Genomic DNA, 115343 nt, shown 5'->3' with positions numbered 1-115343 from the left:
CTGACCGAACAGCTCTCCCACATCGGGACCTGGGGCGGAAAGCTCGTGTTCCCGATCCCCCACCTGGAAATCGTCGAGGTGCAGTGAAGTGAAGGTCGTCCTCTTCTGCGGTGGTTACGGGATGCGGATGCGCAACGGCGCGGCCGACGACATCCCGAAGCCGATGGCGATGGTCGGTCCGAGACCGCTCATCTGGCACGTGATGCGCTACTACGCGCATTTCGGCCACACCGAATTCATCCTGTGCCTCGGCTACGGCGCGGCGCACATCAAGAACTTCTTCCTGTCGTACGAGGAAACGATTTCGAACGATTTCGTCCTCCGCAACGGCAAGGCCGAACTGCTCTCGACCGACATCGCGGACTGGACGATCACCTTCGTGCAGACCGGGATCGAGTCGCCGATCGGCGAGCGGCTGCGGCGGGTGCGTGAGCACCTCGACGGCGACGAGATGTTCCTCGCGAACTACGCCGACGTCCTGTCCGACGTGCCGCTGCCCGAGATGATCGACCGCTTCGAGAAGTCCGACGCCGGCGCGTCGATGATGGTCGTCCCGCCGCAGTCTTCGTTCCACTGCGTCGAAATGGACGAAGGCGGCATGGTCGGCTCGATCACCGCGGTGAGCGAAATGCCGCTGTGGGAGAACGGCGGCTACTTCGTGCTGCGCCAGGAAGTGTTCGACCACATTCCGGAAAACGGCGACCTGGTCGCCGACGGCTGCGCCGAACTGGCCAAGCGGGGCCGGCTGCTGGCCTACCCGTACCGCGGGTTCTGGAAGCCGACCGACACGGTCAAGGAACGGGCGGCGCTGGACTACGCCTACAGCCACGGCGACCGGCCGTGGGCGCTGTGGGAGAAGCAGCCCGCGGCGAGCATCGCGTGATCGGGCTCCGACCGGGACGGCTCGGCAGCGTCGTCGCCCTCGGCGCCCACTGCGACGACATCGCGATCGGCGCCGGCGGCACGCTGCTCACGCTGTGCCAGTCCCGGCCGGGCCTGCGGGTCGACGCCCTGGTCCTCTCGGGCGGCGGCACGCCCCGCGAGGACGAGGAGCGGGCGGCGCTGGCGGCGTTCTGCCCGGGCGCGGACGTCGAGGTCACGGTGCTCAAGCTGCCGGACGGGCGCTTCCCGGCGCACTGGGAAGAGGCCAAGAACGCCCTGGAAGAGCTGCGGCGGCGGACCGACCCGGACCTCGTCCTGGCGCCGCGCACCGACGACGCGCACCAGGACCACCGCGGGCTGGCGAAGCTGGTGCCGACGACGTTCCGCGACCACCTGGCGCTCGGCTACGAGATCGTCAAGTGGGACGGCGACCTCGGCAGCCCGTCGGTGTACCAGCCGCTGTCCGACGAGCTCGCGGAGGAGAAGGTCCGGCTGCTGCAGGAGCACTACGCGTCGCAGCGGCACCGGCCCTGGTACGACCGCGAGGCGTTCCTCGGCCTGGCGCGGATCCGCGGGATCGAAGCCGCCGCGAAGTACGCCGAAGCGTTTTTCGTCAAGAAACTCACTCTCGATCTGAAGGGCTGAATCCGATGCGGGTGTTGCTGACGGGGCACAAGGGCTACCTGGGGACGGTGATGGCCCCGGTGCTCGCCGCCGCCGGCCACGAAGTCACCGGCCTGGACTCCGGGCTGTTCGAGGACTGCCTGCTCGGGCCCGCGCCCGCCGACCCGGCCGGGCACGTCGTCGACCTGCGGGACGTCACCGCTGAGCACGTCTCCGGGTTCGACGCGGTGATCCACCTGGCCGCGCTGTCGAACGACCCGCTGGGCTCGCTCGCGCCGGAGCTGACCTACGACATCAACCACCACGCGTCGGTGAAGCTCGCGAAGCTGGCGAAGGACGCCGGCGTCAAGCGGTACCTCTACGCGTCGACGTGCTCGGTGTACGGCGCGGGCGGCGACAACCTCGTCGACGAAGACGCGCCGCTGCGGCCGGTGACGCCGTACGCGGAGTCGAAGGTGCGCGTCGAAGCCGACGTCCACGAGCTCGCCGACGACGACTTCACGCCGGTGTACATGCGCAACGCGACCGCGTTCGGCTACTCGCCGCGGCTGCGCGGCGACATCGTGCTGAACAACCTGACCGCGCACGCCCACCTGTCCGGCGAGGTACTGGTGCTCTCGGACGGCACGCCGTGGCGGCCGCTGGTGCACGCCCAGGACATCGCGCGCGCGTTCACGGCGGCCCTGACGGCGCCGAAGGAGGCCGTGCACAACAAGGCCTTCAACATCGGCACCGAGGAGAACAACGTCACGGTCGCCGAGATCGCCCAGGAGGTCGTCGAGGCCGTGCCGGGCTCGACGCTGAACATCACCGGCGAAGCGGGCGCCGACCCGCGCTCCTACCGGGTCGACTTCTCGCGCTTCCGCGCGGCGATCCCCGGCTTCACCTGCGACTGGTCGGTCAAGGACGGCGCCGTCGAGCTCATCGAGGCCTACCGCAAGTTCGGGCTCACCCGGGAGTCGTTCCAGCAGCTGTTCACCCGGCTGGCCTGGCTGAAGAGCGAGGGCGAAGCCGGCCGCGTCGACACCACCCTGCGGCGGAAGTAGTGGCGGCCCCGCAGCTGCGGACTGGGGCGGAACTGCACGCCCTGGTCGAGCGGCTGTACCCGATCTGCCGCAGCATCACCGGCGACGGCGTGCGGCGGACCCTGGACATCATCGGCGAGCACATCGCGCTGGAGCGGCACGAGGTCCCGACCGGGACGGCGGTGCTCGACTGGACGATCCCGCAGGAGTGGAACATCCGGGACGCCTACGTGGCCGCTCCCTCGGGTGAGCGCGTGATCGACTTCCAGGAGCTGAACCTGCACGTCGTCGGGTACAGCGTCCCGGTGCGGCAGCGGATGCCGCTGAGCGAGCTGCGGGAGCACCTGCACACGCTGCCGGACCAGCCGTCGTGGGTGCCCTACCGGACCAGCTACTACGCCCCGGCCTGGGGATTCTGCCTCGCGCAGGAGAAGCTCGACGCGCTGCCGGACGGCGACTACGACGTCGTCATCGACTCGACCCTTTCCGACGGCTCGCTGACCTACGCCGAGCACGTCGTTCCGGGCCGCGTCACCGACGAGGTCATCGTGTCCTGCCACGTGTGCCACCCGTCGCTGGCGAACGACAACCTCGCCGGCGTCGCGGTGGCCATCTCGCTGGCCCAGCAGCTCGCTCTTTCGCAGCCGCACTACACGTACCGGTTCCTGTTCATGCCGGGCACGATCGGCTCGATCACCTGGCTGGCCCGCAACGCTTCCCGGATCGAGAAGGTGCGTCACGGCCTGGTGCTGGCGTGCGCGGGCGACCCGGGATCGTTGACGTACAAGAAGTCCCGCCGCGACGACGCCGAGATCGACCGCGTCATGCAGCACGTGCTTCGCTCGCGGGAACACCGAGTTGTCGACTTCTCGCCGTACGGCTATGACGAGCGCCAGTTCTGCTCGCCGGGCTTCAACCTCGGCGTGGGCTCCCTGACCCGGACGCCGTACGCCGGCTACCCCGAGTACCACACCTCGGCGGACAACCCCGGCTTCGTGTCGCCTGCGGCCATGGAGGACACGCTGGGTGTTTTGAAGGACGCGTTCGGCGTCCTGGACCGCAACCGCCGGTACGTCAACCTCAGCCCGTACGGCGAGCCGCAGCTCGGCAAGCGCGGGCTGTACGACTCGCTCGGCGGCCGCAGCGACGCCAAGCAGGCCCAGATGGCGATGCTGTGGGTGCTCAACCTCTCCGACGGTTCGCACAGCCTGCTCGACATCGCCGAGCGGGCCGGGCTGCCCTTCGACATCGTCGACGTCGCGGCCCGCGCCCTCCACGACGCCGGTCTGGTCAAGGAGTGAGCGACGTGGCCAACCATCGCCGGGTGCCGCGCTCGATCCTCCGGTCGGGCGCGGTGCGCGCGATGGCCGGACGGCTGAGCTGGGGCCTCGGCGACCAGGCTGTGTCCAGCCTGACCAACTTCGCCGTCGGGCTGTACGTGGCCCGCTCGCTCGGCACGTTCGCGTTCGGCATCTTCAGCCTCGCCTGGGTCACCTACGGCGTGGTGCTCAACGTCTCGCGCGGGCTCGCCACCGACCCGCTGATGGTGCGGTTCAGCGCGGTCGCCGAGGATCGCTGGCGCCTCGGGGTCGCCAGCGCCTCCGGCACCGCGATCGGCGTCGGCTGCGTGACGGGGCTGGTCAGCCTGGTGGCCGGGCTGGCCGCGGGCGGCCCGCTCGGCACCGCGTTCGTCGCGCTCGCCGTCGTCATGCCGGGCCTGCTCCTGCAGGACGCCTGGCGCTTCGCGTTCTTCGCACGCGGGCAGGGCAAGAAGGCGTTCGTCAACGACTGCGTGTGGGGCGTGGCCCTGATCCCGGCGCTCTACGTCGCCGCGCAGGTCCACACGGTGGTCGCGTTCGTGCTGGCCTGGGGCCTGTCCGGCGCGGTCGCGGCCCTCTACGGCGGGTTCCAGACGCGGATCCTCCCGCACCCGCGGGAGATGCTCGGCTGGCTCCGGACGCAGCGCGACCTGAGTGTCCGGTACCTCGTCGAGAACGTCAGCAACAGCGGCGCCTCGCAGCTGCGTGCCTACGGCCTCGGCGCCATCGCCGGGATCACCGCCGTCGGCGCGGTCCGCGGCGCCGAGCAGCTCCTCGGCCCGTTCCTGGCCCTGCTCATGGGGCTGTCCCTGGTCACCGTCGCCGAGGGTGCGCGGGTGCTTCAGCGGGCGCCGCACCGGCTGAAGCACTTCTGCGTGATCCTCGGTGGCGGCCAGGCCGCCGCCGCGCTGTGCTGGGGCCTCGGCCTGCTGCTCCTGGTGCCCGACAGTGCCGGCCGCTGGGTGATGGGCTCGGTGTGGGACTCGTCGTCCCCGCTGATCCTCCCGGTGACCCTCGCCGTCGTCGGCGCGAGCTTCACCACGGGCGCGGCCGCCGGCCTGCGCGCCCTCGGCGCCGCTCCCCGCAGTTTGCGGTCCCAGCTGATCGCCTCCCTGTTCTACGTCACCTTCGGCATCGCGGGCGCGTTCCTCGGCGGCGCGGCCGGCTCCGCGTGGGGCGTCGCGACGGCCACCCTCAGTGGATCCGTCGTCTGGTGGTTCCAGCTGCGGGCCGGGCTGCGCGAGTACGTGCCGCCGGGGGCCGACGAGCCCACCGTGGTGTTCGAGCCGATCAAAGAGCCGATCAAGGAATGAGGACTCCATGACCACCGTCCCGCGGCTGAGCCTCGGCCTCCCGGTGTACAACGGCGAGGAGTACCTCGCCGAGTCGCTGGAAGCCCTGCTCGGCCAGACCTACGAAGACTTCGAGCTGATCATCTCGGACAACGCCTCCACCGACGGCACGGACGAGATCTGCCGCCGCTACGCCGAGAAGGACTCGCGGATCCGGTACGTCCGCCAGCCGAAGAACATCGGCGCGACCCCGAACCACAACTTCGTGTTCGACGTCTCGCGCACCGAGCTGTTCAAGTGGGTGTCCCACGACGACCTCTACGCCCGCGACCTGCTCAAGCGGTGCGTCGAGGCCCTCGACGAGCGCCCGGACATCATCCTGGCCCACTGCGACCAGGCGATCATCGACGGCGACGGCCGCATCGTCCAGCGGCTGGAGTACACGCTGAACACGGCGTCCCCGCACGCGCCCGACCGCTTCCGCAGCATCCTGTTTGAACCGGGCGGCGACGACTTCTACGGCGTCATCCGCGCCGACGTCCTCCGCCGCGTCAAGCCGCTCGACAGCTACCACCACGCCGACCGGACGTACTCGGCCGAGATGGCCCTGCACGGCCCGTTCCACCAGGTGCCCGAGCTGCTCTACTTCCGCCGCGACCACCCCGGCCGCGCGGAGCGGGCCAACCCGACCATCCGGAGCCGGTGCGCGAATCTGGACCCGCGGCGCGCGAACCGGCTCCGGAATCCCACCGTCCGCCTGCTCGGCGAGTACGTGTACGGGTTCGCCGACCTGATCCGCCGCGCGCCGATCTCGGCCGCCGACAAGCGGGAGTGCTTCGGCCACCTCGGCGCCTGGCTGACCAGCCGGGTCCGCTCCGGCCACGGCGAGCGCGTCGAGGACCGCGCGCCCACCGCCTCGGACGTCGCCACGGTCAACGAAATCGTGGCCGGCCGGGAAGGCAGGCTCGCGTGAAGCGTGCCCCGCGCGTCGGCGTCTTCGGCCTGCTCGGCTCGGGGAACCTCGGCAACGACGGTTCCCTCGAAGCCGTGCTCGGCTACCTGCGGGCCGAGTACCCGGACGCGAAGCTGAGCGCCCTGGTCGGCGGCCCGGAGATCGTCCGCGAGCGGTACGGCCTCGACACGACGCCGCTGCACTGGAACCAGTCCGAGTACGAGACAGCGTCCGGCCTCCGGTCGATCGTCCTCAAGGGACTCGGCAAGCTGGTCGACATCGGCCGCACGGCCGCCTGGGTCCGCAAGCAGGACGTCGTCATCGTGCCCGGCATGGGTGTCCTCGAAGCGACGCTGCCGCTGCGTCCCTGGGGTTTCCCGTATTCGCTCTTCCTCCTTTCCGCCACCGGGCGCCTCTTCGGCACCAAGGTGGCGCTCGTCTGCGTCGGCGCCAACGAGATCAGCGCCCGGGCGACGCGGACGCTGGTCCGCTGGTCCGGCCGGCTCGCCGCGTACCGCTCCTACCGGGACGACATCTCGCGTGACGCCATGCGTGCCATGGGCGTCGACACGAGTGCGGACCAGGTCTACCCCGACCTCGCGTTCTCCCTCCCCACTCCGGCCGCCGGCGGCAAGCCCGGCACGGTCGGCGTCGGTGTGATGGCCTACTACGGCGGCAACGACGACCGTGCCGACGCCGACCGCATCTACCGCCACTACGTGGACACGATGAACCGTTTCGTCGCCTGGCTCGTTGCTCAGGACAGACCCGTCCGGCTGTTCATCGGCGACCGGATCGACCGGCAGGTCGTCGACGAGATCATCGAGAAGACCGCTTCCCCGCTGGTGACGGCGGCTCCGGCGGAGACCCTGGACGAGCTGATGCACGAGATGGCCGCGGTGGACAGCGTGGTGGCCACGCGCTACCACAACGTGCTCTGCGCCCTGAAGGTCGCGAAACCGACCGTGGCGATCGGCTACGCACCGAAGAACGACGTCCTCATGGCGGAGATGGGCCTCGAGGGCTTCACCCAGCGGGCGAAGACCGTCGGGTTCGACCGGCTCGTCGAACAATTCACCGAACTGGAGAACCGTTCGGCGGAACTTCGCCAGACGCTCCTGGAACGGAACGAGATGAACGCGCAACGGCTCAAGGACCAGTTCGCTGCCCTTTCGGCGGCCCTCTTCGGGGGTGGGCGATGAAGGCCGTTCCGGTGCCCGAGATCGACGGTGCGTATCTGTTCGAACCCACCCCGCACGCGGACCGGCGGGGGTTCTTCAGCCGGACATTCGACCGCGACGTCGTCGCGTCGGTCGGCATCGACCCGGACGGCTTCGTCCAGGACAGTCTTTCCCGGTCCCGCAAGGGGGTCATCCGCGGGATGCACCTGCGCGGCGGGGCCGGCGAGGCGAAGCTGGTGCGGTGTTCGCACGGCGCCATCTTCGACGTCGTGGTGGATCTCCGACCGGATTCGCCGACATACCGGAATGTGAAAACCTTCGAACTTTCCGGCGATACCCAGGTTTCGCTGTACATCCCGGCGGGGTGCGCGCACGGATTCCAGTCACTCACCGATCCCTCTGACGTTTCGTACCGTATCGATCGGGCACACGATCCTGAAGAGGACATTACGATTTCGTACAAAGACCCTGAATTGGACATTTCGTGGCCACTGTCGGTCACAATGGTCAGTGACCGGGACGAACGGGCGCCCTCTCTCGGAGAGGCGTTGAAACCAACGAGGTGAGCCACGACATGGGAACGAACCTGCCCCGCTCCACGAAGGCGGACGAGCGGCTGCACCGGGTCATCCCCGGCGGTGCGCACACCTACGCCAAGGGCTCGGACCAGTATCCCGCGGGGATGGCCCCGGTCATCTCGCACGGCCGCGGCGGCCACGTCTGGGACGTCGACGGCAACGAGTACATCGAGTACGGCGCCGGGCTGAGAGCGGTCAGCCTCGGCCACGCCCACCCGCGAGTCCTCGAAGCGGTGCGCGGCGAGCTCGACAAGGGCAGCAACTTCATCCGGCCGTCGATCATCGAGGCCGAGGCCGCCGAGCGGTTCCTCGAGAACGTCCCGACGGCCGAGATGGTGAAGTTCACCAAGAACGGCTCGGACGCGACGACCGCCGCCGTCCGGCTGGCCAGGGCCGCCACCGGCCGCAAGCTCGTCGCCAAGTGCGCCGACCACGCCTTCTTCTCCACCGACGACTGGTTCATCGGCACCACGCCGATGAACGCCGGCATCCCGGACGAGACAACGGAAGCGACGGTGTCCTTCCCGTACGGCGACCTGCAGGCCGCGGAGGAGCTGCTGCAGCGCCACGAGGGCGAGATCGCGTGCATGATCCTGGAGGCGGCCGCGGCGGTGGAACCACCGCCGGGGTACCTGCAGGGCCTGCGCGAGCTCACCACCCGGCACGGCGTCGTCCTGATCTTCGACGAGATGATCACCGGCTTCCGGTGGTCGGCCCACGGCGCGCAGGGCCTCTACGGCGTCACGCCCGACCTCTCGACGTTCGGCAAGGCCCTCGGCAACGGCTTCGCGGTGTCGGCGCTGGCGGGCAAGCGTGAGCTGATGGAGATCGGTGGCCTGCGCACCGATCGCGAGCGGGTGTTCCTGCTCTCGACCACGCACGGCGCGGAGACCCACTCGCTGGCCGCCGCGATGGCGGTCATGGACGTCTACCGCGACGAAGACGTCATCGGCCGCCTGCACGCCCTCGGCGACCGGCTCGCCGCCGGCGTCCGCGAGGTGGCGGCCGGGATCGGCGTCGAGGACCACGTGGTCGTCCGCGGCCGGGCCAGCAACCTGGTCTTCGGCACGCTCGACGAGCAGGGCAGGCCGTCCCAGCCGTACCGGACGCTGTTCCTGCGCGAGCTGATCGGCGGCGGGGTGCTCGGACCGTCCTTCGTGGTCAGTGCCGCGCTCACCGAAGCGGACATCGACAAGACCATCGACGTCGTCGCTCAGGCCTGCACGGTCTACCGGAAGGCCCTCGACGCGAACGACCCGGCGCCGTGGATGGGCGGGCGCCCGGTGCAGCCCGTGTTCCGCAAATACGCCTGATCCCTCCGCGATCGGGCCGGATTCACCCGTTGGGTCCGATGAGGACACTTGAGGGTGACTGTTTTCCGGCCCGATCGTGCGTAACTTCCTGCCATGGGCAGATCTCGTGCGGTACTCGTCGCTGCTTGCTCGCTCCTGATCGCCGTGGCGTGCCCGGCTGTCGCGGGCGCCGCCGACGGGCCCGGACCGGTGTGCGGCCACCAACCGGCCGCGTACGAGCAACCACCGTCCGGAGCCGTCACCGTCGACCCGGCCGTCGACGGTGACCTGGCGGCCAAGACGGCGGCGCACCCGCCCGGCACGACGTTCTGGCTCCGGCCCGGCACCCACACGCTCGGCAAGGACGAGTTCGGCCAGGTCGTCCCCAAGGACGGCGACGTGTACCTCGGCGCGCCGGGCGCGGTCGTCGACGGCCGCGGGATCAACCGCGCGGCCTTCACCCAGCGGGCCCGCAACGTCGAGATCCGCGGCCTCACCGTCCGCGGGTTCGCCGCGCTGCAGGACCAGGGCGTGGTCAACCACGACTCCGGCGACGGCTGGCTCATCGAGAACACCACCATCGAGGACAACGCGGGCGCCGGGCTGATGGCCGGCGCCGGCCAGGTCGTGCGGCACAGCTGCCTGCGCGACAACGGCCAGTACGGGCTCAACGCCTACCAGGCGGGCGACGGCATCACCGGGCTCGTGCTGGAGGGGAACGAGATCACCGGCAACAACACCGGCGACTGGGAGGCCAAGGTGCCGGGCTGCGGGTGCAGCGGCGGCGCCAAGTTCTGGGCGGTGAACGGGGCCGACATCCGCGGCAACTGGGTCCACGGCAACCACGGCGCCGGGCTCTGGGCCGACACGAACAACAACGACTTCCTGGTCGAGGACAACCTGTTCGAGGCCAACGACGCCGAGGCGCTGTTCTACGAGACCAGCTACAACCTGGTGCTGCGCGGCAACACGTTCCGCCGCAACACCCTGGTCCAGGGCCGGGTGTTCGCGGCGCGCGGGGACAACTTCCCGGCGGCGACGGTGTACCTGTCGGAGTCGGGCGGCGATCCGCGCGTGCGGGCCCGGACGTCGGCCGTCGACATCAGCGGCAACACGTTCGAGGACAACTGGGCCGGGATCACGCTGTGGGAGAACGCCGACCGCTTCTGCAACAGCCCGGCGAACACCTCGACGGGCTATTGCACCAAAGTGGCGGCAAAGTCTTCGTGCACGACGGGCACGATCGAGAAGGCCCCGGCCTACGACGACTGCCGCTGGAAGACGCAGCGGGTGGAGATCCACGGGAACACCTTCCGCTTCGACGCGGGCCGCGTCGGCTGCACGAGCCTGTGCGGGCGGATGGCCGTGCTGTCGAACTTCGGGACGTTCCCGGACTGGTCGCCCTACAAGGGAACGGTGATCGAAGAGGCCATCACCTTCCGCCAGGCCAACCGGTGGCACGACAACTCGTACTCCGGGCCGTGGACTTTCGTGGCGCATGACACCTCCAAGACGGTCGACGCTGCGGGCTGGCAGGCAAAGCCCTACTCGCAGGATCAGTGCTCTTCGTTCACCGGCGGACCCGCCGGCTGCTGATCACGAGCTTGCCGACGGCCTCCGACAATTTCCACCGCCGTTTCCGCCGGCTGCGCCGATTTCCTTTGCACCACAAGGAAAAAGTCGCGAACGGAGAATTTCGGCAGTCCGTTCACCCGGTTCAGCGACTGTCGTTCGCACGGGTGTTCGGTACCGTCGAAGACATGACCGCTCCGACGACCTCGTCCCTCCACTGTGGACGCATTGCTCAGACCATGGTGAACCGTGTGCTCGGCTCACCCCGAAGACGCCCGGCGGGCAACCGCCGATTGCAGAGGACAAGGAGAAGATCCTGGGCCGCCCCGATGAGCGGCGTACCGGTCCCGTACGACCAGTCGAGATCATCGGCCTGCAGGGCAACACCGGCGAGATCGGTGCCGAAGTACTTGACCTGCTTCGGTTTCATCGCGGCGAAGATGGCTTCCAGGCGTTCGAGCGGCACCCGGCGGTCCAGCTGGAGGGCCGTCGTGATGTCCAGGCCGTGGATGACATCGTGGCTCAGAGCGCCCTCGGCGCCCCCGCCCGGCGGCCGCCACTGGTGGTCGGCGTTGTCCCGCAGCGAGGCGATCAGCGCTTCGCGGGAGAGCTCGGCGGCCTCGCGGCGGGCGACGCGGTCGGCCATGGCGTTGAAGCGCCCGCCGGACTTGGCGAGTTCCCACACGAACCGCCCGGTGGAGAGCCGGAAGGGCATGGTCATGTGGGCCACGACCTCGGCCACGCCCCAGCCGGCGCACAGGGTGGGCGCGCCCCACGCGGCCGACGGCAGTTCGCCGAGCAGCGCGGCCAGTTCCCGCCGCTCGGCGGCGATCAGATCTTGGATCACGGGGATCTCCTTCACAGGTAGGTCCCCCACCGACGAACGGGCCCCGCCGAAACCGACACACCACCCGGGAACTGATCCCCGGCCAAGTCCGGCAGCGAGCGATCACTCCCCAGGCCGACCGGCCGCCCCGGCGAGCAGCCTCCACCCGGTCCGGTCACCCACTCAGGACATCCCCCAGCGAGCGTCCTCAGAGCCGGTCAGCCACCCGATCCAGCACCCAAGCAGTCCCCGGAACCGCGGCCAGCGCAGCGCAGAACCCGCCGAGAGCGTCCGTCGGGTAGTGCGCCCCCAACGCCACCTCAGCCCACCCCATCGCCACCCCGGCCACCAACGCCAACCCCAACGAGAGCGCGACCCCGGCCGCGCGCCCCAGCCCCATCCGCTCGGTGAGCAACAGCCCGATGACCAGCGCGAGGGCCGTCGCCATGGCCGTGTGCCCACTCGGGTACGACAGGAACTCGCCGTGGATGGTGCGGCCGACCACCGGCTTCAGCACGGTCGTCACCGCCACCGTCACCACGACACCGGCCACCGTCAGCACGGCCGTCCGGACCTGGCGGAGCAGCCAGCACACCCCCGAAAGGAGCGCGATCAGGATCACCGACCCCACCGGCTCGCCACCGAAGTCGAAGACCAGGGCGACGTGCCGCCACGGTGGCCGGACCCCGTCGATCGAAGGAAGGAGGGCCGCGTCGATGCCGGTCAGGCCCGAGTCGCGGAAGTGCAGGATGCCCAGCGCGACGAGCACCGCCGTCGCCAGGGCGGCGGACATCGCCAGCGGGGCGCGCAGCACGGCCGGCAGGGCCGCGGGCGCCGTCCGGACCAGCTGCCTCACGCCTCGATCGCCGCCTCGTACCCGGCGATCAGGCGGTCCAGGCCGACCGCGGGGGTGAAGTCCTTCTCGTACCGGACGCGGGCCGCGTCGCCCATGTCGCCGTTGCGGTCGCCGATGACCGCGCGCAGGCGATCGGCGAGCGAGGCTGCGTCGTTCGGTGCGTGCAGGAGACCCGTGACACCGTCGTCGACCAGCTCGGGGAACGCGCCGTGCGCCGCCGCGACCGTCGGCACACCGGCGGCCATCGCCTCGACCACCACCAGGCCGAAGGCCTCGAGCCACGTCGACGGCGCGACCACCGCGACCGCGTCGGCGGTCAGCGCGCGGCATTCCGCCTTGTTCTGCAGGCCGACGTACGAGACGTCGGGCCGGTCGGCTGCCCAGGCCGCCACCTCGTCCTGCATCGGGCCGGTGCCCGCGATGACCAGCGGCACCCCGAGGGCGCCGTCGAGACGCTCCCAGGCCCGCATCAGCAGGCCCACGCCCTTTTCCTCGGTGACGCGGCCGAGGAACAGCACGTGCCGGCCGGCGCCGGTGCGGCGGACGCCGGGGTCGGTGACGAAATTGTGCTTCACCACCATCCGCTCGCCGGGCATCCCGGCCGACACCAGGAGGTCACGTTGGGCCGCCGAAATGCAGAAGAACCGGGACACGCCCGTCCACCACCGGCGCCGGTTCGCGACCATGCTCGCCGCCATCGGGAGCGTGGCCGCGCTCGAACCGCGGTAGCAGCCGTGCTTCACCGCCGGCAGCGGTGAGCCGCCGACGCACTCGGTGCAGATGCGGCCGTCGCGGTGGAGCGTGCCGGGTGGGCAGACCATCGTGTAGTTGTGCAGCGTCGCGACCGCGGGCACCCCCGCGTCCGCGCACGCGGCGACCACCGACGGCGAGAGCAGCGGGAACGTGTTGTGGATGTGCACGACGTCCGGGCGCGAGGCTCGCAGCCGGGCGGCGAGCTCCTTCCGCACCGCCGGGTTCCACGGCACCATCAGCGGCACCGCGGCCTTGCGGGGCAGCGGCATCGCCGCGATGTCGTCGCTGCGGCGTTCGAACAACGACACCTGGTGGCCGCCCTCGGCGAGCAGGGTCACCTCGGCGTCGACGACGTTGTTCTCGCCGCTCGGCTGCTCGGACCGGTAGCGGTTGTGCACCACGAGCACCTTCACGCGCCTGCACCTCGCACGTCTGCCCCCTTCGCCGGGATGAATGCCTGTTCGTCGGACTGCGGCACCCCGCGGACCAGCAGCGACGCGGCGACCGCCAGGTGGAGCAGGTACGGCGACGCGTCGCCGAGCCCCGCTTCGGTGTAGGAGGCCGAAATGCAATAGGTGATCAGGAAGATCGCGCACGCGCGAGCCAGCGACGGTGGCCGCAGCACGGCCACCACGACCAACGTGAGGAGGAATCCCGCCACCAGCGCGATCCCGACGAAACCCTGCTCGTGGTAGATCGCGAGCCAGCTGTTGTCGATCGGGAGGCCGTCGTAGGACTTGTCCGTCAGCCCGACCCCGAAGATGTACTCCGCCGTCGATCGCGGGGCCTCCAGCAGGGCGTCCCACACCTTCGCGCGGCCGGTCAGGCTGGAGAAATTGTCCGCGCTCTGGCCGCGGAGGAACCACGTCTGCAGCGCGCCCGCGAGCACCACCCCGGCGACCCCGCCGATGCCGACCGTCCACGCGAACACCTTCCGGGCGCGGGCACTGGTCAGCACCATCGACAGGAAGGCCACCACGAGACCGGCGACGAGACCGAGCGTCGCCGTGCGGGTGTGGGTGAGCAGCAGCAGTCCCAGCACCGGCACCACGATCGCCAGCGCGCTGCGCCAGGTCGTGCGGCGCCCGAACCAGAGAAGGAGGGTGAGCCCGGAGATGACGGCCGCGTACTGGCCGATCTGCGGTGGGGTCAGCGGCCAGATCGCGCCCGAGAGCCGGCCGCCGTACTCCTCCGGCATCGCGTTGCCGGGCGAGATGACCAGGCCGACCGCCACCGACGCGAGCACGACCGCGTACGTGCGGATGTGGTACCGGACGAAGCTGAACCCGCCGTCCCACCAGCGGGTCAGCAGCCAGAGCGTGGAGACGAACACCGTGAGCCGGAAGCACCGGAACAGCGCGCCGGCGCCCTCCTGCAGGTCGGCGCTGGAGAGGATGCTCGTCCCCAGCAACGCCGTCAGCAGCAGCAGGTACGCGCTCGGGCGGATCCGCAGGTGCTTGTTCAGCGCCAGCGCGATCACGAACGCCGTCATCAGCGAGCCCATGGTCACCAGCTGGCTGACCGACCGCGGCAGCGGGAGGACCGTTTTCGCGCCGGTCGAGCCGAGCGTGTTGAGGATCAGCAGAGCCCACGCCACGCCCGCCCACTTCGGCGTCGAGGAGGCGGGTTCGGGTGCGGCGTCGCCACGGAGGCCGGCCGGCTCGGGATGCCCCGCCATGTCAGCCCCCGCCCTGCGCGGTGAAGGTGCTCCCGCTGTCCTGCGAGTACGGCGCGCCTTCCCACTCGCCGATCTCGAGGACGCGGTCGGCCGAGTGGGCGATGAACGTCCAGGGGCCGGCGTAACTGTTGTCGTGCCAGCGGTTGTCCTGCTTGAACGTGATCGATTCCTGGACGTCGTCGCCGCGGTACGGCGACCAGTCCGGGTAGGTGCCGAAGTTCGACAGCAGGCCCATCCGGCCGCAGGAGGCCTGGCAGCCCACAACCGCCGGGTCGAGGACGAACTTGTTGTCGTGGATGTCGACGTGCTGGGTCTTCCAGCGGCAGTCGGACCGGAGCGCGCCGCCGGTGATCGCCGGGGCCGCGCACTCCTTGACGGACGGCACCAGCCGGGTGCAGTCGCCCGAGGAGGTGTTGGCCGGGCTGTTGCAGAACCGGTCGGCGTTCTCCCACAGCGTGATCCCGGACCAGTTGTTCTCCAGGTAGTTGCGCGAGATCTCGATCTTCGCGGTGCGCGCCTTGACCCGCGGCTCGCCGCCGGACTCGGAGATGTAGATCGCCGAGGTCGGGAAGTTGTCGCTCTTGTCGGCGTAGCGGCGGCCGTCGACCCAGTTGTTCTTGCGGATCGTGTTGTCGCGGATGATCGCGTTGTAGCTGATCTCGTAGATCAGCGCGGCGCTGTCGTTGTTCTCGATGAGGTTGCCCTCGACGAGGAAGTCGTTGTTGTTCGTGTCGGCCCACAGCCCGGTGCCGTGGTTGTCGTGCACCCAGTTGCCGCGCACGTCGGCGCCGTTGACGTCCCAGAACTTGATGCCGCCGCTGCAGCCGCAGCCTTCGATCTTGGCTTCCCAGTCGCCGGTGTTGTTGCCGGCGATCTCGTTGCCCTCGACGACGAGCGCGGTGATCGGGGTGCTGCCGGAGTAGGCGTTCATGCCGTACTGGCCGTTGCGGCGCAGGCAGTTGCCGCGCACCTGCTGGCGCGCGCCCGCCATCAGCCCGGCGCCGTCGTTGTCCTGGATGGTCGAGTGTTCGATCACCCAGCCGTCGCCCGAGTCGTGGTTGACCACGCCTTCGTCGTGCGGAGCGGCGAAGCCCTGCACGGTCAGGTAGTTGATCTTGACGTTGGCCGCGTGCCCGGTGAAGGCGTACTGGTTGATCTTCCGGCCGTCGAGGACCGCGCCCGGGGCGCCGACGTAGACGTTCCCGTCCTTCGGGGACACCTGGTCGTACTTGTCGTCGCCGAGGATGTGCTTGCCGGGCTTGAGCCAGAAGGTGGTGCCCGGCCCGGCCGAGCGCGTCTTGGCCGCCAGGTCCCCCGGCACGGCGGGATCGACGACCACGGCCCCCGCCGGCGCGGCCGCGGGTCCGGCCGGCTGCTTGTCGCACACGGCGGCGACCGACCCGCTGGGGGCCGCGGTCGCCTGGGCCGGGCCGCCGTCGGTGTCCGGACCGCCCGAGCACGCCGCGACCGTGAGCAGGAGGCCGAGCAGCGGAGCTGCGCGGCGAAGTCGGTAGCGGCGGGCTGTCACGGGCGGGTCCTAACTGAAGCGGAGCAGGGTGGTGAGGTGACCGGGCGACCCGGAGCCGACAAGGGTGGTGGCGGGTTCCTTGCGCCCGAACCCCGCGGAGTACCAGCCCAGCGGCGGCTCGGTCTCCCCCCGGTGCACGGTCCACGCGAGTTCGGACGGCAATTCCATCACGGCGGTCCGGACAGCGCCGGTGAGAGAACCGGAAACCCGCCCGACGACCGGATCGGCGGCGGAACCAGCCGAACGCCCGCCATCAGCCGCATCGGCCCCGGCGACAACCGAACCAGCAGGCGCGCTACCCCCCTTGGAACCACGGTCACCGACGAGCGGCGCATCGAGCGCGGCCGGCCAGCGGAGGCGGGCCGTGGTGCCGTCGAGCATGACCGTCACCGACGGGCCGAAGTGGAACGCCAGCCGTGCCGATCCCGGCGAACCGTCGCCCAGGACCTCGTCGACGATCCGCAGCTCGTCGCCGTCCAGCTCGACCGTGCGGCGGTGGAGCGCCGGGGCGTAGCCGTCGTGGGCTGCCGACCAGCGGGACGGCCCGTCGTCCGGCGTGTGGACCTCGAGGACCTTCGTCACCGCGTGGCGGGTCCACAGGAACGGGCCACCCGACACCGACTGGTCGCGGCCGGCCAGCTCGAGCGTGTTGTGGCCCAGCGTCGACCGGAAGTACGACCGCCACTGCGGCTCGCCGTGGTAGCAGAACGTGCCCGGGTCAGCGAGCACATCCACGCCATCGTGGCGGACCTCCAGCGACAGCGCGTCCGCGTGGGCGTGCGCCGCGATCGACAGGAAGCCGTGGGGGCCTCCGTCGCAGCGGACCCACACCGGGCCGGAACGCAGGATCGTCATCCCCGCGTCCCGCAGGTGCGCCGGGCGGCGTCCGGGGCGGACACCCGCCGCTCGCGGGGTGCGCGAGACCAGCGACGCCAGCAACGGTGTCCGCACGTCGTCGCCCGGGATCGGGGGCCACCAGTCGAGGCGGCCGAACAGCGCCTCCCCCGAGGCCAGCAGCGATGCCCAGCGGTCGGTCGAGGCGCCGTCGACGATGAGGCCGAAGCCGTCGTCGGCGTCGCCCTGGCGGGGCGGACGCATCCGGTTGTCCACAATGGACGCCAGGGCGTCCGTCATCCGGAGCAGGACGTCCCACGTCGAGTCCGGCACCGGCGTGCCCGCGGCGTCGGCCTCGACCGCCGCCGCCAGGCCGAGTTCCAGCACCAGGCCGTGGTACTCGGACGCCAGTTCCGCGTTGAGGCCGGACGCGAACGTGTTGCGCCCCAGCTGGACGTCCAGCGAGCGCATCGCCGCGGTTCGCCAGCCCGCCGACTCCGGGAACCAGCCGAACGCGCACGCCGCCGCAAGCAGCCCGGCGTCCTCGGCGATCACGTGGTTGTTCGCCGACGAGCCGTGGCTGCGCAGCGTCGCAAGCCAGTTCTGATGGTGCCACAGCTGGAGCTGGAAGTCCGGGTTCTCTTCGAACAGCTCCGCCGCACCCGGCCAGCCGTCGAGCAGTCGGCGCGTCCAGACCCACGACAGGAGCCGGATGCCCAGCTCGATGCCGCTCACCCAGTGCGGCCCCTGCAACGGCGGATTGGCAGCCCACCACGAACGCAGGTGCTCGGCTGCGCGCGTGGCGTAGGCCGGAGAGCCGGTCAGGGCGTACGCCGCGGCCAGCACGGTGAGGTGCTGGTGGCGCGACGGCTCCCAGATCTGCTTGATGTCGCCGACGGTGTCCTCCGACCGGTACGGCACGTCGAACGCGTACACGTCCGAGGGCGCGCGACGCCCGGTCTTCGGGTCGAGGAACCAGTCGGGCGCCGCGAAATCGGTGCGCTCGACGCCGAAGAACTCTGCGCGGCCGGCCATCAGCTCGTCGGCGGTAGCCAGCAGCCGTGCGACGGCCTCGCCGGACACCTTGCCCAGCACGCCGGCGGGCAACGTGGCGGTGAAGCGCGGGTGCGCGGGCCAGTCGGGCGGGGTTGGCAGCGCGGGCCGCCACTGCCGCTGCACGACGGCATGCCGCGCACGGCCGACAACCTCCGCCGGCCCCATCCGCGACAGCCGGCGCAGGTACCAGCCGGGTCCCATCATGGCCGCGCCCCCGCCGCCGGAAGCAGCGCCGGCCGGACCGGCGCCGTGCCCGGCACGCCCGGGCACGGCAGTGCCGCCAGCCGGACCGCAGCCACCCTCAGCGCCGCCGAACCCGCCACACTCCACCGAACCGCGGCCACCCTCGCCACCGCCGAGCACGGCAGCGCCACCGGCCGGACCGAAGCCGACCTCGCCACCGCCGAACCCGCCACACTCCACCGAACCGCGGCCACCCTCGGCGCCGCCGGAAGCAGCGCCGGCCGGACCGGCGCCGTGCCCGGCACACCCGGGCACAGCCGCCTCGAGTGGATCGGCGCGATGCCTGTCATGCCGGGGCACCCGCCTTCTGCGGCAGCTCGATCCGCACCGGCGCGGCGTTCGCGGCGCTCGTCTGCGCGGCCAGCGTCGCGAGCGTCGTCGCGGCCAGGGAAGCCACCGAGATCGGCATCGGCGAGCCCGTCCGGACCGCCTCCAAGAACGCGTTGACCTCGGCCGCCTGGCCCTTGTCGCGGCCCTTCGGGATACGCGAACTGGCCCACTTCTTGCGCGAGTACACCGAAGCGCGGACGAAGTCGTCGAACTTCAAGACCTTGCCGTCCGCGACGAGGTCCAACGTCTCCTTCGGGAAGCCCGACGAGCCCGTCTCGGCGTACGTGATCACCGCCGTCGAGCCGTCCGCGTAACCGAGGTTCACCTGCAAGTCCCCCGTCGCGTACACCGAGACCGGGTCCGCGTCGAGGAGCCAGCTCACCGTGTCGATGAAGTGCCCGCCCTCGCCCGCGAAACGGGAGCCCTCCGACTCCGTCTGGTTGTACCAGCTGCCGTGGTCGAGGCGGCCCGCGTTGACCAGGTACCGGACGCTCGCCGGGCCGACGCGCGGGCCGAACTGCTCGCGGGCCTCGTGCAGCAGCGGGGCGAACCGGCGGTTGAAGCCGACCTGGAGCCGGTCGTTGCCGGACTCCTCGATCGCGTCGAGGACCTTCTGCAACTCTTCCGAAGACAGGGCCAGCGGCTTCTCGACGAACACCGTCTTGCCCGCCAGCAGCGCCTGGCGGGTCAGCTCGGCGTGCGAGCTGTGCCGCGTCACGACGAACACCGCGTCGATCGACGAGTCGCCGAGGACGTTGTCGATGTCCGTCGACGCCGCCGCGAAGCCGAACTTGCGCCGCGCGTTGGCGCCCGACAGCGCCGACGTCGTCGCGACGTGCTTGAGCTCCACGTCCGCGCGCTCGACCAGGTGCGGCAGCAGCATCGACGACGCGTAGTTGCCCGCCCCGATGAAGCCCAGGCGCACCGGCTGTCCCGCGGGCAACGCGACAGCCGAAGAGGACGCCACCGCGACCCGCGCGGACGTCACCACCGGCTCCGTCCGGGCGACCCCGTCCGGGTAGCGGAACAGCACCGCCACCGCCTTCAACGCGCCCTCATTCAGCGACTTGTACGTGTCGACAGCGGAAGAGAAGTCCGAGACGTGCGTGATCAGCGGCTCGACGTCCAGCCGATCGCGCGCGATCAGGTCCAGCACGCACTCGAGGTTGCGGCGCTCGGTCCAGCGCACCTGGCCGATCGGGTAGTCGCGCCCCTCCAGCTCGTACGACGGGTCGTAGCGGCCCGGCCCGTACGAACGCGAGAACCGGACGTCCAGTTCCTTCTCGTAGTAGGCGTTCCACGGCAGGTCGAGTTTGCACTTGCCGATGTCGATCACGCGGCCGCGGTCGCGCGACAGCTTCGCGGCCAGCTCCACCGGGTCGTTCGTGTTGCCGCCCGCGGCCAGGTAGGTCTGGTCGACGCCCGCGCCGTGGGTCAGCTCGTCCACCGCCGTGTCCACGATGCCGGACGCCGGGTGCGCGCAGGTCAGCGCGCCGAGGCTCTCGGCGAGCTTGCACCGCTCCGGATCCGGGTCCACGCCGACGACGCGCACGCCGGACGACGCCAGCAGCTGCACGACCAGCTGGCCGATCAGGCCGAGGCCGATCACCAGGGCGACGTCGCCGATCTGCGGCTCGCCGCGGCGCACACCCTGCATGGCGATGGACCCGACGGTGCCGAACGCCGCGTGCCGCGGGTCGACGCCCGCGGGCACCGGCGAGTACAGGTTCTTCGGGACCCAATTGAGCTCGGCGTGCAGCGCGTGCTCGTTGCCCGCGCAGGCCACCAGGTCACCCACCGCCACGTCGGTGATGCCGTCGCCGACCTGCTCGACGATGCCGCACAGCGAGTAGCCGAGCGGGGTGTAGGAGTCCAGTTTGGACGTCACCTTGCGGTAGGTCGCCGAAAGGCCGTTGGTGGCCACGCTCTGCATGACCTTCGCGACCTGGTCGGGCCGGGCCTTGGCCTTGCCCACCAGGGACATGCTGGCCTCGGACACCTTCATCATCTCGGTGCCGGTCGAGATCAGCGAGTACACCGTCCGCACCAGCACGCCACCCGGCTTGCAGGCCGGCTCGGGCACGTCGAGGAGCGCCAGTTCCCCGCTCTTGTAGTTCTGGACTACCTGCTTCACTTCGCTCCCGCTCCAGACATCGCGTTCCGGTACCAGTATTCGAGGGTCAAGACGTGCCAGAGGTGCTTGCCGCGGTCCTCCTGGCCGGCGGCGTCCTCGGCGACCATGCGCTGCAGTGCCTCCCGCTGCAGGAAGCCCGACGAAACGAGCACGCCTTCGTTGACGACTTCACGCACCAGCGGCGCCAGGTCGCGGCTCATCCAGGCCCGGAGCGGCGCGCTGAACAGGCCCTTCGGCCGGTGCACGATCTCGCTGGGCAGGATGTTCAGCGCCGCGTTCTTCAGCGCCACCTTCCCGGCGCGGCCGACGATCTTCTTGCTGCCGGGGATCTTGAACGCCGCCCGCACGACCTCGACGTCGACGAACGGCGTCCGCACCTCGGTGGACGCCGCCATCGTCGAGCGGTCGGTGTAGGTCAGGTTCAGCCCGGGCAGGAACATCCGCGAGTCGGCCAGGCACATCCGGTTGACGAAGTCGTCCAGGGCCTGGTCGTTGTAGGTGTCCGCGTGCTCGGTCAACACCGAATCGACGTCAGCGGCGAGGTCCGGGTTCACCAGACCGAGCAGCTCCGCACGGTCGTACATCGTGTAGCTGCGCCGGAACGCCGTCTCCTCGGGCAGGCCCGCGAAGGACAGGAACCGCTTCGCGAACCGGACCGACCGGTACCCGCGCTTGGCCGACGCCACCGGCAGTCGGTCCACAATGGACTCGACCGGACGCCGGACCGCGCCCGGCACCTTGTGGTAGCGCAGGGCGATCAGGTTCGCGAGGTGCTTGCGGTACCCGGCGAACAGCTCGTCCGCACCCATCCCGGACAGCATCACCTTGACGCCGGCCTCGCGCGCGGCCGAGCAGATCAGGAACGAGTTGATCGCCGCCGGGTCGCCGATCGGCTCGTCGAGGTGGTAGGTCATCTTCGGCAGCAGGTCGAGCACCTGCGGCGCGATCTCGATCTCGTGCAGGTCGACGCCGAACTGCCCGGCCACGATCCGGGCGTACTTGAGGTCGTCCGGCATGGCCTCGAACTTCGCGTCCTCGGCCCGGAACCCGATGGTGTACGCCGAAATCCCGGGCTGCGACCGCGCGGCCAGCGCCGTCAGGTAGCTGGAGTCCAGGCCGCCCGAGAGGAACGTCGCCACCGGGACGTCCGAAAGCAGGTGCTTGGCCGTCGACTCGGCGATCACGGCGTGCAGGTCGACCTCGCCGTCGAAGGCCGCGCCCTCCTCGGCGATCTCCCGCAGCGACCAGAACCGGCCGCGGTCGACCTGGCCGTCCGGGCGGCAGCGCAGCCACGTGCCCGGCTGCAGCTTCTCCGCGCCCTGGTAGGCGCACCGGCTGTCCGGCACCCAGTAGTAGAGCAGCGACGCGATCAGCGCCGCGTTGTCGACCTGCAGCGACCCGCCGAGCTCACCCGCGAGCGCCTTGAGCTCCGAGGCGAAGGCGACGCCGCCGTTCCGCTGCACGAAGAACAGCGGCTTGATGCCCAGCTGGTCGCGGACCAGGAACAGCTCGCCGGTGCCCTCCTCGAACAGCGCGAACGCGAACATGCCGCGCAGCTTCGGCAGGCAGTCGGTGCCCCAGCGCCGCCACGCCTGCAGCAGCACCTCGGTGTCGGACGTCCCGCGGAAGCGGACACCGGCCGCCGAGAGCTCGGCCCGCAGCTCGGGCGCGTTGTACAGCTCGCCGTTGTAGCTCAGCGCGAGCCCGTCGAGGACCATCGGCTGAGCGCCGGTCTCCGACAGGTCGATGATCGACAGCCGCCGGTGGCCCAGGTGCACGGAGCCGGGGCCGGCCGAGTGCTCGTAGCGGCCGGAGCCGTCCGGGCCGCGGTGGGCCAGCGTCTTGGTCAGCCGGTCGGTGAGCGGCCCGCCGTCCGGCCAGAGGTAGGTGCCTGCGATGCCGCACATGGAGTGCGTTCCCCTTCGGTCGCGGCGCGGGTCAGGTCAGGAGACCTCCGCGCTCTTTTCGGGTTCGAGGTCGGCGTTCAGTTCGCCCTTGTGGCTGGGTTCCGCGTGATCGCGCTTGAACGGCGTCGGCCGCTTCTGGGCCTTGACCGGAGCGAACTTCTTCGTCGGCGCGTTCAGGTGGTCCGGCACGCTCACGCCGCCCGGTGGCGGCAGAGGCGCCGCCGGTGGCCTCGGGGTGGCGAGAGCGGGCGGGAGCACCGGCCGGACCGGGGTGAACCGGCGTGTCGGCTGCTCCGTGACGACGCGCTCGGCGACGCGCGCGACCAGCTCCTCCAGGTGGTCTTCCCGCTCGGCCGGGGCGGGCGCCGCCGGGCGGCCCCGCCCGCGCAGGGCGGTGTGCAGGCCGTCCCACAGCGTGCCGTCGGACTTGTCCCGCGGGTCCGGGTCGACCAGCACGACGCCGATGATCGGGATCTCCTGGTCGGCCAGCTGCCGCGCGACCGTGTGCAGCCACAGCGTGTTCGCGTGCCCGGCCTTCACGACCAGCACGGTCTCCTTGCCGAGGTGCGTCAGGTCGGTCCACGCCGTGCCCGGCGACACCGTGCCGACGCCGACGCGGCGCTCTTCCGGCTTCCCGGGCGGGTCACCGGCGCCGACCACGGAGACGTCGCTCTGGGTCTCCTGCGCGAGCTTGCGGACGTCTTCCCCGGGCAGGTCGTCGAGGACGCTCGCGGCGCCTTCTGCGGCCAGCTCCCCGGCGACGTCCAGGCCGAGCGCGGCGGCGACGTTCGGGGCGCCGAGCTCCAGCAGCGACACCTCGCGCGGGTCCTGCTTGATCAGGCGGACCAGCGTCGTGGCGACGCGCTGACGTTCGGCGACCGCGCGCGAGCGCCGCCACAGCCGGGCCGGCCCGCGCGGCTTCGACGGCAGCTGCGCGATCACGGACGCGCCGAGGTGCGTCGAGATCTCCCGGCGCAGCACCGGCTTGTCCCGCGAGACCGCGCCGACGGCGACGAGGGCGAGCCCGAGAGCCAGGCCGAGGGCGAACCCGATGCCGGCGTTGGTCGCGGTGGTCTTGAGGAACGCCTTGGGCAGCAGCCGGGCCGCGTCGACGACCTGGGTGCCCGCGGCGACCTGCGGGCTGCCGATGCCGGCCTGCTGGGCGCGCGAGGTGAAGTCCGAGATCTGTGCGGTGAGCGCGGCGCGGCGGCTGTAGAGGTTTTCGAGGGCGGGCTGGCTGGCCTGGCGGCCCTTGCCCTCCTCTTCGACGATCTGCTGCTCGACCTTGCTCAGCTCGTCCTGGGCGTTCTTGCGCTGGTCGAGGATGGCCTGCGACTGGGCGGCCGCGGCCGCCTGGCTGCGCTTGACGTGGTCGGCGATGAACGTCTCGGCCAGCGCCTGCGCCCGCGCCACGGCCTCTTCGCCGCTCTTGGCCTTGACGGTGATCTGCAGGACGTTGTTCGTCAGCCCCAGGCCCGCGTAGTTCTTCATGAAGTCTTCGGGCGAATCCGTGCTGCCCAGCTTCTTCAACGCGGCTTCGGCGATCTGGGTCGTCTGCAGCACGGCGACGTCGGTGCGCATCAGCGTGCCGCTGTCGGTCGGCGAGTCGTCCTGGTGGACCACGATCACCTTGGCGACCGCGGTCGGCGGTGCGGGCAGCACGACCGCGAGGACGGCGCCCGCGATCAGCCCGAGCAGCGCGGTGGCCAGCCAGAACCGCTTGCGGCGGCGGATCGCGACGAACAGCCGCTGCAGATCGACCAGCGGCGCGGCCTGGGCCTGCGGGGAAGGAGTCGTCACGCCGAACCTGCCAGGGCTTTCTCGGGGGCTTCCGCCGCGGGTCCGGGTTTCGCCGGCCCGCTCGGCCGGACGGGGTGGGTGAGGACGGCGCCGACGATCTCCTGGCGGGCGTCCGCGCAGGCCTCGGCGAGCCGGACGAGCTGCCACGCGGTGCGCGTGCCGGCGCCGAGCACGACCAGGACCCCGGAACTCGCCGCGGCGTCCGGCACCGTCGGCCGGTCGGGCGAGAACTCGAAGATCCGCAGCGGCACGGACAGCCGGTCGGCCAGCTCGGCGAGCTGGGCGGCGGCCAGGCGGCCGGTTTCGTCGTCTTCGGCCACCAGGAGCAGGACGTCGGCGGGGCCGGTGGCCAGCCGGGCCAGCACCCGGCGGTAGCGGATGTCGCGGTTGACCTCGTCGGCCGAGGTCGCGACCGGTGGCAGCACCCACGGCCGGTCGCCGCCGAGCAGGTGCCGCACCTTGCCGAGGAAGCCGGTGGCCGGCGCGCGGGCGCCCTCCGGGGTGGTGACGTCGACCCCGGCGAGGATCGGCGCGCCGAGCGCGGAGGCGATCTGCGGCTCGCCCCGCAGCCGCCGGTCGGTGCGGGCGGTGAACAGGTGGCCGAACACGCCCACGAGGAAGAACAGGACCGCGCCCCCGGCGACGAAGTGGGTCATCGTCGGCGCCGCCGGCGACGTCGGGCGCTGGGCCGGGCCGAGCACCACGGTGTTGCCGACGCCGGTGGCGAGATCGGCCTGGTTCAGGTCGTTGATCGCCTGCTCCAGCGACGTTTTCAGGCCCTCGAGCTGGGTGCGCACCTGCACGCTTTCCACGGTCAGGCCGCCGCCGACGTTCTTGGCGAGATCGCTGATCTTGTCCGTGGTCAGCTTGACCTGCTCGCGCAGCGACTCGCGCTGTTCCTGGGCCAGCTGCACCGAGGCGTCGGCGGAGTTGGTGGCCAGCTGCGTCGAGTACTTGACGTACTGCTGCGCGACCTGGTCGGCGAGCTGCTGCGCGTGCTCGGCGGTGTCGGCCGAGACGGTGATCGTCACGACGTTGCTCTGCGCCACCGACGCGCTGACCTGCTTCTTCAGGTCGGCGCCGCTGGGGTGCCACGACAGCATGGCGGCGGTGCGGTCGAGGACGACCGAGGAGGTCGCGATCTCGGCCTGGGTCAGCAGCTCGTCGGCCTGGCGCGGGCCCTGGAGCAGCACGCCCGAGGTCGTCTTGTAGCCGGGCGAGAACAGGATCGACGCCCCGGCGCCGAGCAGCGCGCCCAGGACGGCGAGGGCGGCCAGCAGCCGCCACCGCCGTCGCAGGACCTGCCCGACCAGGGCCAGGCGCACCGTGTCGTCAGTCAACGGTGGGATCTCCATTCCTGAGCCGGGTACGCCGAACGGGTTCAGTTGATCGGCCGGTTACCCCAACCGTCGTCGGATCGGCAGCATTGGTTACACGTCCGGTGACTTCTTGACTGAACGGCGATCAGGACTTCACAGCGTGCTCATATGCGGCAAGCAGAGCCTTCGCCGAGTTCTCCCAGGAGAGCGGACCCGCGACCCTGGCCTGGCCGAGCTTGCCCATCCGGATCCGCTCCTCCGGGTCGTCGAGCAGCTGCGCGACGAGCTTCGCGAACGCCGATTCGTCGTTCGCCGGGGCGTAGACGGCCGCGTCGCCCGCGGACACCCGCGCCTCCCGCAGCTCGAACGAGACGATCGGCTTGCTCATCGCCATGTACTCCATGACCTTGTTCATCGTGGAGACGTCGTTGAGCGGGTTCAGCGGGTCCGGCGACAGGCAGACGTCGGCGGTGGACAGGTAGCGGACCAGGTCCTCGTCGGAGATCCGGCCGGTGAACTCGACCTGGTTGGCCAGCCCGAGCTTGGCCGAGAGGGCGACCATGTCGTCGAACGCGTCGCCCGAGCCGACGAACACCGCGTGCCAGTCGGTGCGGCCGACCTCGTCACGCAGCTTCGCGAGCGCGCGCAGGGCGTAGTCGACGCCGTCCTGCGGGCCCATCACGCCGAGGTAGGCGAGCAGGTGCGGCTTGCCCTTCTTCAGCTCGGGCTCGGCCGGCACCTCGTGGAACCGCTCGACCACCGGGGCGCTGCGCACCACGAAGACGTCCTCGGGCTTCTTGCCGCCGCGGATCCGGGCGACCTGCTTGTAGCTCTCGTTCGTCGAGATGACGACGTCGGCGGCGCGGTAGGTGGCGCGTTCGAGCGCGCACACCCCGCGGTAGAGGAGGTCCTGGCCGCGGTCGAACCGCGAAAGGTACAGCTCCGGGCACAGGTCGTGCTGGTCGAAGATGAACTTCGCGCCCTGGCGCTTGAGCACCTTCGCGACCAGGTACAGCAGGTCCGGCGGGTTGCAGGCGTGCACGACGTCGACCGGCCCGACCTTGCGGGCCAGCCGCAGCGTGTGCCACAGCGCACTGCCGTACTCCTGCAGGTAGCCGGCCGGGCCGCCGGTCGCCGCCTTGAGCGGGTACCGGTGGATGTGGACGCCGTCGACGACGGCTTCGGCCTCGGTGTCGCGTTTCGTGCCCTGCGGGCAGATCACGTGGACTTCCCACCCGGCGTCGCGCAGGGTCGTGGACTCCTGCCACACCCGCCGGTCGAAGGGAACGGAGAGGTTCTCGACGAGGATGAGCGCTTTACCAGGCAAGGCCGGCATATCCCTCTTCAAGGCGACGCTCGGCGGCGTCGGGCAGGCGGACGAGGTCGACGATCTCCCGGCCGTGCGGCAGGGCCGCCAGCACGTCCGGGTCTTTGGTGCCCACGAGCAGGACGTCGGCGTGGTTCACGACTTCTTCGACGGACCCGGCGAGCAGCTGGCCGAGGTGCGGCAGCCGGCTCTCGATGTACTCGCGGTTGGCGCCCATCAGCCGCGAGAGGCTGACGTTGGCGTCGTAGATCTTCAGGTCGTAGCCCTTGCCGAGCAGCTTCTCGGCCAGCTCGACCAGCGGCGACTCCCGCAGGTCGTCGGTGCCCGGCTTGAACGACAGGCCGAACAGCCCGACCTTGCGCTTGCCGGTGCGCGCGACCAGGTCGAACGCGCGCTGCAGGTGGTCGTCGTTCGACGCGAGCACGTGCGACAGGATCGGCACGCTGACGTCGGCGCGGTGCGCGGCGTAGACGAGCCCGCGCAGGTCCTTCGGCAGGCACGAGCCGCCGAAGGCGAACCCGGGCTTGAGGTAGGCGGGGCTGATGTTGAGCTTGGTGTCGGCGAGGAAGACGTCGATCACCTGCTGCGAGTCGAGGCCCAGCGCGCGGCAGATCGCGCCGAGCTCGTTCGCGAAGCCGATCTTCAGGCCGTGGAAGGAGTTGTCGGCGTACTTCGTCATTTCCGCGACCGGGATCGGCACCCGGAAAACCGGGCCGGGCAGGCCCTCGTACAACGCCGCGACGGCGTCGCCGCTGGCTTGGTCGATCTCGCCGATGACCGTCTTCGGCGGGTCGAAGAAGTCGCGGACGCTGGTGCCCTCGCGCAGGAACTCCGGGTTCACCGCGACGCCGAAATCGACCCCGGCGGTGCGGCCCGAGGACTTCTCCAGGATCGGGACCAGCAGGTCGAGGCAGGTGCCGGGCAGCATGGTGCTGCGGAAGACGACGGTGTGCCGCTCGCTCTTCTTCGCGAGCGCTTCGCCGATTTCCTCGGCGACCCGCTCGAGGTAGACCGTGGAAAGGCTGCCGTTCGGCGCCGACGGCGTCCCGACGCAGACCAGCGAAATCTCGCTGTCGGCGACAGCCTCCGCGACGTCGGTCGTGGCTCTCAGCGCGCCGCTCGCGACCACCTCGGCGGTCAGCTCGCCGATCCGCTCCTCGACCACCGGGGCGTTGCCCTGGGTGATGAGGTCGATCTTCACCGGGTTGACGTCCACGCCGACCACCCGGTGCCCCTGCCCCGCCAGGCACGCGGCGGAGACACAGCCGACGTAACCGAGCCCGAAGACACTGATCTTCACGCCAAAACCTCCGCTATTCCGCGCGACCCTCAAGTTGGTCGGCGGGCGCCCCTGGATCGTTACCGCGACTGCGGCGGACGGGGGAAGGCGTGAGACTGCGGTGAGACGCAAGGGATCCGGGTGAGAATTGCGTCTCGATCCGGCGGCGAACCGTGGCCGTCGACCACGATTCGCCGCCGGGTCGTGAATAGGTGTCAGTTGTTGTTCACGAACGTGGTGGCGAGGCTTTGGCCCTTGCTCACCGCGTTGGCGTGGTTCTCGATCGGCGAGACGGTCGAGTTCTTGAAGCAGATGTAGGTGACGCCGGAGTCGGTGCCGCCGTTGGACGGGTCGGGGTTGATGCCGAGGTCCTTCGCCGTCGCGTAGGAGGCTTCGCCGATGATCTGCGAGGGGCCGGTGTCGCCGATGACGGCGTACTCGACCTTGCCGTTGTAGATCACCGCGCAGGAGCCGCCGCCCTTGAGCCCGGAGGAGGAGTACTTCCAGATGCTGCTGGAGCTCGGGACGACGATGTAGGGCAGCTTCGCGGCGTTGAGCGGCTTGCCGTCGGACTGGTGGAACGCGGTGTCGTCCTGGAAGCAGCAGTCGGTGTTCTCGTTGCACTGCGAGGTGCGCTGGCCGTCGCAGTCGATGTCCATGTCGGCTTTCCAGAAAACGGCACCGTTGGCGTCGCAGACGGCGACCGTCTTGCTCGAGGCGTCTTCGTCGGTCTTGTACTTGCCGTTCGAGATCTGCTTGCAGCCGCTGGTTTTCGCGAGCAGCTGGGCCGCGGTCGGGGCGGCTTCGACGGTGGCGGGCGAGGCGGCCGGGGCGGGCGCCGCCGACGCGAGGGCCGACGGCATCGCGGCCGCGGCCAGCGCGAGCGTCGCGAGCAGGATCAGTTTCCGCATTCCTGGGGCTCCCTTTAGTTAGGAAACTTTCCTTACGGCGGCGGGGCACCAGGATGCACCCCGGCACGGGCGCGTTCAAGACCTCCGGGTCCGGGAATTTCCCATCAGGTGGCCGAAAGTGACGAAAAGGCTGCTCACCGGCGCGGGAGCCCGCAGCCCGTGTGCCGGTGACCGGAACGACCGCCGCTCGCCCAGGGGTCGTGAGTGGTAAGGCGGGTCAGAAACCGCCTTACCACTCACGAGGGTTCAGCGGGCAGTGCGGCGGAACAGGCGGTTCGGCCACCGCCCGGCCCGCCGCCGGGAGCCGGCGAGGACGCCGTCGAGCCAGTCGCCGTCGAGGTCGTGCGGGACTTCGGTGCGCGCCTGGAGCCAGCCGTCGCGGCGGGCCGCGCCGCCGTCGCTCGAGTACACGCGGGTCGCGCCCGCCTGCCGCAGCCGCGCCAGCACGCGCCGGTCGTACGCACCGAACGGCAGCGAATAGCGCCGCACCGGCCGGCCGCACAGGTCGCCGAGCAGCTTCGGGGCGTCCTTCAGCTCGCGGTCGGCGTGCCGGTCGTCGAGCCGCCGCCAGTCGCGCGGCTCCCAGCCGTGCGAGCCGATCTCCATCCCGGCGCGCGCGAGCTCGCGCAGCCCGTCGCGGTCGAGGTAGCCGCGCTGCCCGAGCCGGCCGGCCTGGGGGAAGAACTCCGCCGTCAGCCCCCGGTCGGCGAGCCGCGGCAGGACGACCTCGACGTCGGATTCGTTGCCGTCGTCGAAGGTGAGCCGGACGTCTTCGCGGTCCGCGACGGCGTCGAGGACGCGCTCGAACTGCTCGACGGTCAGCCAGCGCTCGTCTTCACCGGGGTCGAGCTGGCGGGCCGGCCGGCCCACCCCGTGCACGGCCAGGATCACCGTCACCACTCCCACCGCCTGCCACCGCGAGTAGTCGATTTGTTACTTCGATTAATCGCGGTGGCAAACGGGGGAGTTACAGCTTTTTGCCGTTATTCAGCCCTTGCGGATTTCCAGCGTGCAGCACTTCGGGCCGCCGCCGGCTTTCCGCAGCTCAGAGATGTCGACGTAGACGGGTTCGTATCCGCGGGCGGCGAGAAGTTCACCCAGTCGGGTGGCCTCGACGGGGAGGACGACGTTGCGGCCGTCGGACACGCCGTTGAGGCCGAAGCACTCGGCGTCTTCGCTGGTGGCGAGCACCGCGTCCGGGAACACCCGCTCGAGCACCCGGCGCGAACCGGCCGAGAAGGCCTCCGGGTAGTAAACGATTTGGGCGCGGGTCGTGTCGGTCGCCTCGGCGAGCACGAACAGCGCGGTGTCGAGGTGGTAGTAGCGCGGGTCGACCAGCTGCAGCGAGACGACCGGGACGCCGAGGACTTCCTGAGCCTCGGCGTGTGCGGCGGGGTCGGTGCGGAAGCCGGTGCCGGCGAGCAGCAGGGTGCCGGTCCAGGCGAAGTCGCCCTCGGCCTCGTTGATCTTCTCCGGCATGGTGATGTCGCGATAGCCGTGTTCGACGAACCAGCGGCGGAAGTGCTCGGCCTCCGCGGCGCGCTGCGGGGCGCGGAACCGCGACCCGAGCACGCGGCCGTCGACGACGGTGCCGGAATTCGCCGCGAAGACCATGTCGGGCAGGCCGGGCTGGGGCTCGATCTCCTCGACGGTGTGGCCGAGGCGGCGGTAGGTGTCGCGCAGCTCGGTCCACTGCGCGACGGCGACGTCGGCGCTGACCGGCTGGGTCGGGTCCATCCAGGGGTTGATCACGTAGTCCACCGCGAAGAAGCGCGGCGGGCACATGAGGTATCGACGAGTGGTCGGTACGCGCATCGCCTGCATGATTGCAGGGTAAGGTGCGCCTAATATCGCAATCAATCGCTGTTCGCTGCGCACAACTGTGCTAGATGTTGCGTGTGAACACCATCGACCAGCGAATCGTTTCGTGCCTCGTGGCGAACGCCCGCTCCAGCTACGCGGAGATCGGCAAGGTGGTCGGCCTGTCCGCGCCGGCGGTGAAGAGGCGCGTCGACCGGCTGCTGGAAACGGGTGTCCTGCGGGGCTTCACGGCGGTGGTCGACCCGGAGGCGCTGGGCTGGGGAACGGAGGCGTTCGTCGAGGTCACGTGCCAGGGCAACATCACGCCGGCCCGGATCCGCGCGCGGCTGGAACCGTTGCCGGAAGTGGTGGCGGCGTACACGGTGTCGGGCGCGGCGGACGCGATCGTCCACCTGCGGGCGGCGGACATCCACCACCTGGAGACGGCACTGGAGCGGCTGCGGGGGTTGGAGATTGTGGACCGGACGGTGTCGACCGTGGTGCTTTCGCGGCTGCTGGAACGGCCGCCCACTCCGGAGCAGTGAGGCCTCCGGCCCCCGGTTTCCACCCGGCCGTGCCACCCTGAGGCCATGACCGACCGCATCGTCAGCGAGCACTCCGGCGGCGTCGCCCTGCTGACCGTCGACGCTCCCGGCAGCCGGAACGCGCTGACCCTCGACCTCTCCGCGCAGCTCGCCGCGGCCGTCGAGGCCGCGGAACGGGACGAGTCGGTGCACGCCGTCGTCGTCACCGGGACGCCGCCCGCCTTCTGCGCCGGTGCCGATCTGGCCGCTCTGGCGAACGCCGACGAAATGGGCCTGCGCGCCATCTACGAAGGCTTCCTCGCCGTGGCGCGGTGCGAGCTGCCGACCATCGCCGCCGTCGGGGGCGCGGCCGTGGGGGCCGGGCTGAACCTCGCCCTCGCCGCCGACGTGCGGCTGGCCGGGCCGCGCGCGAAGTTCGTCGCCCGGTTCCTCGAACTCGGGCTGCACCCGGGCGGCGGGATGACCTGGATGACGCAGCGGCTGGCCGGTCCGCAGCAGGCCGCCGCCATGACCTTGTTCGGCCAGCCCTTCGACGCCGAGGCCGCGGTCCGCGCCGGGCTGGCGCTGCGCGTGGTCGACGGCGGCCACGACGAACTCCTGGCGGCCGCGCGTGAGCTCGCTCACCCCGCCGTGGCCGCGCCGCGCGAAGCGCTGATCGCCACCAAGCGCAGTCTCCGCACCACCGCGGGCCTGGCCGAACACCGCGACGCGGTCGACGTCGAAATCGGGCCCCAGCTGGCCTCGCTGGCGTCCCCGGAGTTCGCCGAACGACTTTCCCTGATGCGAGACCGGATCCGTTCTCGGCCGTGACTCAAGCCGGGGGCCTAACCTTCGCGAGACGCGCATCACAGCGCGGCGCAGCAGCTGACCGTTACCATCAGTTACAGGTATCTGGCGGACCTGCGAAGGGACATCGAAGAGCACCGCAGAGGTCGTCCAACACCCGGGACACCGCCAACATCGGTGTTGAGGGCGAGCTAACCTCGTGAGTAGACCTGGTGAACGCAGCCGCGGCACCGGCAGGCGAACGGAAGCCGTACCGTCGGGAGAGAGGGAATCCCTGACCCATGAGCACGAGTGCGAACGGCAACGGCGCTGGTCACGGCTCGCTCGCCGCAACCAGGCCGACCGAGGTCAGCAAGCTGGACCGGGTGGTCATCCGGTTCGCGGGCGACTCCGGTGACGGCATGCAGCTGACCGGCGACCGCTTCACGTCCGAAGCCGCCGCGTTCGGCAACGACCTGTCGACGATGCCGAACTTCCCCGCCGAGATCCGCGCGCCACAGGGCACCATCCCCGGCGTCTCGAGCTTCCAGGTGCACTTCGCCGACTACGACATCCTCACCCCCGGCGACCGGCCGGACGTGCTGGTCGCGATGAACCCGGCCGCGCTCAAGGCGAACCTCGGCGACGTCCCGCACGGCGGCACGATCATCCTCAACACCGACGAGTTCATCAAGCGCAACCTGACCAAGGTCGGCTACGCGACGGACCCGCTGGACGACGACACGCTGGCGCCGTACCAGGTGCACCGGGTCGCCATGTCGACCCTGACCCAGGGCGCGCTCGCCGAGACCGGCCTCGGCAAGAAGGACGCCGAGCGCTGCAAGAACATGTTCGCGCTCGGCCTGCTGTCGTGGATGTACCACCGGCCGACCGAAGGCACCGAGCGGTTCCTGCGCGAGAAGTTCGCGAAGAAGCCGGACATCGCCGAGGCGAACATCCTCGCCTTCCGCGCGGGCTGGAACTACGGCGAGACCACCGAGTCCTTCGCGACGACGTTCCAGGTCGCCCCGGCGAAGCTGACCCAGGGCACCTACCGCCAGATCACCGGCAACACCGCGCTGGCGTACGGGATCGTGGCCGCCGGGCAGCGCTCCGGCCTGCAGATCCTGCTCGGCACGTACCCGATCACCCCGGCGTCGGACATCCTCCACGAGCTGTCCAAGCACAAGAACTTCGGCATCATCACCTTCCAGGCCGAAGACGAGATCGCCGGCATCGGCGCTGCGCTCGGCGCGTCCTACGGCGGCGCGCTCGGCGTCACCTCGACGTCCGGCCCCGGTGTCGCGCTGAAGTCCGAAGCCGTCGGCCTCGGCGTGATGGTGGAGCTGCCACTGGTCGTCATCGACGTCCAGCGCGGTGGCCCGTCCACCGGGCTGCCGACCAAGACCGAGCAGGCCGACCTGCTGCAGGCGATGTTCGGCCGCAACGGCGAATCGCCGGTCCCGGTCATCGCGCCGCTCTCGCCGGCGGACTGTTTCGACGCGGCCGTCGAGGCGACCCGGATCGCGCTGAAGTACCGCACCCCCGTGCTGCTGCTGTCGGACGGCGCGATCGCGAACGGCTCCGAGCCGTGGCTGATCCCGGACGTCGACGAGCTGCCCGACCTGCGGGTCGAGTTCGCGACCGAACCCAACGCGGACAACGACTCCGGCGAGTTCTGGCCGTACGTCCGCGACCCTGAAACGCTCGCCCGCGCGTGGGCGATCCCGGGCACCGCGGGGCTGCAGCACCGCATCGGCGGGCTGGAGAAGGCCGACAAGACCGGCCACATCTCCTACGACCCCGACAACCACGACAAGATGGTCCGGCTGCGGCAGGCGAAGGTCGACGGCATCGACGTCCCCGACCTCGTCGTCGACGATCCCTCCGGCGGCAAGGCGCGCGTCCTGGCGCTGGGCTGGGGCTCGTCGTTCGGGCCGATCGGCGCGGCCTGCCGGCGCGTGCGCAAGCTCGGCCTGCCGATCGCGCAGGCCCACCTGCGGCACCTCAACCCGCTGCCGGCCAACCTGGGCGACATCCTGCGCAGCTACGACAAGGTCGTGGTGCCGGAGATGAACCTCGGCCAGCTCGCTTTGCTGCTGCGGGCCAAGTACCTGGTCGACGTCCACTCGCACACGAAGGTCGCCGGCCTGCCCTTCAAGGCCGAAGAGCTGCAGAACCTGTTCTCGGAGATCATCACCGGCGTTGCTACGGAGGCGGCGAAATGACCGCAATCGACCTGGGGATACCCCACCTCGGCGGCCTGGACCTTGTGCCGGCCACCGACGAGCCGCAGAAGGCCAAGGACTACAAGTCGGACCAGGAGGTCCGCTGGTGCCCGGGCTGCGGCGACTACGTCGTGCTGAACGCGGTCCAGTCGTTCCTGCCGACGCTCGGCCTCAAGCGCGAGAACATCGTGTTCATCTCGGGCATCGGCTGCTCGTCGCGGTTCCCGTATTACCTGAACACCTACGGCATGCACTCGATCCACGGCCGTGCGCCGTCGATCGCGACCGGGCTCGCGACGACGCGCCCGGACCTGTCGGTGTGGGTCGTGACCGGTGACGGCGACGCGCTGTCCATCGGCGGCAACCACCTGATCCACGCGCTGCGCCGCAACGTGAACATCAAGATCCTGCTGTTCAACAACCGGATCTACGGGCTGACCAAGGGCCAGTACTCCCCGACGTCCGGGCAGGGCATGGTCACCAAGTCCACGCCGATGGGTTCGGTGGACACGCCGTTCAACCCGCTGTCGCTGGCGATCGGCGCGGAGGCGTCGTTCGTGGGCCGGGCGCTGGACTCCGACCGCAAGGGCCTGACCGAGGTCCTGCAGGCGGCGGCGCAGCACCGCGGCTCGGCGCTGGTCGAGATCTACCAGAACTGCCCGATCTTCAACGACGGCGCGTTCGACGTCCTCAAGGACGCCGACGAGGCTGCGACGCGCCTGATCCCGCTGCGCGCGGGCGAGCCGATCCGCTTCGGCCCGAACCAGGAGTTCGGCGTCAAGCGCGGCGACTGGGGCGGCCTGGACGTCGCCAAGGTGGCGGACATCGGCGAAGAGAACATCGTGGTGCACGACCCGTCGATCACGGACACGTCGTACGCGTTCGCGCTGTCGCGCCTGGGCGACCAGAACCTCAACCACGTCCCGACGGGCATCCTCCGCCAGGTCGAGCGCCCGACCTACGACGACGGCGCCCGCGCCCAGGTCGAGGAGGCCCGCGCGGCCCGCACGCCGGACCTGCAGGGTCTGCTGCGGGGTAAGGACACCTGGACGGTCGCGTAACCGCTGCTTTTCGAAGGCCGCCATGCCCGGGGCATGGCGGCCTTCGGCGTTTCCGGGGTTGTCTTCCTTCGGACTGGAGTCTTAAGTTTCAGGTCAAGCGACCTGGCGCACCGTTCGTCAGCTGAGCGGGCGGAACCCGACGCGCTCGGCGTCCTCGGCCGTCCGGAACCAGACCTCGGCGACCATCTTCGGGAACTGCGCCGATTCCTCGGTGCAGTACCGCAAAGCGGTGACGCTGGCCTTCACGGCGAAGCTGTCGCTCGGTGCCCCGCCACCCGGGCGCGGCATCGCCGAACCGGGGCCGAACGGGCCCGGCGGGACCGAGTCGCCCGCCGCCTGGCGGGCCGGGGGCGGCTCCGGCGCCACGACACCCGCCTGGTTCGGCTGCACCGACGGCTCGAACAGCGAACCGCTGTGCGCGCCGGACAGGTCGGGTTCGCGGCGTTCCACCGTGCGCATCGACGGCTGGATCGGCTGCGGCGCGTCGAACCCGCCACGCATGGACCCCCGGGGCTGCCGCTTCGGCAGCACCTGCGTCGCTTCGGCGGGCGTCTCCGGCGGCACGTCCAGCTCACTTTCGGCGATGTCGCCACCGAACGCGTACTGCGGCGGCTCGTCCTCGTCCGGCTGCTCGTCGTCGTCCTGGTGCACCGCACCGGGGTGCTCGGTGATGAAGCGGGTGCGCTCCACCGGCTCTTCGAACGCCGAGCGCTCGGACGGCTGCTCGTCGTCGAACCAGTCCGGCACGGCCGCCGCCTCGCCGGACGGCCGCTGGAACAGCGAGCCCGCCGGGTCCGGGTCGAGCTTCTGCTCGAGCCTCGACAGGGCAGGCGACTCCAGCTCCGCGTCGTCTTCGAACGAGTCCCCGACCGGGGTCAGGTACTGCGTCGAGGCGGCGCGCTCCGGCTCCTCCTCCGGCGTCAGGAACTGGGCGGCCGCGTTGCGGTACGGGTCGTCTTCCTCGGGCTCCGGTTCCTGCGCGCGGACGGGTTCCGTCTCCGGCGCCATCCGTGAGGGGACCTGGGCGTCCAGCTCGGCGAAGTCCTCGTCGATGTCGTCGTGCACGTCGTCGCGGTGGATCGGCGGCGCGGCGACCAGCGTGCCGGGGTAGGAGGTCTCCTGGCGGGTCGGCTCCAGCTCGGGCCGCCGGAACACTTCGGCGGTGGCGTTCACCGAGGCCGCGTTCGCCGGGGTGCGCGCGGCGTCGGCGTGGGCCTGCGCCAGCGAGCTCTCCAGCCGGCGGACGCTCCTGCGGAGCGGCAGCACCAGCACCAGCCAGGTGAGGATGGCGCCGACGAAGAACGCGGCGAGGCTCCACAGCCAGACCTGTCCGAATATGGACATCTATCCCTGCCCCTGTTAAGTGCTTCAGCGCGTGCGCGCGACCAGGTAGTCCGCGACCGACTCGCACGCGTCCCGGGCGGGTGACGCGGGGAGCGCGGAAAGCTCGGCTCGCGCGCGCTGAGCGTAGTCGGAAAGGGTGACGCGTGCGCGATCGAGTCCGCTACTGACCCGCAGCAGCTCGAGCGCCTCCTGGACGAGGGCGTCGTCGGCGATCGGGCCGGACAGCAGCTCGATGAGCCGCGGGTCGGTCTCCGGGTCGGCCAGCGCGTACAGCATGGGCAGCGTCCGGACGCCTTCGCGCAGGTCGGTGCCCTGCGCCTTGCCGAGCTCGTCGGACGGCGACGCGATGTCGATGATGTCGTCGGAGATCTGGAAGGCGGTGCCGATGATGTCGCCGAACCGGCGCAGCGCCTCGACGTGCTCCTCGGCGGCGCCGGACATCATGCCGCCGAACCGGCCGGAGGTGGCGATCAGCGAGCCGGTCTTCTGCGCGATCACGGTGAGGTAGTGCGCGACGGCGTCGTCACCCGGGCCGGGGCCGACGGTCTCCCGCATCTGGCCGGTGACCAGCTCGCCGAAGGTCTCGGCGATGATCCGCGCGGCGTCCGTGCCGAGGTCGGCGACCAGGCGCGAGGCGTGGGCGAAGAGGAAGTCGCCGGTGAGGATGGCGATGGTGTTGTCCCAGCGGGCGTTGACGCTCTCGGCGCCGCGCCGCATGTCGGCCTCGTCCATGACGTCGTCGTGGTAGAGCGTGGCCAGGTGAACCAGCTCGACCGCGGCGGCGGCGATGATGACGTGGTCGTCCTGCTTCGGCCCGAACTGCGCGGAGAGCAGGGTGAACAGCGGGCGGAAGCGTTTGCCCCCGGCCTCGACCAGGTGCAACGCGGCGTCGTTGACGGCCTGGACGTCACTGCGGACGACCTCGCGCAGCAGCTTCTCGACCTCGGTCAGCCCGCCGGCGATCGACCGCAGCAGGGTTTCGTCGGCGATCTGCAGCCCAACCGACGCCCGCAGGTCGTCGAGGGCGCCGCCCGGCGCAGCGGGGAGGGATCCCGCCCCGGGGGCTGGGGAAGGCACAGACACGTCGGCTCCGCTCTACTCGTGCACCGGTCGGTTGCCCCTTGAGCGTAGTGGCTACCGCGCGCGGTCGTTTACCCGCTGTCCTGCGGAAACGGTGACGAACATGACACCGCCCCGGGTGGTTCCCGCTCCTCGAAAGGGTGATCGGAGATTCCGGGCGCAACGGACGTCTCCGGCGGGCGGATATTCAGTCGTGGAAGAGCGGCCGAGCCGGGCCGCTCACCAGGCGGCAAGGAGGACACCGGATGCGCAGCACGATCGTCACGGCTTTGGTGGTGACGGGCCTGGCCGCTTCGGGCGCATCGCCGGCATCGGCGGCTTCGCCCGCCGGCGTGGCGGACATCGGCTCGGCCTCGTTCACCAAGGCGGGCACGACGATCACGATCCCGACGCAGGGTCACTGCGCACTGGACGGCCCCTCGAGCACAACGGCCGAACCGGTTTCGAAAACCGGCATCACCTTCGGCGGCGGCACGTCATCCTGCACGACAACCGGTTCGACCACGAAGTCAACGGCGACGGGCAAGAACTTCGAGCTGTCGGCGCTGGTTTCGGCGGGTGGCCCCCGCGTGAAACTGGCGACCTTCACGGTGACGTGCGACGGAACGCAGACGCAGACGAGCGCGAACTGGACGTTCGGCGGGATGTCGGGGATCACGAACCCGCCGAGCCCGGTCCCGGTGGGTTACGTGTCGCCGATCCGGAAAGCGGACGGAACGGCCCTGGCGAACGCGGTGTTCAACACCCAGGACCTCCCGGGCGACGGAAGTGTGGGATTGACGATGCTGCGCATCGATTTCCTGCCGGCATCGGGCATCACCGGAACGGTGACGCTGGGGAAGACGAGCTGTTCCCCCACCCCTTAGACGTCACGAGGGCCGCGGCTTGGGAGAGCGCCGAGAGGACGGCCGCGGCCCTCGTGACCTTGGTTTTCGGCTTGGGGAACCCTGGTAGGGTGCGATGCGCCGGATACGCAGGGTGCTCGGGGTGGAGCACACTGCGAGCTAGGGGAGAGCTGATGACGACGGTGTGTTGTGGCTGAGGGGCCGGTTTATGACCCGGGGGCGGATTGGGAGCTTCCGGGGCCTCATGGGGTGCCGCGGGCTGGGTCTTATGGGGGTGGGGATGGTGGTGGGTCTGCTGGGTTTGAGTACGACGAGCAGACCCTGCACGAACTGGTCAGGGAGTGGCGCGAACTGGCAGATGAGTTCCGAGCAGACTTCGCTCAGGCTGAGGCACTGAAACGTGCGAACGGTCCGGGGCTCGAATACGCCAGCGGCAACAACGCCGAGCTGATCCGAGCATCCGGTAGTTCATTGTCCGAAGCACTGCAGCAACGAGCCCGATATTGCGATGCCATGGCCGCGAAGTACGTCACGGCCCTGGGGAAGTACGCAACAGCCGAAGAAGCTCACGCCATCGAGATTGGCGAAACCACGAAGGGCATCCTCTAGTGCGCCGGCTACTCGTGCTGTGCGGCATCGCCCTGATGTCGATCACCGCCTGCTCGCCCCAAACCACAGGCACGGCTTCTCCCGTCAACACGTCCAGTTCACCGGGAAGGCCGAACACGGCGCAACAGGTGCCCGGGCCTGGTGTCCCGAAGGTGGAGACACCGATCGACACCGAGCGCTTCAGGTCAGCACCTTGCTCGACGTTGACCGAAGATCAGGCAGCGGAGGTTTTCGGGGGAGCCTCGACAGCCAAGCCCGATGCGCAGGCCCCCGCCGGCCCGACATGCACTTGGGCTCCAGTGGACTTGACCGGCGCTACCGTCAACCTGATCTTTTCGACGGTGGACCAACTCGGCTTGACCAGCGTTTACCAAGCCAAGGACAGTACTTACAAATTGTTTCAACCTTTGGAGTCCATCGGCGACTACCCCGTCGTTGCTTACGGAACATCAGACCAGCGAACCGACGGTATCTGCTCCATTGCTATCGGCACGTCGGACCACAGTACCGTCGATATAACGGTCACCCAGTCACGCGGAAATATCGGCAAGGTGGATCCTTGCGCCGCCGCTCGCACCGTGGGATCGAAGGTATTGGCTACTTTGCGGGAGGGAAGCTGATGGCTGACGAGACTCCACTGACAGCGGCGCAGATCTACGAGCAGATCACTGGTGGCGACGGCATCGGCTCGCTGGCCGACGCCGAGGACGGTGCCAGTCAGCTGACCACTCGGATGGTTGAGCGGGCTCAGCGGATCAGTGCGCTCCGCGCCAAGACCATGTCCGGCTGGCGAGGCAACGCCGGAGAAGCCGCTGCCGATGCCACTCTTCCTCTTGTTCAGGCCGCCGCCGATGATGCTGTTCACCTGAAGAATGCCCAGACCGCTGTTGCGGCTCAGATGGAAGCCTTTGGGACCGCCAAGTACTCCGTCAAGCCCGTCCCCGCTCAACCGCCTGCTTTGGGCACCGATGATGTCCTCCGCGCCATCCGGGACGGTAAGTGGGATTCCTACAACGCCAAAGTTGCCGGGTGGCAAGCGGACAGCCAAGCCAACATCGACGCCTTCAGCGCCTACCACTCCGCCAGCAGCGCCAACGGTGGACAGATGCCCGCCCAATACGCGCAGCTTGCCGACTTCGGGGCTTCCGTCTCCATGAAGACCTCCGATCGGACCGGCGGGCCCACCGATACCGGGGAATGGGCGCGGAATCCGCGGCAGACTGAGGTGCCCGCCCAAGATCGGCAGACCTTCCGGCCCACGCAGGACCGGATCACCGGTGGGAATCGGGAACAGACACCGAACCAGCAGAACCAACAGAACCAGCAGTACCAACAATTCGAGACAAATCAGCAAAACCAGGCCTGGAAGCCCGGAACCCCGGACTCCAGCACCCACGCCAACAGCTACGTCCCCCGCCCCGTCGTGCCCGCCGCTCAGGGTGGGTACGAATTCGGGCCCACCGGGCAGCCCGTCAGCAACCTCACCGGCCCTGGAACCAATTGGCCCGGCGGCTTCGGACCCGGGACCGGTCCCTACACCGGTGGCAGTTTCCCACCGGGAACAGGAACAGGAACAGCGCCAGGAACGCCGGGATCCAGCAGGGGAACCGGCACCCCAGGCGGGCGCTTCCCCGGCAGCAGCACCGGCGCCCGACTCCCCGAGGAACGCCTCCCCGGCACCACCCCCTCCCGCGGCTCCACCGGCCCCCGAGGCGCGAACGGCCTCCCCATGGGCGCTCCCATGGGCGGCCGAGGCGGAAAAGAAGAAGACCGGGAAAAGAAGAAAGCTCCCTACCTGCAAAACCCCGATCCCGACGAAACCTTCGGCGGCTTCACCGAAAAACCCATGCCCCCGGTCATCGGTGAGAACAAGAAGCGATGATCTCCTTCTCGCTGAACACCTTGCTCACCGCCATGCGGCAAGTCGGCTGCGGCGACCCGCACCCGGTTTTCGCCAAGGGGCTCCGATACATCCCGCCCCAAGCGGCGAACCAAGTCAACCGGGCCGCCTTCGAAGAACTCAGTCCGCACGGCTTCGTCCAAGGCAACGGCTTCACGCCCGAATTCGAAGACCTGCTGCACCTCATCGACCAGCCGACCCGGGAATTCGTCGCCCACGCGCGGGACACCACCGAACAGATCGGGGTTCTGGTCGCGGCCAGAGGGCGGAGCGGGGTCTGCGTTGTCTGCAAACACGATCAGGTCGAACTCACCGAAGTGAACGGCCACCCCGCCGACGCCCTCGTCGCGCACCTGCCCGGCTACCCGGCCGCCGACATCAAGCCGTTCTCGCTTCCCCAGGAAGACTTCCAGAAGCCGCAGGAAAGCGACATCTTCGACGACGCCCCCGCGCGCAGCCGCGAAGCGCAGGAACTCGACGCCTTCTTCCAGCAACCCCACTACGGCGTCGGGCAGCTGCACGCCGCCGGCGTCACCGTCAACTACCTCGACCTCGAGGCCGGCCGCGTCGGGATCACGCGGGCCGAGGGGTACATCAGCGTTGTTCCCGGGCGCCCCGAAGAACTCAGCCACAAACTGAAGGCCGCCACCCCCTCGTGAAGGAGGGAGTGGCGGCCGGGGAACACACCGCTCAGAAAGCGAACCCGCCCGAACCGGCCCAGCCGAGGGCGAACGCCGGGACCAGGCCGAGCACCAGCGTCACCGCCGTGCCCAGGAAGATCGCCGTCCCGGTGCCGAAGCCCGGGACCGAGACCGACGGGCCGTCCGCGGCCGGCTCCGAGAAGTACATCAGGACGATCACGCGCAGGTAGAAGAACGCCGCCACCGCGCTGAACACCAGCGCGACCACCACCAGCGGGGCCATCCCGTCCGACAACGCCGCCGAGAACACGACGAACTTGCCGACGAAACCGGACGTCAACGGAATGCCCGCCAACGCGAGCAGCAAGAACGTGAACACCCCGGCCAGCAGCGGCGACCGCTTCGCCAGCCCAGCCCACGCCGAAAGGTGCGTGGCTTCGCCGGAGGAATCCCGGACCAGGCTGATCACGCCGAACGCCGCCAGCGTCGTGAAGCCGTACGCCAGCAGGTAGAACAGCGTGCTCGACAACCCGTCCTTCGTCATCGCGATCGCCCCGACCAGCAGGAAGCCCGCGTGGGCGATCGACGAGTACGCCACCATGCGCTTGACGTCGGTCTGGGTCAGGCCCAGCACCGCGCCGATCACCATCGAGATGATCGCCACGCCCCAGAGGACTCCCCGCCACTCCCAGGAAGTCGACGAGAACGCCACCGACAGCACCCGCAGGATGCCGCCGAACGCCGCGACCTTCGTGCACGCCGCCATGAACGCCGTCACCGGGGTCGGGGCGCCCTGGTACACGTCCGGGGTCCACGTGTGGAACGGGCCGACCGACCCCTTGAACAGCAGGCCGACCACCAGCAGGCCCAGCCCGGCGAACAGCAGCGTGTCCGACCGGTCCGTGCCCGCCGCCGCGGCCGCGATGTCGCCCAGCTTCACCGAGTTCGCGTAGCCGTACAGCAGCGCCAGCCCGTACAGGAAGAACGCCGAGGAGAACGCGCCCAGCAGGAAGTACTTGACCGCCGCTTCCTGCGACAGCAGCCGCCGCCGCCGCGCGAGGCCGCACATCAGGTACAGCGGCAGCGAAAGCACTTCCAGCGCGATGAACATCGTCAGCAGGTCGTTCGCCGCGGTGAAGGCCATCATGCCGCCGAGCGCGAACAGCGTCAGCGGGAACACCTCGGTCTGCATGACCGTCGCCGTCTGGGCGCGGTCCTGGACCGTGCCCGGGCGGATGCCGGCCTGCGCGACCAGCGCGCCGCCCGGCTCGACCACGCGGTCCGAAATCAGCAGCACCGCGCCCACCGCCAGCGCCAGCAGCGTGCCCCAGAGGAACAGCGCCGGCCGGTCGATCGAGATCGCGCCGCTGAACGTCGTGACGCCGCTCGCGGGCGCGTCGCCCGTCGCGTAGATGATCAGGCTGACGCCGGCCGCGACGATCGACGCCAGGCTCAGGCCCACCTGGATGCCGAACCGCGACCGCTTCGCCGCGAACGCCTCGACCAGCACGCTGACGCACGCCGCGCCGAGGACGATCAGCACCGGCAGCACGGCCGGGTAGTTGATCGACGGCGTCGTGATCGGCGACTGCGCCTGGGTCAGGAGGATGTCGAGCACTTTTACTTGCCTCCCTGGACCGCGGACAGCGTCTGCTGCACCGTCGGGGTGACTGTGTCGAGCACCGGCTTCGGGTAGAAGCCGAGAACGAGGATCAGCACGACCAGCGGCGCGAGGATCGCGATCTCACGACCGTTCAGGTCGCGGATCGCCTTCTTGGCGCCCAGTTCCGGCGCGATCGCCGTGCCCGGGCCCCCACCGACACCCACCAGGGCGTCACCGCGGACCGGGCCCTGGAAGACCCGCTGGTAGAGCCACAGGACGTACGCCGCGGCCAGGACCATGCCCACCGTGGCGAGGATCGTGTACACCGGCTGGTCCACAAAGGACCCGATGAGCACCAGGAACTCCGAAACGAACGAGTTCGTGCCCGGCAGGGACAAAGTGGACAGACCGGCGAGCAGGAACAGCCCGGCCAGCAACGGGGTCACCTTGGCCATGCCGCCGTAGTCCGAAATGCGGGACGACCCGCCGCGCGCGATCACCAGGCCGATCACCACGATCAGCATGCCGGTCGCCAGGCTGTGGTTCAGCATGTACGTCGCCGAGCCGACCATCGCCTGCTCGTTGAACGCGAAGATCCCGAGCGAGATGAAGCCGAAGTGGGCGATGGACACGTACGCGATGAACCGCTTCATGTCCCGCTGGCCCGCCGCGAGGATCGAGCCGTAGAGGACGCCGATCACCGAGAGCACCAGCACCAGCGGGGCGAGGGTCTTGCTCGCCTCCGGGAACATCGGCAGGCAGTAGCGCAGGAACCCGAACGTGCCCACCTTGTCCAGCACGCCGACCAGCAGGACGGCGACGCCGATCGGCGCCTCCCCCGCCGCGTCCGGCAGCCAGGTGTGGAACGGCACCAGCGGCGCCTTGATCGCGAACGCCAGGAAGAACCCGAGGAACAGCCAGATCTGCGTGGACAGCGGCGCGTCGCGCACCACCGTCACCAGCGTCAGCCAGTCGAACGTGCCCTTGCCGAGCTTGTCCGCGGCCAGCGAGTACGCCCCGATCGCCGAGGCCAGCATGATCAGGCCGCCGAGGAACGAGTACAGGAAGAACTTCACCGCCGCGTACTGCCGGTTCGCGCCGCCGTAGCCGCCGATGAGGAAGTACATCGGGATCAGCATGATCTCGAACAGCACGTAGAACAGGAAGACGTCGGTCGCGGCGAACACGCCGATCGTGAGCGCCTCCTGCAGCAGGATCAGCGAAAGGAACCCGCCCGCGCTGCGGCCCGCCGGGAGCTTGTCCAGCGTGCCGAGCCCGCCGACGACGATCGGCACCAGCAGCGCGATCACCGCGATCATGATCAGCGCGATGCCGTCGACGCCGAACGCGATGTGCACGCCGAAGCTGGGGATCCAGTCGAAGCTCGACGTCATCTGCAGCCGGGGGCCGGATGCGGAGTAGCTGAGCCAGAACGGGATCACCAGCAGGAACTCGAGGATCGAGAACCCGAGCGCGGCCAGCACCGCGGCGCGGTCGTTCCCCTTGAGGAACGCCAGCACCAGCGAGCCGGCGAGCGGCACCAGGATGAGGATGAGCAACCAGGTCATCAGGAGAACCTCACCAGCAGGAGAGCCGCCAGAAGCAGGAACGTGCCGCCCAGCATCGACAGCGCGTACGACCGGACGAACCCGGTCTGCAGCCGCCTCAGCCGGCCGGACCCGCCGCCGAGACCGGCGGCCAGGCCGTTGACCGCGCCGTCGACGCCGCGGTTGTCGACGTACACCAGCGCCCGCGAGAGCCAGGTGCCCGGGCGGGCGACCAGAGTCTCGTTGAGGGCGTTGCCGTAGAGGTCCTTGCGCGCGGCCCGGGTGACGAACGAGACCCGCTGGGGCTGCTCGACCGGGACGTCACGGCGGAAGATCAGGTAGGCGATGACCGCGCCGATCAGGGAAATCCCGACCACGATGCCGGACATCAGCCACTTGTTGATCCCGAAGTGCTCCTCCGGAGCCTCGCCGACCGCCGGGGCCAGCCAGGTCACGAAGGACTTGTTGAGCGTGAAGAGCCCACCGGCGAATACCGAGCCGATCGCGAGGATCACCATCGGCACCCACATGATCGGTTTGGCCTCGTGCGGGTGGAACTCGCGGCCGTCGGCGGACTTGAGTTCCTTCCAGCGCGCCTTGCCGAAGAACGTCATCATCATCAGGCGGGTCATGTAGAACGCCGTCAGCCCGGCGCCCAGCAGGGCCGCGCCACCCATCACCCAGCCGCGCCAGCCTTCCTGGCCGAACGCCGCCTCGATGATCGCGTCCTTCGTCCAGAAGCCGGACAGCAGCGGGAAGCCGATCAGGGCCGCGTAGCCGAGGGCGAACGTCCAGAAGGTGATCGGCATCTTCTTCCACAGGCCGCCGAACTTGCGCATGTCGACCTCGTCGTTCATGGCGTGCATGACCGACCCGGCGCCGAGGAACAGCCCGGCCTTGAAGAAGCCGTGCGCGACCAGGTGCATGATGCCCAGCGCGTACGCGATCGGCCCGAGGCCGACGGCGAGCATCATGTAACCGATCTGGCTGACCGTGGAGTACGCGAGGACCTTCTTGATGTCGTCGTACGCGCAGCCGATGATGCACCCGAGCAGCAGGGTCACCGTGCCGACCAGCGTGACGATCAGGCGGCCGTCTTCGGTGGCGTTGAAGATGTCCTTCGAGCGGGCGACCAGGTAGACACCCGCGGTGACCATCGTCGCCGCGTGGATCAGGGCCGACACCGGGGTCGGGCCCTCCATCGCGTCCGGGAGCCAGGCCTGCAGCGGGAACTGGCCGGACTTACCGCAGGCGCCCAGCAGGAGCAGGATCGCCATCGCGGTGATCGCGCCCGTCGAGAACTTGCCGTCACCGACCGCCTTGAAGACCTCGGCGTAGCCGGTCGAACCCGCGTACTTGAACATGATGAAGATCGCCAGCGCGAGCCCGACGTCTCCGACGCGGTTCATCAGGAACGCTTTCTTCGCCGCGGTGGCGGCGGACGGGCGGCCCTGGTACCAGCCGATGAGCAGGTAGGACGCGAGACCCACGCCCTCCCAGCCCATGTAGAGCGTCACGAAGCTGTTGCCCAGCACCAGGACCAGCATCGAGGCGACGAAGAGGTTCAGGTACGCGAAGAAGCGGTACCGGCCCTCGTCGTCGGCCATGTAGCCGATCGAGTAGTAGTGGATCAGCATGCCGACGCCGGTGATGAGCAGCACGAAGGTCAGCGAGAGCGCGTCGATCCGCAGCCCGAAGTCCACCTGCAGCTGGCCGACCGGGATCCACGAGTAGACCTTGGTGTCGGTCGTGGTGCCGGTGTCTGCCGTGAAGAAGAGGATCAGCCCGTAGACGAAGGCGAGGGTGACGGTGGCGCAGCCGAGCAAATGCCCCCAGGCCTTCGCGCGCTTGCCCGCCAGCAACAGGATGAGCGCGCCGAGGCCAGGCAGGGCCACCAGCAGCCACGATGATGCGGTCACTCGGGGGTCTCCTAGTACTTCAGCAGGTTGGTGTCGTCGACCGAGGCCGAGCGCCGGGTGCGGAAGATGGCCATGATGATCGCCAGGCCGACCACGACCTCGGCGGCCGCGACGACCATGACGAAGAACGCCATGATCTGGCCGTCGAGCCCGCCGTTGATCCGGGCGAAGGTGACCAGCGACAGGTTCACCGCGTTGAGCATCAGCTCGATGCACATGAACACGACGATCGCGTTGCGCCGCACCAGCACGCCGACCGCGCCGAGCGCGAACAGCAGCGCCGACAGCAGCAGGTAGTACGTGGGGGTCATGCCTTCTCCCCTTCCGGGCCTTCCGGAGCGGCTTCGGAGCCGACCAGCGCGTGCGCGTCCGGGTGCGGGCCCTCGTCCGCGACGAGCTTGCGTTCCTTCGCCAGCTCGATCGCCGAGGTGGACTCGATGATCGCCGACAGCGACTCCGGGGCCACCGAGCCGTCCGGCAGCAGCGCCGGGGTGGCCACCGAGTTGGCGGTGGCGAAGACACCCGGGCCGGGCAGCGGCGACGGCCGGTCGTGCTCGCCGCGGAAGCGCAGGAGCACGAGTTCCTTCTGCGAGAGCTTGCCGCCCTTGCCGTGCCGGTCGGTGAAGGCCAGCACCATCGCGCCGATCGCGGCGGTGATGAGCAGCGCCGACGTCAGCTCGAACGGGAACAGGTAGTCGGTGAAGATCAACCGGCCGAGGCCCTTCGGCCCGCCGCCCGCCGGCGTGGTCGAGTCGAGCGGGACGGCCGGGGTGACGTTCTCCAGCGCCCGGTAGATGCCGGTGGCCAGCAGGGCGGCCAGTCCGATGCCGAGCACCGTCGCGGCCAGCCGCTGTCCACGGAGGACTTCGACGACGGAGTCGGAGCTTTCGCGGCCGACCAGCATCAGCACGAAGAGGAACAGCATCATGATCGCGCCGGTGTAGACGATGATCTGCGTGAAGCCCAGGAACGGCGCCGACTGGATCATGTACAGCGCGCCCAGGCTCAGCATCGTGAGCACCAGCCACAGCGCCGAGTGGACGGCGTTGCGGGAAAAGATCATGCCGAGCGCGCCGAGCAGGGACAGCGGCCCGAGGATCCAGAACGCGACGGCTTCCCCGGTGGAGACCCCGGCCGACACGTTCGGCGCCGCCGCCAAAACCGCGGAGATCACTTGACGCCCTCCCCGCGTGCGAGTTCGGGGCCGTTCACGTAGTAGTCCTGCTCGTTGTCGCCGAGCCGCATCGGGTGCGGCGGCTGCTCCATGCCGGGCAGCAGCGGGGCGAGCAGGTCCTCCTTCGTGTAGATCAGCCGCTGGCGGTCGTCGTCGGCCAGCTCGTAGAAGTTGATCATCGTCAGCGACCGGGTCGGGCACGCCTCGATGCAGAGGCCGCAGCCGATGCAGCGCAGGTAGTTGATCTGGTAGTCCTTGCCGTACCGCTCCCCCGGCGAGAACCGGGCCTCCTCGGTGTTGTCACCGCCCTCGACGAAGATCGCGTCCGCCGGGCACGCCCACGCGCACAGCTCGCAGCCGACGCACTTCTCGAGGCCGTCCGGGTGGCGGTTCAGCTGGTGGCGCCCGTGGTAACGCGGGGCGGCGGGGGCGCCGGCCTCCGGGTACTCCTCGGTGGCGACCTTCTTGAACATCATCCCGAAGGTGACGCCGAAGCCCTTGACGGGATCAAGAAACCCCATCTTGTGCCCCTTCCTTTGCGGTACCGACGGCCGCCGGCTTGCGGCGGGCCGCCTTCGCCTCGGCCTTGGCCAAAGCCTTCTGACGCGGGGTGGTCTGCGGAACCTTGAGGTCCAGCGGCGGGACCGGGAAGCCGCCGCCGGTGACCGGGATCGACTCGCTCTCCTCTTCCCGGCCCGCGGCGCGGACGTAGAAGAACAGCGAAGCGACGATGAAGATCGCGACCGCGGCGATGATGATGGTCGCGGTGTTCCAGGTGATCACCTTCGCGAAGGTCACCATGACGATCCACACCAGGTTCAGCGGGACCAGGACCTTCCAGCCCAGCCGCATGAACTGGTCGTAGCGCAGGCGGGGCAGCGTGCCGCGCAGCCAGATGAACCCGAACAGCAGGACGAACATCTTCGCGAAGAACCACAGCACCGGCCACCAGCCGGTGTTGAGGACGTTGTTCCCGATCAGCGACAGCGGCCACGGGGCCATCCAGCCGCCGAGGAACAGCGTCGTCGCGAACGCCGACACGATCACCATGTTGACGTACTCGGCGAGGAAGAACATCGCGAACTTCATCGAGCTGTACTCGGTGTGGAACCCGCCGACCAGCTCCGACTCGGCCTCCGGGAGGTCGAACGGCGCCCGGTTGGTCTCGCCGACCATCGAGATCAGGTAGATCACGAAGCTCGGGACCAGGTAGAGGAACCACGCCGGCTGCTGCTTGCCGACGATGTCGGCCAGGTTCAGCGACCCCGCCTGCAGGATCACCGCGACGATCGACAGGCCCATCGCGATCTCGTAGGAAATCACCTGCGCCGCGCTGCGCATGCCGCCGAGCAGCGGGTACGGCGAGCCGGACGACCAGCCGGCGAGCACGATGCCGTAGACGCCGATCGAGGAGCAGGCCAGGATCACCAGCGCGCTGACCGGCAGGTCGAGCAGCTGCAGCACGGTCCGCTCGCCGAAGATCGACACGACCGGCCCGAACGGGATGGCCGACAGCGCGATCAGCGACGGCACCACGCAGACGACCGGGGCGAGGAAGTACACCTTGCGGTCGGCGGTGTCCGGGATGATCTGTTCCTTGAACGGCAGCTTGATCGCGTCCGCCAGGGACTGCAGGTAGCCGCCCGGGCCGACCCGGTTGGGGCCGGGCCGGTTCTGCATCCGGCCGACCGCCTTGCGCTCCCAGACGATCAGGAAGATCGTCATGATCGGCCCGATCAGCAGGATGACCACGCACTTGAGCAGGATCAGCCACAACGGGTCGTCGGCCAGCAGCGCCGCCCGCGTAGCCGCATCCGGCACAGAGCCGACGGCAGCTTCGGTCAGCAGCGGGGTCATTGCCCACCTCCAGCGAGGTTCACGACGGCGCCGTGCCCGGCACCGAGCGTCTTGAACACGGCCGAGCCGTCGGAGTTGCCCGGCAGCCACACGACGCCGTCGGGCAGGTCGGCGATCTCCACCGGCAGCGTGATCGCACCGCGTTCGGTGCTCACCGTGACGGTGACGCCGAGCCCGGCCGCGGTCGCCGCGGACAGCCGCGCGACCGGCGTGCGCTGGGTGCCCTTGAGGTGCGGCTCGCCGTCCTGCAGCGAACCGTTGTCGATCAGCTGGCGCCAGGTCGAGAGGACCGCCTGGCCGTCACCCGGCGTCGCGGGCGGCGCGACCTCGGCGGCGACGTGGCTCCAGCGCAGCGCCGAGGCCTGGCCCAGCTTCTCGAAGTCGCCGCGCGCGGCGGCCGGCGTCTGCGTGAACAGGTCCGCGTCCATCTCGACGGCGAGCGTGTCGAGCACCCGGCAGTCCGGCAGGGCGCCGGTGCCTTCGAGCGTCGTGTCGAACGGGCGGGTGCGGCCCTCCCAGTTGAGGTAGCTGCCGGACTTCTCGTCCGACGCCGCCACCGGGAGCACCACGTCCGCGCGCTCGGTCACCGCGCTGTGCCGCAGTTCGAGGCTGACCACGAACCCGGCGGTGTCCAGCGCGCGCAGCGCGAGGTCCGGGTCCGGCAGGTCGTACGGGTCGACCCCGCCGACGAGCAAGCCGCCGAGCTCACCGGCCGAAACGGCCAGCAGGATGTCGGTCGTGTCGCGGCCCGGGGTGGCCGGGAGCGGGACGCCCCAGGCGTTCTCGACGGCGACCCGGGCGGCGTCGTCGCCGACGCGCCGCCCACCGGGCAGCAGCGACGGCACGCAGCCGGTCTCCAGGGCGCCCCGGTCGCCGGCGCGGCGCGGGATCCACGCGAGCCGGACGCCGGTGCGCTCGACCAGGTCGTGCAGGGCGGCGAACAGGCCGGGGATCGCGGCGGCGCGCTCGCCGACCAGGACGACGGCGCCTTCGCCGCGCAGGGCTTCGTCGAGGTCCGGCGCGTGCTTGGCGATGCCCTCGACGGCCGCGGCCTCCTGGCCGGGCACGCAGGCGAGCAGCTCGCCGAACGTCTTGCGCACCGACGACGTCGTCCACTGTCCCAAGTGGACGACCCGGGTCTTGTTCCGGCGGGCCGCCTTGCGCAGCCGCAGGAACACGATCGGGGCTTCGTCCTCGGGCTCGAACGCGACGCACAGGACCGTGCGGGCCCGCTCGATCTCGCCGAAGGTGACGCCGGACTCCGGCGTCACGCCCACGACGTGGGAGGTGAGGAAGGCCAGTTCCTCGGCCGAGTGCGGACGGGCGCGGAAGTCGACGTCGTTGGTCCGCAGGGCGACGCGGGCGAACTTCGAGTACGCGTAGGCGTCTTCGACGGTCAGCCGGCCACCGGTCAGGACGCCGACGCCGCCGTTGCCGCGGGCCTCGGTGAGCCCCGCCGCGGCGATCCGCAGCGCGTCGGTCCAGGACGCCTCTTCCAGCTCACCGGTCGCCTTGTTCCGGACGAGCGGGCGGCGGATGCGGTCCTCGGCGCCGGTGTAGCGGAAGGCGAACCGGCCCTTGTCGCAGATCCACTCTTCGTTGACGTCCGGGTCGTCGCCGGCCAGCTTGCGCTGGACCTTGCCGCGCCGGAAGTCGGTGCGCTCGGCGCAGCCGGACGAGCAGTGCTCGCACACGCTCGGCGAGGACACCAGGTCGAACGGCCGCGACCGGAACCGGTACGCCGCGCTCGTCAGGGCCCCGACCGGGCAGATCTGGATGACGTTGCCGGAGAAGTAGGACTGGAACGGCTGGCCGCTGGTCGTCCGCGAAGCCAGGTCCAGGACGTCCGCCGTCTCCGCGGTGCCGATCTGCTGGTGGGCGCCGCGTTCGAGGAGCTCGATGAACGGGTCGCCGGCGATCTCGCGGGAGAACCGGGTGCAGCGCTGGCAGAGCACGCAGCGCTCGCGGTCCAGCAGCACCTGCGTCGAGATCGGCAGCGGCTTCGGGAACGTCCGCTTCGTGTCGACGAACCGGGACTCCGTGCGGCCGTGGGCCAGCGCCTGGTTCTGCAGCGGGCACTCGCCGCCCTTGTCGCAGACCGGGCAGTCCAGCGGGTGGTTGATGAGCAGGAGCTCCATCACGCCCTGCTGGGCCTTGTCCGCGACCGGCGACGTCAGCTGCGTCTTGACGACCATGCCGTCGGCGACGGTCATCGTGCAGGACGCCTGCGGCTTCGGCATCGGACGGCCGCCCATCTCGACCTCGACCAGGCACTGGCGGCAGGCGCCCGCCGGGTCGAGGAGGGGGTGGTCGCAGAACCGCGGGATGACCGTGCCGAGGCGTTCGGCCGTGCGGATGAGGAGCTCGCCCTTGGGGGCGATGACCTCTTCGCCGTCGATGACCAGCTTGACGTGGCCCTCGGGGACCGGCGTCTCGGTGGTCTCGGATTTGTCGGGGGCGATCGTCATGCCTGCGCTCCCACGAGTTCGGGCTTGGTCTGTTCGTGCCGGTTCGCTTCGCACAACGCGAGGAACTCCTCGCGGAAGTACTTGATGCCGCTCTGGATCGGCGACACCGCGCCGTCGCCGAGCGCGCAGAACGACCGGCCGAGGATGTTGTCGCAGACGTCGAGGAGGGTGTCGATGTCCTCCTCGGTGCCGTGGCCGGAGACCATGCGCTCGAGGATCTGCGCCAGCCAGTAGGTGCCTTCGCGGCACGGCGTGCACTTGCCGCAGGACTCGTGCTCGTAGAACTGCGTCCACTTCATCACGGCCCACGGCACCGACACGGTCTCGTTGAAGACCTGGACGGCGGTGGTGCCCAGCATCGACCCGGCTTCCGCCGCGCCTTCGAAGTCCAGGGGAACGTCGAGGTGCTCGGCGGTGAACATCGGGGTGGACGAGCCGCCCGGGGTCCAGAACTTGAGCGGGATGCCGTCCTTCATGCCGCCCGCCATGTCCAGCAGCTCGCGCAGGGTGGTGCCGAGCGGGCACTCGTACTGGCCGGGCTTCTCGACGTGGCCGGAGATCGAGTAGATCTTCGGGCCGGGTGACTTCTCGCGGCCCATCTCGCGGAACCAGCTCGACCCGCCGTTGACGATGAACGGCGCGCTCGCGATGGTCTCGACGTTGTTGACCGTGGTCGGTGCGGCGTAGAGCCCGGCGGCGGCCGGGAACGGCGGCTTGAGCCGCGGCTGGCCACGACGTCCCTCGAGGGAGTCGAGCAGCGCCGTCTCCTCGCCGCAGATGTACGCGCCCGCGCCCGCGTGGACGGTGATCTTGAGGTCGAAGCCGGAGCCGAGGATGTTCTCGCCCAGGTAGCCCGCCGCTTCGGCTTCGCGCACCGCGGCGTTGAGGCGCCGGATGCAGTGCAGGGCCTCGCCGCGGACGTAGATGAAGCAGTGGTTGGACCGCATCGCGTACGAGGCGATGATGCAGCCCTCGATGAGCGAGTGCGGGTCCGCCATCATCAGCGGGATGTCCTTGCAGGTCCCCGGTTCGCCCTCGTCGGCGTTGATCACCAGGTAGTGCGGCTTGTCGAAGTTCGGCGGCATGAACGACCACTTGATGCCAGCCGGGAAGCCCGCGCCGCCGCGGCCGCGCAGGCCGGAGTCCTTGACCAGCTGGACGAGCTGCTCCGGCGTCCCGGCCAGTGCCTTGCGGACGGCGGTGTAGCCCTCGAGTGCCTCGTACGTCCCGATCTGCCAGGAGTTCGGCGACAGCCAGCGCTTGGTGAGGACCGGAGTGATGGGGTCAGCCACTACTTCTTCTCCACTTCTGGCAGCGGAACGTCCTGGGCCACCGGGGCGACCCAGCCGCGCTCCTGCGCGAGCTTCGCGCCCCGCAGCGTCTCGACGGCCTGCGACGGGCCGTCGACGTCCCGGCGGTAGGCCGCCTCGTCCTCCGGGAAGAACCCGGCGAGCTGCAGCTCGGCGCCCTTGAAGTTCGTCAGCGGGGCACCGCGCGTCGGGGCCGGCTTCTTGCCCGCCTGCAGCGCGTCGACCAGCGCGACGGCCTTCTCCTCGGTCTGGTTGTCGAAGTACTCGTAGTTGACCTGGATGACCGGCGCGAGGTCGCAGGCCGCGAGGCACTCGGCGTGCTCGAGGGTGATCGAGCCCGGCTCGTTGGGCGTGCCCGCGGTCTCGTTGTGCCCCAGCGGGTTCTCCTCGGAGCCGAGGTGCGTCTGGAGCTTCTTGTAGATCGCGTCGCCGCCCATGGCCGCGCACAGCGTGTTGGTGCAGACGCTCACGAGGTGCTCACCGCACGGCTTGCGCTTGTACATCGTGTAGAACGTCGCGACCGCGCTGACCTCGGCGTCGGACAGGTCGAGCTGCTTCGCGCAGAACGCGATGCCCTCCTGGCTGACGTAGCCCTGCACCGACTGCACGAGGTGCAGCATCGGCAGCAGCGCCGAACGGGACATCGGGTAGCGCGCGATCAGCTCCTGCGCCTTGGCGTGGATGTCCGCGTCGAAGATGTCCTCGAGGGGCGTCTCGGTGATGATGCCGGCGGCCACCTCGGGGTCCGGCGCGATGGCGACGACGTCGGTGTCGGCCGACGCCGCCGCATACGTCGTCGCCGCGTCCTTCGGTCCCGGTTCGGGGAACGTTGAGGTCATCGGTCCACTCCCCCCATGACGGGGTCGATCGAGGCGATGGCGGCGATCACGTCCGCCACCAGGCCGCCTTCGGCCATTGCGGGCATCGACTGCAGGTTCACGAAGCTCGGGTCCCGCACGTGGACGCGGACGGGCCGGGTGCCGCCGTCCGACACCAGGTGCACGCCGAGCTCGCCGCGCGGTGACTCGACCGGCGAGTAGACCTGCCCGGCCGGCACCTTGAAGCCCTCGGTGACCAGCTTGAAGTGGTGGATCAGGGACTCCATCGACTGGCCCATGATCTTCTTGACGTGCTCGAGCGAGTTGCCCATGCCGTCGCTGCCGATCGACAGCTGCGCGGGCCACGCGATCTTCTTGTCCTCGACCATGACCGGGCCCGGCTCGAGCTTCTCGAGGCACTGCTCGATGATCTTGAGGCTCTCGTGCATCTCGTGCACCCGGATCAGGTAGCGCGACCAGCAGTCGGCGCCGTTGTCGACCGGGACGTCGAAGTCGAACTCGTCGTAGCAGGAGTACGGCTCGGTCTTGCGCAGGTCCCACGGCAGGCCCGCGGACCGCAGCACCGGGCCGGTGACGCCGAGCGCTAGGCACGCGTCCACCGGCAGGTAGCCGACGCCCTTGAGCCGGTTGCGCCAGATCGGCTGGCCGGTGAAGAGCTTGTCGTACAGCGGAAGGCGTTCCTTCATCGTCTTGAGGAACGCCTTGACGACCTCGACGTAGTCGGCCGGCATGTCCTGCGCGAGGCCGCCGGGGCGGATGAACGCGTGGTTCATCCGCAGGCCGGTCAGGTGCTCCAGCAGGTGCAGCACCTCTTCGCGCTCGCGGAAGCCGAGCGTCATCGCGGTGGTGGCGCCGAGCTCCATGCCGCCGGTGGCGATGTAGACCAGGTGCGAGCCGATCCGGTTGATCTCCAGCAGCATCACGCGCAGCAGCTGCGCGCGGCGCGGGGCCTCGATCTGCAGCAGCTTCTCGACGCCGAGGCAGTACGCCATCTCCGTCGACAGCGGGGCCAGGTAGTCCATCCGCGTCACGAAGGTGACGCCCTGGGTCCAGGTCCGGTACTCGCAGTTCTTCTCGATGCCGGTGTGCAGGTAGCCGATGACGGACCGCAGCTGCGTGACGGTCTCGCCCTCCATCTCCAGCACGAGCCGCAGCACGCCGTGCGTCGACGGGTGCTGCGGGCCCATGTTGATGACCATGCGCTCGTCGTGCGCCGCGTCGGCGATGACGTCGTCCCAGTCGCCGCCGGAGACCGTGTAGACGCGGCCTTCGGTGGTGTCGCGGGAGTCGGCGTAACCGACGTTGTCGGTGCCGGCCTTGTCATCGGTGCTGTCGCTGCCGGCCTTGGTGGTCGACGTGCCCGTGGTGACGTCGGAAAGGTTCTCGGTGCTCACGAGTACGACCTCCGCTGGTCCGGCGGCGGGATCTCCGCGCCCTTGTATTCGACCGGGATCCCGCCGAGCGGGTAGTCCTTGCGCTGGGGGTGGCCGTCCCAGTCGTCCGGCATGAGGATCCGGGTCAGCGCCGGGTGGCCGTCGAAGACGATCCCGAACATGTCCCAGGTCTCGCGCTCCTGCCAGTCGGCGGTCGGGTAGGTCCCGACCAGCGACGGCACGTGCGCGTCCTCGACGTCGAGGGTGACCTCGAGCCGGATCCGGCGCCGGTAGGTCAGCGACGTGAAGTGGTAGACCGCGTGCAGCCGCTGCGGGACGTCGACGCCGTAGTCCACCCCGGACACCGACGACAGCAGCTCGAAGCGGAGGCCGCCGTCGTCGCGCAGCGTCTTCGCGATCGCGGGCAGGTGCTCGCGGGCGACGTAGAAGGTGATCTCGCCGCGGTCGACCGTGGTCTGCAGGATCGCCTCGGCGGGGATCTTGCGCTCGGCCAGCGCGGCGTAGAACTCGTCGGCGAACTGGTCGAACCAGCCGCCGTACGGGCGCTCGGCCGGCGCCGGGCTGTACGCCGGGAGCCGGACGCCGCCGTAGCCGGAGGTGTCACCGCTGCCCTGGACGCCAAACATGCCCCGGCGTTCGCGGCCGGTGACGACCGCTTCGGCCGAGCCCGGTCCCTTCGCCGTCAGGCCGGTTTCGGCTCGCTCAGCGCTCGACTGCTCTTCGCCGGGTTGGGGGTTCTCAGTCATCGCTCTACTTCTTCGCGTACTTGATCGACGACGCGACGAGCTCGGTGCGCGCCCCGCTGGCCGCGCGGATGGCGGCGCGGCGGGCGTTGATCGGCTCGTCCTGGATCTTGGCGTGCAGCTTGAGGATCGCGTCCAGCAGCATCTCCGGCCGCGGCGGGCAGCCGGGCAGGTACATGTCGACCGGCACGATGTGGTCGACGCCCTGGACCACGGCGTAGTTGTTGAACATGCCGCCGGAGGAGGCGCAGACGCCCATGGCGAGCACCCAGCGCGGCTCGGCCATCTGGTCGTAGATCTGGCGCAGGACCGGGGCCATCTTCTGGGTGACCCGCCCGGCGACGATCATCAGGTCGGCCTGCCGCGGCGTCGCGCTGAAGCGCTCCATGCCGAAGCGGGCGATGTCGTAGCGGGAACCGCCGACCGTCATCATCTCGATCGCGCAGCAGGCGAGACCGAAGGTGGCGGGCCACAGCGAGTTCTTGCGCGCCCAGTTGACGAGGCCTTCCAGGCTGGCCAGCAGGACGCCGTTGGGGAGTTTTTCTTCCAGGCCCATGGGTCTAGTTCCAATCCAGGCCGCCGCGCCGCCACACGTAGGCGTACGCGAAGCCGACCGTCGCGATGAACAGCAGGATCTCCACCAGGCCGAACGTGCCCAGCGCGTCCGCCTGCACGGCGAACGGGTAGAGGAAGACCATCTCGATGTCGAACAGGATGAACAGCATCGCGGTGATGTAGTACGCGACCGGCATCCGCCCGGCGCCGACGAGCGGCTGCGGTGACGGCTCGATGCCGCACTCGTAGGCGGAGAGCTTGGCCCTGTTGTACCGGCTGGGCCCGACGAGCGGGCCGAGCAGCACCGACAGCACGGCGAACGCCAGCGCCAGCACGAACAACAGGACCAGGGGCAGGTAGGGCTTCAGGCTCGGGGCCTCTTGGGCCAGCTGCACCGTGTCGGTCCGGGTCAGCAACGTCAGCACGGGGTCTTCGCCATCCTTTCCGCGCCGCTGCGGTTGTGCTTGTGGTGGGGAACCGCTGGGCCTCGTCGGCACCCTAAGGGACCTGGGTCACACCGCCGAGGGTCAGGGTCTCCTTACGGCCCGTGGCTGGACCGAACTCTGCTTGTGAAATAGTTCACAAGCCACTCGTCGTGGATGTGAAGGGATTCACAAGGCATGGGGGGAGTCTAGGACGCGACTCACACTCTTGTCCCTAGTACCCCGTGTTATAAGGGTCGCCTAAGTTCTGGCGCCATCGTTGTCACGGGTAGGCAACACCGCGCGCGCGACCTGCGCGAAAGGCGTTCAAGATCGCGTTCCGGGCGGACAAAACGGGCGCTGACCTGTGATCTATCCCACTGACCGCACGGCCAACTTGCTAGGCCACCCGAGTGTCCGCGCGCGAGAAAGCGCGTGCGGCAACGGGCATGACGCGTGCTTGGCCGGGCATCACGCGTGACTGGAGGGGCATCAAGCGTGACTGGGCAGGCATCAGGCCGATGCCCGCCGGATCACGCGTGATGCCCCTCTGATCACGCGTGATGCCTCGCTCGTCACGCGTGATGCCCGGCAGCGCACGGTCAGCGGGGGCTCGGGGTCACCTTCGCGAGGGCTGCGATGAGGCGGTCTACGCCGTCGCCGCCCTTGGCGTCGTAGCAGCCCGACAGGCCCTTGTAGACCAGCGGCAGCAGCTTGTTGATGCGCAGCCCGTACTTGGTGCAGGCGTGCATGATCTTCGGCTTGCCGATGATCTTGGCGAAGACGTTGCCCAGCGCGTAGTAGCCGCCCATCAGCTCGCCGACCGCACGCGGGTACGCCTCCAGCGCCCGCTCCCGCGAAGGCCCTTCGCGCCGCGCCAGCGCCTGCACGACGACCTCCGCGGCGATCTGCGCGGACTCCATCGCCGCCGAGATGCCTTCGCCGTTGAACGGGCTCACCATGCCGCCCGCGTCGCCGAGCAGCAGCAGGCCGTCGCGGTAGTGCGGGGTGCGGTTGAAGCCCATCGGGAGGCCGGCGCCGCCGACCTTGCCGATCGCGTTCTCCTCGCGGTAGCCCCACTCCTCAGGCGTCCCGTCGAGCCACTGGCGCAGCAGCGCGCGGTAGTCGGTGTTCCGGAACGAGGCCGACGTCGAAAGCATGCCGAGGCCGACGTTGACCGTGCCGTCGCCGAGCGGGAACGCCCAGCCGTAGCCCGGCAGCAGCTTCGGGTTCCGCGGGTCGGAGCGATCCCACAGCTCGAGGTGGCCCTCGATGAACGGGTCGTCGTGGCGCGGGCTCTTGTAGTACTGGCGCACGGCCACGCCCATCGGGCGCTTCTCGTTCTTCTGGATGCCGACGCTCAGCGCGAGCCGCGCGGACACGCCGTCGCAGGCCAGGACGAGCGGCGCGTAGTACTTGACCGGCGTCCGCTCCGGACCGACCTTCGCCTCGACGCCGACCACGCGCCCGGTCGCGTTCGTGAGCGCGCCGGTCACGGTGGTGCGCTCGTACAGCCGCGCGCCGGCCTTCACCGCGAGCTTCGCGAGGAGGTCGTCGAAGTCGTGGCGGGTGCGGGAAACGCCGTACGGCGGGTAGCTCGTCAGGTCCGGCCAGTCGAGTTCCAGCGTCAGGTCGCCGGTGAGGATCCGCAGGCCGCGGCTGTGCACCCAGCCCGCCTCTTCGCTCGTGTCGATGCCCAGGTCGATGAGCTGCTTGACGCCGCGCGGGGTCAGGCCGTCGCCGCAGACCTTCTCGCGCGGAAACTCGGTCTTCTCGAGCAGCAGGACGTCGACGCCCGCGCGGGCCAGGTAGGTGGCCACGGTGGACCCGGCGGGTCCGGCGCCGACGACGATGACTTCGGCGTCCTGGTCTGCGGTGCGTCGACTCATACGCGCGAGTTTAGGCAGGCTTGCGCGCCCGGTGGATCGCCACGACCCCGAATGTGAGGTTCAACCACTCGACGTCGGTCCAGCCCGCGCTCGCGATGATCTCGCCGAGGGTGCGCTGGTCGGGCCAGGTCAGCATGGATTCGGCCAGGTACTTGTACGCCTCCGGGTTCGACGACGTCCGGCTGCCGACCCAGGTCAGCAGCTTGAGGACGAACCGCCGGTGGACGAACCGGATGGGTGCGAAGGGCGGCGTCGAGACCTCGCAGATGACCAGCCGGCCGCCGGGCTTGACCACCCGGGCGATCTCGGTGAGCGCGGCCTTCGGGTCGACGAAGTTGCGCAGCGCGAGCGAGATGGTCACGGCGTCGAAGCTCTCGTCCGCGAACGGCAGGTTGAGCGCGTCGGCCGCCACCATCGGCACGTTCCGGTGCAGGCCCGCGTGCAACATGCCGAACGAGAAGTCCGCGGCCAGGCACCAGGCGCCCCCTCGGGCGTACTCGACGGTCGACACGCCGGTGCCGGCCGCCAGGTCCAGGACCTTCTCGCCGCGGCGGGCGTCGAGGACGCGGGCGGTGGTGGTGCGCCAGCGCCGGTCGAAGCCGAAGGTCATGAACGAGTTCGCCCGGTCGTACCCGGACGCGACGCCGTCGAACATCGCGGCGACTTCGTGCGGGTCCTTGTCCAGGCTTGCGCGTGACATGACTTGAATGTAGACAGCCGGGCGCAGCCCGTCCGTTGAGGGTGGCGGTGGGGCGGGGTGGGCTAGACCGGTCCGCCGGGACGTTCAGCGGAAGGTGGCCAGCATCCCGGCCACGGCCGCGGGCCAGGTGAACTCCTCGGCCCGCGCCCGGGCGGCCGCTCGGCGCAAGTCCTCCGGGCTGTCCAGCAAGTCCGTCACCGCCGAAGCGAACGCGGGCGCGTGGTCGTCCACCGCCGCGCCACACCCGGGCCGGACGATCTCCCGCAGCGCCGACGAGGCCGACACCACCACCGGCGTCCCGGACGCCAGGGCCTCGAGCGCCGCGAGCCCGAACGTCTCGTGCGGCCCTGGCGCCAGGGAGACGTCCGCGCTGGCCAGCAGCCGCGCGACGTCGCCACGGCCTGGCAGGAAACCCAGGAACGTCACCGGCAGCCCGCGCGCCCGCCGTTCAAGAGCCCGCCGCCGCGGCCCGTCGCCCGCCACCACCAGCCGGACCTTCACCCCGGCCTCGGTCAGCGAAGCGACGGTGTCCACGCTGCGCTCCACGTGTTTCTCCGGCGACAGGCGTCCACAGTGGACGAGCAGGGCGTCCGCACCGGAAGCCAGGTCGGTGCGCCAGCCGTCGTCGCGCATGGCGGGCCGGAAGGTCGCCAAGTCGACACCGAGCGGCACGCGACGGACGTTCGGGGCGGCGATCCGGTCGAATTCCGCCCGCGCGAACGCCGTCGTGCAGACGACCGTGTCGTAGCTCGCGGCCATCCGCCGGTTCGCGGCGTCGGCGACCCGGCGGGCCATCGGCGCGGGCAGCAGGAACTGCTCCAGCAGGCGGTCGAGCCGCTCGTGGGAGATGACCGTGCTGGGGACGCCGTGGCGGCTCGCCCAGCCGCCCATCCCCCGCAGCGTCAGCCGGTCGGAGACCTCCAAGCGGTCCGGCTCGAGCCTCCGCAGCACCGCGCGGACCCGGTGCGGGTCGACGGCCCGGTAGCCGCCGGTGCCCGGAATCTTCGGCGCGGGCAAGGAAAACCGGCGCACCCCCGTGGGCAGGACTTCGTCGGCGTACCGGGTGCCGGGCACCACGAGCGTCACCTCGTGCCCGCTGGCGACGTACCCGGCGCCGAGGTGGTGCAGCGCGGTGCGCAGCCCGCCCGAGCGTGGCCCGTAGAAGTTGGCGAGCTGGACGATGTGCATGGTCAGGCCGCGCGGGCGGCCCGGCCCTGCACGGCTTCGTAGTGGTCCATCAGCTCGCGGCAGACGGCGGGCCAGGTCCGGCCGAGCACGACCTTGCGTGCCTTCTCGCCGAGCCTCGCGCGCAACGCGGCGTCACGCAGGGCGTCGACCTTCTCGACGAGCGCCGGCCCGAACTGCTCGCGTTCGGCGGGCAGCAGGTAGCCGGTGCGGCCGGGCAGCACGAGGTCCTTCGGGCCACCGGCCTCCGGCGCGAGCACCGGCAGGCCGGACGCCATCGCCTCCTGCACCGCCTGGCAGAACGTCTCGTGCGGGCCGGTGTGGACGAAGACGTCGAAGCTCGCGTACGCCTTCGAAAGGTCTTCGCCGTACTTCGCGCCGAGGAAGGCCGCGCCCGGCAGCTGCGCCCTGAGGCTTTCGAGTTCGGGGCCGTCGCCGACGACGACCACCCGGATTCCCGGCATCCCGGCCAGCGCGGCCAGCCGGTCGACCTCCTTCTCGGGGGCCAGCCGTCCGACGAACCCGACGAGCAGCTCGCCGTTCGGGGCCAGCTCGGCCCGCAGCGCCGCGTCGGCGTGCGCCGGGGAGAACCTGTCGATGTCGACGCCGCGCGCCCACCGGTGCACCCGCGGGACGCCGTGCAGCTCCAGCTGCTCGACGGAGTCGCTGGACGGCGCGAGGGTCCGGTCGGCCCGCGAGTGCAGCCGCCGCACCCAGCGCCACGCGGCGCGGGCGGCGATGCCGAAGCCGTACGCGGCGGCGAACCCGGCGATGTCGGTCTGGTAGACGGCGATCGAGGGGACGCGCAGCCGTCTCGCGGCGGCGAGCCCGCGCGCGCCGACCACGAACGGCGAGGCCAGGTGCACGACGTCCGGGCCGAACGCGGTGAGCGCGGTGAGCACGGTGCGCGTCGGCAGGCCGATCGGCAGGGAGCTGACCCCGGGGACGTCGAGCGCGGGGATCCGGACCACCGGGGCCCCGCGGTAGGAGTCCGGACCGGGGCCGGGCGCGATGATCAGCACGTCGTGCGCGCGTTCGCGCAGGTGCTCGACGACCCGGAGGACGGAGTTGGTCACGCCGTTCACCTGGGGCAGGAAACTTTCGGTGACTATGGCGACTCGCACGTCATGGACGATCGCACCCGATGCTGGCGCTCGTGTGACACTCGGGCCAACGGTGCCGGAACAGATCGGCTACGACATGTCATCTCAAGGTCGTGTGCCGGAAACCCGGGTGGCCCAGACTAAGCAGGCATGACCCTCTTGTCCTCACGGCCGCCGCGGCCCGTCGAGCCCGGTCTGCTGTCGAGGGCGCTCGAAGTGGCCGGGCGGCTGGCCAACGACGCCACCGACGTGATCACCGCGACCGCCGGCCGCGGCGCGCACCCTTCGACGCTGGATTCGCCGTTCGACTGGGTCACCGACACGGACCGGATCCTGGAGCGCCACACCCGCCGCGTCCTGACGGCGGAGTTCCCGGGCATCCCGGTGGTCGGCCACGAGTTCGGCGCGGATCACGGAGCGGACGTCGCGGAGTACCGCTGGGTGGTGGACTCGGTGGACGGCACGGCGAACTACGTGGCCGGGGTGCCGTGGTGCGCGTACAGCTTGGCGCTGGTGGACGCGGCGGGCCCGGTGGTGGGCGTGGTGGCGGACCCGTACCGCGCCCAGATCTACGCGGCGGCGCGCGGCCGCGGAGCCCGCGCGAACGGCAAACCGGTGCACCTGACCGACCGCTGCGTGACGGCGGGCTCGCTGGTGTGCACGGAGCTAGCCCGCACAGGTCCCTGGCCGGGAATGGGCGGCTTCATCGAGCGAGCGGCGGCGGCCCACGCGGGCGTCCGCGTGCTCGGGTCCGCGGCGCTGTCGATCGCCCAGGTGGCGTTGGGCCATGCGGCGGCGGCGGTGCTGCACAGCTACCACGAGTGGGACGTGGCGGGCTCGGTGGCAATGGCCATCGAGGCGGGCGCGGTGGTCCTGGACAAGCACGGCGAGGACACGGCGTTGCCGACGGACGGCCTGCTGGTGGCGGCCCCCGGAGTGGCGGACGAGGTCCTGGGCTGGTGGCAGGAGACGGCGGGCTGAATCGGGTTGCGCCGGGGGCGAAGATCGAGCCATGCCGACGCTGCCCACACCCCGGCTCACGCTGGTGCCCCTGTCCGACGAGCACCTGGAGCTGGAGTACGAGCTGGATTCGGATCCGGAGGTGATGCGGTACTTGAGCGGCCGCGCCGCGACTCGGGAGGAGGTCTCCCGGGCGCACGCACGGCGGATGGCCACCGCGCCGGGCTTCGGGTTCTGGATGGGTTTCGCGGGCGAGCAGTTCGTGGGGTGGTGGCTCCTGCGCCCGCCTCACGGACCGGATCAGCCGTTCGTCGAGGGCGAGGCGGAGCTGGGGTATCGGCTGCTGCGCCGCCAGTGGCGGCAGGGGTACGCCCGCGAGGGGTCGTTGGCGGTGCTCCGGTACGGGTTCGAGGAGCTGGGGCTGAACCGGATTTTCGCGCAGACGATGGCGGGGAACACCCCTTCCCGGGCAACGATGGCCTCGGTGGGTATGACGTTCGCCCGCGCATTCATTTCGGCCGGCGAGTACGACGACCCGATCGAGGGAGCGGAGCAGGGCGAGGTCGAGTACGAAATCACGCGCCAGAGGTGGCTGGGCTGAGTTGTCCACAACGGGTCCGACTATCCACAGATTCGCCGCACCACCCGTTCGTGCAGCCGCCCACCGATAGACTGGAACAGGGCACGGCCCCCAGGGTGTGGCGGGGATTTGTCTGGTCAGGAGAGGGCCGCCCTGCACCTCCCCGCCAGCCCCAGGTCAGGCAGCCGAAGCGACCCCAGCCCGCTACTCCTGCCGCCGAGTCCATCGGACCGCAGATCCGGCACCCAGGTTCGTCATGAATGACTCATTCCTGACCTCAGACGCAGTGAATGAGTCATTCACTGCGCCACCACAACACCCACCGAGCCAATTTGTCCGGTTCAGTGGCGCACTCCTGCCTCGCGGCGACGACAACAGCTGCCCCGATGGCGGGATCGCCTGGTCAAGAGGCGGCGCCTGCACCTCCCCCGGACCTCGTCCCAGCCGCAGTCAGCACCGGAGAGCCGGGGTCAAGGGTGAGCGAAGCGAATCGCGAAGCGACGCCGAAGGCGCCCTTGAGGCCGGCTCTCCGGTGTTGAACAATCAAAGGACGAGGACCGGGGGAAACCCCGGCAGCCCACTCACCGCCGCCCAAACCCCAGCCCCGGCAGCCCCAGCTCAGGCAGCCGAAGCGACCGAAGCCCGCTTACCCTGCCGCCGAATCCACCAAAGCGCCGGCCCAGCCACCACCCAGGTGAAAAACACAAAACTCCCCAACGGCAGCAACGTCAAAGCCGCCGACCGCCCAGCCACCCGAGCCAGCTCCGGATCAGAAGCGTCGTACTCGATCCGGACCAGCTGCCCGGCCGCCAGCCCATCCGGGTACAACACCCCGTTGGCGGGACTGTGCACAATCCCGTCCGGCGTCTCGAAGTGGATGATCGTCCGGTCGAAAGCCACCGAGTCCACCGTGGCCGTCGCCGTCCCCAGCTGCGCCGAGATCGCGCTGTCGTTCCGGATCGCCGCGAACAGCAAGCACCCGCACATCACGGTGAGGAGCGAGGCAACGCCGAGGATGACCCACCACCCGACGCGCCTCGCCCGCTCACCTCTCGTGCTCACGCCGCGAGCGTAGCGCTCCGGTTCAGCCCGCGTGTGAAGCGGCGAGGAACCGGTGGTTCTGCTGGATCTGGTCGTACGACCGGGGCTTCACGGAACCCGGAGCAGCGGACCGCAGCGCCGCGGGAGCAGCGCCGTTCGGGCCCACCGCCGGCTTGCCCGCCGTGTACAGCCACGTCTGGAACAGGTCGTGCAGCGGCTTGCCCGAGATCTTCTCCGCCAGCGCGATGAACTCGAGGATCCGCCCGTCCTTGCCGCCCTTCGTGGTCTGCCAGGTCTGCAGGATCTTGAAGAACGCCTCGTCACCGACGGCCGTCCGCAGCGCCTGCAGCGTCAACGCGCCCCGGTCGTACACCGCGTTGTCGAACTGGTTGTCCGCTCCGGGGTCGGCCGGGACGAGCTTCCACAGGTCGCCGTCGGCCGGGTTCGAGTCGTACGTGTACTGGGCCAGCTCGGCGACCGTGCCCTCGCCCTCGTGCTCCGACCACAGCCACTCCGCGTACGACGCGAAGCCCTCGTTCAGCCAGATGTCGCTCCAGCGGCCGAGCGAGACGTTGTCGCCGAACCACTGGTGGGCGTTCTCGTGCGCGATCAACGTCGTGTTCGAGCCCGCGCGGAAGTTCCGGGCGCCGTACGTCGGCCGCGTCTGGTTCTCCAGCGAGAAGCCGATCCCGCTGGTCACGACGCCACCCTCGGCCTCGAACGGGTACGGGCCGAACTGGGTCGCCAGGAACTCGTCGATCTCCGGCGTCCGCTCGACGCTGGCCTTCGCCGCGTACAGCGAGTCGCCGAGGTCGGCGCCGTAGGCCGTGACGAACGGCTTGCCGTCGGGGGTCGTCGACTGGACCAGCTCGTAGTTGCCGACGATGAACGACGTCAGGTACGTGGCCTGCGGCTTCGTGCTGCGCCACTGCCAGCGCGTCCAGCCCGCCCGGCTCTTCTGCGTCCGGACCAGCGAGCCGTTGGAGATGGCGACGTTGCCGTCCGGCGCCTCGATCGAGACGTCGTAGGTCGCCTTGTCGGTCGGGTGGTCGTTGGCCGGGAACCACCACGCCGAGCTCTGCGGCTCGTCGATGCCCAGCGCGCCGAAGGAACCCTTCTTCCACGCGTTGAGGCCGTCCACCGTCTCGGTCGACGGCGTGTCCGCATAGGCGACGACGACCGTCGCGGTCTGGCCCTTGAGCAGCGGCTGGGCCGGCGTGACGACGAGCTCGCCGTTGCCGGTCTGGTTCGTGAACTGGGCCGGGCGGTTGTTCACCCGCACGCTGGAGGCCTTCAGCGCGAAGTCCAGGTCGAACCGCGAGAGGTCCTGCGTGGCGGTGAGCAGCAGCGTCGTCGTGCCCGACAGGAGGTCGGTCGCGGGCTGGTAGGTCAGCCGGATGTCGTAGTGCAGCACGTCCGTGCCGCCGTTGCCGGCGTTCGGGTAGTAGGGGTCGCCCACGCCGGGGGCGCCGGGCGAGGGCGCCGCGCTCGCGGTGCCGGCGAGCAGCACCGAGACGACGCCGGCCGCGAGCGCACCGAGACCGGTGCGCGTTCTTGCACGCATTCGAAATCCTCCAGAGGAGTGAGGAAGCAGCGCGCTCGAACGTAGCCAGCCAGGAAGCACCCAGGAACAGCCGAAGGGAGGTTTCTTGCCTGCTGGGATTCCACCCGGAAAGCGGTTGACGTCAGCGCGCGGAGACGGCCTCGGACACCGCGGCGCGCAGGCGGGCGTGCAGGTCGCGGTGGCGCGTCCGGTCCACTCGCACCTCGACCACCCGCAGCCCCGGGGCGGGTGCCAAGGCCGCCCGGAACTCCGTCAACGTCTCCGCGACGACGTGCGGGACGCGATAACCGGCGCACAGAGCGCCCAGGTCGGCGCCGTGCGGCGTGCCGAAGACGCGCTCGAAGCTGGCCGAGTGCTCCGGCGCCCCCTGCTCGAGCAGCGAAAAGATGCCGCCGCCGTCGTCGTTGAGGACCACGATCGTCAGGTCGGGACGCTGCTCGGCGGGCCCGGTCAGCAGCCCGGACGCGTCGTGCAGGAACGTCAGGTCGCCCAGCAGCGCGTACGACGGCCCGCGGTGGACGTACGCGGCGCCGATGGCCGTCGAGACCGTGCCGTCGATGCCCGCGACGCCGCGGTTGCGGTGCACGAGGACGTCCGGGCGCAGCCGTCCGGCCAGCGCGACGTCCCGGGTCGGGTTGGACGAGCCGACGACCAGCAGCGAGTCCGGGGGCAGCGCGTCCACCAACTCGGTGGCCACCCGCAACCCCGACGGCCACGGCTCCTCGGCCAGCGTCGAAGCCACCGCGGACGCGGCCGCCGCGTCGGCCCGGCGCCAGCTCGCCAGCCACTCCGGGTCGGCGGGCTTGGTCGGCTCGTCGAACCACTGTCCGACCTGCCGGACGTTGTGCGCGGGCGCCGGCCAGTCCGAGTCCGGGCGCACCAGCAGCACCTCGACCGAGGCGTCCGAGAGGACCTGCTGGATCTGCCGGAACACCGTCGGACGGCCGAGGCAGAGCACCTGCTCCGGCTTGTGCCTGCGGATGAACTCCTCGACCGCCAGCAGCCACACCCCGGACGAGATCGCCGTGCCGCCGGACAGCCCGATCCCGCCGGTCTCGGAGATCACCGGCCAGCCGTGCTGCTCGGCCCACTCGCTGGCCGCCTGGACGCCGGTGTCGCACGCGATGACCAGGCCGTGCCGCGCCGAGGGCACCACGAACGACGGCAGCGCGCCGAAGTCCGGCAGCTCGGTCCAGCGGGAACCGTCGGCTCGGCCGTCCAGGGACTCGTACCACTCACCGGTGTCGTCGAGGTCCGGCACGAGCGGCTCGCGGAACGGGATGTTCAGGTGCACCGGCCCGCAGCGCCACTCGCCGTAGGCGGCGTTCCAGGCCCGGCAGATCTGGCTGCGCCAGTACGAGTTCTGCCCGGCCCGCCGCTCGGCGACGGCCAGCTCGTCGAAGTAGCGGACGGCGTCGCCGTAGAGCTGGTGCTGGTCGATGACCTGCGACGCCCCGGCGGCCCGCAGCTCGGGCGGCCGGTCGGCGGTCAGCACGATCAGCGGGACGCCGGCCCGGTCGGCCTCCAGGACGGCGGGGTGGAAGTTCGCGGCCGCGGTGCCGGACGTGCAGAGCACGGCCACCGGCCGTCCGGTGCGCGCGGCGATGCCGAGGGCGAGGAACGCGGCCCCGCGCTCGTCGATGCGGACGTGCAGCCGGAGCTTCCCAGCGGCCGCCGCGTCGTACAGCGCGATGGACAGCGGCGCGTTGCGGGAGCCCGGGCAGAGGACGACGTGGGAAACGGTGTTGCGGACGAGTTCGTCGACGATGACCCTGGCCTGCGCGGTGGATGGGTTCATCTCCGGCAGGCTCCAGACGCGTCCGATTCAACTGAGTCCACAGGTCCTATCCTCGCAAACGTGGATGACGCCCGAGTTTCCGAGCTGTTCGACCCCGCCGCGTGGACCGAGGTCGAAGGTTTCGCCTTCACCGACATCACCTACCACCGTTCCGCTGAGAACCGGGGCGGCAAACGCGTGGTGCGCATCGCGTTCGACCGCCCGGAGGTCCGCAACGCGTTCCGGCCGCACACCGTCGACGAGCTCTACCGGGCCCTCGACCACGCCCGGATGAGCGCCGATGTCGGCTGTGTCCTGCTCACCGGGAACGGCCCGTCGCCCAAGGACGGCGGGTGGGCGTTCTGCTCCGGTGGTGACCAGCGTATTCGCGGACGCTCCGGGTATCAGTACGCGAGCGGGGAGACCTCCGACACGGTGGACCCGGCGCGGGCCGGCCGGCTGCACATCCTCGAGTGCCAGCGGCTCATCCGCTTCATGCCGAAACCGGTGATCGCGGTGGTGCCGGGCTGGGCCGCGGGCGGCGGGCACTCCCTGCACGTCGTGTGCGATCTCACCCTCGCCTCGGCCGAGCACGCGAAGTTCAAGCAGACCGACGCCGACGTCGGCTCGTTCGACGGCGGCTACGGCTCGGCCTACCTGGCGAAGATGGTCGGGCAGAAGTTCGCCCGCGAAATCTTCTTCCTCGGCCGGGAGTACTCCGCCGAGCAGATGCACCACATGGGCGCGGTCAACGCCGTCGTTCCGCACGCCGACCTGGAAAAAGAGGCCTTGACCTGGGCGTGGGAGATCACCCGCAAGTCGCCGACGGCGCAGCGGATGCTCAAGTACGCGTTCAACCTCACCGACGACGGCCTGGTCGGCCAGCAGCTGTTCGCCGGGGAAACCACCCGGTTGGCCTACATGCAGGACGAGGCCGTCGAAGGCCGTGACGCCTTCCTCCAGAAGCGCGACCCCGACTTCAAGGACGTCCCCTATTACTACTGAGCTGCTCCCGGTCCACCTCGACGGCTCGCCGTCCGCGCTGACCACGCTCAAGGACGCCGTCGCGGACGCGCTGGGCGGCGGCCCGGCGGTGCTGCCGTTCACCGACCCCGCGCTGCGCGACGCGATGACCCCGGACGAGCCCGCCGAACCGGGCACCGCCGTGGTCATCGCCACCTCGGGCTCGACCGGCGACCCCAAGGGCGTGCTGCTGTCGGCCCGCGCGCTGACCGCGTCCGCCGAGGCCACGCACGCCCGGCTCGGCGGCCCGGGGCACTGGCTGCTGGCGACCCCGGCGCAGTACATCGGCGGGCTGCAGGTGCTGGTCCGGTCGCTGCTGGCCGGGACGACCCCGGTGCTGCTGACCGGCACCGGCTTCCGCCCGGACGACTTCGCGGCCGCGGCGGCGAAGCTCGAGGGCAGCCCGCGGTACACGGCGCTGGTGCCCACCCAGCTGGTCCGCCTGCTCGACGACGGCGGCGCGGGGCTGGCCGCGGCGAGGACGTTCGACGCGATCGTGGTCGGCGCGGCCGCGACCCCGCTCACCCTGCGGGAACGCGCCGCCGACGCCGGAGTCCGGATCGTGCCCGCGTACGGCATGAGCGAGACGGCCAGCGGCTGCGTCTACGACGGCTTGCCCCTCGACGGCGTCCGCGTCGACGTCGACGGCGACCGGATCCGCATCGCCGGAGACGTCCTCGCGCACGGCTACCGGCTTCGCCCGGACCTGACCGCCGAGTCGTTCTCGGACGGCTGGTTCACGACGTCCGACCGTGGCGTCCGGCACGAAGACGGCCGCATCGAGGTCCTCGGCCGGGCCGACGACATGATCAACACCGGCGGCGTGAAGGTGTCGGCGAACGCGATCGAGCGGTGCCTCTGCGCGCAGCCCGGGGTGCGCGACGCGTGCGTCGTGGGCGTGCCGGACCCGGAGTGGGGCGAGGCCGTGGTGGCGCTGGTCGTCCCGCGGGGTGAGCACGGCGACCTGCGCGCGGCGGTCCGCGCGGAGCTGGGCGCGGCGGCCACCCCGAAGCGCATCGAATTCGGCGCCGAGCTGCCGCTGCGCGGACCGGGCAAGGTCGACCGGGCCGCGGTGCGGAATCGGTTCGGATCGATTTCGAACGGCTGAATGGCGGCACTTCCTTGACATTCACGGCGCGCGGCCGCTTGGCTACCCACCATGACGCGCCTGATTCGCACCGCCCTGATCAGCACCGTCGTCGCCCTGGGGGTCCTCCTTCCCGCGGGTGCGGCGCTGGCCGACGGTCCCACCGCGGACCCGAACAGCGGCTCGCTCGTCCTGCAGGTGCCGTCCACCGACTGACCCGGGCGAACCAGGACCGTGCCGCCCCCTCGACGGCATGGTCCCGGCCCCGCTCCCGCGACCGCTCACGCGGTGTGTCCACCACCGTGCCGTACGCATCGTGGTGAAACCTTGCAGCCCGCTTGAACGAGCTGGTCGAATGCACTGCCGGCCCGGCACGGGGCCGGTGGCCGCGGGGAGGGCGCAGGGGTGGAGTTCCGGTTGCTGGGCACGGTCGAAGCGCGCCAGGACGGCAGGCCGGTGGATCTCGGGCCGGTCCGGCAGCGGTCGGTGCTGGCGGCCCTGCTCGCCGACGCGAACCGGATGGTGCCGGTCGAGCAGCTGATCGACCGCGTGTGGCCGGAGAACCCGCCGCTGCGGGCGCGCGACACGCTGTACAGCTACCTGTCCCGGCTGCGTGGCCTGCTGGCCGGCGGCGGGCTGGAGATCGAGCGGCTCGGTGGCGGTTACCTCCCGCGCGTCGACCCCGACGCGGTCGACCTGCACCGGTTCCGCCGGCTCGTCGCCGAGGCGCGCGAGGCCGAAGACGACGAGACCGCCGCTGTCCTCTTCGAGCGGGCCCTCGCGCTCTGGCGCGGGGAAGCACTGGCCGACGTCGGCACCGAGTGGGCCGACGAGCTGCGCCGTGATCTGCGGGCCGAGCAGTGGGCGGCGGAGCTCGACCACGCCGACGTGCGGCTGCGCCAAGGCCGGCACGCCGAACTGCTGGCGGAACTGATGTCGTGGACCCGCGAGCATCCCCTCGACGAGCGGCTCGCGGGCCAGGTCGTGCTGGCCCTCTACCGCTGCGGCCGCCAGGCCGACGCCCTCGCCCACTACGAGCAGCTGCGACGACGGCTCGTCGAGGAGCTGGGCGCCGATCCCAGCCCGCCGCTGCGGGAGCTGCACCAGCGGGTCCTCCGCGGCGATCCGGAGCTGACCGCGGCGGGAGCCGCGCCCGACGCGGTGCCGCACCACTTTCCCGCGGCACCGCCGTCGTTCATCGGCCGGACCGGCGAGCTCGCCGCGCTCACCGCCGCGTCCCGTCCCGAGGCGGACGTGAGCCGCGTGGTGCAGATCTCCGCGCTGGCCGGCGCCGGCGGGGTCGGCAAGACCTGGCTGGCCCTGCACTGGGCGCACGCCCACCGCGAGCGGTTCCCGGACGGCAGGCTCTTCGCCGACCTGCACGGGTTCTCCCCCGCCGGTGCGCCGCTCGAGCCGTCCGTCGTGCTGCGCGGGTTCCTCGGCGCGCTGGGTGTCGCCCCCAGCCGCATCCCGCCCGACCAGGACGCCCAGGTCGCGCTGTACCGGAAGCTCGTCGACGGCAAGCGGGTGCTGGTCGTGCTGGACAACGCGGCGAACGCCGACCAGGTGGTCCCGCTGCTGCCGGGCAGCCCGGCCGGCACGACCATCGTCACCAGCCGGCGGCACCTCGCCCCGCTGATCACCCGCTACGGCGCCCGGCACCTGCAGCTCGACATCCTCAGCCACGCCGAAGCCCACGCCCTGCTGGCCGAACGCCTCGGGGAGGCCCGGATCGCCGCCGAGCCGGCCGCGGCCGAAGCGCTGATCAGCCTGTGCGGGCGCTATCCGCTGGCGCTGGCCATCATGAGCCGCCACGCGCACACCCGGCCGCACATCCCGCTCGCGGAGTTCGCCGCCGAACTGCGCGACCTCGGCCTCGACGCGCTCGACCACGAAGATCCCACGGTCAGCCTGCCGACGGTCCTGTCGTGGTCGCTGCGGGCCCTCACCGGAGAACAGCGCACCTTGTTCGCCCTGCTCGGCATCGCGCCCGGAGCGGACATCGGGCTGCCCGCCGTGGCCGCGCTCGCCGGCACGCCCCCGCGGCGGACCGCCAAGGTGCTGAGCATGCTGGAGGAGGCCTCGCTGCTGACCCGCCGCGCCGGCGGCCGGTACGCGATGCACGACCTCATCCGCGACTACGCCACGGCCACCGCCGAGCGGGACCTTCCGCGCGAAGAGCGTGAGGCCGCGCTGCGCCGGGTGATCGACTTCTACACCCACACCGCGCACGCGGCCGACCACCGGCTGGATCCGCACCGCACGGTCGTGCCGCCCCCGCCCCGGCACCCGGCGCCGAACCCGGCTCGCCGCCCGACGATTCCGGCGCCATGACGTGGTTCGACGGCGAGCACGCCAACCTCCTGGCCGCCCAGCGCACCGCCGCGGCGCTCGGGTGGCACGACGCGGTGTGGCACCTGGCGTGGGGACTGCACACCTTCCAGGGCCGGCGCGGGTTGCTCCACGACCGGCTCGCGGTGTGGCAGGCCGCGCTGGACGCTGCCGCGCACCTGCCCGACCCGGCCGCGGGCATCCGGGCGCACCGCCTGCTCGGCGACGTCTTCCTCTACTGCCGTCGCCACGACGAGGCGGTCGAGCACCTCCACGAGGCCATCGCCCTCGCCGAACACCACGAAGACGCCACGGAAGAGAGCCTGGCCCACCACAGCCTTTCGTGGGCTTGGCAGCTGCGGGGCGACGACCACGAGGCCCTCGCGCACGCCTCCCGCGCGCTGGAGCTCTTCCGCGTCCTGGGCCGGCGGGTCTGGGAGGCGCGCGAGCTCAACCAGGTGGGCTGGTTCGCCGCCCGGACCGGCGACTTCGAGACCGCCCGCGCCCACTGCACGGCCGCGCTGGCCCTGCACCGCGACCACGGTGATTCCCACGCCGAGGCGGACACCCTGGACAGCCTCGGCTACATCGAGTTCCACACCGGCCACCACGCCCCGGCGATCCGGCACTACCGGGGCGCCCTCGCCCTCTACCGCGACCGCGGCAACACCTTCCAGGTGGCCGACACCCTCGACCGCCTCGGCGAACCGCACGCCGCTCTCGGCCACCACGACGACGCCCGCGCGGTGTGGCGCGAAGCGCTCGAGATGTACCGGCAGCAGGACCGGGCCCACGACGCCGAACGCGTCCAGCGGCAGCTCGAAGCCCTGGACGGCGACCGGTCCGGCCTCCCCACCGCGCCCTGATCACCATGGCGTTGAATGGCGCCATGGCGAGCTTGAGCGAGTGGATCGAAGGGGCCCGGCCGCGGACGCTGCCCAACGCGGTGGCGCCGGTGGTGGCGGGCGTCGGCGCGGCGATCGCGCTGGACAGCTTCTCCTGGTGGCGGTCCGTGCTGGCGTTGCTGGTCTCCCTCTCGCTCATCGTCGGCGTCAACTACGCCAACGACTACTCCGACGGCATCCGCGGCACGGACGAAAACCGCGTCGGCCCGCTGCGGCTGGTCGGTTCGAAGGTCGCCGCCCCGAAGGCCGTGCTGACCGCCGCGCTGGTCTCCCTGGGCCTCGCCGGCGTGCTGGGGCTGGTCCTGGTGGCCGTCAGCGGGCACTGGTGGCTGCTGGGGATGGGCGCGCTGTGCATCCTCGGCGCGTGGTTCTACACCGGCGGCAAGAAGCCCTACGGCTACTACGGCTTCGGCGAAATCGCCGTCTTCGTGTTCTTCGGCCTGGCCGGCGTGCTCGGCACGGTGTACGTCCAGGCGGGCCGGGTGAGCTGGGCGGCGCTGGCGTGCGCGGTCGCGGTCGGCTGCTTCTCGACGGCGGTCCTGACGGCCAACAACCTGCGTGACATCCCGACCGACATCGAGTCCGGCAAGCGCACCCTGGCGACGCGCCTGGGCGACCAGGGCACGCGACGGCTTTACCTGGCGCTGATCGCCGTGCCGTTCGTGCTCAGCGGAATCCTGCAGTTCACCACGCACTCGCTGGCCGCGCTCACGGTGCTGAGTGCCGCCCTGCTGCCCCAGTCCGTCAAGGCGATCCTCCGCGACGCGACCGGCCGCGAGCTCATCCCGGCCCTGCGCGACACCGGGCTCGCGATGCTCGCCTGGGCGGTGCTGGCCGCGGTCGGGCTGAACCTCTAGAGCTCCGGGAATTTGCCGGTCGCCAGGAACTCCTCGAACAACGCCGTGTGCGGCGCGATGTCGAGGTTCTGCTGGGCCAGCCACTCGTCGTTGTAGTAGGTGTGCGCGTACCGCTCGCCGCCGTCGCACAGCAGCGTCACCACGCTGCCCGCCTGGCCGTCCTCGACCATCCGGGAGATGAGCCGGAACGCGCCGTACAGGTTGGTGCCGGTCGAGCCGCCCGCCCAGTGGCCGGTCCGCTCGCGCAGCAGCCGGATCGCCGCCAGGGACCCGGCGTCGGGGATCTGGAACATCTCGTCGATGACGCCCGGCACGAACGACGGCTCGCAGCGCGGCCGTCCGATGCCCTCGATCCGCGACGGCATGCCGGTGCCGTAGTCCAGGGCGCCGGTCTCCCAGGCGCCGTAGAACGACGAGTTCTCCGGATCGACGACGCAGATCTTCGTCGTGTGGCGCTTGTAGCGGACGTACCGGCCGAAGGTCGCGCTCGTGCCGCCGGTGCCCGCGCCGACGACGATCCACTTCGGGATCGGGTGGCGCTCCGAGCGCATCTGCGCGAACACCGACTCGGCGATGTTGTTGTTGCCGCGCCAGTCCGTCGCGCGCTCGGCGTAGGTGAACTGGTCGAGGTAGTGCCCGCCGCACTCGGCCGCGAGCCGCTCGGCCTCGGGGTACATCGCCGGGGCCTGGTCGACGAAGTGGCACTCGCCGCCGTAGAACTCGATGAGCGCGATCTTCTCCTTCGACGTGCGCCGGGGCACGACGGTGATGAACCGCAGGCCCAGCATCCGCGCGAAGTAGGCCTCGGACACCGCGGTCGACCCGCTGGAGGCCTCGACGAGCACGGTGTCCGGCCCGATCTGGCCGTTGACCAGCCCGTAGAGGAACAGCGACCGGGCCAGCCGGTGCTTCAGCGAGCCGGTCGGGTGCACCGACTCGTCCTTGAGGTACAGGTCGATGCCCCACTCCGGGGGCAGCGGGAAGACGTGCAGGTGCGTGTCGGCGCTGCGGTTGGCGTCGGCCTCGATGATCCGGACGGCCTCGCGGACCCAGCTGCGGTTGTGCGGGCGGCTCATTCCGGCTGCCCGGCGGCGTCCCCACGCAGCTGGGCGCGCAGCTCGGCCCGGGCGCGGGCCCGCTTCTCGTTGCGCTTCGCCAGCCCGGCGGTCACGCGGGCGTTGAGCGGGCGGAACAGCAGCAGGCCGAGCGGCAGCCCGACGACCAGGCCGATCAGCAGGGCGACCAGCAGCGGAACGCCGGTCAGGGACAGCGCCCACGCGATCACCCCGACCAGCACGAACCGCGCCAGCAGGTACAGCGTCAGGTCACGGGCCAGCTGCGGAGGCTTCTCGTCGCTCACATCAACGCAGGCTACGCCCCGCCCGGCCGGTCCTTCTGCAGGCCCGCGTTGTTCGGGCGGCCCTCGAACCGCGTCGAGAGCACCACGGTCGTGTTCGTCCGGCCGACGCCGGGGATGCGGCGCAGCCTGCCGAGGGTGCGCTCCAGCTCGTCGACGGTCGACACGCGCACCTTGACGACGAAGGCCTCGTCACCCGCCACCGCGTAGCAGCTCTCGACCTCGTCGAGCTCGGCGAGCGCGTCGGCGACGTCGTCCTCCGTCGCGGTGTCGGTCGGGTGGATGCTGACGAGGGCGGTGACGCCGAGGCCGACCGAGCTCGGGTCGACGACCGCGTGGTAGCCGGTGATCACGCCGGCGGCCTCCAGCTTGCCCACGCGCTCGTGCACCGACGACGCGGACAGCCCGACGGCTCGTCCGAGATCGGCGTAGGTGGCCCGTCCGTTGATGCGCAACGCTGCGATGATCTTCCGGTCCAACTGATCCACGGGGATCACTCTATGCGGTTGGACAATCCCCCATTGGCACCACGCCTCGCCGCCACCGGCCGGGAGACGGCCGTCTCCGCACGTCAGGTCACCGCAGGGTAGTTGCCGAGGACAAACAACCTGTCCGTTTTGACCTTTAAGGGCTCTTTACTCAGAGACAACCGTTCGAGTACCCGACGGGTGAAGTGCAACGATTGCCTTGTTGGCTACCCCGGCGCGACGGGCAGAAGGGCCCGGACGCCTCCGGTATAGCAGTGAGTTCGTTAAGGAGGCGGAAAATGACCGCGACGATGGGCGGACGCCTGCTCACCCCTGGCGAGGTGGCAGCGCTGTTCCGAGTGGACCCGAAGACGGTGACGCGGTGGGCGACGGCAGGCCGCATCGGCTCGATCCGCACGCCGGGCGGGCACCGGCGGTTCCGGGAGTCCGAGGTCAACGAGCTCCTCGCCGAGCTGACCACCGACGCCAGCGAACCGGCTCGCAACGCCTGAACCATCCGGACGCCAGGGCCGTGTCGGGTACGGGAACCACCCGTCCCCGGCACGGCCTTCGTGCGCCACCGGCCCGGCTTCAGGCCCACCACACGGCCGGACCGGTTAACCTCGGGGGACAGGCAGCCATACGGAAGGATCCGGCATGCTCGCTCTGCTCGCGGCGGTCGGCGCGCTGGTCGTCGCCCTGCTCCTGTGGCGGTCGTTCGCCGGCCAGCGGATCGGGGTGACCTCGGCCCCGCGCCGGGCCCCGCTCGCCCCGGACGACGACCCCGACTTCCTGCGTCAGCTGGCCGAACAGCAACGCAAACGCCGGGACGAAGACCTTTAGGAACCCCTTTACCTTCGCCACACCGTCCCGGCTGCAGTGAATGACTCATTCCTTGCGTCAGACGCCAGGAATGAGTCATTCACTGCGCTCGAGGCTCAGCGGTAGCCCTGCGAGAGCGGGGTGGCGAAGCCGTCGGCGACGGTCGCGGCCAGGTCCAGGAGGGCCAGGCGGGTGTCGCCGGACAGGCGGTCCAGCTCGATCTCGGCGCCTTCTTCCAGGTGCGGGTCGAACGGCACCTTGCAGACCGCCCGGACCTTCGCGCCGAAGTGGGCCGACAGCTTGTCGAGGTCGACCGAGCCGCCCTTCGGCCGCACCGAGTTGATCACCGCCACCGAGCGCTTGACCAGCTCGCCGTAGCCGTGCGCCTCGAGCCAGTCGAGCGTCGCCGAGGCGCTGCGGGCGCCGTCGACCGAGCCGGACGACACCACGACCAGCGCGTCCGCCACGTCCAGGACGCCCTTCATCGCCGAGTGCATCAGGCCGGTCCCGCAGTCCGTGAGCACGATGTTGTAGAAGTGCTCGAGCAGGTTGACCGTGCGCCGGTAGTCGTCCTCGGAGAATGCCTCCGACACGGCCGGGTCCTGCTCGCTGGCGAGGATCTCCAGCCGGCTCGAACCCTGGGACGTGTAGGACCGGACGTCGCTGTACCGGGTGATCCGGGCGGCATCACGCAGCAGGTGGCGAACCGTCGCGGTCGTCTCCAGCGGAATCTTCTGCGACAGCGTGCCGCGGTCCGGGTTGGCGTCCACCGCCACCACGCGGTCGCCGCGCAGGGACGCGAACGTGGAGCCCAGCGTGGTCGTCACCGTGGTCTTGCCGACGCCGCCCTTGAGCGACAGCATCGCGATCTTGTAGCAGCCGCGCAGCGGCTGGTTGACGCGGGCGATGAGCTCACGGCGGCGGGTGTCCGCCGGGCTCTCCCCCGGGTTGACCAGCTTTCCGGAGCCGACGTAGAGCGCCTTGCGCCAGCCGGACTGCGGCGGCCGCTTGGTCTGCTTGACCAGGTGCGCGGTCGACAGGTCGTGGCCGTGGCCCGGGCCGGGCTGCGGCGCCGCGTGCCGGCCGCCCTGGGGCTGCGGCAGTCCGGACGGCGGCTGCGGCGGGTACTGGGCCTGGGCCTGGTACTGCTGCGCCGGGTCGCCGTACTGCGGCTGCAGCGGCGGGAGGTTCTGGTCGTAGCCGTAGGGCACCTGGTGCGGCCCCGACACGGCGGGGTTGGGCACCTGGTGCGGGCCCGACACCGCCGGGTTGGGCGGCGGCACCGCCTGGGTCGGCTGCACGTCGAACGCCCCCGACGTCTCGGGATGCGGGTGCGAGTCCGTCCGATCGTCGGCGAACAGCCCCGGCTGCTGCGGCGCCGCAGCAGCCGGTTCAGCCTGTTCGGGGTGGCCTGGAGCCGATTCTTCGCTGGGTCCGGTCACCGGTGAAAACCTCCACGCGCTCCGCCTGACACTCCGCCCCCGGTGTCGACGGTAGTCGGCGGACCCGCGGGCTGCTCAGCCCACCCCGGCGTAGGAGTGCAGTCCGACCGAGACGAGGTTCACGAAGAACAGGTTGAAGATCATCGCGGCGAACCCGACGATGTTGATGATCGCGGCCCGCGTCCCGCGCCAGCCCGCCGTCGCCCGCGAGTGCAGGTAGGCCGCGTAGACGACCCAGGCGATGAACGCGCAGGTCTCCTTGGGGTCCCAGCCCCAGAACCGGCCCCACGCCGACTCCGCCCAGACCGCGCCGCAGAGCACGCCGAAGGTGAACACCGGGAAGGCGAAGATGGTGGTCCGGTAGGCGATCCGGTCGAGGACGTCGGCCGCGGGCAGCTTCGGGGCGAAGCGGGCGAACTTCGTGTTGTCCTTTTCGTAGGCCGCGCGGAACAGGTAGAGCACGCTCGCGACGCCCGGAACCAGGAAGACGCCGGAGCCGATGATGGCCGCGGCGACGTGGATGACCAGCCAGTACGACTGCAGCGCGGGCTGCACCGGCGCCGCGATCGTGTACAGCAGCGTGCCGTTGATGAACATCAGGATCACGACGGGCAGCAGCAGGAAACCGGTGAGGTGCCGGACCGGGAACTTCTTCATGACGATCAGCCAGGTCACCACCGTGATGAAGGTGACGGCCATGCCGTACTCGTACATGTTGCCCCACGGCGCGCGGTGCACGGCGAGGCCGCGCAGCACGATAGCCGTCAGCTGCAGCAGCGCGCCGAGCACGAGCAGCGCCGCGCCCATCCGGCCGATCCGCTCGGGACGGCCGACCTCGCGCTGCGCGGCCGGGATCTCCTCGACCGGCGGTCCACCGGCGCCGACGAGCTCACGGGCCCGCAGCTTGGCGCGTTCGGTGGCGAGCCGGCCCTTGGCGCCGAAACCCTGTTCGACCAGCGTCATCATCAGCGCGACGACGTAGATCGCCGCGGCGGTCGTGTACAGCCAGTCGCTGTAGGTCGAGAGCGTCTCGTTGATCGGCATGCCTCAGCCCTTCTGCCCACTGATCAGGCGTTCGCTGACCCGGTGGAACTCTTCGCCGTAGCCGGCCTGGTCGGTGCGGGCCAGCCCGGCGACCTCGATCACGGTACCCGGGTCGTCGTCGGTCCCCGGTTTCACCCGCACCCACAGCCGGCGGCGCTTGACCAGCAGGGAAGCGCCGAGGCCGACGAACATCGCGATGGCGAAACCGAGCACGAACCCCTGCGTGGGGTCGTGGGAAATCTGCAGCGAGACCCACTGGCCGACACCGTCGAAGCGGACCTTCGTGCCGTCGTCGAGCTTGATCTCCTCGCCGACCTTGAGGTTCTGGCGGGCGATCTTCTTCAGCCTGCCGTCGTCGACCCGCGACTGGTCGACCTCGAAGACCGACTGGCCGCGCCCGGAGTCCAGGCCGAGGTCGCCGCGCAGGACGTCGACGGCGACCGCCGGGTCGTTCGCCTCGGGCGCGGACGACGTCAGGACGTTGCCGTGCAGGAACGCCGTCGGGGCGAACAGGCCGGTGATGGCCAGCTGGCGGGTCCGCCGCTGCACCTCGTCGGTGATGCCCGGCTGGTCGAACTTCGTTGCGCCTTCGGCGAGCATCGTGGCCGGGTCGACCGTGCGCCACTGGGTGTTCTGGGTGCGCTGCGAGCCGTCCGGGAAGGTGACCGTGAACTTCGGCGAATAGCCGTGGCCGAGCAGGTAGACGCGGTCGCCCGCGGTGCGCAGCGGCGAGTTGACCTCGAGGCCGTACGGGCGCCAGGTTCCCGTCTCGAGGTCCGGGCCGGACTGGTACTCGATGTTCGAGTGGTAGTAGTCCGGCTGGCCCGACTCGGTGTAGCGCGCGGTGAAGTCGTTGACCTTCACGCAGAACGGGTCGAGGTCGGTGCCGTCGACGCGCAGGCCCGCGTTGAAGGAGTCGTAGTTGTAGATGCCCGCGTTGCAGAAGCTGTCGCCGTCGGCCTGGACGATGACCTGGCCCTCGTAGCCGTAGAGCTTGCCGAGGGCGAAGAACACGATCAGGCCGAGCATGCTGAAGTGGAAGAGCAGGTTGCCGGTCTCGCGCAGGAACCCGCGTTCGGCCGAGATGGTCCGGACGCCGCCGGCCTCTTCGCGTTCGACGCGGCGCCAGCCGGAGAGCTGCTTGTGGACGGCGGCGATCTCGGCGGTGACGTCGGCCTTGCCCCGGCCGAGCCGGTAGTGCGGCATCCGGGCCAGGTTGCGCGGCGTCAGCACCGGCTTCGCGCGCATCGCCCGGGCGTACTCGAAGCTGCGCGGGGTCAGGCAGCCCACCAGCGAGACCATCAGCAGCAGGTAGATGGCCGAGAACCAGATGCTGGAGTAGACGTCGTAGAACTCGAGCTTGTCGAGCAGCGTCCCCCACCAGCCGTGGGCGGTGATGTACTCGTCGACCTTGGGCGCGTTGAGCTTCCGCTGCGGCAGGAGCGCGCCCGGCAGGGCGGCCAGCGCGAGGAGGAACAGCAGGACGAGCGCGGTGCGCATCGACGTCAGGCCGCGCCAGGTGTTGCGCAGGAAGGCGAAGGTGCGCTTCGCGGGCGTCGGGCCCGGCGGCGTCTTGGGGGGCGCTTCCGTGGTCGTCACAGCGGCAGCTCCAGGGTGCCGGTGAACTCGTTGCGGAGCCAGCCCATCAGATCTCCCCAGACGCCGGTGACCAGCAGGATGCCGACGGCCAGCAGGAGCACGCCGCCGAAGATCTGCACCTGGCGGCCGTGCCGGCGCACCCAGTCGGTGGCGCGCACGGCCCAGCGGGCGCCGAGCGCGATGAGCAGGAACGGCAGCCCGAGGCCGAGGCAGTAGACGGTGATCAGCAGGTACCCGCGGGCCTCGGCGCCGCCGGTGGCGCTGGCCAGCGTCATCACCGCGGACAGCGTCGGGCCGATGCACGGCGTCCAGCCGAGCCCGAAGATCGCACCGAGCAGCGGAGCGCTCCAGACCCCGCCGCGCGGCACGTGGTGCGAGCGGATCTCGCGCTGCAGGCCGGGGATCCAGCCGAGGAAGACCAGGGCCATGGCGATGGTCAGCACCCCGCCGAGGCGCTGCAGCAGGTCCTGGTTGAGCACGAGCGTGGCGGCGAGCCAGACGAGCGTGCCCAGCGTGGCGACGAACACGACGGTGAACCCGAGCACGAACAGCAACGCGGCTCCGACGACGGCCCACCGCCCCTGCTTGCGCTCTTCGTCGGCACTGACGGCGGGCGCCTCGGCCCCGACGAGCGCGGCGAGGTAGGCGAGGTACCCCGGCACGAGCGGCACGACACAGGGGGAGGCGAAGGAGACGGCCCCGGCCAGCAGCGCGACACCCGCGGCGAGCAGCAGCGGCCCGGAGATCGCCAGCTCGGTCACGGAGTTCACCCCGTTGAGGGTAGGCAGTGAGGTCCTGGTGAGAACGCCGGGGCCGCTTCACAGGACGTCGGTCACAGCAGTTCAGGACCTTGGTCCCGGTGGTCCGGCCCGGTTCGAAGCGCGCGTCATTCGAACAGGTGCCGGTGGGCCCGGCTCCACGCGACCCGGGCCGCCAGCTCGTCGAGATACCCCTCGGCCACCCAGCGGACCTGCGGCTGGAGCCCCTGCTCCGCCGCCCGGCGGACCTCCTCGAGCCCGGACTGCTGGACGTCGAGCACCGCGTCGACCAGCCCCGCCGTCGACGTCAGGCCGTACGCCTCGGCGAACACCTCCACCCGGCGGCGCCGGTCGGGCGGCTCGGGGTAGCGGAGGGCGCGGAGGCATTCGGCGTCGTCGCGGAAGGGGGCCACGTACTCCAGCGCGTAGGCGACGTCGTGGCGCCGGGGCCCGGGCCGGGCGTAGTCCCAGTCCAGGATCCCGACCGGCCGCCCGTCCCGCCAGACGGTGTTCCACGGGCCGAAGTCGCCGTGGCAGACCACCTCGCCGGTCCCGGTCCCGGTGCACCACGTCAGTTCGCCGGCGAGCCGGAAGCCGGCCACCGCGTCGTGGTAGTCGCGCAACAGCCGGGCGAAAGCGGCCAAGCCGGCTTCGCCGACCACCTGGGCCCAGCCCTGCGGGCCCGATTCGCCCGCGAGGTAGGTGAGCACCTCGCGGCCCTCGTCGTCGATGCCGAGCACCCGGGGCGCGGCGGGGAAGCCGACGTCCTCCAGGTGCCGGAGCAGCGCGTGGACCGCGGGCGTCCACGGGTGCACCGGGCGGCGGACCGTGTCGCCGACGCGGACGACCCGGCGGTGCGGCTGGTCCTGCAACAGCTCCTCGGCCGTCACCGGGTCAGGCCTCCGCGGTCAGCCGCTGCGCCACCGGGAGAAGGTCCTGGGCCAGCACCGGCCGCAGGAACACCGCCGCCACGCGGTGCTGCTTGTCCAGCACGATCGTCGACGGGATGATGTTGCGCGGGTAGCCGGCCAGCTTGAGCAGCACCCGGCCGTCCGGGTCGTAGATCGACGGGTACGTCAGCTGCCGGTCGCGCACGAAGTCCTGGGCCACTTCGCGTGCCGGGTCGCGGACGTCGATGCCCACCACCTGGACGCCCCGCTTGGCCAGCGACTCCATCTCCGGCGCCTCCGTGCGGCACGGCCCGCACCACTGGCCCCACAGGTTGAGCACCACGACCTTGCCCGCGTAGTCCGCCAGCGACAGCTGCTTGCCCTCGTTCATCAGGTCCTCGCCGGCCAGCACCGGGGCCGTCTGGCGCTGGGCGACGTCGTAGGTGATGTCGACCTGGCCGCCCGGGGAGACGAAGCTGAAGCTGCTCCCCTGGACCACCGCGTCCTTGCCCGTGCTGCACCCCGCCAGGGCGAGCGCCGCGACCATCCCCACGACCAGCCGTTTCATGCGCCGGTCACCTTCGGGTCGGTGGCGCCCGCGGGCTCGCTGTAGACGATCTCGCGCAGCTCGTCGCCGTCGAAGACCAGTGACGTCAGCGACGCCAGCGAGCACTGGCGGCGGCGAGGGTCGTGCCACAGGCGCTTGCCCTCGAGGAACCGCCGCAGCGTCCAGATCGGCAGCTGGTGCGACACGCACAGGGCTTCGTGCCCGTCCGCTGCCTCGCGGGCCCGGTGGACCGCGCCGAGCATCCGGTGCGCGATCTCGATGTAGGGCTCGCCCCAGGACGGCTTGAACGGGTTGACCAGCTTCGGCCAGTGCCGCGGCTCGCGCAGCGCGCCGTCGCCGACCGCCACGTGCAGGCCTTCGAACTGGTTCCCCGCCTCGATCAACCCGGGATCGGTCGCGATGTCGAGCCGGTGCGCGGCGGCGATCGGGGCCGCCGTCTCCTGGGCCCGCTGCAGCGGCGACGCGACGACGTGCACGAGGTCGTGGCCTGCGACGGCTTCGGCGACCGTCAGCGCCTGCCGCTGGCCGCGCTCGGAGAGCCGGTAGCCCTCGAGACGGCCGTACAGGATCTTCTCCGGGTTGTGCACTTCGCCGTGACGCAGCATGTGGACGACGGTGGTCACTGGACGGCCTCCGCCGCCGCGCGCGCCGCCGCGGGCAAAGCCGCTTCGATCACCGAGAACGCTTCGTCGTCCATCGCCGCGTTGACGAACCAGGCCTCGTACGCGCTCGGAGGCGCGTACACGCCTCCGTCGAGCAACGCGTGGAAGAACGGCGGGAAGCGCCACGTCTCGGACGCCTGCGCGCCCGCGTAGTCGCGGACCGGCGCGTCACCGAAGAACACGCTCACCAGGTTGCCCGCGTACTGGACGTTGTGCGCAACCCCCGCTTCGCTCAGAGCGGCGTGGAAGAGGTTGCCGAGGCGCTTCGCGTTGGCGTCGAGAGCCGCGTACACGGCGTGGTCGGCCGCGCGCAGCGTCGCGAGGCCCGTGGCCACCGCGACCGGGTTCCCGGAGAGCGTCCCGGCCTGGTAGACCGGCCCGCCCGGCGCGAGCTTGGCCATCACGTCGGCGCGGCCGCCGAAGGCCGCCGCCGGGAGGCCGCCGGACATCACCTTGCCGAACGTGTAGAGGTCGCCGGCCACGCCGTCGAGACCGAACCAGCCCGCGTGCGACACGCGGAAGCCGGTCATCACCTCGTCCATGATCAGCAGCGCGCCGTGCTCGTGGGCGAGCTCACGCAGGCCCGCGTTGAAGCCGTCTTCCGGCGCGACCGCACCCATGTTCCCGGCCGCCGCCTCGGTGATCACCGCGGCGATCTCCCCGGGGTTGTCCTCAAAGGACTTCCGGACCGCGTCGAGGTCGTTGTAGGGCAGCACCAGCGTGTCCGCGGCCTGCGCGCCGGTGACGCCCGGCGACGTCGGCAGCCCGAGCGTCGCGACGCCGGAGCCGGCCTGCGCGAGCAGCGCGTCGACGTGACCGTGGTAACACCCGGCGAACTTCACGATCTTCGTCCGGCCCGTGAACCCCCTGGCCAGCCGGATCGCGCTCATCGTGGCCTCGGTGCCCGAGTTGACCAGCCGGACCCGCTCGACGGGCGCGACGCGGTTGATGATCTCCTCGGCCAGCTCGACCTCGCCGATCGTCGGCGTGCCGAACGAGAGCCCGGACGTCGCCGCCGTGCGCGCCGCCTCGACGACCGCGGGGTGCGCGTGCCCCAGGATCATCGGGCCCCAGGACGACACCAGGTCGACGTAACGGTTGCCGTCGGCGTCCCACAGGTGCGGGCCCTCGCCGCGGACCATGAACCGGGGCGTGCCGCCGACCGAGTTGAATGCCCGGACCGGCGAGTTCACCCCGCCCGGGATGGCCGTCTTCGCCCGGTCGAACCACGCCTTGGACTGCTCGGTTCCAGTGCTCACCGGTCCAGTCTCCCAAACCCGCCTAAGATGGCGGGCAGCCGCCCGGGAGGGGAACAGCCGGTGACCGAACGCGCCCCGCACCGCAACCAGTGGCTCATGCTGGCCGGATTCCTGGGCGTCGTCGCCGTCGTGGCCGTGGTCGGCGGCCTGGCCGCGACGTCGGCGCGGGAGGTCTACGCGCGGCTCGAGCAGCCGCCGTGGGCACCGCCCGCGTCCCTGTTCGGTCCGGTGTGGACGGTGCTGTACGTCACCATCGCGGTGGCCGGCTGGCTGTACTGGCGGACCGACGGCGAAACGCGCGGGTTCGCCGCCTACGGCATCGGCCTGCTGTTCAACCTGCTCTGGACGCCGCTGTTCTTCGAGAGCGGCGCGGCCAGGGTCGCCCTGGCCGACATCCTCCTGCTGGACGTCGTCGTGGTGGTGACGATCGCCCTGTTCGGCCGCCGGTCGAAGGCCGCCGCCGCGCTCCTGGTGCCCTACCTCGGCTGGATCCTCTACGCGACGACGCTCAACGCCGCGATCGTCGTCCTCAACTAGCGCGCGGCCTGCTGGGTGATGGCCTGCGCGGCGACCGTGCCGTCGTCGCCCGCCTGGCCCTGGACGACGACCGTCGCGCCCGGCTTGAGGTCCGACAGCTTGCCCTGCTGGGTGACCCCGACCGTGGTCGAGTCCGATGTGGACACCTTGACGTCGTCGCCCTGCGCGGTCTTGACGTACACGGTGGTGCCGTCGACGCGGTCGACCGTGCCGGTGGTGCCGCGGCCGCCGCGGAACCCGCCGCCCTGCTGCCCGGCACCGGCTTGCTGGCCGCCGGTCCGGGCCTGGTTGCCGCCCGCGGTACCGCTCGGGCGGGTGGGCGTCGAGGAGCCGAACGCGGCGTGCGTCCAGGCGCCGCCGCCGAAGGCGATCGCGAGCACGACGAGCCCGGCCAGCACCAGCGTGGTGCGGGAGAACGGCTTCGCCGCGTGGCGCATCTCGGCGTTCAGGTCACCGTCGACCGCCGGGCTGGCGACGATCTCCTCGGCGCTCGGCTCCAAAGGGGCACTTTCCCGTGAAAGTGCCCGCTCGGTGGGGGAAGACATGGGGGCTCCTTATTCGTGACGCAGGGCGTCGATGGGCCTCAGCTTGGCGGCCCGGTTCGCCGGGAAGCTGCCGAAGAACAACCCGATCAGGGCGGATACCGCGAAGGCGAGCAGGATCGACGACGGCACCACGACCGGCTTGATCCCGGAGATGGTGAACCGGCTGCCGATCACCCCGATGGCGACGCCGAGCAGTCCGCCGAACAGGCTGAGCATGGTCGCTTCGGCGAGGAACTGGCCGAGGATGGCCGACCGAGGGGCGCCGATGGCCTTGCGGATGCCGATTTCGCGGATCCGCTCGGTCACCGTGACCAGCATGATGTTGGTGACGCCGATGCCGCCGACCAGCAGGGAGATCGCCGCGACCGCGCCCAGCAGCACAGTGAACGTCTCGGTCGCCGACGTCCGCGTCGCGAGCAGCTGCTCGGAGTTCTGGATCTGGTAGTCCGGGGTGCCGCCGAGCCGGATGCCGTGGCGGGCGTTGAGGATCGCGGTGATCTCGGACTGCGCCAGCGAGACGGAATCCGCGCTGGTGGCCTGGACGGCGATCTGGCTCAGGCTGCCGTAACCGGCGAGGGAGTTCTGGACCGCCGAGATCGGCGCGATGGCCACGTCGTCGGCGTTCTGCAGGCCGGTGCTGCCCTTGGCCTGCAGCACGCCGATCACGGTGAACTGGATGCTGTTCAGCAGTACGTTCCTGCCGACCGGGTCGGCGGTGCCGAAGATCGACTCCGCCGTCGTCGGGCCGAGCACGACGACCTTCCGCGCGGCCGTCACGTCCTCGCTGGTGAACAGCTGCCCCTGGGCGAGTTCGCGGTTGGTCGTGGTGAAGTACGCGGGTTCGGTGCCGGCGACGCTGGAGACGTCGTAGGACGTCTGCCCGTAGGCCGCGGTCGCCGTCGTGTTGACCACCGGCGACGCGGCCTTGACGTCCGGGGCACCGACGGGGTCGACGAGCGCGTGCGCGTCCTGCACGGTCAGCGGCCGCGCGGTCGCGCCCTGGCCGCCGCCGCGGGCCGGGGAGACGTTGACGACGTTGGTGCCGAGGCCCTGGATGCTGGCCGCGATGGCCGCCGACGCGCCGTTGCCCACCGCGACCAGCAGGATCACCGCGGCGACGCCGATCGTGATGCCGAGCGTGGTGAGGGCCGAGCGCAGCTTGTTCGCGGTGAGCCCGCGCACGGCGAACCGCAGGATCTCCAGGAGGTTCACGAGACCGCTCCCACCGCGCGCGTGACCTCGTCCGACACGATCAGCCCGTCATCGACGCGGACGACCCGGTGCGCGTGTTCGGCGACCTCGTCCTCGTGCGTGATGACGACGATCGTGCGGCCGAGGGAGTTGAGCCGGTCGAACACGCCGAGGACGTCCTCGGTGCTGCGCCGGTCGAGGTTGCCGGTGGGCTCGTCGGCCAGGAGCATCGCCGGGCCGGTGACCAGTGCCCGCGCCACCGCGACCCGCTGGATCTGCCCGCCGGAGAGCTCGCTCGGCAGGTGCTTGGCGCGATCGGAGAGCCCGACCATCTCCAGTGCCGCGAGCGCGCGCCGCCGCCGTTCCGACCGGCGAAGTCCGCTGTAGACAAGTGGCAGCTCCACATTGGACAACGCCGAAGTGCGCGGTACCAGGTTGAAGGACTGGAAGATGAAGCCGATCTTCCGGTTGCGCAGCAACGCCAGCTGCCGTTCGTTCAGCTTGCCCACGCCGAAACCGTCCAGGAGGTACCGGCCGGACGTCGGCACGTCCAGGCAGCCGAGCATGTTCAGCAGCGTCGACTTCCCCGAGCCGGACGCGCCCATGATCGCGACGTACTCGCCGGGCCACACGGTGAGGTCGACGCCGCGCAGCGCGTGCACCGCCGTCTCGCCGGCCCCGTAGGTCTTGCGCAGTCCGGAGACCGCGATCACCGGGTTCATCCGCGCCCGCCGAAGCCGCCGCCGGTGCCGGTGCCGCGCTGGCCGCCGCCCGGGAACCCGCCGGTGCCCCCGGTACCGGGGAACCCGCCGGTGCCGCCGCCCGTGCGTCCGGTGCCGCCGTTGGTGCCGGTGGCGGCCGTCGCGGTGAGCACGACGTTCTCGCCCTCGGTCAGTCCGGAGGTGATCTGGACGGTCGACTCGCCCCGCAGCCCGACCTGCACCTGCCGGGTGACGTTCTGCCCGTTTTCCTGGACGGTGACGAGGTTGGTGCTGCCCACGGTCTGCACCGCCGCGGCCGGCACGCTCAGCGCGTTGTCCGCCTCGGCGACGGTGATCACCACGCTCGCCGACTGGCCGGGCCGCAGCCCGTCCGGCGGGCTGGTCAAGGCCAGCTGCGCGCCGTAGGAGACGACGCTGCCGCTGGTCGTCGGGGTCAGGTTGACGCTCGACACGGTCGCCTGGATCGGCTTGTCCGGCAGCGCGTTGAGCGTCACCGTGGCCTTCTGGCCGGCCTTGACCTTGCTGACGTCGATCTCCGCGACCGAGGTGTCGACGATCAGGCCGGTCAGGTTCGTGATGGTGATGAATCCGGAGCTACTGGAGGACGAAGACGCGGCCGAGCTGGAGTTCGACGACGAGCCCTGGCCGCCCTGCCCGCTGCCGCTGCTGCTCGCCGACTGCGAGGTGGCCGAGGAGCCGCTGGAGGACTGCTGCCCGACCGCGCCGTTGATGGCGGTGACGGTCCCGGCGCCGGGCGCGTACAGCACGGTGTTGTCGAGCGCCTGCTGCGCGGTCTGGACGTCGAGCTCGGCCTGGTCGAGTTTCGCCTGCGCCGAGGTGACGTTGTTGGCCGCGTTGGTCTGCGCGTTCTGGCTGTTCTGCCCGGTGGCCGGGGTGGCTTCGGCCGTCTCGGCGGTGTCGAGGCTGTCCTGCGCGACGGCGAGATTCGCCTTCGCGACCTGAAGCTGCTTCGCCGCCTGGGTGCTGTCGACCGTGGCGAGCTTCTGCCCGGCGCTGACGACGTCACCGACCTTGACGTCGATCGAGGTGACCTTGCCGGCCGTGGCGAAATTCGCCGCGCCGGTGTAGCTGCTGGCGAGCGTCCCGGCGGCGGAGACGGTCTCGGTGACCGTCGCGCGGCGGACCGGGGTGCTGCGCGACTGCGCCTGCGCCGAGCTCGGTTCGGGGCTGAACGCCTGGTATATCCCGAATCCCGCTCCGGCCAGCAGTACGACCAGAGCTCCGTTGATCACCCATGCCTTCGAGGCACGCACGCGCGTCATGCGGCAACTTTGGTGCCGCTGCTTAGCAATGGACTGTTCGTTGCCTGTGCGCGAGCTGTGTATCAGGCCTTGGGCTTGGGGCTCCGCGCACGGATGGCGAGCGCGAGCTGACGCACCGCGTCGACCAGCAGCAGCGCAGCCACGGTGCCGAGCCCGATGGCGGCGGCGAGCAGCCCGCCGAAGTACCGGTGCGACTCGAGCACCGCGCCGTCGTCGGTGGTGGTGACCACGGTGGCGACGCTGTCGTGCCAGCACAGGAAGGCCACCCAGCCGGCGAGCCCGGCGAGCAGCACCTCCACGACGGCGACCAGCGTCCGCCACGGCTTGTGCAGCCTCGCCTGCGGGCCGGGTTCTTCCGGCGGCCAGAGCTCGGCCCCGGTGGGCTGCGGAAGGTCGATCACACCGGAGATTTTCTCATGCTTCGCGCGGGGTCGCCCGGACGAGCCGGTCCAGCGCGTCCCGCAGCGCCTCGACGTCCTTCGCCCACGCCAGCACGACCGTGCCGTCGGCCAGCCGCACCGGCAGCGAGTCGTACTTCCGCGGCACCGACCAGCCGCCCCCGAGCACCCGGGCGCCCACCGGTGTCCCCACGTCCGTCACCGAAGCGATGTCCGCGGCCGGCACCTTCTCGCGGCCCTGCCGCAGCTGCTCGGTCGTCACCTCCAGCGACAGGAAGCGGCGACGCGCGTACACCCACGGCATCGTGATGACGCACAGCGCGAACCCGACCATCAGCCAGCCCACCACGTGCACCGGGCCGCCGGTGGCCAGCTCCGCCAGCGCGCCCACCAGGGCGAACACCGGACCCCAGCCGATCGCCGCCCAGCTCACGCCGGACTCGGCGTACAGCCGGTCACTCACAGCTTCTTGCCGGCCTTGGGGAAGTAGCCACTCACCGAAGGCAGGTACAGCAGCACCAGCGCGATCACGAACAGCAGCACCGCGACCAGCGTCAGGTACGTCAGCACCGGCGCGAACGTGAAGATCAGCAGCACCATCACGATCGGCAGCACGGTGAGCACCGTCCGGGCCGAGCGGGTGCCTTCGCGGGCCTTGTACGCGAACAGCAGGAACAGCAGCGTGAACACGATGGAGCCGACCAGGAGGAACCACAGCATCGCCGTGACGCCGTCCGCGATCATCTGCGGGGTGATCTTCGGGTCCTTCGTGCCCTCGACGTACCGGTCGATGACCGCGGACTTGCCCGCCATCAGCTGGACGTACCCGAGGATCAGGATCACACCGCCGGCCAGCCACAGCCAGAACGACACGGCCACCGGCCGCGGCGGCTTGGCCTTCGGGGCCCGCTCGCCGGGGAGTACCGGATCGGGCGAGCGGCCCTGCTTGCGCCGTTCGTCGTCGGTCAGACCGGTGAGGTCGTCGTTCTCTGCCACGCGTGGACTCTAACGGGTCAGTCCAGCCAGGCAGCGGCCTCGGCGGCCCAGTAGGTGAGGATCAGGTCGGCGCCCGCGCGGCGGATCGACGTCAGCACCTCGAGGATCGTCCGCTCGCGGTCGAGCCAGCCGTTCGCCGCGGCGGCTTCGACCATCGCGTACTCGCCCGAGATGTTGTACGCCGCCACCGGCACCGGGGAGATGTCCGCCGCCGCCTTGATGACATCCAGGTAGGACAGCGCCGGCTTGACCATCACCATGTCCGCGCCCTCGGCGAGGTCCAGCTCGATCTCGCGCAGCGCCTCGCGGCCGTTGCCCGGGTCCTGCTGGTAGGTCTTGCGGTCGCCCTTGAGCTGCGAGTCGACGGCCTCGCGGAAGGGGCCGTAGAACGCGCTGGCGTACTTCGCGGAGTAGGCGAGGATCGCCGCGTCCTTGTGCCCGACCTCGTCGAGCGCCCGGCGGATGACGCCGATCTGGCCGTCCATCATCCCGGACGGCCCGAGCACGTGCGCCCCGGCTTCCACCTGCGCGATGGCCATCTGGGCGTAGATCCGCAGGGTGGCGTCGTTGTCGACCGCGCCGTCGGCGTCCAGGACGCCGCAGTGGCCGTGATCGGTGAACTCGTCGAGGCAGGTGTCGGCCATCAGCACGGTGGCGTCACCGAGCTCGTGGCGCAGGTCGCGCAGGGCGACGTTGAGGATGCCCTTTTCGTCGACGGCCCCGGAGCCCTCCGCGTCACGCGTGGCCGGGATGCCGAACAGCATGAGGCCGCCGACCCCGGCGTTGACCGCGTCGACGGCGGCCTTCCGCAGCGTGTCGCGGGTGTGCTGGACGACGCCGGGCATGCTCGAGATCGGCCGCGGCGCGTCGATCCCTTCGGCGACGAACATCGGGAGGATCAGCTGGCGTGGCCGCAGCGTCGTTTCGCCCACCAGCCTGCGCATGGCCGGGGTGGTGCGAAGCCTGCGGGGACGATGCTCGGGGAACACCCCTACCAAGGTACTCCCGCGGCTTTTGCCGGAGTTCCGCAAGGGTGCCCAGCGGCGCCTCCCCAGCGGTGAGTGGCCCCGGCTGGATCAGCGGCGCCGAACCACGAGCCAGGAATGACTCATTCCTGGCGTCCGATGCCAGGAATGAGTCATTCACTGCGTTGGAACTTCAGGAGCGGCGGGCCCGCTTCGCCTTCCGCGGCGGCGGCAGGGCACCCTCGGCGCGCAGCCGGGCGGCGTGCTCGGCGAGCGCGTCCACCAGGTGCGGGACGTCGGCCTTCTCCGGCTGGACGTCGACCCGCAGCCCGAATTCCACGGCGGTTTCCGCGGTCTTCGGGCCGATGCACGCGACCAGCGTGCGGGTGTGCGGCTTGCCGGCGATGCCGACGAGGTTCCGCACGGTCGAGGACGAGGTGAAGCAGACCGCGTCGAACCCGCCGGTCTTGATCATCTCGCGGGTCTCGGCGGGCGGCGGGGCGGCCCGGACGGTCCGGTAGGCCGTCACGTCGTCGATCTCCCAGCCGCGCTCGCGCAGGCCGGCCGACAGCGTCTCGGTGGCGATGTCCGCCCGCGGCAGCAGCACGCGGTCGACCGGGTCGAGGACGTCGTCGTACGGCGGGAACTCCGCCAGCAGGCCCTCGGACGACTGCTCACCGGACGGGACCAGCTCCGGGATGATGCCGAACGAGCGCACCTTCGCCGCGGTCGACTCACCCACACAGGCGATCTTCACGCCGGAGAATGCACGCGCGTCCAGGCCGAACTCCTCGAACTTCTCCCACACCGCGCGGACCGCGTTGGTGGAGGTGAAGACGATCCACTGGTAGCGGCCGTCGACCAGGCCCTTGACCGAGCGCTCCATCTGCGCCGGGCTCCGGGGCGGCTCGACCGAGATGGTCGGCACCTCGTGCGACGTCGCGCCGTGGCCGCGCAGGCGCTCGGCCATCTCGCCGGCCTGCTCCTTGGTGCGCGGCACCAGGACCTTCCAGCCGTACAGCGCGCGGGACTCCCACCACGACAGCTTCGAGCGCTGCCCGGCGGCCTGGCCGATCGTGACGATCAGCGGCCCGACGAGCTCGCCGGCGTCGTTCGCGACCTTCTCGAGCGTCGTGTCGAGGGTGCGCTGGGTGTTGATGGTGCCGTTCGCGGTGACCGCGACCGGGGTCGACGCCGGGACGCCGTTGCCGGTCAGCGCCGACGCGGCCTCGGCCAGGTGCGCCGATGTGGCGTGCAGCACCAGCGGGCCGGGCGCGGCGGCCAGTGCCGCCCAGTCGACGTCGCCGCGGACGTCGACCTCGGTGTGCGTGCCGCCCAGCGCGACGCCCGCGTACGCCGGGACGGCCGCGGCCGGGGAGACGCCCGGGATGACGTCGAACACGGCGCTCGTGCGCGCGACCGCCTGGACCTCGGCCACCACGGCCGGGGTGGTCAGCGGGTCGCCCGCGACCAGCCGCAGCACCAGCCGGCCGGCCTTGGCCTCGGTGGTCAGGTCCTTGGCGACCTCGGCGGCCTCGCCGACGGCGGGCCGGACCTCGGCGCCCTCGGCGGCCATGGCCAGCACGGACTGCGGCACGTCGGGGTCGGTCACCACGACCTCGGCCTTGGTCAGCAGCTCCTGGGCACGGACCGTGAGCAGGCCGGCGTCGCCGGGGCCGGAGCCCACGAACGCTACGCGCCCGGTGGTCTTTCGCGCGGGGGTCATCTGTGCGTTTCTCCTCTTGCGGCGGCCGTGCCCGATCGCCTGGCCGCAGGTCTCCTACGTCTTGGAAAAAGCGCTCGCGAGAGCGCTACTGAGCAGGGCCGGAGAGTGCTCCGGCGCCCAGGTCCAGCAGCTCGGCGGCCAGGTCCTTGCCCAGCTGGGCGGCCTGGTCCTTGTCGGCCAGCGCGGAGGCCCGGACCATGTCCACCGCGCCGTTCTCGTCCTCCGCGGCGGCGGTGCCGCGCAGCGAGATCCGTTCCACGACCTTGCCCTCGGCGTCGAGATCTTCGACGATCTCGGCGAGCGCGCCCACCGGCGCGCTGCACCCCGCCTCGAGCGCGGCCAGCAGCGCACGCTCGGCCGTCACCGCGGCCCGCGTGCCTTCGTCGTCCAAAGTGGACCGGAGCAGCTGCTCGAGGTCCACGTCGGCGGTCCGGCACTCCACCGCCAGCGCACCCTGCGCGGGCGCGGGCAGCATCTGGATCGGGTCGAGGGTCTCGGTGATCGCCTCGGCCCGGCCGATCCTGGCCAGTCCGGCACGCGCGAGCACCACGGCATCGAGCTCGCCGTCGGACACCTTGCGCATGCGGGTGTCGATATTGCCGCGAATCGGCACGATTTCCAAACCGAGACCCAGCGCCCGCAGCTGCGCGGTGCGCCGCGGGGAGCCCGTGCCCACCTTCGCGCCGGGCAGCAGCTCACCCAGCGTCAGCCCGTCGCGCGCGACCAGCGCGTCCCGCGGGTCCTCGCGCGGCGGCACGGCGGCCAGCGTGATGCCCGGTTCGGGGGTGGTCGGCAGGTCCTTGTACGAGTGGACGATGACGTCGACCTCGTTGCGCTGCAACGCTTCCCGCAGCGCCGACGTGAAGACGCCGACCCCGATCGTGGGAATCGGCGCGGAGGACTGGTCACCGGGCGTGGTCACCTTGACGATCTCGACCTCGGCGCCGGTGGCGCGCAGGGCGTCGGCGACGGTCCCGGTCTGGGCGAGCGCGAGCTGGGAACCGCGCGTACCCATGCGAATGACTCTGGTCACTACTACTTCTTCTCTGAGGGGGGCTTCGGGCTCGCCACCGCGGCGGGTGCCTGCGGGTCGAGGCAGAACAGTTCTCGCAACGCGTTCGCGTAGTCGGTGTCGGCCGTCTCGGCGGCCAGCTGCTTGACCCGCACCGTGGGCGCGTGCAGCAGCTTGTCGACCACCCGGCGGACCGTGCGGCCGACCTCCTCGCGGACCGCGCCGTCCAGTCCGGGCAGGCGGTTGTCCAGCCGGAGCAGCTCGGCGTCGACGACCTCGGCCGCGCGGCGGCGCAGCGCGGTCACGGTCGGGGTCACCTCGGCGCTGCGCTGCCCGGCGAGGTAGTCACGGACCTCGTCGAGGACGATCCCGGTCGCCTTGGCGGTCTGGCGCTCGGTGGTCGGCGTCCCGGCCTCGCGCATCCGGCGCTGGATGGTGGCCAGGTCGACCACCCGGACACCGGCCAGCTCGCCGACCTCCGGGTCGACGTCCCGCGGCAGGCCGAGGTCGCACACGACGAGCTCCCGGCCGCCGCGCGGCAGCACGTGCTCGGGGGTGAAGACGGCGTCCTGCGCGCCGGTGCAGCAGATCACGATGTCGGCGTCCCGCACGGCGCCGGCGACGCCGGACAGGGGGATCGCGCGGGCCGGCACCCCCTGCTCGGTGACGTTCGCGGCGAGCCGGCGGGCGCGGGCGTCGGTGCGGTTGGCCACGGTGATCTCACCGATCCCGGCCTTGCGCAGCTGCGACGCGCTCAGCGCGCCCATCGAGCCGGCGCCGACGATGACGGCGTGCTTGCCGGTGAGGTCCCCGGCCGCGGCGAGTGCTTCGGAGACGACCGACGCGCCGAGCTGGTCGAGCCCGGTCTCGGTGTGCACGCGCTTGCCGACGCGCAGCGTGGTCTGGATCAGCTCGTGCAGCGTGCGCCCGACGGTGCCGGCCTCACGGGCGGTGGCGTACGCGGACCGGATCTGGCCGAGGATCTGCGTCTCGCCGACGACCATCGAGTCCAGGCCCGAGGTGACGGAGAACAGGTGCTCGACGGCGGCGCCGGCGTAGTGGACGTACAGGCTGTCGTAGAGCTCGGCGGGGGCCATCCCGGCCTGGCGGGCGAGCACTTCGGAGACGTCGTTGAGGCCGCCGTGGAAGGTCTCGACGACCGCGTAGACCTCGATCCGGTTGCAGGTCGAGACGAGCATGACCTCACTGATGTGCTCGGCCTGCTGCAGTTCGTCCAGGATCTTGCCGACTTCGGGAGCGGGCACCGCGACGCGCTCGAGCGTGCTCAGCTCCGCACTCCGATGCGAGAGACCGACCGCCAAAACGCTCATGAGCGCACCACCATTTCCCGTCCGCCGTCCGGACCCGAGCCGTTCCGCCTGCCGTTCCCATTTTCGGACGGGTGAACCGCACCGGGTAATCCGGAATTGCCCTGATTCCCGGCGTCGTCCGCACGGCGGGCCACATGGAACGAGAGTATCTGCAGCTCGACGGCCAAATCCACTTTGCGGACCTCGATGTGAGCAGGAACCTGCAACACCACCGGGGCGAAGTTGAGGATGCACTGGACACCCCCGGCGACCAGGCGGTCACACACCGACTGCGCCGCGGTGGGCGGGGTGGCGATCACGCCGATGGAGATGCCGCGCTCGGCGCAGATCCGCGGGATGTCGTCCATGTGCGACACCGGGAGCCCGCCGACCGGCACGCCGATCAGGTCCGGGTCCAGGTCGAACAGCGCTTCGACCGGGAAGCCGCGCCCCGGGAAGCCGCCGTAGTTGGCCAGCGCGTGACCCAGGTTGCCGATCCCGACCACGGCGACCTTGTGCTGCCGGGTCAGGCCGAGGATGCGTTCGATCTGGCTGACCAGGACGCCGACCTCGTAGCCGACGCCCCGGGTGCCGTAGGAACCCAGGTAGGAGAGGTCCTTGCGCAGTTTCGCGGAATTGACGCCGGCGGCCTGCGACAGTTCCTCGCTCGAAACGGTCGTCGCGCCCTGTTCGGACATTCCGGACAGCACGCGCAGGTAGACGGCCAGCCGCGCGACGGCCGCCTCGGGAATGGACTTCGCCCGGACGGCCTCGGGGGCATCCCCGTTGCGGCCGGGCTCACCGGCGGGTACCGCGGGCATTTCGGCGGTGGGGGCGTTGTCGGCGTCGAGGCCGGCCGGACGGCGGGGCCGCCGGGGCGCCCGGCCCGGGGAGTCCGCCGCGTCGCGCCTCCCCCGCTGTGTGACCACGCCGTAGTTCTCCTGCCCGCTGTGCACGTCTGGCGGCCATCGCCATTCGGAACTGTGTCTTGACCCAGGACCCGGAGTCCGGTTCGATACCGGCCCGTCCCGGGCGACAGCCCTACGGTAGACCACTTGTGAACGCACGCACAAAGTCACTGGTCGGAGGCCGTTCCCCCGGCCACGCGATCATGACACGGCGTCAGAATCCTTGTCCGGCAAGGCAGTTCGCGTGACCGGCGCGCGGGGGGACGTGCGGGCGCCGAGCTTCGCCGCGCGGCGAACGGCCGGTCCCGCGCTGCGAGCGGCAGCCCTTGATCGGTCGCGCCCCGGTGCGGTGAATGACTCATTCCTGGCGTCGGACGCAAGGAATGAGTCATTCACTGCGGTAGGTGGGTGCCCTGAGCTCAGCTCGCGTCGAGGGTGACCGAGTGCCAGCCGGTGGCGCCGTCCGGGACCGGGTCCGCGCGGTTCTCCGTCTGGGTGTAGCCGTCCTGATCGGTGGCCCGGACCGAGGCCTGGTGCGTCCCCGCCGGCACGTCGAGCTCGATCCACCACATCCGCCAGGTGTCCTTGCTCACCTCCGCCGACAGCGTCGCCTCCCGCCACTCCCCCTGGTCCAGCCGGACCTCGACCTTCGCGATGCCCGTGTGCTGCGCCCACGCCGTCCCGGCCAGCCGGACCTTGCCCGCGCTCACCTTGGCGAAGCCGCTCGGCGTGTCGATCCGGGACTCGGTCTTGATCGGCGCCTGCTCGGCCCACCCGCGGCTCAGCCAGTACGCCTGCCGGGCGTCCCAGCGGGTGAATTCGAGCGATTCGACCCACTTCGTCGCCGACACGTACCCGTACAGGCCGGGGATGACGATCCGCGCCGGGAAGCCGTGCTCGACCGGCAGCGGCGCGCCGTTCATCCCGATCGCCAGCATCGCCCCGCGGGTCCGGTCGAGGGCGACGTTCGCCGGCGTCCCGCACGTCCAGCCGTCGACGCTGGTGGCGAACATCTGCTGCGCGCCCGGCTGGACGCCCGCTTCGTCGAGCAGGTCGGCGAGGTCGACGCCGATCCAGGCGGCGTTCGAGATCAGCGGCCCGCCGACCTCGTTGGACACGCAGGTCAGCGTCACCCGGCGCTCGACCAGCGGCCGGTTGCGGATGTCTGCGTAGGAAAAGGTCACCTCGCGGTCGACCATCCCGTGGATCTTCAGGCTCCAGTCCTCGGTGCGGATCTGCGGCACGACCAGCGCGGTGTCGATGCGGTAGAAGTCGGCGTTCGGCGTGATGAACGGCGGGGACCCGAGCTTTGCGAAGTCGGCGTCCGCCGGCAGCGGCGGCGCGGTGCGCGCGGGGACGAGCGGCCCGACGGCGGCCCGCGAATCCTCGGCGTTCGAGCTGGTCCCGGCGACCTGCCCGACGACGGCGGCGAGGCCAGACCCGGCGGCCACCCCGACCCCAGCCTGCAGGAACTTCCGCCTGGACGCCCCCGAAGCGCCACTTTCACCCGGAAGCGGCGGCCCCTGGTGGGCACTTTCACGTGAAAGTGCCCTTCGGTGCAGGAAGGTGAACACCATCAGGCCGGCGACCAGGGCGGCGACCGGCGCGAGCAGCGAAACCTGCCCGAGGTCGCTGCGCGCGTACACGGCCGCGACCCCGGCGGCACCGAGGAGGACGACGAGCACCTGCCCGGCCCGGGGCGTCCGGCGCGAGAGCTGCCCGGCCAGCAGCGCGAACAGGACCAGCACCACGGCGAGCCCGAGCTTGAGCACCGGTTTGTCCCAGGTGCCCAGCGTCCGCTCGGCCCACTTCACGACGGCGGTCGGGCTGTGGTCGATCACGTAGTTCGCCACCGCGATGAACGGCGAGGCCGTGTACCCGACGAAGCCCGCCACCAGGTGCCCGACGCCGAGGGCGGCGGCCAGCGCGAGGAGACCGATCAGCGTCGCGACCGGCAGCGAAAGGCGGCGCGTCTCCGGGGGCGCGTCCTGCAGAGTGCTCACGCCTCCATCTTCGGAGCGCGAGCGTGCAGCGGCTGGCCGATCTGCCTTACGAGCCGGTTACGGCTGCAGAGCTCGCCGCAGCCGGTCCTCTTCGACGCGCCAGTAGCCGTGCTCGGCGCCGTCGACCAGGATCACCGGGACGCGGTCGCCGTACTCGGCCCGCCACTCGGGGTCGGTGTCGACGTCCTCGGCCTTCCACGCGACGCCGAGCTCGCCGCAGATCCGGGCGACCTCGGCCTCCGCGACCTCGCAGAGGTGGCAACCGTCCCGGCCCATCACCGTCACTTCGTGCGCCATGCCGTTCTTCCTACCGCAGCCGCAGGCGGCGCAGCTTCCCGGTGGCCGAATGCGGCAGCGACTCGGCGAACTCGACCGCGTGCGGCACCTTGTACCCGGCCAGGTGGGCCGCGCAGTGGTCGACGACCTGCTGCTCGGACAGCGCCGCCCCGGCCGACGGCACGACGACCGCCTTGACCGCCTCCCCGCTGCGCTCGTCGACCACGCCGACGACCGCGGCTTCGGCCACCTCAGGTAGCTGCCCGATGACCTCCTCGACCTCGCGCGGGAAGACGTTGAAGCCGTTGACGATGATCAGGTCGTTGGCCCGGTCGACCAGGTGCAGGTCGCCGTCGGTGTCGAGGTAGCCGACGTCGCCGGTGCGGAACCAGCCCTCGTCGTCGGGGCCGTGGTCCCCGTCCGGCCAGTAACCGGAGAAGAGGTTGGCGCCGCGGATCGACACCAGCCCGGTCTCGCCCTCGGCCTCGAAGACGTCGTCGACGTCGTCCGGGTCGAGCGGGACGGCCTGGTCGGTGCCGTCGCTGTCCACCAGCCGCAGCTCGATCCCGGGCAGCGGCCGCCCGACCGAGCCGGGCTTCGGGTAGCCGGTGACCAGCGTCGACGTCACCACCGGCGCGCATTCGGTGAGGCCGTAGCCCTCGTAGACGTCGAGGCCGGTGGCTTCGCGGATCGCGGTCAGCACCTTCGGGTGCAGCGGCGCGGCGCCCGAGGTCATCCGCCGCACGGTGGCCAGGCCGCGGCGCAGCTCGTCGGCGCCGAACGCGGCGAACTCGCCGTACATCGTCGGGACGCCGGTGATCGAGGTGACGCGGTGTTCGGCGCAGTCGTCCAGCGTGCGCTGGGCCTCGAAGCGCTCCGAGAGCACCGCGGTCGCACCGGCGGAAACAGCGTGCAGGAGGCCGGGCCCGAGGCCGTAGACGTGGAAGAGCGGGATGGTGATCAGCACCCGGTCGTCGTGCTCGAGCGCGCCCTCGACGCCGCTGATCTGCTCCAGGTTGGCCAGCAGCGCCCGGTGCGACAGCATCACCCCGCGCGGCGGGCCGGTCGTGCCGGACGTGTACGAAATGACCGCGATGTCCTCGCCGGAGCGGCCGGCGTCGGCGAACTCGCCTCCTCCGTCCGGGTCACCCGCGAGCGTGAGACCGGTCACGCCGTCCGGCAGGTCGTCGTTCGCGTCGCGCTGGACGACGACCTTCGCGCCGCTGTGCTCCAGCAGCTTCCCGAGCTCCGGGCCGGGCACCTGCGGCGACAGCGGCACGACCACCGCGCCGGCCCGCAGCGCGCCGAAGAAGGCGACCACGAAGTCGACCGACGTCGGCAGCCGGAGCCCGACCCGGTCGCCCGGCGCGACACCCGCGTCCGCCAGCCGGCGGGCCTGGGCCTGGGCGGCCGCGTCGGCTTCGCGGTAGGTCAGGCCGCGTCCGGTGCCGGTTTCGAGCACGGCCGGGTGCTCCGGCCACGTCGCCGCGGCCCGTGTGAGCAGCCCGCCGACCCCCGGCTGCGTCCCCTCTGGAGCACTCACCCGCGACCTGCCTCTCCTCGCCCGGCGTGAACCGTTGCAAGTCTGTCATCTGAAGCGACGTCATGGGTGCTGACCGCGAGCGTCGCGTCTGCGCAACCCCGGAACCACTACCTACTTAGCGGTAACTACACGTATGCTGCACTGCGTCGCGCCGGTGTCGATGATCACCGCCGCGACCGGAGAGAGGGAGTCGCCGTGAGGAACTTGCCTGCCCACGAGGTCGTGGGGCATGCGAGCCGGCCGGCCCCTGCTCGCCGGGGTGCCGGGGGTTCCGTGGCCCAACGCCGGGCCGAAGCCGCCGCCGGAGGTGCCGCCCGATGACCCTGCCGACCGCCGTGAGCCGCGGGCCCGTCTTCATGTTCGCCGAACGCGTCTTCGGCCGGACGTCGGCCGTGCCGTTGAGCAGGCAGGCGGCCGACGACGAACGCGCCGAGGCGGCCAAGGCGGAAGCCTGGGACCTGGTGCGGGCCGCGCAGGACGGCGACTCCTCCGCCTTCGGCCGGCTCTACGACCGCTACGTCGACGTCGTCTACCGGTACGTGCTGTTCCGGCTCGGGGACCGCGACCTCGCCGAGGACGTCACCAGCGAGACGTTCCTGCGGGCGCTGCGCCGCATCACGTCGGTGAGCTACCAGGGACGTGACGTCGGCGCCTGGTTCGTCACCATCGCCCGCAACCTCGTGCTCGACCACGTCAAGTCGAGCCGGTTCAAGCTCGAAGTGGTCACCGACGAGGTGACCGAGCCCGGTTCGGCGCCCTTCAGCGTGGGCGCGGCCACCCAGGTCGGCCCCGAACAGGAGGCGATCAGCCGCGCCACCCGGGCCGAGCTGCTGCGCTGCGTCGCGGAGCTGGGCGATGACCAGCGCGAATGCATTGTCCTGAGGTTCCTGCAGGGCCTGTCGGTGGCCGAGACGGCCGAGATCATGAACCGCAACGAAGGCGCGATCAAGGCGCTCCAGCACCGCGCCGTGCGCCGATTGGCACAACTTCTGCCCACCGGATTGCGCTGAACCCGCGAACTTTTCCGTTCGTCGGCGGAAACCGGTAACCCTGGCGGCTTCTGGATCGTTACCCCACGCAGACCGGTGTCAGGACCGGCCGAGGCCAGGGATGGAGAGCAGCGCCGTGAGGTTTGCGCGTGAGCGAGCCGAGAGCGAGCGGTTCGCGCGTGCCCTGGAACCGTCGCCGGTACGCCGCGACGACGAGTTCGCCGACGAACTCGCGCTGGTCGGCGCCCTGCGTGACCTGGGCGCGGCCGGGGCGCCGGACCTGGAGACCCGGCAGCGGATCCGCGCGGAGATCGCGGGCCGCCTGGAGACGGCGGCGGCCACCACCCCCCGTCGGAGGTGGCGGCCGCGGACCGCCGACCTGGTGGCCGCCGCGCTGTTCCTCTTCCTCGCCCTCGCGGGCCTGACGCTGGTGCTCTCGCGCACCGCGCTGCCCGGCGACCCGCTGTACAGCGTGAAGCGCGCCGGCGAGTCGACCGCCCTGGGCCTGACGTTCGGTGACCAGGAGAAGGCGCGCAAGCACCTCGAGTTCGCCACCAACCGGATCACCGAGCTCGGCGAGCTGGCGGCCGAAGACGCGAGCGCGGCCGACTACCGGACCGCGTACGACGACTTCGCCACCGACCTGCGGGCCGGCGTCGCCCAGCTGGCCGCCGTGGCGACCAGCGACGGCAGCGGCGCGCAGGCGCTGTCCGACCTCCGGCTGTGGGCGCGCAACCAGGCGGCCAGGCTGGCCGCGCAGCCCCTCCCGGCCGACGCGGCGCCGGTCTTCGGCGACGTCCGGGACCTGCTGGGCAAGGTCCAGGAACGCACGAGCGGCCTGGTCGCGCGGATGAACTGCTACCGGATCACCGCCGGCTCGGCCGACGAGCTCGGTCCGCTCCCCGCCACCGGCGAGTGCACGCAGCGCCCGGCCCCGGCGGCGGGCACCCAGCCGACGTCGGCGTCGTCCTCGGCCGCGCCCCCGCCGTCGGACAGCACGTCGCCGGCCCCGACGGGCACGCAGCTGCCGCCGTCGGACGCCGCGGCGACCCCGGGCATCCCCATGCCGAGCGGCGGGGTCACGCCGCCCCCGGTGTACGGCAGCCCGACGACCACCACCCGGCCGCCCGCGCCGACCACGACGACGTCCCCGCCGCCGCTGATCTCCCTGCCGCCGCTGCTGCCGGGCCTGCCGCCGATCGTCATCGGCTGAGGTCCGGCCCACACCTGCGACGAAGCAGTGGGCGGCTCGCTACGCTGTGCAAAGGAGACGTGGAGGCGGTGTACGTGTCAGCTTGGCGTGGCAAGGACAAGAGTCAGGAGCTCGAACGGCTCGCCGAGCTGGCGGGCGAAGCGTCGGCCGAAGCCGCGCACGCGCTTTCCGAACCCCCGGCCCCGCCCGCGCCCCCGGACCTGACCGCGGCCGCGTTCTTCGACGTCGACAACACGATGATGATGGGCGCGTCGATCTTCTACTTCGCCCGCGGCCTCGCAGCTCGGAAGTTCTTCACGTCGTCGGACCTGGCCGGGTTCGTGTGGGGCCAGATCAAGTTCCGGCTCGGTGGCCGTGAGAACAAAGAGGACATCAAGACCCACCGCGAGCGCGCACTGTCCTTTGTGGCCGGCCGCACGGTGGCCGAGCTGACGTCGATCAGCGAAGAGATCTACGACGAGCTGATGGCGGACAAGATCTGGTCCGGCACGCGCGCGCTGGCCCAGATGCACCTGGACGCGGGCCAGCGCGTCTGGCTGGTGACGGCGACGCCGATCGAGCTGGCGGCGATCATTTCGCGGCGGCTGGGGCTGACGGGCGCACTGGGCACGGTGGCCGAGACCCGCGACGGGGTGTACACCGGCCGCCTGGTGGGCGACCTCCTGCACGGCCGCGCCAAGGCGCACGCGGTGCGGGCGCTGGCCTCCCGCGAGGGCCTGAACCTCAAGCGCTGCACGGCGTACTCGGACTCGGCGAACGACATCCCGATGCTGTCGGTCGTGGGCACCGCGGTGGCGGTCAACCCGGACGGCGGGCTGCGGGACGTGGCCCGGGCGCGGGGCTGGGAAATCCGCGACTTCCGGACGGGCCGCAAGGCCGCGAAGATCGGCGTGCCGTCGGTGCTGGGCGCCGGGGCGCTGGCCGGTGCCGTGGCGGCCGGGATGGCTTACCGCCGCCGCTGAAAACTCTGCCCGACACCGGTCGATTCCCGCCGCGGTCGTTCGACGCTGGGTGAAGGCACCCACACCGGGCGCCCCGAGCGCAGAGGACATCACGATGACCGGCTTGAACGCGGACCGCACCCGGCGCGCGATCGTCGACCACACCCGGCGCTTGGCGGAAGCGGCTGCCGCGGCCGGCCCCGACGCCGCCGTGCCGACGGCTCCGGAGTGGACCGTCACCGACCTGGTGCGGCACCTGGGCCAGACCCAGCACTGGGTCGCGGACATCATCGAGCAGCGCATCACCGACCCCACCCGGCTGCCCACGGAACTGCCGGAGCTCCCCGCCGACCCGCGTGAGTGGCCGGCGTGGCTGGCGGAGTCGGCGAACCGGGTCGCGACCGCGTGTTCCGATGACGCGCTCGACGCGCCGGTGTTCAACGCCGCCGGGGACGAGCGGTCGGGGACGCAGTTCTGGCTGTCCAGCATGCTCAACGAAGCGGTCGTCCACGGGTTCGACGCGGCGGCCGCGGCGGGCCGGCCGCTCGACGTCGAAGCCGACGTCGCGGCCGCGCTCATCACCAACCACCTCAGGATGCTGACCTCGCCGACCTGGGCACTGAAGCGGCCCGACTCCGCACAGGCCCTCCGGGGCACCGGGCAGACCCTGCAGTGGCGGGCCACCGACACCGCCGAGGGCGCGTGGTTCGTCGAGCGGCGCCCCGAGGGGGCGACCTGGCAGCCCGCGGCCCGGCCGGCCGACGTGACGATCATCGGCTCGGCCGCGGCCCTGCTGCGGACGTTGACCAGGCGAAGCCCGCTCGGCAGCGTCGATGTGGACGGCGACGCCGTGCTCGCCCGGCACTGGCTCGACCACACCGCCCACGTCAGCGACTGAGCACCGGCTTCCCCTGGAAAGCCCGCCGGTAGCGCCTGCGCTACCCCCTCTTCGGGTGCGCGCGGGAATGACCGGGCCGACGCCGGCTGATGTGCTTTCCCCATCACGAAACGGCTTCGGCGGAGGGCAGTGCGGTGGCGACCCGAGTGGACATCGAAGAACGGACCGGCGGCGGAGGCGGACTGCGGGACAGTGTCCGCAGACACCCGTTGACGTGGTTCTTCGTTCTGGCCAACCTGCTGAGCTGGGTCGCGTGGACGCCCTACATCCTGTCGGAGAACGGACTGGGCGTCCTGCACTTCCGGTTCCCGGAGCTGCTCGGTACCTCGCAGTTCGCCGGTGTCCTGCCCGGCGCGTACCTCGGCCCGATCGGTTCGGCGTTCCTCGTCACCGCGATCGCCGACGGGCGCATCGGCCTCCGCCGCTGGGCCGGGCGGCTGTTCAAGTGGCGGGTCAGCTGGCTCTGGTACGTGACGGTGGTGCTCAGCGTGCCGGCCGTGCTGACGATCACCACGATGGCGCTGTCCGAGCAGAGCCCCGTGGTTCCCGCCGTGGCCACGCTGGTGGCCTACGTGCCGGGCCTGCTGCTGCAGATGGTCACGACCGGGCTCGCGGAGGAACCCGGCTGGCGCGACTTCGCCCTCCCCCGCCTCCAGCAGCGCTACGGGCCGCTCGGCGGCACGCTGATCCTCGGCCCGCTCTGGGGGATCTGGCACCTGCCCCTGTTCTTCAGCGAGTGGGGCGGCTGGCCGGACGTCACCTGGCTGACGCCGATCGAGTTCGTCGCGACCTGCGTCACCTTCAGCATCATCATGACGTGGGTGTTCAACCGCACCGGCCAGAGCCTGCCGATCGCCATGCTGCTGCACACGAGCGTCAACAACTTCTTCTCGCTCGCCTGGTCGCAGATGTTCCCGTCGCTGTCGCCTCGGGACACGACACACGCGTTCCTGCTCGCCTCGGCCGTGATCGCGCTCGTGCTGCTCGTCGCGACCCGGGGACGGCTGGGCTATCGGCCGGCGGGCCGGGAACCCGCCGCCTGACCCCGCAGGTAGTGCAGCACCGCGGTGACCCGGCGGTCGGCGCGGTCGGCCGGGGAGAGGTCGAGCTTCGCGAAGATGTTGCGGATGTGCTTGTGCACGGCGCCGTCGGTGACGACGAGACGTTCGGCGATCGCGCCGTTGCCCAGGCCTTCGGCCATCAGCGCCAGCACTTCGCGCTCTCGCGTGCTGAGGCGCTCCAGCCGGTTGTCCGGGCGGCCACGCGTCAGCAGCTGGGCGACGACCTCCGGGTCGATGGCGGTGCCGCCGTCCACGACCCGGTGCAGGGCGTCGAGGAACTCCTCGACCCGGCCGACGCGCTCCTTGAGCAGGTACCCCAGCCCGGCCCCGCCGTCGGTGAACAGGTCGGTGGCGAACGCCTGCTCGACGTACGCCGACAGCACGAGCACCGCGAGCCCCGGCTGCCTGCGGCGGGCCTCGACGGCGGCGACGATGCCCTCGTCGGTGTGCGTCGGCGGCATCCGGACGTCCACAATGGCCAGATCCGGCGCGTGTTCGTCCACGGCGGCCAGGAAGTCCTCGGCGTTGGCCACCGCGGCCAGCACGTCGACGCCCTCGGCGCGCAGCAGCATCGCGACCCCCTCGCGCAGCAGCAGGTCGTCCTCGGCGATCACGATCCGCACGGCAGGCTCACCCTCAGGGTTGTCGGTCCGCCGGCCGGACTGGCCAGCGCGAACGTCCCGTCGTGGGCCTCGACGCGGCGCCGGATGCCGGTGAGCCCGGACCCGGCGTCCTCGGCCGCCCCGCCGCGGCCGTCGTCGGTGACCTCCACGTGCACGCGGTCCCGTTCGCGGCGGAGCCGGACCGTCGCGGTGCGCGCCCCGCTGTGCTTGGCGACGTTGGTGAGTGCCTCGGCGACGACGAAGTAGGCGGTCACCTGGACGGAGACCACGGGCCTGCCGGGCAGCTCCGCGTCGATCCGGCAGGTCACCGGGCAGTCGGCGGCCAGCGCGGTGAGCGCGTCGGGCAGGCTGCGTTCGGTCAGCACCGGCGGGAGGATACTGCGCACGACCCCGCGCAGTTCCGCGAGCGCCTGCTCGCCGGCGTCCTGAGCGCGGTCGAGGATCTCCGCGGCGGCGGCCGGATCGCGAGCCAGCGCCCGCTTCGCCGCACCCAGCAGCACGTTCACGGCGACGAGCCGGTTCTGCGTCCCGTCGTGCAGCGACCGTTCGATCCGCCGCAGTTCGACGGCGTGGGCGTCCAGCGCGGCCGCGCGCGTGGCGGTCAGCTCGGCGACGCGCAGCACGAGGTCGGTCCCGCGGGCGGGCGCCAGCAGCCGCCGTCCCGGCCACGCCTGGCCCCGCGCCAGCAGCGGCATGATCAGCACCGAGACGACCAGCGTCGCGACGCCGAACAGGCAGACCCCGAAGGCGTCACCCCAGTCCTTCGCGGTGAAGAACCCCTGGGCCGGAGTGGCGTCGCCGGGCGAGACGAACCACCACCACACCGGGAACGACGCGTCGTGCATGACGTCGACGGCCAGGGTGAGGGCGGTCAGGCTGAGGACCAGCCCGAAGGTGCTGTGGCAGACGAGCCAGCCCAGTTCGCGCCGGACGGCGGCCTGGGCGAGGGCGAGACGCGGTTCCCGTGGCGCGGGTGCCGGGCCGACGACCGCCAGCCGCGCCCGTTCCCGGTCGGCGACCGCCCGCACCAGGCGCAGGGCGGCCGGCACCAGCAGGATGCCGACTCCCGCCAGGCAGAGCACCGCCGTTCCGAGCGCCCACAACGAGGCGGCGACCGCCAGCACGGCGGTGCCCATGCCCGCGACGAGCCGCTCCAGCGCGTCCAGCGCCGCACGAGCGCGGACGACCGGGTGCCACGGACGGGCGTCCTGGGTGGCCATCCCGGAGAGGATAGGGCACCGCGCGGCTCAGCCGCGGAAGACCGACTTCCGCTGGGAAAGCCGCCGGTACAGCGTCTGCTGGATCGACTCGCGCACCTGGTCGGTCAGCTGGAACACCAGCATCGGGTCGTCGACGGCGTCCGGGCCGAAGGAGTCCGTCGCGATCGGCTCGCCGAACTCGATGCTCCACTTCGTCGGCAGCGGGACCGCGCCCAGCAGGCCCAGCATCGGGAAGAACGGCGTCACCGGGAAGTACGGCAGCCCCAGCATCCGGGCCAGCACCTTGATGTCGCCGAGCTTCGGGTAGATCTCCTCGGCGCCGATGACCGACACCGGGATGATCGGGACGCCCGCCCGCAGCGCGGCCGACACGAAGCCGCCGCGGCCGAAGCGCTGCAGCTTGTAGCGGGAGGCGAACGGCTTGCCGACGCCCTTGAAGCCCTCCGGCCACACCCCGACCAGCTCGCCCTTCTGCAGCAGGCGCTCGGCGTCCGCGTGGCAGGCGAGCGTCTGGCCGGACTTGCGGGCGAACGACCCCACCAGCGGTACCTGGAACACCAGGTCGGCGCCGAGGCCGCGCAGGTGACGGCCGCCGGTCTCGTCGTGGACGGCCACCGCCGTCATCAGGGAGTCGAGCGGGATCGTGCCCGAGTGGTTGGACACCAGCAGCGCGCCGCCCGACACCGGGAGGTTCTCGACGCCGTGCGTGTCGACGCGGAACCACTTCTTGTACAGCGCGCGCAGCGGCGGGAGGAACACCGCCTCGGTGAGCTCGGCGTCGAAGCCGAATTCGTCCACCGTGTAGTCGCCGGTCAGCCTGCCGCGGAGGAAGCCGAGCGCCGAACGAGCCGCGTCGGAAAGGGGCTCGGCCGGCTCCGGCCGGCCGACGCCGCCGGGGAAGGCGACGACCGGCGCCTCCTCCTGCTCGCGGAGGTCCCGCTCGGCCGCCACCGCTTCCGGCTTCTCCCGGCCCGGTCCGTGCAGGGGGATGACCTGCGCCTCGGCACCGCCCACCGTTCCCGCCTCGCTTTCGAAGTCGTCGTGCGGTCTGCTGTGACAACCGGAGCTTCGCTCCGGGCCGGGGGCTCCGCCACCCGGACCCCCGAAAAGCCTGCTCACCGGCTCTGCCCCGTCGCGGCGGCGACGAGCACCTTGCCGGCCAGTCCGGCCAGCTTGCCGCCGTCGAGCACCGGACGGAGCCCCCGTCCCACGATGTAGTCGTCGAACGCCTCACGCGTGGTCCACCTCGGGGTGTACCCGAACTCCTGCTTCAGCTTGGCGATGTCGACGACCCGGCCGAAGTTCAGCAGCCGGACCTGGTCGGCGGAGAAGTCCACGACGCGGGCGCCGCGCAGGACCTTGCCGACCGACGGCACCACGCTCCGCGGCATCGGCAGCTCGACCCGGCCGGCTCGCCGGATCGCCTGCGAAAGGGTGAGTACCCCCTCCGCACCGACGTTGAACACGCCGGGCCGGTCGGTCAAGGTCGCCCGTTCCAGCACGGCCAGCGCGTCGGCGGAGTGCAGCAGCTGGATGCGCGCGTCGAAGCCGAAGACCGTCGGCACCACCGGCAGCGCGAAGTAGCGCGCGAGGACGGTGTCGGTCTCGGGGCCGATGATGTTGGCGAAGCGGAACAGCGTCGTGGTGATGTCCGGGCGGCGGCGGACCAGGCCGCGCACGTACCCCTCCATCTCGACGGCGTCCTTCGCGTACCCGCTGGTCGAGGTGGGGATGAGCTCGGAGTCCTCGGTGAACACCGCCTGCGAGCGGGCGCCGGCGCCGTAGACGGCCGCCGTCGACTTCACCACCAGCTTGCGGACCAGCGGCGAGCGCTGGCAGGCGGCGAGCAGCCGCATGGTGCCGATGACGTTGACTTCCTTGATCGCCGTGCGGCGGCCCGGGCCGGCCGGGTGCGCGGTGCAGGACGCGTGCACCACCGTGTCCACCTTGGCCGTGCTGATCACCTTGGCGATCAACGGGTTCCTGATGTCCGCGCGGACGAACTCCGCGTGACCCATGCGCTGCAGGACGGTCTTGTCCGGCGGGACCGTGTCGACACCGATGACCCGCTCGAAGTCGGGGTTGTTGCCCAGCCGGGCGAGGAGTTTCCCGCCCAGTTCCCCGGCGACCCCGGTGACGAGCACGATGTTCGACGGCATGCGACTCCCTGCGGCGTGGGGCATGTGGGGGTGGACGGTCACCCGAGGCGCGCGAACCTGCACTCAGTGGAAGCATCGCGCGGACGCCCTTGAGATGTTACCGCTCTTCAGTGGTAGCTCCGGGCTGTCTCACGTGCTATTGACGCCGATTTCCCCGGAAAGCGACGAACGCCTCACTCGAACGGGCGGACCTGCCCACCACATGGACGTGGCCCGTCCAGAGACTGGACGGGCCACGGTGACGCTCAGCAGGCTTACTTGCCGGCCTTACGACGCTGGACGCGCGTACGGCGAAGCAGCTTGCGGTGCTTCTTCTTCGACATGCGCTTGCGGCGCTTCTTGATCACAGAGCCCATGGGCGCTCCTTAGGTCGACGTCGGTCACGCTGCCCGGCGCAGCGTCCAACGGGTGGAGCGCACAGGCACGAGCGGTTTTCCAGGTTACCCGTCACCCCGGGCGGGGCGGTCGGCGGGCCGGTCGCGGGCACGTCGCAACGTTGCGCGCCGCTGGCCACGGCGTGCCCGGCGGCCGGTCAGCCCACGTCGTAGTAGGCACCCTGGAGGTACTCGTGCACTGCTTTTTCCGGCACCCGGAAGGACTTCCCGACCCTGACGGCGGGCAGCTCACCCGAGTGCACGAGACGGTAGACGGTCATCTTGGAGACCCGCATCAGCGTGGCCACCTCGGCGACCGTCAGGAACTGGACCTGCCCGACGGCGGGCAAATCCTCCTTTTTGTTCGGCGACATGTTTACCGCGTCCTTCGACACGTGTCGCGCCACGAGGCTTCCCCACCTGTGGTATCGACACGCACGTGCTCTATCGAGAGTAGCGGGACTGGTGGGACTAATGCGACGCCTGTCACCGAGATGGGCCCCTACCTGCGCTAACGCACAAGCACCCGCGCGTGCAAGATCCGGGCAATCGCCCTTTCCGGCGAAATCAGTCCTCGTCGTGCGCCTTGCCGAGCTCCACGGACCGGTCCTTCGCGGCCTCGATGGCGGCGAGCAGCGCGGCGCGGACACCGTGCTTCTCGAGCTCGCGGATGGCGTTGATGGTCGTCCCGGCCGGGGACGTCACGGCCTCGCGCAGCAGCACGGGGTGCTCGTCGGATTCGGCGAGCATCTTCGCCGCGCCGACGGCCGACTGGATGATCAGCTGCCCGGCCAGCGCGCGCGGCAGGCCCAGCAGGATCCCGGCGTCGATCATGGCCTCGACCAGGTAGAAGAAGTACGCGGGCCCGGACCCGGACAGCGCGGTGACGGCGTCCTGCTGGGCCTCGGGCACCTCGACGACCTGCCCGACGTGCGAGAGCAGGTCCCGCACCACGGCGAGGTGCTCGGCGGTCGCGTACCGCCCGGCGGAGATGGCGCTCATGGCCTCGTTGACCAGCATCGGCGTGTTCGGCATGACCCGCACGACCGGGACGCCCTCGGCGAGCCGCCGTTCGTAGAGCGAGGTGGGCAGCCCGGCGCAGAGCGAGACCACGAGCGACGACGGCCCGAGCAGCGGCGCGAGTTCGTCGAGAACGGGCTCGATGTCCTGCGGTTTCACCGCGACGACCAGGATGTCGGCCCGCTTGGCGGCCTCCTCGACCTCGACGCCGCGGATGCCGTAGCGGCCGGTCAGCTCGTCGACGCGCGCCGGGTACCGCTCGGTGAAGAGGAGGTCGCCGGCGTCGTGGCCGCCGTGGAGCAGCCCCGAGAGCAACGCCTCACCGATCTTGCCCGCACCCAGCACCGCGATGACCGTCATGGGGCAAGCGTGCCAAACCCGCCCGGTCGCCCCGGTGCCGGGTCGAGGCCCGCGCTCAACCGCCCGGGGCCGGGGCCACGCCGTGCCGCCTCCCCCCTCACGCGTGATGCCCCTCCAGTCACGCGTGAGGCCCCTCCAGTCACGCGTGAGGCCCCTCCGGGCACACCGTCAGCCGCCCGGCGCCGGGGCCAGGCCCAGCTGCCGGGCCTGGCACACCAGCCGGCCCTGGGCGTCGACCACCGTGGCGTCCGAGTCGAACCACGACTCGTGTACCGACCTGGACTCCACCACCACCCGCAGCCAGCCCGGCGCCGGGCGCGTCCGCAGCAACGCCGTCAGCTGGACCGTCGGCGCCCAGCCGATGCGGCCGAGGTTCATCACCACCGGCGGGTTCACGTCGGAGGCCAGCAGCGAAAAGTACGGGTCCACCAGGCTGTGCCGGGGCCGGACCCACAGCCGCATCCGGGGCGGCTCACCGGTGCGCCCGGTCAGGTAGCCCGCGGTCGCCGGATCGAGCCGGACCTCGCATCCCTTGGCCAGGTTGAACGGCCCTTCGGTGGTCTCGGCCATCGCCAGCGCCCCGGGCGGGGGCTCGGCGGGCATCGACGGCACGTCGGTCCACTCCGGGCGCCGCATCGGGAGCCGTCCCGTCGTCACCCTGGCTTCCACGCAGCTGCGGCCGCGCTGCTCCAGGCGGACCTCGACCACCGTGGCGCGGCGGCCGACCTTGCGGACGTCCGTGCGCAGCAGCACCGGGCCGAGCGCGGGCGCGTGCAGGAACTCCGCACTGACGACCAGCGGCTCCGCGTGCGGCTCACCGCGCTCGTGCAGGGCGGCGATGGCCGCCCGGGCCAGCAGGGCGAGCAGGAAACCCCCGTGCGGGTGCGAGCCGATGGCCCATTCCGCACGCAGCACCGCGGTGAAGGTGCCGTCCCCCAGCGACCGCGCCGCACTCGCCGTGTCGAAGGACACGGCGGTGCCGTCCATTCCGCTCACGAACGGTCCGCGCCATTTCGGGAATCCGGGTAGGTGACGAGCAACGAGAGCGACGGGTTCACGGTCCGAACTTTACGGGTTCGACCGGCGGAAATGCACTCGGGAGTAGCGAGGCGCGGCGCGTTATTGCCCGAGGTGGAACCGCGCGAACAACAGCGCCTCCGCCAGATCGCGGACCCGCTGCGCCGCGGTGACGGCGTGCCGGGTGTTGATCTCCAGCACGATCTGGCCGGTGAAACCGTTGCTGACCAGCTTCTCGAGCAGTTCGGCGCAGGGCTGGCCACCGCGCCCGGGTACCAGGTGTTCGTCCTTCGGGAGGCCGGTGCCGTCGGCCAGGTGGACGTGCGAGAGGCCGTCGCCCATCCGCTGCGCCAGCGCCAGCGCGTCCATCTCGGCTGCCGCTGTGTGGGACAGGTCGAGCGTGTAGTGCCGGAACCCGACGTCCGTCGGATCGATCGACGGCCGGAACGCGGAGACGCGCGAATTCTTCGAACCACCGGGCGGCCGGACCTTGAACATGTTTTCGACGGCGATTTCGACGCCGCTCGACTCCTCCAGTTCGTCGACCAGATCGCCGAACGCGTCCCCGTACCGGCGCTGCCAGCGGAACGGCGGGTGTACCACCACCGTGCGCGCGCCGAGCTCGAGCGCGGCGTCGACCGACATCCGCAGCCGCACGGCCGGGTCCGGCGACCAGATCCGCTGGGTGATCAGCAGCGACGGCGAGTGCACCGACAGCACGGGCACGCCGGTGCGCCGCGACCAGCGCCGCAGCGCGGAGACGTCCTGGCTGACCGGGTCGGCCCAGACCATCACCTCGACGCCGTCGTAGCCGAGCTCGGCGGCCAGCTCGAAGGCCGTCCCGGCCTTGAGGGGCCACACGGACGCCGTGCTGAGTCCGACGGGGACCGGCTGCTCGTCTGTCACGCGCGCCATCCTGCCTGCGCGCGTCGCGATGGGCGCCGGGGGGTCAGCGGCCGACGAGCAGCAGCGCCGCCGGTGAGACCGTCACCACCAGGCCCACCAGCACGGCCAGCACCGTCGTCTGCAGGTCTTCGGCGCGGCGGATCTTCCGCACGATCCACACCAGCGCGACGACGACCAGCAGCGCGGCGATCAGCGCGGCGGCCGGGATGTTCACCCAGAGCCAGTTGAAGCCGAGCCAGACGGCGGCCCCGCCGACGACACCCATCGCCAGCTGGCCGGCCAGGGCCAGCCACTGCTTGCCGGGCGAAGCCGCGGGCTCCGGCTCCGCGACCGGCTCGGGCGCGTCGTCGTACTCGTCGTCTTCGTAGCCTTCGCCCTGCTCGTAGCCGTAGTCGTCCTGCTCGAAGTCCGGGCCGTCCGCCGGGTAGTCGTCGGCGAACTCACGCTCGTAGGGCGCCAGGTCGTCCGGGATCGGCGCCCGCGAGGCCCGGTCGCCGGGCGCGAACGGCATCGGCGGCGGGTACGCGCCGGTCGGCGGCCCCGCGTCGTAGGCGGCCTGGTAGCCGCTGCCCTCCGGGGCGAAGCCGTCGGGCTCGTCGAAGTCGTCCTCGGGGTAGCCGTCGTCCGGGGCGTCGGTGGGCACCGCCGGCATGACGCCGATCTCGGTGTCCTCCATCTGCTCCTTCTGCCGCCGCTTGCGCCAGTTCGCCAGGCCCGCGGGCGAGGAGGGCTCCGGCGGCTCGGGCTTCTTGCCCTTCGGCGGCACCGGCGGGGCGGGCGGCTCGTCGTCGGGGACCGCCGAGAACTGCTCGGTGTGGTCCTCGCGCTTCGGCTCCGGACGGCGGGACGGCGCCCGGCGCGGACGGCCGGGGGCCGCGGGCGGCGCCGCGAACGTGCCGCCGGCCATCGGGGGCGGCGGAACGTCGATGTCGGCGTCCGGGGTGCCGTTGAGGCCGTCGAGCCGGGCCGACAGCGGGCCACCGGGCGCGGGCGGGGTCGGCAGCTGCTGCGACGGCTGGGGCGGCACCGGCACCTGCTGGGACGGCTGCGGCGGGCCGGGACGGCGGCGGACCGGCGCGACGGCGCGGGTTTCCTCGGCCGACGGCGGGATCGGCAGCTGCTGCGACGGC

At 71.0% G+C, this 115343-nt stretch carries 110 protein-coding genes (1 of these 110 running past the window's edge); 36 read left to right on the top strand and 74 right to left on the bottom strand.

Annotation, left to right across the window (positions count from 1 at the left end; all coding sequences use genetic code 11):
• From IE317_RS18315 to IE317_RS18265, 11 genes are all read left to right on the top strand, one after another.
• On the top strand, window positions 1-87 hold the 3' portion of the coding sequence (locus IE317_RS18315) for a class I SAM-dependent methyltransferase (protein WP_191311575.1). It extends 1146 nt beyond the left edge of the window; 87 of the gene's 1233 nt are visible here — the last part of the coding sequence; its start codon lies beyond the left edge, outside the window; the stop codon is at window positions 85-87.
• Window position 88: 1 nt separating this feature from the next.
• Entirely contained in the window at window positions 89-883 is a 795-nt protein-coding gene (locus tag IE317_RS18310; RefSeq protein ID WP_191311573.1) for a glucose-1-phosphate cytidylyltransferase, read from the top strand.
• Window positions 880-1527 carry a PIG-L deacetylase family protein gene (locus tag IE317_RS18305; protein ID WP_191311570.1) on the top strand — a complete coding sequence of 216 codons (648 nt, stop codon included), beginning with the start codon at window positions 880-882 and terminating at the stop codon, window positions 1525-1527. Before IE317_RS18310 ends, IE317_RS18305 begins: the two co-directional genes overlap by 4 nt.
• Before the next feature lie 5 nt (window positions 1528-1532).
• A complete protein-coding gene (locus tag IE317_RS18300) occupies window positions 1533-2552 on the top strand; it encodes an NAD-dependent epimerase/dehydratase family protein (RefSeq protein ID WP_191311568.1) in 1020 nt (339 codons plus the stop codon).
• Window positions 2552-3832, top strand: a complete 1281-nt coding sequence (locus IE317_RS18295; protein ID WP_191311566.1) for a DUF4910 domain-containing protein — start codon at window positions 2552-2554, stop codon at window positions 3830-3832. Before IE317_RS18300 ends, IE317_RS18295 begins: the two co-directional genes overlap by 1 nt.
• Before the next feature lie 5 nt (window positions 3833-3837).
• Window positions 3838-5163, top strand: a complete 1326-nt coding sequence (locus IE317_RS18290; RefSeq protein ID WP_191311564.1) for a hypothetical protein — start codon at window positions 3838-3840, stop codon at window positions 5161-5163.
• Between the two features lie 7 nt (window positions 5164-5170).
• A complete protein-coding gene (locus IE317_RS18285) occupies window positions 5171-6115 on the top strand; it encodes a glycosyltransferase family 2 protein (RefSeq protein WP_191311562.1) in 945 nt (314 codons plus the stop codon).
• Window positions 6112-7296 (top strand): polysaccharide pyruvyl transferase family protein, encoded by a 1185-nt coding sequence (locus tag IE317_RS18280; protein WP_191311559.1) that lies wholly within the window; start codon window positions 6112-6114, stop codon window positions 7294-7296. The genes IE317_RS18285 and IE317_RS18280 overlap by 4 nt, the downstream gene beginning before the upstream one ends.
• Window positions 7293-7841 (top strand): dTDP-4-dehydrorhamnose 3,5-epimerase, encoded by a 549-nt coding sequence (rfbC, locus tag IE317_RS18275; protein WP_191311557.1) that lies wholly within the window; start codon window positions 7293-7295, stop codon window positions 7839-7841. The genes IE317_RS18280 and rfbC overlap by 4 nt, the downstream gene beginning before the upstream one ends.
• 8 nt (window positions 7842-7849) lie before the next feature.
• The gene (locus tag IE317_RS18270) at window positions 7850-9166 is read left to right on the top strand and encodes a glutamate-1-semialdehyde 2,1-aminomutase (protein ID WP_191311555.1); all 1317 of its coding nucleotides are present in this window, start codon (window positions 7850-7852) and stop codon (window positions 9164-9166) included.
• Window positions 9167-9259: 93 nt separating this feature from the next.
• On the top strand, window positions 9260-10741 hold the full coding sequence (locus IE317_RS18265) for a right-handed parallel beta-helix repeat-containing protein (protein ID WP_229902780.1): 1482 nt from the start codon (window positions 9260-9262) through the stop codon (window positions 10739-10741).
• 208 nt (window positions 10742-10949) lie between these two features.
• Here IE317_RS18265 and IE317_RS18260 read toward each other — a convergent pair whose 3' ends face one another.
• From IE317_RS18260 to ddaH, 15 genes are all read right to left on the bottom strand, one after another.
• Window positions 10950-11564, bottom strand: coding sequence for a maleylpyruvate isomerase family mycothiol-dependent enzyme (locus IE317_RS18260; protein WP_191311553.1), 615 nt, complete (start codon window positions 11562-11564; stop codon window positions 10950-10952).
• A 187-nt stretch (window positions 11565-11751) separates the two neighbouring features.
• The gene (locus IE317_RS18255) at window positions 11752-12399 is read right to left on the bottom strand and encodes a phosphatase PAP2 family protein (protein WP_191311550.1); all 648 of its coding nucleotides are present in this window, start codon (window positions 12397-12399) and stop codon (window positions 11752-11754) included.
• A complete protein-coding gene (locus IE317_RS18250) occupies window positions 12396-13565 on the bottom strand; it encodes a glycosyltransferase (protein ID WP_191311548.1) in 1170 nt (389 codons plus the stop codon). Before IE317_RS18250 ends, IE317_RS18255 begins: the two co-directional genes overlap by 4 nt.
• Window positions 13562-14830 (bottom strand): O-antigen ligase domain-containing protein, encoded by a 1269-nt coding sequence (locus tag IE317_RS18245; RefSeq protein WP_373309071.1) that lies wholly within the window; start codon window positions 14828-14830, stop codon window positions 13562-13564. Before IE317_RS18245 ends, IE317_RS18250 begins: the two co-directional genes overlap by 4 nt.
• 1 nt (window position 14831) lies before the next feature.
• A complete protein-coding gene (locus IE317_RS18240; RefSeq protein WP_191311546.1) occupies window positions 14832-16358 on the bottom strand; it encodes a right-handed parallel beta-helix repeat-containing protein in 1527 nt (508 codons plus the stop codon).
• A 9-nt stretch (window positions 16359-16367) separates the two neighbouring features.
• The gene (locus tag IE317_RS18235) at window positions 16368-18452 is read right to left on the bottom strand and encodes a heparinase II/III family protein (protein ID WP_229902783.1); all 2085 of its coding nucleotides are present in this window, start codon (window positions 18450-18452) and stop codon (window positions 16368-16370) included.
• Between the two features lie 325 nt (window positions 18453-18777).
• Window positions 18778-20955 carry a bi-domain-containing oxidoreductase gene (locus IE317_RS18230; RefSeq protein WP_191311544.1) on the bottom strand — a complete coding sequence of 726 codons (2178 nt, stop codon included), beginning with the start codon at window positions 20953-20955 and terminating at the stop codon, window positions 18778-18780.
• Entirely contained in the window at window positions 20952-22862 is a 1911-nt protein-coding gene (asnB, locus tag IE317_RS18225; RefSeq protein ID WP_191311542.1) for an asparagine synthase (glutamine-hydrolyzing), read from the bottom strand. Before asnB ends, IE317_RS18230 begins: the two co-directional genes overlap by 4 nt.
• Before the next feature lie 36 nt (window positions 22863-22898).
• Window positions 22899-24662 (bottom strand): Wzz/FepE/Etk N-terminal domain-containing protein, encoded by a 1764-nt coding sequence (locus tag IE317_RS18220; protein WP_191311540.1) that lies wholly within the window; start codon window positions 24660-24662, stop codon window positions 22899-22901.
• The gene (locus IE317_RS18215) at window positions 24659-26017 is read right to left on the bottom strand and encodes an exopolysaccharide biosynthesis protein (protein ID WP_191311539.1); all 1359 of its coding nucleotides are present in this window, start codon (window positions 26015-26017) and stop codon (window positions 24659-24661) included. The genes IE317_RS18220 and IE317_RS18215 overlap by 4 nt, the downstream gene beginning before the upstream one ends.
• Window positions 26018-26126: 109 nt before the next feature.
• Complete coding sequence (locus tag IE317_RS18210; RefSeq protein WP_191311537.1) at window positions 26127-27317, bottom strand: glycosyltransferase family 4 protein; 1191 nt, start codon at window positions 27315-27317, stop codon at window positions 26127-26129.
• Window positions 27298-28608 (bottom strand): nucleotide sugar dehydrogenase, encoded by a 1311-nt coding sequence (locus IE317_RS18205; protein ID WP_191311535.1) that lies wholly within the window; start codon window positions 28606-28608, stop codon window positions 27298-27300. Before IE317_RS18205 ends, IE317_RS18210 begins: the two co-directional genes overlap by 20 nt.
• Window positions 28609-28802: 194 nt before the next feature.
• Window positions 28803-29498 (bottom strand): glycoside hydrolase family 75 protein, encoded by a 696-nt coding sequence (locus tag IE317_RS18200; RefSeq protein ID WP_191311533.1) that lies wholly within the window; start codon window positions 29496-29498, stop codon window positions 28803-28805.
• A 246-nt stretch (window positions 29499-29744) separates the two neighbouring features.
• Window positions 29745-30404, bottom strand: coding sequence for a polysaccharide deacetylase family protein (locus IE317_RS18195; RefSeq protein WP_191311531.1), 660 nt, complete (start codon window positions 30402-30404; stop codon window positions 29745-29747).
• Window positions 30405-30485: 81 nt separating this feature from the next.
• Window positions 30486-31313, bottom strand: a complete 828-nt coding sequence (gene ddaH, locus IE317_RS18190) for a dimethylargininase (RefSeq protein WP_373309070.1) — start codon at window positions 31311-31313, stop codon at window positions 30486-30488.
• Window positions 31314-31396: 83 nt separating this feature from the next.
• On the opposite strand from ddaH, the gene IE317_RS18185 reads away from it, so the two are divergent.
• The 4 genes from IE317_RS18185 (at window position 31397) to IE317_RS18170 (ending at window position 35897) form a co-directional block, all read left to right on the top strand.
• Window positions 31397-31843, top strand: a complete 447-nt coding sequence (locus tag IE317_RS18185) for an Lrp/AsnC family transcriptional regulator (RefSeq protein ID WP_191311670.1) — start codon at window positions 31397-31399, stop codon at window positions 31841-31843.
• A gap of 45 nt (window positions 31844-31888) precedes the next feature.
• Window positions 31889-32653, top strand: a complete 765-nt coding sequence (locus IE317_RS18180; protein WP_191311529.1) for an enoyl-CoA hydratase — start codon at window positions 31889-31891, stop codon at window positions 32651-32653.
• Between the two features lie 257 nt (window positions 32654-32910).
• The gene (locus IE317_RS18175; RefSeq protein ID WP_191311527.1) at window positions 32911-34836 is read left to right on the top strand and encodes a 2-oxoacid:acceptor oxidoreductase subunit alpha; all 1926 of its coding nucleotides are present in this window, start codon (window positions 32911-32913) and stop codon (window positions 34834-34836) included.
• The gene (locus IE317_RS18170; RefSeq protein WP_191311525.1) at window positions 34833-35897 is read left to right on the top strand and encodes a 2-oxoacid:ferredoxin oxidoreductase subunit beta; all 1065 of its coding nucleotides are present in this window, start codon (window positions 34833-34835) and stop codon (window positions 35895-35897) included. Before IE317_RS18175 ends, IE317_RS18170 begins: the two co-directional genes overlap by 4 nt.
• 117 nt (window positions 35898-36014) lie before the next feature.
• Here the strand turns inward: IE317_RS18170 and IE317_RS18165 are convergent, their stop codons facing one another.
• Entirely contained in the window at window positions 36015-37241 is a 1227-nt protein-coding gene (locus IE317_RS18165) for a sunset domain-containing protein (protein ID WP_191311523.1), read from the bottom strand.
• A gap of 24 nt (window positions 37242-37265) precedes the next feature.
• The gene (locus tag IE317_RS18160) at window positions 37266-38318 is read right to left on the bottom strand and encodes a polyprenyl synthetase family protein (protein WP_308443403.1); all 1053 of its coding nucleotides are present in this window, start codon (window positions 38316-38318) and stop codon (window positions 37266-37268) included.
• Between the two features lie 248 nt (window positions 38319-38566).
• Here IE317_RS18160 and IE317_RS18155 point away from each other — a divergent pair, with 248 nt between their 5' ends.
• The 5 genes from IE317_RS18155 (at window position 38567) to IE317_RS18135 (ending at window position 42334) form a co-directional block, all read left to right on the top strand.
• Window positions 38567-39187: a hypothetical protein gene (locus tag IE317_RS18155; protein ID WP_191311521.1), complete on the top strand. Its 621-nt coding sequence runs from the start codon at window positions 38567-38569 to the stop codon at window positions 39185-39187.
• A 168-nt stretch (window positions 39188-39355) separates the two neighbouring features.
• Window positions 39356-39775 (top strand): hypothetical protein, encoded by a 420-nt coding sequence (locus tag IE317_RS18150; RefSeq protein WP_191311519.1) that lies wholly within the window; start codon window positions 39356-39358, stop codon window positions 39773-39775.
• A 35-nt stretch (window positions 39776-39810) separates the two neighbouring features.
• Complete coding sequence (locus IE317_RS18145) at window positions 39811-40395, top strand: DUF3558 domain-containing protein (RefSeq protein ID WP_191311518.1); 585 nt, start codon at window positions 39811-39813, stop codon at window positions 40393-40395.
• On the top strand, window positions 40395-41657 hold the full coding sequence (locus tag IE317_RS18140) for a PPE domain-containing protein (protein ID WP_191311515.1): 1263 nt from the start codon (window positions 40395-40397) through the stop codon (window positions 41655-41657). The genes IE317_RS18145 and IE317_RS18140 overlap by 1 nt, the downstream gene beginning before the upstream one ends.
• Complete coding sequence (locus IE317_RS18135; protein ID WP_191311513.1) at window positions 41654-42334, top strand: ESX secretion-associated protein EspG; 681 nt, start codon at window positions 41654-41656, stop codon at window positions 42332-42334. The genes IE317_RS18140 and IE317_RS18135 overlap by 4 nt, the downstream gene beginning before the upstream one ends.
• 31 nt (window positions 42335-42365) lie before the next feature.
• Here IE317_RS18135 and nuoN read toward each other — a convergent pair whose 3' ends face one another.
• From nuoN to IE317_RS18045, 18 genes are all read right to left on the bottom strand, one after another.
• The gene (gene nuoN, locus IE317_RS18130) at window positions 42366-43934 is read right to left on the bottom strand and encodes an NADH-quinone oxidoreductase subunit NuoN (protein WP_191311511.1); all 1569 of its coding nucleotides are present in this window, start codon (window positions 43932-43934) and stop codon (window positions 42366-42368) included.
• 2 nt (window positions 43935-43936) lie between these two features.
• Entirely contained in the window at window positions 43937-45487 is a 1551-nt protein-coding gene (locus IE317_RS18125; protein WP_191311509.1) for an NADH-quinone oxidoreductase subunit M, read from the bottom strand.
• Entirely contained in the window at window positions 45487-47385 is a 1899-nt protein-coding gene (gene nuoL, locus IE317_RS18120) for an NADH-quinone oxidoreductase subunit L (RefSeq protein ID WP_191311507.1), read from the bottom strand. The genes IE317_RS18125 and nuoL overlap by 1 nt, the downstream gene beginning before the upstream one ends.
• An 11-nt stretch (window positions 47386-47396) precedes the next feature.
• Window positions 47397-47696, bottom strand: coding sequence for an NADH-quinone oxidoreductase subunit NuoK (gene nuoK / locus IE317_RS18115; protein WP_003081840.1), 300 nt, complete (start codon window positions 47694-47696; stop codon window positions 47397-47399).
• A complete protein-coding gene (locus IE317_RS18110; protein WP_191311504.1) occupies window positions 47693-48559 on the bottom strand; it encodes an NADH-quinone oxidoreductase subunit J in 867 nt (288 codons plus the stop codon). The genes nuoK and IE317_RS18110 overlap by 4 nt, the downstream gene beginning before the upstream one ends.
• Window positions 48556-49080 (bottom strand): NADH-quinone oxidoreductase subunit NuoI, encoded by a 525-nt coding sequence (nuoI, locus tag IE317_RS18105; RefSeq protein ID WP_191311502.1) that lies wholly within the window; start codon window positions 49078-49080, stop codon window positions 48556-48558. Before nuoI ends, IE317_RS18110 begins: the two co-directional genes overlap by 4 nt.
• The gene (gene nuoH, locus IE317_RS18100; protein ID WP_191311500.1) at window positions 49067-50416 is read right to left on the bottom strand and encodes an NADH-quinone oxidoreductase subunit NuoH; all 1350 of its coding nucleotides are present in this window, start codon (window positions 50414-50416) and stop codon (window positions 49067-49069) included. The genes nuoI and nuoH overlap by 14 nt, the downstream gene beginning before the upstream one ends.
• On the bottom strand, window positions 50413-52884 hold the full coding sequence (locus IE317_RS18095) for an NADH-quinone oxidoreductase subunit G (RefSeq protein WP_191311498.1): 2472 nt from the start codon (window positions 52882-52884) through the stop codon (window positions 50413-50415). The genes nuoH and IE317_RS18095 overlap by 4 nt, the downstream gene beginning before the upstream one ends.
• The gene (gene nuoF, locus IE317_RS18090; protein ID WP_191311496.1) at window positions 52881-54176 is read right to left on the bottom strand and encodes an NADH-quinone oxidoreductase subunit NuoF; all 1296 of its coding nucleotides are present in this window, start codon (window positions 54174-54176) and stop codon (window positions 52881-52883) included. The genes IE317_RS18095 and nuoF overlap by 4 nt, the downstream gene beginning before the upstream one ends.
• Window positions 54176-55033 carry an NADH-quinone oxidoreductase subunit NuoE gene (gene nuoE, locus IE317_RS18085; protein WP_191311494.1) on the bottom strand — a complete coding sequence of 286 codons (858 nt, stop codon included), beginning with the start codon at window positions 55031-55033 and terminating at the stop codon, window positions 54176-54178. Before nuoE ends, nuoF begins: the two co-directional genes overlap by 1 nt.
• On the bottom strand, window positions 55030-56427 hold the full coding sequence (locus tag IE317_RS18080; protein WP_191311492.1) for an NADH-quinone oxidoreductase subunit D: 1398 nt from the start codon (window positions 56425-56427) through the stop codon (window positions 55030-55032). The genes nuoE and IE317_RS18080 overlap by 4 nt, the downstream gene beginning before the upstream one ends.
• Complete coding sequence (locus IE317_RS18075) at window positions 56424-57173, bottom strand: NADH-quinone oxidoreductase subunit C (protein ID WP_191311490.1); 750 nt, start codon at window positions 57171-57173, stop codon at window positions 56424-56426. The genes IE317_RS18080 and IE317_RS18075 overlap by 4 nt, the downstream gene beginning before the upstream one ends.
• Window positions 57174-57177: 4 nt before the next feature.
• A complete protein-coding gene (locus IE317_RS18070; protein WP_093954411.1) occupies window positions 57178-57726 on the bottom strand; it encodes a NuoB/complex I 20 kDa subunit family protein in 549 nt (182 codons plus the stop codon).
• Window positions 57727-57730: 4 nt separating this feature from the next.
• The gene (locus IE317_RS18065; protein ID WP_051736101.1) at window positions 57731-58150 is read right to left on the bottom strand and encodes an NADH-quinone oxidoreductase subunit A; all 420 of its coding nucleotides are present in this window, start codon (window positions 58148-58150) and stop codon (window positions 57731-57733) included.
• Window positions 58151-58749: 599 nt separating this feature from the next.
• The gene (locus tag IE317_RS18060) at window positions 58750-60036 is read right to left on the bottom strand and encodes a geranylgeranyl reductase family protein (protein WP_191311488.1); all 1287 of its coding nucleotides are present in this window, start codon (window positions 60034-60036) and stop codon (window positions 58750-58752) included.
• A 10-nt stretch (window positions 60037-60046) separates the two neighbouring features.
• Complete coding sequence (locus tag IE317_RS18055; protein ID WP_003081865.1) at window positions 60047-60736, bottom strand: class I SAM-dependent methyltransferase; 690 nt, start codon at window positions 60734-60736, stop codon at window positions 60047-60049.
• An 84-nt stretch (window positions 60737-60820) separates the two neighbouring features.
• Window positions 60821-61924: a glycosyltransferase family 4 protein gene (locus tag IE317_RS18050; RefSeq protein WP_191311486.1), complete on the bottom strand. Its 1104-nt coding sequence runs from the start codon at window positions 61922-61924 to the stop codon at window positions 60821-60823.
• A gap of 2 nt (window positions 61925-61926) precedes the next feature.
• On the bottom strand, window positions 61927-62997 hold the full coding sequence (locus IE317_RS18045; RefSeq protein ID WP_308443402.1) for a glycosyltransferase family 4 protein: 1071 nt from the start codon (window positions 62995-62997) through the stop codon (window positions 61927-61929).
• Between the two features lie 177 nt (window positions 62998-63174).
• On the opposite strand from IE317_RS18045, the gene IE317_RS18040 reads away from it, so the two are divergent.
• Window positions 63175-64005, top strand: a complete 831-nt coding sequence (locus IE317_RS18040; protein WP_191311482.1) for an inositol monophosphatase family protein — start codon at window positions 63175-63177, stop codon at window positions 64003-64005.
• Between the two features lie 31 nt (window positions 64006-64036).
• Window positions 64037-64585 carry a GNAT family N-acetyltransferase gene (locus IE317_RS18035; RefSeq protein ID WP_191311480.1) on the top strand — a complete coding sequence of 183 codons (549 nt, stop codon included), beginning with the start codon at window positions 64037-64039 and terminating at the stop codon, window positions 64583-64585.
• Window positions 64586-65182: 597 nt separating this feature from the next.
• On the opposite strand, the gene IE317_RS18030 is transcribed toward IE317_RS18035, so the two are convergent.
• The 3 genes from IE317_RS18030 to menD all read right to left on the bottom strand — a co-directional run bounded on the left by IE317_RS18030 (window position 65183) and on the right by menD (window position 68967).
• Window positions 65183-65626, bottom strand: a complete 444-nt coding sequence (locus tag IE317_RS18030) for a DUF3592 domain-containing protein (protein WP_191311478.1) — start codon at window positions 65624-65626, stop codon at window positions 65183-65185.
• 22 nt (window positions 65627-65648) lie between these two features.
• Window positions 65649-67169: a M1 family metallopeptidase gene (locus IE317_RS18025; RefSeq protein WP_191311476.1), complete on the bottom strand. Its 1521-nt coding sequence runs from the start codon at window positions 67167-67169 to the stop codon at window positions 65649-65651.
• A gap of 121 nt (window positions 67170-67290) precedes the next feature.
• Entirely contained in the window at window positions 67291-68967 is a 1677-nt protein-coding gene (gene menD, locus IE317_RS18020) for a 2-succinyl-5-enolpyruvyl-6-hydroxy-3-cyclohexene-1-carboxylic-acid synthase (protein WP_191311474.1), read from the bottom strand.
• A 60-nt stretch (window positions 68968-69027) separates the two neighbouring features.
• On the opposite strand from menD, the gene IE317_RS18015 reads away from it, so the two are divergent.
• The 6 genes from IE317_RS18015 (at window position 69028) to IE317_RS17995 (ending at window position 75149) form a co-directional block, all read left to right on the top strand.
• A complete protein-coding gene (locus IE317_RS18015) occupies window positions 69028-69951 on the top strand; it encodes a 1,4-dihydroxy-2-naphthoyl-CoA synthase (protein ID WP_191311472.1) in 924 nt (307 codons plus the stop codon).
• Between the two features lies 1 nt (window position 69952).
• On the top strand, window positions 69953-71077 hold the full coding sequence (menE, locus tag IE317_RS18010) for an o-succinylbenzoate--CoA ligase (protein WP_191311665.1): 1125 nt from the start codon (window positions 69953-69955) through the stop codon (window positions 71075-71077).
• 51 nt (window positions 71078-71128) lie between these two features.
• Window positions 71129-71272 carry a hypothetical protein gene (locus tag IE317_RS18005; RefSeq protein WP_191311470.1) on the top strand — a complete coding sequence of 48 codons (144 nt, stop codon included), beginning with the start codon at window positions 71129-71131 and terminating at the stop codon, window positions 71270-71272.
• Between the two features lie 189 nt (window positions 71273-71461).
• Window positions 71462-73390 carry an AfsR/SARP family transcriptional regulator gene (locus tag IE317_RS18000; protein WP_308443401.1) on the top strand — a complete coding sequence of 643 codons (1929 nt, stop codon included), beginning with the start codon at window positions 71462-71464 and terminating at the stop codon, window positions 73388-73390.
• On the top strand, window positions 73387-74253 hold the full coding sequence (locus IE317_RS45325; RefSeq protein WP_308443400.1) for a tetratricopeptide repeat protein: 867 nt from the start codon (window positions 73387-73389) through the stop codon (window positions 74251-74253). Before IE317_RS18000 ends, IE317_RS45325 begins: the two co-directional genes overlap by 4 nt.
• Window positions 74254-74276: 23 nt before the next feature.
• Window positions 74277-75149 (top strand): 1,4-dihydroxy-2-naphthoate polyprenyltransferase, encoded by an 873-nt coding sequence (locus IE317_RS17995; RefSeq protein ID WP_191311469.1) that lies wholly within the window; start codon window positions 74277-74279, stop codon window positions 75147-75149.
• Here the strand turns inward: IE317_RS17995 and IE317_RS17990 are convergent.
• Genes IE317_RS17990 through IE317_RS17980 form a run of 3 tightly spaced genes read right to left on the bottom strand, consistent with a single transcriptional unit; the run spans window position 75146 to window position 76994 of the window.
• Window positions 75146-76225: a PLP-dependent cysteine synthase family protein gene (locus IE317_RS17990; protein ID WP_191311468.1), complete on the bottom strand. Its 1080-nt coding sequence runs from the start codon at window positions 76223-76225 to the stop codon at window positions 75146-75148. The two genes, IE317_RS17995 and IE317_RS17990, sit on opposite strands and share 4 nt — an antisense overlap.
• Window positions 76222-76509 carry a DUF4229 domain-containing protein gene (locus IE317_RS17985; RefSeq protein ID WP_191311467.1) on the bottom strand — a complete coding sequence of 96 codons (288 nt, stop codon included), beginning with the start codon at window positions 76507-76509 and terminating at the stop codon, window positions 76222-76224. Before IE317_RS17985 ends, IE317_RS17990 begins: the two co-directional genes overlap by 4 nt.
• An 11-nt stretch (window positions 76510-76520) precedes the next feature.
• Window positions 76521-76994: an Lrp/AsnC family transcriptional regulator gene (locus tag IE317_RS17980; protein ID WP_191311466.1), complete on the bottom strand. Its 474-nt coding sequence runs from the start codon at window positions 76992-76994 to the stop codon at window positions 76521-76523.
• A gap of 278 nt (window positions 76995-77272) precedes the next feature.
• Between IE317_RS17980 and IE317_RS17975 the strand changes: the two genes are divergently transcribed.
• Complete coding sequence (locus tag IE317_RS17975; RefSeq protein ID WP_003081896.1) at window positions 77273-77485, top strand: BldC family transcriptional regulator; 213 nt, start codon at window positions 77273-77275, stop codon at window positions 77483-77485.
• Window positions 77486-77630: 145 nt separating this feature from the next.
• Complete coding sequence (locus IE317_RS17970) at window positions 77631-77816, top strand: hypothetical protein (RefSeq protein WP_091303901.1); 186 nt, start codon at window positions 77631-77633, stop codon at window positions 77814-77816.
• Window positions 77817-77911: 95 nt separating this feature from the next.
• Here the strand turns inward: IE317_RS17970 and IE317_RS17965 are convergent, their stop codons facing one another.
• The 8 genes from IE317_RS17965 to hemL form a co-directional block, all read right to left on the bottom strand.
• The gene (locus tag IE317_RS17965) at window positions 77912-79237 is read right to left on the bottom strand and encodes a MinD/ParA family ATP-binding protein (RefSeq protein WP_191311465.1); all 1326 of its coding nucleotides are present in this window, start codon (window positions 79235-79237) and stop codon (window positions 77912-77914) included.
• 75 nt (window positions 79238-79312) lie between these two features.
• On the bottom strand, window positions 79313-80281 hold the full coding sequence (gene ccsB / locus IE317_RS17960; RefSeq protein WP_191311464.1) for a c-type cytochrome biogenesis protein CcsB: 969 nt from the start codon (window positions 80279-80281) through the stop codon (window positions 79313-79315).
• Window positions 80282-80284: 3 nt separating this feature from the next.
• Entirely contained in the window at window positions 80285-81880 is a 1596-nt protein-coding gene (resB, locus tag IE317_RS17955; RefSeq protein WP_191311463.1) for a cytochrome c biogenesis protein ResB, read from the bottom strand.
• Window positions 81877-82650 carry a cytochrome c biogenesis CcdA family protein gene (locus tag IE317_RS17950; protein WP_191311461.1) on the bottom strand — a complete coding sequence of 258 codons (774 nt, stop codon included), beginning with the start codon at window positions 82648-82650 and terminating at the stop codon, window positions 81877-81879. The genes resB and IE317_RS17950 overlap by 4 nt, the downstream gene beginning before the upstream one ends.
• 116 nt (window positions 82651-82766) lie before the next feature.
• On the bottom strand, window positions 82767-83528 hold the full coding sequence (locus IE317_RS17945; protein WP_191311459.1) for an aminoglycoside phosphotransferase family protein: 762 nt from the start codon (window positions 83526-83528) through the stop codon (window positions 82767-82769).
• A 4-nt stretch (window positions 83529-83532) separates the two neighbouring features.
• Window positions 83533-84096, bottom strand: a complete 564-nt coding sequence (locus tag IE317_RS17940) for a TlpA family protein disulfide reductase (protein WP_191311457.1) — start codon at window positions 84094-84096, stop codon at window positions 83533-83535.
• Window positions 84093-84719: a histidine phosphatase family protein gene (locus IE317_RS17935; protein ID WP_191311455.1), complete on the bottom strand. Its 627-nt coding sequence runs from the start codon at window positions 84717-84719 to the stop codon at window positions 84093-84095. Before IE317_RS17935 ends, IE317_RS17940 begins: the two co-directional genes overlap by 4 nt.
• Entirely contained in the window at window positions 84716-86017 is a 1302-nt protein-coding gene (hemL, locus tag IE317_RS17930; RefSeq protein WP_191311453.1) for a glutamate-1-semialdehyde 2,1-aminomutase, read from the bottom strand. Before hemL ends, IE317_RS17935 begins: the two co-directional genes overlap by 4 nt.
• A gap of 60 nt (window positions 86018-86077) precedes the next feature.
• Here hemL and IE317_RS17925 point away from each other — a divergent pair, with 60 nt between their 5' ends.
• Complete coding sequence (locus tag IE317_RS17925) at window positions 86078-86554, top strand: TspO/MBR family protein (protein ID WP_191311451.1); 477 nt, start codon at window positions 86078-86080, stop codon at window positions 86552-86554.
• Here IE317_RS17925 and IE317_RS17920 read toward each other — a convergent pair.
• The 15 genes from IE317_RS17920 to IE317_RS17850 all read right to left on the bottom strand — a co-directional run bounded on the left by IE317_RS17920 (window position 86551) and on the right by IE317_RS17850 (window position 101432).
• On the bottom strand, window positions 86551-87099 hold the full coding sequence (locus IE317_RS17920; RefSeq protein WP_191311449.1) for a hypothetical protein: 549 nt from the start codon (window positions 87097-87099) through the stop codon (window positions 86551-86553). The genes IE317_RS17925 and IE317_RS17920 overlap by 4 nt on opposite strands.
• Window positions 87100-87108: 9 nt before the next feature.
• A complete protein-coding gene (locus IE317_RS17915) occupies window positions 87109-88311 on the bottom strand; it encodes an ABC transporter permease (protein ID WP_191311447.1) in 1203 nt (400 codons plus the stop codon).
• A complete protein-coding gene (locus IE317_RS17910; protein WP_191311445.1) occupies window positions 88308-89012 on the bottom strand; it encodes an ABC transporter ATP-binding protein in 705 nt (234 codons plus the stop codon). The genes IE317_RS17915 and IE317_RS17910 overlap by 4 nt, the downstream gene beginning before the upstream one ends.
• Window positions 89009-90295 (bottom strand): efflux RND transporter periplasmic adaptor subunit, encoded by a 1287-nt coding sequence (locus IE317_RS17905; protein ID WP_191311443.1) that lies wholly within the window; start codon window positions 90293-90295, stop codon window positions 89009-89011. Before IE317_RS17905 ends, IE317_RS17910 begins: the two co-directional genes overlap by 4 nt.
• 62 nt (window positions 90296-90357) lie before the next feature.
• The gene (locus IE317_RS17900; protein WP_191311441.1) at window positions 90358-90696 is read right to left on the bottom strand and encodes a hypothetical protein; all 339 of its coding nucleotides are present in this window, start codon (window positions 90694-90696) and stop codon (window positions 90358-90360) included.
• Window positions 90697-90709: 13 nt separating this feature from the next.
• Entirely contained in the window at window positions 90710-91156 is a 447-nt protein-coding gene (locus IE317_RS17895; RefSeq protein WP_191311439.1) for a hypothetical protein, read from the bottom strand.
• Window positions 91153-91689: a hypothetical protein gene (locus tag IE317_RS17890; RefSeq protein WP_191311437.1), complete on the bottom strand. Its 537-nt coding sequence runs from the start codon at window positions 91687-91689 to the stop codon at window positions 91153-91155. Before IE317_RS17890 ends, IE317_RS17895 begins: the two co-directional genes overlap by 4 nt.
• Before the next feature lie 17 nt (window positions 91690-91706).
• Window positions 91707-92678: a porphobilinogen synthase gene (hemB, locus tag IE317_RS17885; RefSeq protein WP_191311435.1), complete on the bottom strand. Its 972-nt coding sequence runs from the start codon at window positions 92676-92678 to the stop codon at window positions 91707-91709.
• A 169-nt stretch (window positions 92679-92847) separates the two neighbouring features.
• A complete protein-coding gene (locus IE317_RS17880; protein ID WP_191311433.1) occupies window positions 92848-94380 on the bottom strand; it encodes a uroporphyrinogen-III synthase in 1533 nt (510 codons plus the stop codon).
• Between the two features lie 85 nt (window positions 94381-94465).
• The gene (gene hemC, locus IE317_RS17875) at window positions 94466-95395 is read right to left on the bottom strand and encodes a hydroxymethylbilane synthase (protein WP_229902779.1); all 930 of its coding nucleotides are present in this window, start codon (window positions 95393-95395) and stop codon (window positions 94466-94468) included.
• A 20-nt stretch (window positions 95396-95415) separates the two neighbouring features.
• Entirely contained in the window at window positions 95416-96723 is a 1308-nt protein-coding gene (locus tag IE317_RS17870; protein ID WP_191311430.1) for a glutamyl-tRNA reductase, read from the bottom strand.
• Window positions 96720-97631, bottom strand: a complete 912-nt coding sequence (locus tag IE317_RS17865; RefSeq protein ID WP_191311428.1) for a redox-sensing transcriptional repressor Rex — start codon at window positions 97629-97631, stop codon at window positions 96720-96722. The genes IE317_RS17870 and IE317_RS17865 overlap by 4 nt, the downstream gene beginning before the upstream one ends.
• 398 nt (window positions 97632-98029) lie before the next feature.
• A complete protein-coding gene (locus tag IE317_RS17860; RefSeq protein WP_191311426.1) occupies window positions 98030-99613 on the bottom strand; it encodes a molybdopterin-dependent oxidoreductase in 1584 nt (527 codons plus the stop codon).
• Window positions 99614-99670: 57 nt separating this feature from the next.
• A complete protein-coding gene (locus IE317_RS17855; protein ID WP_103351881.1) occupies window positions 99671-99910 on the bottom strand; it encodes a glutaredoxin family protein in 240 nt (79 codons plus the stop codon).
• A gap of 10 nt (window positions 99911-99920) precedes the next feature.
• Window positions 99921-101432, bottom strand: coding sequence for an AMP-binding protein (locus tag IE317_RS17850; RefSeq protein ID WP_191311424.1), 1512 nt, complete (start codon window positions 101430-101432; stop codon window positions 99921-99923).
• A 317-nt stretch (window positions 101433-101749) separates the two neighbouring features.
• Here IE317_RS17850 and IE317_RS17845 point away from each other — a divergent pair, with 317 nt between their 5' ends.
• The 5 genes from IE317_RS17845 to IE317_RS17825 all read left to right on the top strand — a co-directional run bounded on the left by IE317_RS17845 (window position 101750) and on the right by IE317_RS17825 (window position 106516).
• Window positions 101750-102442, top strand: coding sequence for a sigma-70 family RNA polymerase sigma factor (locus IE317_RS17845; protein ID WP_191311422.1), 693 nt, complete (start codon window positions 101750-101752; stop codon window positions 102440-102442).
• 115 nt (window positions 102443-102557) lie between these two features.
• The gene (locus IE317_RS17840) at window positions 102558-103634 is read left to right on the top strand and encodes a DUF5667 domain-containing protein (RefSeq protein WP_191311420.1); all 1077 of its coding nucleotides are present in this window, start codon (window positions 102558-102560) and stop codon (window positions 103632-103634) included.
• 74 nt (window positions 103635-103708) lie between these two features.
• Window positions 103709-104596 carry an HAD family hydrolase gene (locus tag IE317_RS17835; RefSeq protein ID WP_229902778.1) on the top strand — a complete coding sequence of 296 codons (888 nt, stop codon included), beginning with the start codon at window positions 103709-103711 and terminating at the stop codon, window positions 104594-104596.
• 94 nt (window positions 104597-104690) lie between these two features.
• A complete protein-coding gene (locus tag IE317_RS17830) occupies window positions 104691-105473 on the top strand; it encodes a maleylpyruvate isomerase family mycothiol-dependent enzyme (RefSeq protein ID WP_191311418.1) in 783 nt (260 codons plus the stop codon).
• Window positions 105474-105607: 134 nt separating this feature from the next.
• Window positions 105608-106516, top strand: a complete 909-nt coding sequence (locus IE317_RS17825) for a CPBP family intramembrane glutamic endopeptidase (protein WP_229902777.1) — start codon at window positions 105608-105610, stop codon at window positions 106514-106516.
• Here IE317_RS17825 and IE317_RS17820 read toward each other — a convergent pair.
• The 10 genes from IE317_RS17820 to IE317_RS17775 all read right to left on the bottom strand — a co-directional run.
• Complete coding sequence (locus IE317_RS17820) at window positions 106483-107157, bottom strand: response regulator transcription factor (RefSeq protein ID WP_191311414.1); 675 nt, start codon at window positions 107155-107157, stop codon at window positions 106483-106485. The two genes, IE317_RS17825 and IE317_RS17820, sit on opposite strands and share 34 nt — an antisense overlap.
• Window positions 107145-108377, bottom strand: coding sequence for a sensor histidine kinase (locus IE317_RS17815; protein WP_191311412.1), 1233 nt, complete (start codon window positions 108375-108377; stop codon window positions 107145-107147). The genes IE317_RS17820 and IE317_RS17815 overlap by 13 nt, the downstream gene beginning before the upstream one ends.
• A gap of 27 nt (window positions 108378-108404) precedes the next feature.
• On the bottom strand, window positions 108405-109391 hold the full coding sequence (locus tag IE317_RS17810; RefSeq protein WP_191311410.1) for a lysophospholipid acyltransferase family protein: 987 nt from the start codon (window positions 109389-109391) through the stop codon (window positions 108405-108407).
• A gap of 101 nt (window positions 109392-109492) precedes the next feature.
• Window positions 109493-110536 carry an NAD-dependent epimerase/dehydratase family protein gene (locus IE317_RS17805; RefSeq protein WP_191311408.1) on the bottom strand — a complete coding sequence of 348 codons (1044 nt, stop codon included), beginning with the start codon at window positions 110534-110536 and terminating at the stop codon, window positions 109493-109495.
• Window positions 110537-110790: 254 nt separating this feature from the next.
• Entirely contained in the window at window positions 110791-110892 is a 102-nt protein-coding gene (locus IE317_RS17800; protein WP_007030867.1) for a 30S ribosomal protein bS22, read from the bottom strand.
• A 176-nt stretch (window positions 110893-111068) separates the two neighbouring features.
• On the bottom strand, window positions 111069-111284 hold the full coding sequence (locus tag IE317_RS17795; RefSeq protein WP_013222402.1) for a helix-turn-helix domain-containing protein: 216 nt from the start codon (window positions 111282-111284) through the stop codon (window positions 111069-111071).
• 193 nt (window positions 111285-111477) lie between these two features.
• Window positions 111478-112290 carry a pyrroline-5-carboxylate reductase gene (gene proC / locus IE317_RS17790; protein ID WP_191311406.1) on the bottom strand — a complete coding sequence of 271 codons (813 nt, stop codon included), beginning with the start codon at window positions 112288-112290 and terminating at the stop codon, window positions 111478-111480.
• A 168-nt stretch (window positions 112291-112458) separates the two neighbouring features.
• Entirely contained in the window at window positions 112459-113277 is an 819-nt protein-coding gene (locus IE317_RS17785) for a thioesterase family protein (RefSeq protein WP_191311663.1), read from the bottom strand.
• Between the two features lie 132 nt (window positions 113278-113409).
• Window positions 113410-114222: a sugar phosphate isomerase/epimerase family protein gene (locus tag IE317_RS17780; protein WP_191311404.1), complete on the bottom strand. Its 813-nt coding sequence runs from the start codon at window positions 114220-114222 to the stop codon at window positions 113410-113412.
• Between the two features lie 34 nt (window positions 114223-114256).
• Window positions 114257-115343: hypothetical protein (locus IE317_RS17775; protein ID WP_229902776.1), on the bottom strand; the 1087-nt coding region annotated here is incomplete at its 5' end.

The organism is Amycolatopsis bullii (genome assembly GCF_014654205.1).
In the GTDB taxonomy this organism is placed as follows: Bacteria; Actinomycetota; Actinomycetes; order Mycobacteriales; family Pseudonocardiaceae; genus Amycolatopsis; species Amycolatopsis plumensis.
The sequence above is the reverse complement of the archived record's forward strand: the minus strand, read 5'-3'. Positions and strand labels throughout refer to the sequence as shown.

Excerpts from the sequence above, each read along its gene's own strand:
- IE317_RS18300 (WP_191311568.1), top strand. The coding sequence starts at position 1,533 with ATGCGGGTGTTGCTGACGGGGCACAAGGGCTACCTGGGGACGGTGATG.
- IE317_RS18285 (WP_191311562.1), top strand. The coding sequence starts at position 5,171 with ATGACCACCGTCCCGCGGCTGAGCCTCGGCCTCCCGGTGTACAACGGC.
- rfbC (WP_191311557.1), top strand. The coding sequence starts at position 7,293 with ATGAAGGCCGTTCCGGTGCCCGAGATCGACGGTGCGTATCTGTTCGAA.
- IE317_RS18270 (WP_191311555.1), top strand. The coding sequence starts at position 7,850 with ATGGGAACGAACCTGCCCCGCTCCACGAAGGCGGACGAGCGGCTGCAC.
- IE317_RS18265 (WP_229902780.1), top strand. The coding sequence starts at position 9,260 with ATGGGCAGATCTCGTGCGGTACTCGTCGCTGCTTGCTCGCTCCTGATC.
- IE317_RS18245 (WP_373309071.1), bottom strand. The coding sequence starts at position 14,830 with ATGGCGGGGCATCCCGAGCCGGCCGGCCTCCGTGGCGACGCCGCACCC.
- IE317_RS18235 (WP_229902783.1), bottom strand. The coding sequence starts at position 18,452 with ATGATGGGACCCGGCTGGTACCTGCGCCGGCTGTCGCGGATGGGGCCG.
- asnB (WP_191311542.1), bottom strand. The coding sequence starts at position 22,862 with ATGTGCGGCATCGCAGGCACCTACCTCTGGCCGGACGGCGGGCCGCTC.
- IE317_RS18215 (WP_191311539.1), bottom strand. The coding sequence starts at position 26,017 with ATGGAGATCCCACCGTTGACTGACGACACGGTGCGCCTGGCCCTGGTC.
- IE317_RS18210 (WP_191311537.1), bottom strand. The coding sequence starts at position 27,317 with ATGCCGGCCTTGCCTGGTAAAGCGCTCATCCTCGTCGAGAACCTCTCC.
- IE317_RS18200 (WP_191311533.1), bottom strand. The coding sequence starts at position 29,498 with ATGCGGAAACTGATCCTGCTCGCGACGCTCGCGCTGGCCGCGGCCGCG.
- ddaH (WP_373309070.1), bottom strand. The coding sequence starts at position 31,313 with ATGCGCGTACCGACCACTCGTCGATACCTCATGTGCCCGCCGCGCTTC.
- IE317_RS18180 (WP_191311529.1), top strand. The coding sequence starts at position 31,889 with ATGACCGACCGCATCGTCAGCGAGCACTCCGGCGGCGTCGCCCTGCTG.
- IE317_RS18175 (WP_191311527.1), top strand. The coding sequence starts at position 32,911 with ATGAGCACGAGTGCGAACGGCAACGGCGCTGGTCACGGCTCGCTCGCC.
- IE317_RS18170 (WP_191311525.1), top strand. The coding sequence starts at position 34,833 with ATGACCGCAATCGACCTGGGGATACCCCACCTCGGCGGCCTGGACCTT.
- IE317_RS18165 (WP_191311523.1), bottom strand. The coding sequence starts at position 37,241 with ATGTCCATATTCGGACAGGTCTGGCTGTGGAGCCTCGCCGCGTTCTTC.
- IE317_RS18155 (WP_191311521.1), top strand. The coding sequence starts at position 38,567 with ATGCGCAGCACGATCGTCACGGCTTTGGTGGTGACGGGCCTGGCCGCT.
- IE317_RS18145 (WP_191311518.1), top strand. The coding sequence starts at position 39,811 with ATGTCGATCACCGCCTGCTCGCCCCAAACCACAGGCACGGCTTCTCCC.
- IE317_RS18140 (WP_191311515.1), top strand. The coding sequence starts at position 40,395 with ATGGCTGACGAGACTCCACTGACAGCGGCGCAGATCTACGAGCAGATC.
- IE317_RS18135 (WP_191311513.1), top strand. The coding sequence starts at position 41,654 with ATGATCTCCTTCTCGCTGAACACCTTGCTCACCGCCATGCGGCAAGTC.
- IE317_RS18125 (WP_191311509.1), bottom strand. The coding sequence starts at position 45,487 with ATGACCTGGTTGCTCATCCTCATCCTGGTGCCGCTCGCCGGCTCGCTG.
- nuoK (WP_003081840.1), bottom strand. The coding sequence starts at position 47,696 with ATGACCCCCACGTACTACCTGCTGCTGTCGGCGCTGCTGTTCGCGCTC.
- nuoI (WP_191311502.1), bottom strand. The coding sequence starts at position 49,080 with ATGGGGTTTCTTGATCCCGTCAAGGGCTTCGGCGTCACCTTCGGGATG.
- nuoH (WP_191311500.1), bottom strand. The coding sequence starts at position 50,416 with ATGACCCCGCTGCTGACCGAAGCTGCCGTCGGCTCTGTGCCGGATGCG.
- IE317_RS18095 (WP_191311498.1), bottom strand. The coding sequence starts at position 52,884 with ATGACGATCGCCCCCGACAAATCCGAGACCACCGAGACGCCGGTCCCC.
- nuoE (WP_191311494.1), bottom strand. The coding sequence starts at position 55,033 with ATGACCTCAACGTTCCCCGAACCGGGACCGAAGGACGCGGCGACGACG.
- IE317_RS18075 (WP_191311490.1), bottom strand. The coding sequence starts at position 57,173 with ATGACTGAGAACCCCCAACCCGGCGAAGAGCAGTCGAGCGCTGAGCGA.
- IE317_RS18070 (WP_093954411.1), bottom strand. The coding sequence starts at position 57,726 with ATGGGCCTGGAAGAAAAACTCCCCAACGGCGTCCTGCTGGCCAGCCTG.
- IE317_RS18060 (WP_191311488.1), bottom strand. The coding sequence starts at position 60,036 with ATGAGTCGACGCACCGCAGACCAGGACGCCGAAGTCATCGTCGTCGGC.
- IE317_RS18055 (WP_003081865.1), bottom strand. The coding sequence starts at position 60,736 with ATGTCACGCGCAAGCCTGGACAAGGACCCGCACGAAGTCGCCGCGATG.
- IE317_RS18050 (WP_191311486.1), bottom strand. The coding sequence starts at position 61,924 with ATGCACATCGTCCAGCTCGCCAACTTCTACGGGCCACGCTCGGGCGGG.
- IE317_RS18040 (WP_191311482.1), top strand. The coding sequence starts at position 63,175 with ATGACCCTCTTGTCCTCACGGCCGCCGCGGCCCGTCGAGCCCGGTCTG.
- IE317_RS18035 (WP_191311480.1), top strand. The coding sequence starts at position 64,037 with ATGCCGACGCTGCCCACACCCCGGCTCACGCTGGTGCCCCTGTCCGAC.
- IE317_RS18025 (WP_191311476.1), bottom strand. The coding sequence starts at position 67,169 with ATGCGTGCAAGAACGCGCACCGGTCTCGGTGCGCTCGCGGCCGGCGTC.
- menD (WP_191311474.1), bottom strand. The coding sequence starts at position 68,967 with ATGAACCCATCCACCGCGCAGGCCAGGGTCATCGTCGACGAACTCGTC.
- IE317_RS18005 (WP_191311470.1), top strand. The coding sequence starts at position 71,129 with ATGACGCGCCTGATTCGCACCGCCCTGATCAGCACCGTCGTCGCCCTG.
- IE317_RS45325 (WP_308443400.1), top strand. The coding sequence starts at position 73,387 with ATGACGTGGTTCGACGGCGAGCACGCCAACCTCCTGGCCGCCCAGCGC.
- IE317_RS17995 (WP_191311469.1), top strand. The coding sequence starts at position 74,277 with ATGGCGAGCTTGAGCGAGTGGATCGAAGGGGCCCGGCCGCGGACGCTG.
- IE317_RS17990 (WP_191311468.1), bottom strand. The coding sequence starts at position 76,225 with ATGAGCCGCCCGCACAACCGCAGCTGGGTCCGCGAGGCCGTCCGGATC.
- IE317_RS17975 (WP_003081896.1), top strand. The coding sequence starts at position 77,273 with ATGACCGCGACGATGGGCGGACGCCTGCTCACCCCTGGCGAGGTGGCA.
- IE317_RS17970 (WP_091303901.1), top strand. The coding sequence starts at position 77,631 with ATGCTCGCTCTGCTCGCGGCGGTCGGCGCGCTGGTCGTCGCCCTGCTC.
- ccsB (WP_191311464.1), bottom strand. The coding sequence starts at position 80,281 with ATGCCGATCAACGAGACGCTCTCGACCTACAGCGACTGGCTGTACACG.
- IE317_RS17940 (WP_191311457.1), bottom strand. The coding sequence starts at position 84,096 with ATGAAACGGCTGGTCGTGGGGATGGTCGCGGCGCTCGCCCTGGCGGGG.
- IE317_RS17920 (WP_191311449.1), bottom strand. The coding sequence starts at position 87,099 with ATGTCTTCCCCCACCGAGCGGGCACTTTCACGGGAAAGTGCCCCTTTG.
- IE317_RS17910 (WP_191311445.1), bottom strand. The coding sequence starts at position 89,012 with ATGAACCCGGTGATCGCGGTCTCCGGACTGCGCAAGACCTACGGGGCC.
- IE317_RS17905 (WP_191311443.1), bottom strand. The coding sequence starts at position 90,295 with ATGACGCGCGTGCGTGCCTCGAAGGCATGGGTGATCAACGGAGCTCTG.
- IE317_RS17880 (WP_191311433.1), bottom strand. The coding sequence starts at position 94,380 with ATGACCCCCGCGCGAAAGACCACCGGGCGCGTAGCGTTCGTGGGCTCC.
- hemC (WP_229902779.1), bottom strand. The coding sequence starts at position 95,395 with ATGGGTACGCGCGGTTCCCAGCTCGCGCTCGCCCAGACCGGGACCGTC.
- IE317_RS17870 (WP_191311430.1), bottom strand. The coding sequence starts at position 96,723 with ATGAGCGTTTTGGCGGTCGGTCTCTCGCATCGGAGTGCGGAGCTGAGC.
- IE317_RS17855 (WP_103351881.1), bottom strand. The coding sequence starts at position 99,910 with ATGGCGCACGAAGTGACGGTGATGGGCCGGGACGGTTGCCACCTCTGC.
- IE317_RS17845 (WP_191311422.1), top strand. The coding sequence starts at position 101,750 with ATGACCCTGCCGACCGCCGTGAGCCGCGGGCCCGTCTTCATGTTCGCC.
- IE317_RS17830 (WP_191311418.1), top strand. The coding sequence starts at position 104,691 with ATGACCGGCTTGAACGCGGACCGCACCCGGCGCGCGATCGTCGACCAC.
- IE317_RS17815 (WP_191311412.1), bottom strand. The coding sequence starts at position 108,377 with ATGGCCACCCAGGACGCCCGTCCGTGGCACCCGGTCGTCCGCGCTCGT.
- IE317_RS17805 (WP_191311408.1), bottom strand. The coding sequence starts at position 110,536 with ATGCCGTCGAACATCGTGCTCGTCACCGGGGTCGCCGGGGAACTGGGC.
- IE317_RS17800 (WP_007030867.1), bottom strand. The coding sequence starts at position 110,892 with ATGGGCTCTGTGATCAAGAAGCGCCGCAAGCGCATGTCGAAGAAGAAG.
- IE317_RS17795 (WP_013222402.1), bottom strand. The coding sequence starts at position 111,284 with ATGTCGCCGAACAAAAAGGAGGATTTGCCCGCCGTCGGGCAGGTCCAG.
- proC (WP_191311406.1), bottom strand. The coding sequence starts at position 112,290 with ATGACGGTCATCGCGGTGCTGGGTGCGGGCAAGATCGGTGAGGCGTTG.
- IE317_RS17785 (WP_191311663.1), bottom strand. The coding sequence starts at position 113,277 with ATGGACGGCACCGCCGTGTCCTTCGACACGGCGAGTGCGGCGCGGTCG.
- IE317_RS17780 (WP_191311404.1), bottom strand. The coding sequence starts at position 114,222 with ATGGCGCGCGTGACAGACGAGCAGCCGGTCCCCGTCGGACTCAGCACG.